The organism is Aliiroseovarius sp. (assembly GCF_030148435.1).
Taxonomy (GTDB): Bacteria; Pseudomonadota; Alphaproteobacteria; order Rhodobacterales; family Rhodobacteraceae; genus JASBTN01.
The window spans coordinates 1-101,312 of the sequence record NZ_JASBTN010000026.1; the positions used below are offsets into that span (position 1 = coordinate 1).

Below are 101,312 nucleotides of genomic sequence, written 5' to 3' on the forward strand. Positions count from 1 at the left end.
GCGCAGCAAGGGCGATGATGCTTCAGCCAGCGGAAACACATGGCCCTTGTCAAAAACCACGGTCGTCCAGCTGGCACGCCAGACGACCCGACAGGAGGCAACGATGATCCGAACACTCACCGTCATGGGGGCGTTGTTGGCGGGAACCGCCGCAATTGCCCAGGAGAGCGTTCCCATTCAGCCCATGGATGTGAACGCGGCGCGCGCCGAACTGGGCAAGCGCATGTTCTACGACCCGCGCCTGTCCGGCGACACCAGCCTGGCCTGCGCCAGCTGCCACGACCCGGCCAAGGCCTTTACCGACGGCAAGGCGCTGTCAGACGCCTATTCCGGTGCCTTACATTTCCGCAACAGCCCGACCCTGGCCAATGTCGGCTATCGCGCCGCCTGGATGCATGACGGCCGGCTGGGCACCAACCTGAACGATGTCGCGCGTGAGATGATCACCGAGACATATCTGATGAACATGGACATGCGCATCATGCAGGAACGCATGAAGCAGGATCCCAAATATGTCGAGATGTTTGCCGCGGCCGGCATGTCCGAGCCCTCGAACGGCGGGGCGCGCAATGCGCTGATGGACTTCATGAAGACCATCGTCTCGCGCGGTGCGCCGATCGACACCGGCGAACTGTCCGAGGCCGCCCTGCGTGGCCAGGCGATCTTTGAAGGCAAGGGCGCCTGTGCCTCCTGCCACTCGGGTCCGCGCTACACGGACGATCAGCCGCACAATACCGGCGTGGCAAACAACCCCGATATCTGGGCCGACCCGGAACGCCACTCTGCCTTCGTCACCTATGCCAAGTTCATGGGCGTCGAAAACTACATGAACCTGCGCGAGGACCTGGGCGCCTATATCCGCACCCACCAGGACGAGAACAAGCGCACCTTCCTGACGCCGACCCTGCGCGAGCTCAACTGGACCGCGCCCTACATGCACAACGGCACCATGGCGACGCTGGAAGAGGTCGTCGATTTCTATGACGCCGGTGGCGGGGACGATCCGCTGAAGGACGAGGCGCTGGCGCCGTTGGGCCTGACCGCCGAGGAAAAGACCGACCTGGTCGAATTCCTCAAGGCGCTCTCGGGCGAGAGCTTCGATGTCGACCAATACGTCTGGCGCGAGGACGACTTCGGATACGCGCTGATCGAAGACTGGCGCAACGCAACCAACTGAGGAGCCCGGACGATGAAACACACAACCGCAATCGCCTTCGGGATGGCCTTGGTGGCAACCCCGATCCTGGCCGACACGCCGCGCCCCGACGGGCTGGCGGCCCTCGGCGAACCGCCGATCCCGGCCTCAAACCCGCAGTCGCCCGAAAAGGTCGAGCTTGGCAAGATGCTGTTCTTTGACCCGATCCTGTCGGGCAACTACAACATGCCCTGCGCGTCCTGCCACCTGCCGGAGGCAGGGTGGGCCATTCAGGCCCCGATCAGCTTCGGCTATCCGGGCACGACCCACTGGCGCAACAGCCAGACGGTGGTGAACTCCGCCTATTACAGCAAGCTGTTCTGGGCCGGATCTTCCGGTTCGCTGGAACACCAGGCCCGGTCTGCCGCCCGTGGTGGCGTGGCTGGCAATGGCGAAGACGACATGATGGAAAGCCGCCTGGCCTTCGTGCCGGAGTATCGCGAACGCTTCAAGGACGTGTTCGGTGACGACTGGCCCAACATCCGCCACGCCTACGACGCCATCGCCGCCTTCGAACGCACCATCGTGCAGACCGACACGCCCTTCGACACCTACATGAACGGCGACGACACGGCCCTGACCGAACAACAGGTGCGTGGTCTGGATCTGTTTACCGGCAAGGCCGGCTGCAGCCAGTGCCACAGCGGCGCGCTTCTGACCGACGAGAAATATTACAACATCGGTGTTCCGGCCTATTCCGGTTGGGAAGAGGACGAGCTCGCGCAGATCACCTTCCGCTTCGAGCTCTATGCCAAGGGCGTGACGGAGGAGATGTACCGCTCGACCAAGGACGACCCGGGCCTGTATTTCCGCACCAAGGAGACCGCCGACAAAGGCAAATTCCGCACACCTTCCCTGCGTTACACGAAATACACCTATCCCTACATGCACAACGGGATGCTCGAAACGCTCGCAGACGTGGTGGAATTCTACAACCAGGGCGGCGGCGATAACGAATTCGCCGCGAACAAGTCCGACCTGATCCAGCCTCTGGGCCTGACCGATGACGAGAAGGCCGACCTGGTCGCCTTCCTGGAAAGCCTGTCGGGTGACGAGATCCTGATCGAGGAACCGGACCTGCCTGCAATGGAACCGCTGCCTGCCGCCATGGGCACGAACTGAAAAGGAGATGGGAGATATGAAAGACCTTGATCCCAAAATCGCCGCCTCGATCAACGGCGAGAACGGCGAAGCCCAGAAAGCGGGCACCCGCAAATGCCTGATGAACCGCCGGCAGTTCCTGCTGTCGTCGGGTCTGACCACCACGGTCGTGATGGTCGGCATCCCCGGCATGTCCGAGGCGGAAACGCCTGCGGTCGTGTCGACCTATCCACGCAAGCTGATCGGCAAACTGTCCGAGCTGAAGCAGGACGAACCGGTGACATTCGAATACCCGGACACCGGCGAATACGCCGAATCTATCCTGGTGAAACTGGGCACGAAGGCGGGGGGCGGCATCGGCCCGGACGGCGACGTGGTTGGCTTCAACTACACCTGCACCCACCAGGGCGGGCCGCTGCAGGGCACCTACAAGGCCGCCGACAAGGCGCTTGGGCCGTGCCCGTTGCACCTGACAACCTTCGACCTGACCCGCCACGGCATCTTCATCGCCGGGCAGGCCTACCAGTCGCTGCCGCAGGTGCTTTTGGAACTGGATGGCGACGACATTTACGCCGTCGGCATGTTCGGCCTGATCTATGGCCGCTTTGACAATCTTCAGGGCTGAGGAGGAACACAGATGTCCACACCATATTACATCCCCGAAGAAAGCGTACCGCTGCCGCCGCCGGATGCCGATGTCATCTCGACCGCCTGCGACTATTGCGTCGTTGCCTGTGGCTACAAGGTTTATCGCTGGCCCGTGAAGGGCGGCAAGGTGGGTGGCCCCGCCGCCGACCAGAACGCCTTTGGCGAGGACTTCCCGGTCGCGCCCCTGGGCCCCTGGGTCGCGCCGAACCAGCACAATATCGTGCTGCACAATGGCGAGCCGCATCACGTGGTGATCATCCCGGACAAGGACGCGGAATTCGTGAACCTGCTGGGCGACAGCTCGATCAGGGGCGGCGCGATTGCGCAGAAGGTCTACAACCCGCAGACCCCGACGCGCGACCGGCTGACCCAGCCCATGATTCGCATGTTCGGCGTCCTGATGCCAGTGACCTGGGACTTCGCGCTGGATATCGCCGCGGAGGTTGGCAAATACGTGCTCGAAAAGCACGGCACCAACTCCTACGGGGTAAAGATGTTCTCTTATGGCTTCATGGAGAACACCTACGCGATCACCAAATACGCGCTGGGCAATGTGCGCACCGCGAACTTCACCTTCCACGACACGCCGTCCGACGTGACCTCGACCCCGGGCTTCCGGGACGCGGGTTTCGACAACTTCGGCCCGTCCTATCAGGACTGGGCGGATGCGGACACCCTGCTGATGTGCGGCACGGATCCGTATGAGACCAAGACGATCCTGTTCACCGACTGGATCAAACCGGCCATCGAAAGCGGGCAGAAGGCGATCTTCATGCTGCCGCGCCGTTCGACCGGCACGGCCTTTGCCGAAGCCAACGGCGGCATGGTCCTGGACATCCAGCCGGGCACCGACCTTCCCGTCGTGCTGGCGATCGCCCGGGTGATCGTCGAAAACGGCTGGCAGGACAAGGAGTGGATCGAGAAGTGGGTGAACAACAAGTGGGAAAGCTCCTCGGGCTTTGGCCAGGGCACCCGCAATACCCCGTGGCAATGGCGCACGACCTGGGGCAAGTTCCAGACCGGCGGCTATGACGACTGGGTCAAGTGGCTGATGGAGCAGGACTATGCCGTGCCCGAAAAAGCCGCGGAAATCGCCGATATCGACGTGCAGAAGATCTATACGGCCGCCGAATGGATGGCGAAACCGCGCGAAGACGGCTCGCGGCCCAAGACCTCGATCATGATCGAAAAGGGCTTCTACTGGTCCAACAACACCGGCAACACCCAGGCGATTTCCTCGCTGGGCATCACCGTCGGCGCCGGTGGGCGTCCGGGTCAGGTGATCGGTCGAGCCGGCGGGCACCAGCGTGGCGGTCTGCGTGGCGGTGGTTATCCCCGCAACAAGTCGCCCGAGAAACTGCCCGGCCGCCGTCGCCGCGCCATGGATACCGACCGGTACTTCATGGCAGGCCACACCCGGCTGGCCCATGTGATCGGCGCCACCTGGGTGCAGGCCATGGCCGGATCGCAGTCTTTGCAGGCCAAGTTCGAGGAACAGACCGTGCGCAACCCGCACCAGGTCATGTCCTTTGACAAACAGGAGATCATCGACACCCTGAAGGCCCGCGCCGACAGTGGCGGTACGGTGGTCTGGGATCAGGACATCTACCTGGTCGATCCGATCGGCGCCCGCTATGCCGACATCGTCTTCCCGGCCGCCGGCTGGGGCGAGGACACATTCACCCGCGCAAACGGCGAACGCCGCCTGCGCCTGTACCCGAAGTTCTACGACGCGCCGGGCGAGGCGAAGCCGGATTGGTGGATCATCGCCCAACTGTCCAAGCGGATGGGATACGAAGGGTTCGACTGGCAGAACTCGAACGACGTGATCGAGGAAGGGGCGCGCCATTCGCGTGGCTCGCGCAAGGACTTCAACATGGTCCTCGTCGCGGCGAAACGCGAAGGCAAGACCCTGCACGAGAAGATGGGCGAGTTCGGCACCAACGGCATTCAGGGCCCGGTCCTGATGCTCGACGATGGCTCGCTTGTCGGCACCAAACGTCTGCATGATACAACGCGGAAATTGCCGGAAACCGGCCCCGCGGCAGGGAACATGTTCAACAAGAAACTGACCCACTTCAACTCGCAGACCGGCAAGTGCAACATCCAGAAAGCACCGTGGAGCCTGTTCAGTTCCTACTGGGAATGGCTCAAGCCACGCGTGGAGAAAGACGAGATCTGGATCTCCTCGGGCCGCATCAACGAACGCTGGCAGTCGGGTTACGACGACCGCCGCCGCCCGTATATCGTGCAGCGCTGGCCCGAAAACTGGATCGAACTGCATCCCGATTTCGCCGCCAAACACGGCATCGAAAGCGGCGACTACGTGCAGGTCTATTCCGACCGGATCCCGGTGCAGAAGGACACGATCGTGGGTGTGGAAGGCGATGACTTCGACTTCGCCAGCCTGATGAAGAACGGCCATATCGAGCTGACCAAGGCCTCGATCACCGCCGTCGCCATCGTCACCCCGGCGGTCAAGCACAACATGGGCTACATGGACTTTTTGCACACGTCCCAGCCCGCCAACGCCCTTGCAGGCCGCGTGGTCGACTGGATCAGCGGCAACTACAACTACAAGATGGGCGTCGGCAACGTGCGCAAGATCGGCGAGAGCCCGTACAAGACGGAGATGCGCTCGATGTCCTTTGCACGGCGCGACATCGCCTGAGACAAGCCGGTGTCCGGGGGCAACCCCGGGCACCGCCCCCCCCCGTTGCAGAAATTCCCGTCCAGATGACCTTCAGGAGACCCCAGATGCTGAAACGCGCGACCCAGGCGAGCCCGGATTTCGATCCCGTCCCGACCCTTCTGCATCACCTTCAGACCGGCGATGACGTGATCCGCACCGATGCGGTACGTGCCCTGGCCGTGCAGGCGCCGGGGGACGAGCGCGTGCGCCTCGCCCTGATCGGGGCCCTGCTGGACGAAGACCCCGACGTGCGGTCCGACGCGATGGACGCGCTGCCGCAGTTTGCCCAGCCCGAGGATGCCGATCGTATCCGCGAGAACCTGATAGGCGACCCGGTGCGCGAGGTGAAACTGGCCGCCATCGAACTGCTGGCAGACCTGGACGACAAGGCGTCCGTCCCGCTTCTGCGCAGGCTGGCGCTCAGCCGCTGCGAAGACGAAGTCGCCTGGGAAGACGAAATCGGCCTCTGGGACGAATGGCTGGAAATCCAGACCGCCGCGATCCGCGCGCTTGGCCGTCTTGGCGCAAAGGAGGCCATCGAAGACATCCTGTGCGCCCGCGACGATGAATACGGCCAGAACCTGGACCTGCCGATCTGCGAGGCCCTGTCCGGCATGGGCGAAGCCGGCATGGTCTGGCTGCTGGCCATGGCGCAGACCGAAGGCGGTCTGCCGCGAAAACGCGCGTTGGAGGCAATGGCCAAGCTCGATGCCGATGCCCTGAGACCGCACCTGGATTTCCTGCTCGGCGACGACAATGCCGAGGTGCGCCGCCTGGCCCTGCCGCTGCTGGCGGCCGATGACGACCGCGCGGGCTATCTGGCACTGAAGGACGCCGACCCTGCCCTGCGCGCCGCGGCGCTGGCCCATGCCGCACCGGCCCGGCCCGAGCTTGCGGTCTCCGCCCTCTCCGATCCGGAACCCCCGGTTCAGGCTGCGGCGCTGGACCATCTGCAACTGCCCCTCTCGCCCGAACTGGCCGAGGTGCTCTCTGCCAACATGCAGGCCTGGCTTCTGACTGACCACGGCGTGCTGGCCTCCGCCGTGGCCCGCAATTGGGTACGCCTGATCGACGGGGCCACTCCGGAACCGCTGGAAATGCTTCTGCGCAATGGCGACCAGCCTCTGGACGCCCGAATTGCGGCAATCGAAGCCCTGGACGCGCTACAGGATGAAGGCGCGACCGAACGGCTGGTCGACCTTTTGACCAACCCCGCCCAGCAGGTGCGCATGGTGGCCCTGACCTGCCTGGTTGCCCGCGCAGACAAGGGCGACGACATTGCCCTGGACGCACTGGAGGCCGCCGCGACGAATAGCCTGATCGCTCCCGAACCCGCCGCTGTGCCCGCCCCCCTGCCGGATGGCGACGAGGTGCCCCGCCTGCGCATCGACGCCGAGGGGCAGATCACCACCACGAGCGAAGAGGCGGGCCCTGCGCCCATGTCGACCCTCGAGGCGATCCAGATCAACCGGCTGGCAAAGCCCGAAAGCACCGAGGGTGGCAAGGACGCCACCGGCCCCGACGACAGCAAGGGCAACAAGGGCAACAAGGGCAAGCGGCGGCGCAGCGTCGAAGGGCCTGCCGAGATCGGTGAGGACCTGGCCCGGGTCAGCCTGGGTCTGATCAGCACGCTTGTCAGCGACCGTATCGGCGTCGTCATCCGCACCATGACCGAGGTCGGACAGGACACCCTGCGTACCGCCGCCTATCAGGCACTGGCCGCCCGGATCGACGCAGGCCTGGCCAACGAGGCCGACCTGCCGCGCCTGCGCACCGGGTTGATGGACCGGCTGGAGCGCGTGCGCGGCCTCTGTGCCCGCCTGGCGGTGGCCTACCCCGCCCTGCACCCGGCCCTGGCCCAGCGCATGGACGACCCGGACGCGCTGGTGCGCGCCCAGGTGGTGGCGGTGCTGGAAGATCCCGAAGCGCTCGGCGCCGCGCTGGGGGATCCGGACGCCCGCGTGCGCGCCGCCGCCCTGACCCGGCTGGCAGCCGACCTGGACGCAAGCACCGACAAGGACGCCGCCGCCGCGCTGTTGAAACCTCTTCTGAGCGCCGAGGCGATCGAAACGCTGGCGCTGGCCCTGACCCTGTCACCGATGCTCCGGGCAGAGGCGCTGGCCCGGCTGGCAGAAGAGGCGTTGCCCAAACGGCGGCAGCACGTGCTTCTGCAGGCCTTCGCCGGCGGCATGGCAGGCCAGAGCTGACTCCGGCGGCTCTGCCCCCCTACCCCCTGTTGTAGCGCCGCAGACAGCGGCGCTACTCAACTTGAGGAATGCGCTGACCTATTCGATGGGAAGTTTGAAATCGGCTGGCGAAAGCGTGATTTCCCCCGCCTTGGCCGCATCGGCATCTATCAGGCGAATGACCGGCCCCCGTGTGCCTTCGCTGCGCTGTCCCGCCATGGCCTCCAGCGCCATGCGCACACCGATGCGCCCTTGCTCGACCGGATCGTCAAAAGGCACGGCCACAACCTGCCCATTGCGCAATCCCCGCCGCACCGAGTGGCTGATATAAGTCGCGATCAGCTGCGGAAAGTCACCGTCGGATCGCGCGGCAAGCCCCATGGCCCCTTCGACCGCCGGCGCCGTGCCGACCAGGTAGTCGATCCCCGGCGCCTGGCGCAGCACGAACTCGACCTCGCGCAATTGCTCGCGCAATCCGCTGTCGGCATGGCGTGTGACAACGATCTCGGCCGCTGATCCGGCCAGCCCGGCGCGCAACCCCCCTTCCAGCAGGGGCGACCAGCCACTGTCTTCGGGCCCGGTCACGAAACCAATGGTCACAGGGGCGGTTCCCGACGGGTGGCGGGTGGCCAGAAAATCCCCCACCGCACGTCCCATATCGCGCCAGTCGACCCCGATCGCCCCGGCCAGGTCCGGTGCACGAAGCTCGTTCACAAGGGCCAAAACCGGCATTTCGCGCGCTGAGCGGGCCACGGCCTCCAACAGCGATGGATCATCCGCCGAGACGGCGCCCAACAGCACCGCCCCCGCGCCCCGCGCGCGGCAGGTGTCCAGAAGGGCGACCTGACGGTCCAGCGCGTGGTAGCCGCCACTTTCATGGATCAAAAGCTCGGCCCCGGTCCGGCGCGCCTCTTCGCGCAGGCCAAAGCCGACGCTGAGCCAGTATTCATCCTTGAAATGCGGCACCACGATGCAGATCGGCTGCGCCTGTTGCGCACCTTCGGCCTCCACGGCGTCCGGCGGGGCATAGAGCCCGATTGCAGCCGCCACGGCCAGCGCATAGGCTCGCCCCATGCGACGTACCCGGTTCGACCAACAGCTTTTGCGGGTCTTCAGTTTCATCTTGGCCCTGTCGATCCTTGTCAGCCTGGTGGCGCTTGGATCGAACAGATACCTGTCTGGCCAACAGCGCGCCTTGATTCAGAACAACCTGCCAGCGGCCGCAACCGCCCGCAAGATCGCCGACGAAAGCGCGTTTGTGGCTGCCGTTGCCCCGGCTTTCGCCGAATTGGGCAACGCCGAAGAATTGCGCGCCCTTGTGGGGTCGCTCGAGGCACAGCTGGACGCGCTTGGCGCCGACTTTGCCGCGCTCGGACCGGTCAGGACGCCGCCACCCTCGCTGTCCCGGCTGGGCGACCTCGTGGCTCAACTGGCCGACACGACCCGTCAACGGTTGGAGGCCGAGGACCATATCACCCGTGACCTGGACATGATCCGTCGTGTTACCGCCGAATTGCAGGCCCTTCTTGGCGCCGAGCTGGACATCGCCCGCGTCCGCGTGACCGCAACGATTTCGGACATGTATGAACAGGAAAGCACGGACCGGCGTGCCATGCTGGACGCGTTGGCGGACCGGGATTTCTTTGCATATGACCGACAGGTCGAACTGGGCCGGGCGGTGGATCGCATCGGCAGCCTTCTGTTACAGGTTGAAACCCTGCGCAGCCCGGAGCAGGTGTCGATCCAGACCCGGCGGGTCTCGGCCGAACTGACGACAGCACGCGGGCGGTTGAGCTATCTCGCCTCCGCCTCGGCCCGGGTGCGAGCGGAGGAGCTGCTGGCCATGCTCGCACGGGAACTGACCGGTTCCGGCAGTTTCGCAACGCAGCTCACCCGATTGGAAGCCGAAACACAGGCCGAGGTCTCCCTCGCGGACGTCCGGCGCGAGGTCATCGCGCTGACCGAGTTTTCGCAATCCCTGCTGACCCAGCTCAGCGCGGAGGCCGTAACCTCGCAGGCCCGCACCGAAGCCCTGTCACGCCAGTTGGCCGCGGGGCTTGCGCTTCTGCTGATCCTGGCCTCGGGTGCCGCCGTTGTGACGTGGCAATATGCCCGCCGGCAGGTTGTGGGACGGCTGCGCGGCGTGGCCGAACATATCGAAGCGCTGGCGGGGGAGGATTACGGGCGTGACATTCCCGTGTCCGGCCCGGACGAAATCGGCGAGATGGAGCACGCTCTGCACATCCTGCGGACCCGCGCCGCCCACGCCCGCGAGTTGCGTGACCAGCTCGAAGACACCGTGCGTCAACGCACCGGCGACATCGTGACCGAGATGAAGGCCCATGACGCCGCGCGCGCCGAGGCCGAGGCCGCAAACCGCGCCAAGTCGGAATTCCTTGCGATGATGAGCCACGAGATCCGCACCCCTCTGAACGGCATCATCGGCATGTTGCGCCTGATGGAAAGCGACAGTCCCCGGGTGCCGCCACGCCTTGTCACGGCGCGCGCTTCCGCCGAACAGCTGCTGGGGCTGACCAACGACCTTCTGGTCTACGCCTCGACCGAACAGGCGAAGCTGGCCAACGACCCGGTGCATTTCGATCTGCGCGCGCTGATCGGGCAGCTCGGCACCTATCTGGCCGTGAACGCCGAAGCCAAGGGGCTGGAGCATGATGTCAGCGCCGCCCCGGACCTCCCCCCGGCCCTGTTTGGTGACGTGGCCAAGATCCGTCAGGTCCTGGTGAACCTTCTGTCCAATGCGACGAAATATACCGAAACCGGGCGCGTCGCGCTGCAGATCGACCACGTATTGGACCCGGAGCGCGGTCACGTGCTGTCCTTTGCCGTGCAGGACACCGGGATCGGCATTGCCGAGAAGGACATGGATTACATCTTTGACGCCTATGGCCGCACCGATCGCGGACGGCTGGCGGATATCCAGGGCATGGGCCTGGGCCTGTCGATCTCGCGCCGACTGACCGAAGTGATGGGCGGGCTGCTCAGCGTCGAAAGCGCGCCGGGCGAAGGCGCGCGATTTACCCTGACCCTGGCCCTGCCGCCGGGCGACCTGGCCCGTGTCCCCCAGCTTGCCGAACACGCGGTGCGCGCGGATCTGGGCAAGTCCGTCCTGCTGGTCGAGGACAATCCGGTGAACCGCATGGTCGCGCGGGGCTATCTGGACCGGCTGGGCTGCCGGGTCGAAGAGGCCGAGAATGGCGCAACAGCGCTGAAGCTGGCCCGCACGGGGGCCTTCGACGTGGCGCTGCTGGACATCGACCTGCCTGACATGGGCGGCGACGAGGTGGCGCGGCATCTGCAGGCGGATCTCGATCCGCCGCCCCGACTGGTGGCGCTGACCGCACACCACCTGCAGGACACGCCAGAAGAACGGGCGCGTCTGGGAGTGGAACGGGTGCTCACCAAGCCGATCTCGCCACGGCTGCTGCACGAGGTGCTTGAAGGTGGCGAGGTTGCTCTCACCAACCCGGAAACCCGGGCCGGGCTTGCCGGGGATATCGAGGACCTCGGCGTCGAGGAAACCGCGGCCATTCTGGCACAGTTCCTTGCGCAGATGGATCAGACGCTGCCGGACTTGCGGGCCGCAGCCGAAGCCGGGGACCATGAGACCGTGCGCAAGCTCGCCCATCGCCTGAAAGGGGCCGCGGCAAACTTCCACCTCACGGACCTGTGCGGAGCCCTGGGGGAGATCGAAGCACAGGCCAGGAGCGGAGGAGACCTGTCGGGGATCGGCGCGGCGCTGACCGAGACCGCCAGGGCAGCCTTGGCGCAGCTCAGGACAACAGCGGGAGAGCTGGGATTGAACAGCTAGGCCTCAGCTGCCGTCTTCCACAAACAGGTACCCCTCGCCATGCACGGTGATGATCCAGTCGGGCCGCGTCGGGTCCGGCTCGATCTTCTTGCGCAGGCGTCCGACCAGCACGTCGATGGTCCGGTCCTCGGGCGCGCCCTGCCGGTGTTGGGTCATTTCCAGCAGGCGGTCACGCGACAGGATCACGCCGGGGTGACGCATGAAGGCGTCCAGCAGGTCGAATTCGGCGCGGGTCAGGGGTTCGACGCGCCCACCGTCGGCTTCGAGCCGCCGCCGTGACCGGTCAAGGGTCCATGCGCCGACCCGCGCGGTGGCCACCGGTGCCGGGGTCGCAGTCTTGATCTGGTCGATGCGCATGAGAAGGTTCTTCACCCGGGCAAACAACTCACGCTTGTCGAAGGGCTTTGTGACATAGTCATCCGCCCCCATTTCCAGCCCGACGATGCGGTCGACCTGATCGTCGCGGCTAGTCAGCAGGATGATGCCCGCGTTCGAAGCCGCCCGCTGCTCGCGGGTGATGGTCAGCCCGTCCTTGCCATCCAGGTTGATGTCCACCAGCAGCAGGTCCGCCGGATCGCGCACCAGGATCGCCTCCATCTGGGCGGCGTCCTCGGCCTCGCTGACCCGGTACAGTTGCTTGCGAAGCGCGCCCGCCAGACGGCGACGGGTCACGGCATCGTCTTCTACAATGACGATATGCTGGCTCATCTCATCCCCTCGTAGCCTGTTTCAAACCGGCCCGGAACGCATCTTTACATTCTTTTACAAACTCGAACAGCCCGTTCATGCCCGGCGAAAGACCGGTTCACACCGCGTGCCTAGGGTTGGGGCCAGACACATGCTCAGACTCCATGGAGGACACCATGACACTCACCACCCCGACCCGCCGAGCCTTCCTGCAAGGGGGCGCCGCCTTCTTCGGCTCCGCCAGCCTGATGGGATCCACCGCATTGGCCTCGATCGACCCGAACAGCTTCGCGGGCCGTACCTTCCATGCCAGCCACTACGGCCCGTTCGAAGCCGTGGTCCGCGACGGCAAACTGGTCGGCATCAACGCGATGATGGAACTGGACGCCCGCCCGACCGAGATGCTGACCTACGGCGTCATGGACCGCACCTATGACAAGACCCGCGTCAACTACCCGATGGTGCGCAAGTCCTACCTGGAAGGCTGGGAAACCGGCGACACCAAGCCCGAACTTCGCGGCAAGGAGGAATGGGTCCGCGTCGATTGGGACACCGCCTGGTCGCTGGCCGCCAAGGCCTTGCTGGACACCGCCACCAACCACGGCAACGAAGCCATCTTCAGCTCGTCCTACGGTGGCTGGTCGAACGCGGGCGTGTTCCGGCCCAACGTGCTTCAGGGGCGCCTGATCAACCTCATGGGCGGCTGCACCAACACCGCGGGCGACTGGTCCGCCGGCGCCGGCCAGGTCCTCATGCCGCGCATTATCGGCGACATGGAAGTCTATTCGGCCCAATCCGCCTGGGAAACCATTCGCGACAACACCGAGGTCTTTGTGTTGGTCGGCTGTGACCCGATCAAGAACAACCGTATCGAATACCGCGTCGCCGACCACGGCATGTATGCCCATTGGGAAGAGATTCGCGACAATGGCGTCAAGTTCATCTCGATCAACCCGCAGCGCACCGCCTCGGACGAGTACCTGAACGCCGAACTGACCCGGATCATCCCCAACACCGACACTGCACTGTTCCTGGCCATGGCCTATCACGCGCTGGAAATGGGCTGGGACGACAAGGAGTACATGGCGAAATACACCGTCGGATCCGACAAGTGGATTGCCTATGTGAAGGGCGAAACCGACGGCACACCGAAAACACCTGCCTGGGCCTCGAAGATCACCGGGATCGACGAACAGCAGATCAGGGATCTGTGCGAAACCATCGCCACCTCGAACACCGCCATCGCGGGGTCCTGGGCCATTCAACGCGCCCAGCACGGCGAAATGGCCTACTGGTCGATCGTCAACTTCCAGGCCCTTCTGGGCAAGATCGGCAAACCGGGCCAGGGTGTCGGCTTCAGCTGGCACTATGGCAACGGCGGCATGCCCCAGGGCGGCAACGCCACCCCGGTCGGCTTGAGCCAGGGCCGCAACTTCGTCAAGAAGATCGTGCCCGCCTCGCGCATCACGGAAGCGCTGGAAAACCCCGGCAAGGAGTTCTTTTACAACGGGTTGAACAACGTCTACCCGGACATCAAGATGATCTTCAACGCCGGCAACAACTTCATGTCGCACCAGCAGGACACCAACCGGCTGATCCGTGCGCTGCACAAGGTCGAGACCATCGTCTGCGTCGATGTCTGGTGGACCGCAGCGACCCGCTGGTCCGACATCGTCTTCCCGGCTTCCTCGACCCTGGAACAGGACGACATCACCTCGGGCGGCACCTATTCGAACGACCGCGTCTACGCGATGAAGAAGGTGATCGAACCGATTGCCGACAGCAAACCGGACTACGAGATCTTTGAAGGTCTGGCCGACAAGCTGGGGCTCTGGGCACAGTTCACGGACGGCGAAGACAAGATGTATCACATCAAGAACGCCTACGAGGCCTCGGGCGCCGCGAAAGAGATCCCGTTCGAAGAGTTCTGGGAAAAGGGCTACGCCCGCATGCCGGTGCCGGCAGAAGCCCGCAAATGGACCCGTCACGGCGCCTTCTACGAGGACCCAGAGGCGAACCCGCTGCATACGGCCTCGGGCAAGGTCGAGATGTTCAGCGAATCCATCGCCGACATGGACCTCGACGACTGCCCCGGCATGCCGATGTGGATGGAGAAACACGAATACCTCGGCAACGCCAGGGAAGGCCAGTTGCACGTTGTCTCGCCCCACCCGTGGTTCCGTCTGCACAGCCAGATGGCGAACTCGGAACGGCTGCGCGACCTCTACATGGTGCAGGGCCGCGAACCGGTGCGCATCAACGCAGAAGACGCCGCCAAGCGTGGCATCGAAGACGGCGACCTGGTCGAGCTTTACAACAAGCGCGGCACGGTCATCGCGGGTGCCGTGGTGTCCGACGACATCATGCCCGGCGTGGTCTCGATCTATGAAGGTGGCTGGCCGCAGCTGGACAGCAAGGGCCGCGACAACTCGGGGCTGGCGAACTTCCTGACCTCGACCCAGCGGGCCTCGGGGCTGTCGGAGGCGACCACGGCCAACACCACGCTGATCGAGATGCGCAAATGCGTGGATCCGGAAGGCCCGAACATGGCCTACCACCCGCCGGCGATCATCGAAGACATGGACGTGGCCGGGATCGACAGCGACAAGCTGGGGCTGGAGCGGCTGGAGGCGCTGACAGCCGCGCTCTATGCCGACATGACCCCGGGCGAGAAAGTGTTCTTCGAACGCTGCTCGGTCTGCCACGCCCCGCGTGAAGTCACCCACTACACGCAGCAGCAGTGGAAAGGCATCGTGCCCTCGATGTTCGAACGGGCCGGTCTGGAAGACAGCGAACGCGAGCTTGTGATGGACTATCTGATGAAGAACGCCGCGGACGCCGTGGCCCAATGACAAGACGGGTGGCCCTTTGGGGCCACCCTCACTCCCGGAGACCGGTGGTTGGCCCTGCGTCCCTTGGCTGGCCACCGGTTTTCTCACCCGACGGAGGAAGACATGCCCTTTGATGCTTCTCCCACCCCGCTGATCGACGGTTTTGGCCGCCCTGTCACCTACCTGCGCCTGTCAGTCACCGACCGCTGCGACCTGCGCTGCCGCTACTGCATGCCCGAACGCATGAAGTTCCTCCCGAAAAAGCACATCCTGTCGCTGGAAGAGATGGCGCGCATTGCCGGGCTGTTCATTCATCATGGCGTGTGCAAGATCCGCCTGACCGGTGGCGAGCCGCTGGTGCGCGAGGGGGTCATATCGCTGATCGAGGCCCTGGGGCAGCATGTTGACAGCGGCGCGCTGGACGAGCTCTGCCTGACCACCAATGGCACACTTCTGGCCCGCCACGCGGAAGGGCTGATCGCCGCCGGGGTACGGCGGGTGAATGTCTCTCTCGATACGCTGGATGCTGCACGGTATCGCCACGTTACCCGGTTGGGCGATCTGGACCGTGTGCTGGAAGGTCTGGAGGCCGCGCAGGCGACCGGGCTGAAGATCAAGCTCAATGCCGTGGCCAGCCGCGGCGCCTTCGAAGAGGAGCTGGACGACCTGATCCGCTTTGCCCATAGGCGCGGCATGGACCTGACCCTGATCGAGGAAATGCCTCTGGGCGACACCGGCCGCGACCGGGATGCCAATTTCCTGCCGCTCTGGCAGTTGCGCCGCGAGCTGGAAAAACGCTGGACACTCGATCCGGTTCCCCTGTCCACCGGTGGCCCGGCAAGGTTCGTGCAAATCCGCGAAACCGGCGGGCGCTTGGGCTTCATCACGCCGATGAGCTGCAATTTTTGCGCCCTGTGCAACCGCGTGCGCCTGTCGGCCACAGGCAAGCTCTATCCCTGCATGGGCCACGAGGGGGCCAGCGACCTCCGGGCCGCGCTGGCCGGTGGTGACGCCGAAGTCATGCGCGCCATCCGGCACACCATCGCCCGCAAACCCGAGCGGCATGACATGGTTGGAAACAGCGGGCAAAGCCAGGGGTTGGCCCGGCACATGTCGGAACTTGGTGGCTGACCCCGCTCAGAGCCGCCGCCGCGCAGTCACCGGCCCATCGCCCTGCGTTTCGATCCGGGAAATCGCCTCCTCGATCCCTTCATAGGCCACCGCCATGTGATGCGCGTTTGCGTGAATGATGCGGTCTGCATCCACCACCATCGCAACGTGGCCCTTCCAGAACAGGAGGTCGCCGCGTTGCAGGGTGCCATCCATCTCCCGACCCAGCCCTTCCTGCATGTCGCTGTCACGCGGGCAGGCCCGTCCAGCCGCCCGGAGAGCCAGTTGCACCAGCCCCGAGCAGTCAATGCCGGACCCGCTGTTGCCCCCCCACAGATAGGGCGTGCCCAGAAAACTCTCGGCCACGGACACCGCATCCCCGGCCACATGGGACAGAGGCGCTATATGCTGGAACGGAACAAACCCGCCCCCGGCCAGTTCGGCAAAGCCTCCGACCTCGCCAGTCACGTCCAGTTCACAGAAGAAGCTCAGGCAGGCCGTTTCACGACTTTTCAAGTCGGGCCGCAGGTAAATGTGGCTCTGGCGTGCCGTCACCCGGTGGGTCGCAGCCCCACCTGCGACAACGGCCCCTTCGGGCAGATAACCCGCGTAGCCGTCCACCGGGTCGAAGCCGAAAGCCCAACCGTCATGGACTTCCAGCACGGTGAACGCCTGACCCAATAGCATCTGCTTGTCCCTTGCCCCATTCGGATCGGCGCAGAGATCGGCAACGGGGTGGGCGACGCGCATAGTGTCTCCGCGCACCAGGCGCAGCCCGGGCGGCGGGGCCTCCATGCCCTCGAAAGCCACGCGCCCGTTCGCCGGGGTGAGACGCCGGTCCATCACAGGCCCAAAAGCACCGGCAAAGCGGCCAGCACCGCCCGCGCGCCCATGCCGACGCCGCCTTTCGGTCGGCCCGGCGCGGCGGTGGGGTTCCAGCCGTAGATGTCGAAATGCGCATAGCGCGGTGTTTCCGTCACGAAGCGGCGCAGGAACAGGGCCGCCGTGATCGACCCCGCAAAGCCGCCCTTGGGCGCGTTGTCCAGATCGGCGATGCCCGGTTCGATCATCTTCTCGTAAGGATCCCAGAACGGCATTTCCCAGACCGGGTCGGCCACGCGGGGGGCGGCGGTGCGGATCGCCTCGGCCACCGCCGGATCTGTCGCGTAAAAGGGCGACAGGTCCGGCCCCACCGCCACGCGGGCAGCCCCGGTCAGCGTGGCCATCGACAGGATAAGGTCGGGCTGTTCCTCGTCCGCCAGAGCCAGTGCATCGGCCAGCACCAGCCGGCCTTCTGCATCGGTATTGTTGATCTCGACCGTCAGCCCCTTGCGCGAGGTCAGGATGTCGCCGGGCCGGATCGCGTCCGAGGCGACCGAGTTCTCGACCGCCGGGATCAGCACGCGCAGTTGCAGGGGGAGGTTCAGCGCCATGATCATGCGCGCGAGCCCCAGCACCGTGGCCGCACCTCCCATGTCCTTCTTCATCAAGCCCATCGAGCCGCCGGGTTTCAGGTTCAACCCGCCCGTGTCGAAACAGACCCCCTTGCCGACCAGGGTCAGGCGTGGCCCGTCAACGCCCCAGCGCATGTCGATAAGGCGCGGCGCGTGGGGACCGGCGCGCCCCACCGCGTGCACCATCGGGAAGTTGTCATCCAACAGTCCGCCGCCGGTGATCACCGTAACCTCGGCGCCGAATTCGCCCGCCAGATCGCGTGCCGCCTTATCGAGCTGCACGGGCCCCATGTCGGAGGCCGGTGTGTTGATCAGGTCGCGGGTCAGCGCCTCGCCGGCCGCGATCGCCTCGATCCGGTCTGCATCCACGCCCGCCGGGGCGACCAGATTGGCCTTCGGGCCGGGTTGGTCCCGGTAGCGGTCAAAGCGATAACCGGCCAGCAGCCAGCCCAGCGTGGCTTCTTCCAACGCGTCGCCGGTCAGGTCGGTTTCCAGCCGCCAGGTGCCTTCGGGCAGTTTCGCCCGCGCCGCTGCAAGACAGAACCTTTGCCGCGCCCGCGCCTTGGCATCGCCATAGCCGACCAGCGCCCCGACCGGTTTGCCATCGGCACCGGGCAGCACGACCACCCCGCCAAGTTCAGCCTTGAACCCCTGCGCCTCGGCCCAGGCGCGAGACGCCGGATCGAGCCCTTCCAAAGTGGTCGCCAGCCCGGCTTTTTCAACCACGTGGAGCGGCAAGGCATCTTCGGAGGGAGAAGCGAAAGTCAGGGTCATGGCGGCCTCGTATGAACAGTTTCGCTCAGACTACAGCGGTGGTCGGGGGTCGCAAGCGCCCCCTGCATCTTTCCACCTGTCTGCCGCGAAAACCGAAGCCCGGTGGGTCAGACGGGAATATCCTGGATGTCCCACACCGCCATCAGGCTGCTTTCGCCGATCCGCCCCAGCCGCGCCATGGCGGCGCAATAGGCGGCACCGTCGGTGGTATCGGAGAGCTCCTGCACGTCGCGGGCCACACGGGCCAGGGTGGTCATGCCGATCTGTTGCGCGATCGAGACGACCCCCTTCACGCCCTTCTGCACGTCGATCATGCGGCCCGCCCTGTGGTGTTTTTCGACCCGCGCAAGCGCGACGGCCAGTTCCTCCAACGCATGGTTCACCAGCTTGTCCGCCCCGGCGGGTCCAAGCTGCACGTAGAGCACTTCCAGTTGGTCCCGGTCCAGCCGGGCTTTCTCGTCAAGCGTCAATTGCACAATCGCATTCACGATCACACCCCATAGTCTTGTCCCTCTTGCCTGCAGAGGATGCAGCCGTTGAACATAAGAAAAGGTTTATTGCAGGCACAGAAATCACTCGAATTTCACGCAAATGCCCCTTAAAACCGGTCGGAACAAACTCGGAGGAGAACATGAACCACGCGCGCCCCCTTCCCGCCTACCTTGTCCAACGGTATGAGGGCTGGAAAGCCACCGGATATGCCGAGAACCAGGCCTGGTATCGCCGCCTGTCCAGCGAAGGCCAGCGCCCACGCGCCATGGTCATATCGTGCTGCGACTCCCGGGTTCACGTGACATCGATCTTCGGCGCCGATCAGGGCGAGTTCTTCATCCACCGCAACATCGCCAACCTGGTGCCGCCCTATGCGCCCGATGGCGACCACCACGGCACGTCTGCGGCGGTTGAATATGCCGTGACCGCGCTGAAAGTCACCCACCTGATCGTCATGGGCCATTCGCAGTGTGGCGGTGCCCACGGGTTTCACGAGATGTGTCACGGGCGGGCGCCCGAGCTTGCCTCGGACACCAGCTTCGTCGGCCGGTGGATGGACATCCTGCGCCCCGGGTTCGACCGGTTGGGCGGTGTCGAGGCCACGATGGAGCCCAAGACCCTGGAACAGGAGGGCGTCAAGCTGTCGCTCGAAAACCTGATGGGTTTCCCCTTCGTGCGCGAAGCCGTCGAGGCCGGCACCCTTTCGCTGCACGGGCTCTGGACCAATATCGGCGAAGGGGATCTGGAGTATTACGACGCCGAGACGGGGGCGTTTCAGCCCGTCTGATCCACGCGCCCTGCGGCGCGGGAGGTGACATGTGTTGAAAGGCTGGGTCGCCTGGATCGCGGGCGAAGCGATCGTGATGTTCGCCCGTCTTCTGACGGCGGTGCGCGGGGTCTGGTCGGGCACCGGCCCCACCCGGCGTCAGCGCGTCTATTTCGCCAATCATACCTCCAACGGGGATTTCGTGCTGGTCTGGGCGGTGCTGCCTCCTGCGTTGCGATACCGCACCCGACCGGTCGCGGCCGCGGATTACTGGTTGACCTCTCCGCTGCGCGCCTTTGCCGGGCGCGACGTGTTTCGCGCGGTGCTGATCGACCGCAATCCGGAGGTGCGCGAGGACGATCCGGTCAGCCAGATGATCACGGCGCTGGACGAAGGATCCAGCCTGATCCTCTTCCCGGAAGGCAAGCGCAACATGGGGGACGATCCCGCCCTGCCCTTCAAGTCCGGGCTCTATCATGTGGCAAGAAACCGGCCGGAAATCGACCTGGTTCCGGCCTGGATCGAGAACATGAACCACGTGATCCCGAAGGGCGAGATCATGCCGGTGCCGCTGCTCTGTTCGGTCCGCTTCGGGGACGCGATCCACCTGAGACAGGGCGAAGACAAGGCCACTTTCCTCGAGCGCGCCCGCACCGCCCTGGTGGCCCTGTCCGAGGAGGGCGGCGCATGAGTATTTCACCGCCCTTGTCCGGCCCTGGACCCGACACCTCCGCCAGGCAAGGTTTTTATGGAATGTCTTCACCTGCGGGGCGGGGGGAGCCGCGCGTCGCGCGGCGTCGCGATGCTCCATCCTTGAGCCTTCGGCGAGGATATTTGGGGAAAGATGAAAGGGGAAGCCTGTCTCCGACTGCGGGCCTTTCCCTGGAGGGTGACAGATGAGCACCACCCCTGAGTTCGGCATTCTGGCCCTCGCGGCCCTGGGCCTGTTGCTGGTCGCCTCCCTGATTGGCGAGTTGCTGCAATCGCGCCTGTCCCCCGAGGGCGAGCATCCCGAGGTAGAGGCCTATATGTCGCGCATCCATTCCTGGTGGGGCATGGCGCTGCTGCTGGGATTGGCAGGGTTGTTCGGGCGGACCGGGCTGATCGTGCTCTTTGCGCTCATTTCCTTCGCCGCCCTGCGTGAATTCCTGTCACTCACCGCCAAGCGGCGGGCGGATCACTGGGCACTTGTCACCGCCTTCTTTGTCATCCTGCCGGTGCAATATGTGCTGGTCTGGATGGACTGGTACGGGATGTATTCGATCTTCGTTCCGGTTTATGCCTTCCTGTTCCTGCCCATCGTCTCGGTCCTGCGCGGCGACACGGACAGGTTCCTGATGCGTGTCGCCGAGACACAATGGGGGCTGATGATCTGTGTCTTTGCGGGCTCGCATATCCCCGCGCTTCTGGCCCTGCCGATCGAGGGGTTCGAGGGGCGCAACCTGCTTCTGGTCATTTTCCTGGTGCTGGTGGTGCAACTGGCGGATGTGATGAGCTACGTGGCAGGGAAAGTGTTTGGGCGTCGTCCGCTGGCTGCGGGCCTGTCGCCGTCGAGAACCCGGGAAGGGTTTTTCGTGGCGACCCTTGCGGGCGGCGTGATCGGCGCGGGGCTCAGCTGGATGACACCTTTCGGACTGGCGGGCTCCGCCGCGCTGGGTCTGGTCGTTGCCGCACTGGGTCTGATGGGCGGGCTGGTCCTGTCGGCAATCAAGCGCGACAAGGGGGTGCGCGACTGGGGGCATCTGATGGCCGGACATGGCGGGTTCATCGACCGGCTTGACGGGGTGGTCTTCGCCGCGCCGGTCTTTTTCCACCTCGTGCGCTACGGCTGGACCTGAGGCGAAACGAAGGGGACCGCGCAGGGGACCGCGCGGCCCGTGGGCTGTGATCGGGGATCAGATCCGTTCTATGGCCAGGGCGATCCCCTGCCCGCCGCCGATGCACATGGTGATCAGTGCCCGTGAGCCGCCGATGCGCTCCAGCTCATACATTGCTTTAACGGTAAGGATCGCACCGGTGGCCCCTACCGGGTGTCCCAGAGCAATCGCGCCGCCGTTCGGGTTCACCTTGTCCGTGTCCAAGCCGAGCCCGCGATTGACCGCGATGGCCTGGGCGGCGAACGCTTCGTTCGACTCGATCACGTCGAAATCCTCGACCGCGAGCCCGGTGCGTTTCAGCAGCATCTCGACCGCGGGGATCGGGCCGATGCCCATGACCTCGGGACGCACGCCCGCGTGGGCATAGCCGATCACCCGGGCGCGCGGGGCCAGACCGGCGGCCCGGGCTGCTTCCGCCCGCGCCAGCACCAGCGCCGCCGCACCGTCGTTGATGCCCGATGCATTGCCCGCCGTCACCGAGCCGTCCTTCTTGAAGGCCGGGCGCAGGCCCGCCAGGGTCTCTGCGGTCGTGGGCTTGGGGTGTTCATCGGTGTCGAAAGCCACCATCTCGCGGCGTTTCTTGACCTCGACCGGCACGATCTGGTCCTTGAAGTGCCCCGCTTCAACGGCCGCAGCGGCCCGGCGTTGGCTTTCCATCGCGAAGGCGTCCTGATCCTCGCGGCTCACCCCGTGTTCGGCCGAGACATTTTCGGCCGTAATTCCCATGTGCCCGGTGCCGAAGGGGCAGTTCAGCGCGCCCAGCATCATGTCCTGGGCACCCACGTCGCCCATCTTCTGCCCCCAGCGCGCGGCAGGCAGGATGTAAGGCGCGCGGCTCATGTTCTCGGCCCCGCCGGCCAGGGCGAAATCCGCGTCACCCAGCGCCAGGGTCTGTACCGCCGAGACGAGGGCCTGCACGCCCGAGCCGCAGAGCCGGTTCACGTTCATCGCAGGCGTGGTGTCAGGGATGCCTGCCTCCATCGCCGCGACGCGGGACAGGTACATGTCGCGCGGTTCGGTGTTGATGATATGACCGAAGGTCACGTGATCGATCTGGCCCCCTTCGACCCCGGCCCGCGCCATGGCTTCGCGTGCCACGAGGGCGCCCAGCGCCCCGGGCGCGGTTCCCGCCAGGCTGCCTCCGAATGTGCCGATGGCCGTGCGCACGCCGCTCAGAATGACGATATCATCCATTGGAAATCCTCCAGTGTTCCGCAGTTGCGCAGACCCTGCCACAGGGGCGGGGAGCTGTCGCTTGTGACGCTCCGTCAGGGAATTGACCGGAAACCGTGACGTTCCGTCAAAGACGTGCGGGGGGAGGGCTCAGCCGTCGATCAGGGGATCGCGCGCGGCTTCGTTCAGGCTACCGACCAGGCGGCGGAAGGTCTCGTCCTCCGAACCGATGGCCTCCAGCAGCCGCTTTTCATAGCGCCGTGCCACAGGCGTGAGGTCGGCAATCATCGACCAGCCCTTTTCGGTCAGGCTCAACTCGACCAGACGGCGGTCGGTACTGGACACGACCTTGGTCACATATCCTGCCTCCTCAAGCCGGGACGCCGCGCGGCTGACCTTGGGCTTGTCCATGTTCACCCGCTCGTGGATCTCGCGAACGCTAACCGCGCCGCCGCGCGACAGATGCGCCACAACCCGCCATTCGGCGACCGAAATCCCGTAGGCTTTCTTGTAGTGGCGCGCAAAGCCGATACTGACCCGCGCCGCCAGCACGGAAAGCTGGTAGGGCAGGAACGTGTCCAGATCGAAGTCGGATTTAGGCGTGTCGGTCATACGCAAGAAAGCACATGAATCGTTGCGATTTGCAAGGGTTCTTGCGGACCTGTCTTTCGGAGCGCATCCGGGGCTTGCATCCGCCTTGGTTCCAGTGTGTTCTTCGCCGGTTGGCGCAATGGAGACATGAGATGCGAACCGGGCTGATCTTTCTGGTCCTGGCCTATGTGCTGAGCCAGTTCTACCGCGCCTTCCTCGCGGTCATGGCGCCCGTTCTGGGCAGCGACATCGGCGCCTCCGCCGAACACCTGTCGCGCGCCTCGGGCTTGTGGTTCATCGTCTTCGCCGTAATGCAGCTGCCGGTCGGCTGGGCTCTGGACCACCTTGGTCCGCGCAGGTTGGCAGCGGGGTTATTGGCCTTCGGCGGCGCAGGCGGGGCGGCCCTGTTTGCGATGGCGCAGGGGCCGGGTCATGTGCAGATCGCGATGATGCTGATCGGCGTGGGCTGCTCGCCGGTGCTGATGGCTTCCTATTACATCTTCGCGCGCATGTACCCGCCCGCGGTCTTCGCCTCGCTGGCAGGCGCGGTGATCGGCATCGGCGCGCTTGGCAATATCGCCGCCGCTTTGCCGATGGCCTGGGCGGTCGAGACACTGGGCTGGCGCGAGACCATGTGGGCCCTGGCCGGTATCACCCTGGTCGTGGCGGGCGCGATCCTGGTCTTCGTCACCGACCCGCCCCACGCGCGCGACGAGGGCGCCCCGAAGGGGTCGCTTCTGGACCTGCTGCGCCTGCCCGCTCTCTGGTTCATCCTGGTGATGATGTTCGTGAACTACACCGCACCGGCCGGGCTGCGTGGGCTCTGGGCTGGACCTTTCCTGGAGGACGTGCATGGCATGGGCGCGGAAGGCATCGGCTGGGTCACTCTGGCGATGGGACTGGCCATGGTGGTCGGAAACCTCGCCTATGGCCCGCTCGACCGGCTGTTCGGCACGCGCAAATGGGTGGTCGTCGTGGGAAATTCCCTGGCATTGGCCTGCCTGGTTCTGCTCTGGGCTGCGCCGACGGCCAATGTCTGGGTCATTACCGCGCTCTTGGCGGGGATCGGATTGTTCGGTTCGAGCTTCCCGGTGATCATGGCCCATGGGCGCAGTTTTTTCCCGCCCCAGCTGGTGGGGCGCGGCGTGACCCTGGTCAACATGTTCGGCATTGGCGGTGTGGGCCTGTTCCAGTTTGCCTCGGGCAGCGTCTTTGCCACCGCCAGTGCCGGGGCAGCGAACCCGACCGCACCCTATCAGGCTGTATTCCTGTTTTTCGCGGTGCCACTGGCGCTGGGGATCGGAGTCTATCTGTTCAGCCGCGATCGCGTGGACTGACAGCGCCTGCTGCTCTGGCAAACCTACAGGGTTTTTGCCGGGTCGAGCCGTAGCCGGGGGCAGGCCCCCGGCAGATCACGGATCAGGCCGCCTTGCTGCGGCGACGGCGGCGGCGACGGCCACCAGATTTGCCCTCGCCGCCTTCCGGCCGCGCGGCTTTCGCTGGTTTCGTCGCGGGTTTGCCTTGCGGGCGACCGCCCCGGCGACCACCACCGCCGCCCCGGTTCTGGCTCTGCACCCGTTTCTCGACCTCGGGTTCTTCGCCGCCCAGCACCGGGATCGAGATCTTCATCAGCTTCTCGATCTCGCGCAGCGGCCCCATATCCACTCCGGCAACCAAGGAGATCGCATCCCCATCCGCCCCGGCCCGCGCGGTGCGGCCAATGCGGTGCACGTAGTTTTCGGCCACTTCTGGCAGGTCGAAGTTGAACACATGGCTCACCCCGGGAATGTCAATCCCACGCGCGGCCACATCGGTGGCGACCAGCACACGTGCATCGCCGTCACTGAAGGCCTTCAGGGCGCGTTCACGCTGTCCCTGGCTCTTGTTGCCATGGATCGAAACGGCGGCAAAACCGGCCTTGACCAGCTCTTTCATCAGCCGCTCGGCACCGTGTTTGGTCCGCGCGAAAACCAGCGACAGGCCCGAAGGCTCGTCCGCCAGGTACTCCTTCAACAGTGCAACCTTCTCCGGCCGGTCCGGCACGAAATGCACCCCCTGGGTGATCTTGTCTGCGGCCTTGCCCGGGGGCGTGACCTGCACCTTGACCGGATCTTTCAGAAAGGCGCGACTGAGCTCCTCCATCTGCTTGGGCATGGTGGCGGAAAACAGCATGGTCTGGCGCGGGGTGCCGATCTGCGGCGCGATCTTGCGCAGAGCGTGGATGAAACCCATGTCGAGCATCTGGTCCGCCTCGTCCAGCACCAGAAACTGCGCGAGGTCAAGCCGCACGGCCTTCTGGTCCATCAGATCGATCAGGCGGCCGGGCGTGGCGACCAGGATGTCCACGCCGCGTTCCAGCCCGCGGATCTGGCGGTTGATGGAGGTGCCACCAACCACGGTCATCACCTTCATACGCGTGCCCTGCACATAGAGGTGCAGGTTCTCGGCGATCTGGTTCACCAGCTCGCGGGTCGGCGCCAGCACCAGCGCCTTGATGGATTTCGCCACCGGCTTGCCCGGATGGGTCAGCAGCTGGTGGATCAGCGGCAGGCCGAAAGCGGCGGTCTTGCCGGTGCCGGTCTGGGCCAGGCCCATCACGTCACGGCCTTCCAGCACCGGCGGGATCGCGCGCACCTGTATCGGGGTCGGGGTTTCATAGCCGGCCTCGGCCACGGATTTCAAAAGGCTCGGGTCGAGCCCGAGATCTGCGAATTTTGTCATAGTCATCTTTCTGGCGCGCACGTCAGGCGCACCGTATGTCACGGTCACGGGGTCTTGCCCCGTAGGTGGGTGCGGCCGAGCGCTCGCAAAGGGGCCTCGTGCCCACCTTGCCGATCTGGCCGTCAGTACCCCCGCGTGATCTGGGAACCTGTCTGGCGCATCTTGCGCCCAATCTTCCGGCCATGGCGCGTTTGCGCGCCGGGCTGTTCACGCCCCAGCGGGCCGGAATGTGCCTCCATTACAGCACAGAAATGTCAAGTCAACGTAAATCAGCGCCCCGCCCCCTTCCCCAAAGGCACAGTTTGGGCTAAACCCCGCCCGTCTTGAGACAGACAGACTCGTAAAAGGAGACCCCGTAATGGGCTATAAAGTCGCCGTCGTCGGCGCCACGGGCAACGTGGGCCGCGAAATGCTGAACATCCTGGCAGAACGCCAGTTCCCCGTGGACGAACTCGCCGCGCTTGCTTCGCGCCGTTCGCTCGGCACCGAAGTCAGCTTTGGCGACACTACCGTGACCACCAAGGACCTGGACACGTTCGATTTCGCGGGCTGGGACATTGCGCTCTTCGCCGTGGGGTCCGAAGCGACCAAGACCTATGCGCCCAAGGCGGCGGCGGCCGGCTGCGTGGTGATCGACAACTCATCGCTCTACCGTTACGACCCGGAAATCCCGCTGATCGTGCCTGAGGTGAACCCGCAGGCGGTGCACGGTTACAAGAACAAGATGATCATCGCGAACCCCAACTGCTCGACCGCGCAGATGGTGGTGGCGCTGAAGCCCCTGCATGACCGCGCCAGGATCAAGCGCGTCGTGGTGTCGACCTACCAGTCGGTGTCGGGTTCGGGCAAGGACGCGATCGACGAGCTGTGGAACCAGACCAAGGGCATGTATGTCCCCGGTCAGGAAGTCGAGCCCTCGGTTTACCCGAAACAGATCGCCTTCAACGTGATCCCGCATATCGACGTCTTCATGGATAGCGGCGACACCAAGGAAGAATGGAAGATGATCGCCGAGACGAAGAAGATCGTCGATCCCTCGAGCAAGGTGACTGCGACCTGTGTGCGCGTGCCGGTCTTTGTCGGCCACTCGGAATCGATCAACATCGAGACCGAAGAGTTCCTGGACGAGGACGAAGCCCGCGACATCCTGCGCGAGGCGCCGGGCATCCTGGTCGTCGACAAGCGCGAAGCGGGGGGCTACGTCACCCCGGTCGAATGCGTGGGCGACTATGCCACCTTCATCAGCCGCATCCGTCAGGACGTAACCGTGGAAAACGGCCTGAACCTGTGGTGCGTCTCGGACAACCTGCGCAAGGGCGCTGCCCTGAATGCGGTGCAGATCGCCGAACTGCTGGGCCGTGAGGTTCTGAAGAAGGGCTGATCCGCAGGGGCAAAGACCCCGGACAGTGAAGCTGAAAGCCCCGCTCAATCGAGCGGGGCTTTCTTCTTTGGGGCGGTGCGCCAGCCGTCGAACCGCAGCGACAACCGCGTTGACCGGGCCACGGATTGACAGGTGCGCACCCGTCCCGCCGTGATGTCGGCGTCCTCCAGCGCGCCCGTGCCACGCGAAGCACTTGAAACTCACGCACCACAAAGCTCCAATTGTGTGAACATCAGCCTGCTCGCGCCTCATGTCGAGCCGCGCGTTCAGCCGCCTCAGGTCATCGATAAGCGGCGACGTTTGGCGGCCCGTTCCTCGCGCGCGGTCTGTTCCTGCCAGCGGCGGAAGCTTTCTTCGACGAAATCCAGGTGATCGCGCGCAGCCGCCTCGGCGCGGTCCGGGTCGCCCGCCAGGATCGCTTCGATGATCTCGCGGTGTTGCTCCAGAAGCTTGCGCCCGGTGCCATCCATGGTGCGCAGGAAGGCGCGGTTATAGAACAGCCCCTGCCGTGTCAGATCATAGATCGAGGCCATCATGTGGATGAACGTGGTGTTCTGACTGGCGTCGACCACGGCCACGTGCAGCGCCAGGTCGGCCTCCTGACTGGCCTCGGCATCCCCGTCTTCCCACGCCTTCTGCAGCGCTACGAGGATATCTTTCAACCGCGCCTTGTCGGATTTCGTTGCCCGTTCCGCAGCCAGGCGGCTGGCAAAGGCCTCCTGTTCGCGCCGGTATTCCAGATAATCGTAAAACGCGCGCCCGTGCCGGGCATAGAGCGCCAGAAGCGCCGGTGACATGGCCCGCCCGGACAGGGCCGCGATGAAGGTGCCGTCACCATGGCGCACATGAACCAGCCCGCGATCTTCCAGCGTCTGCAACGCTTCGCGCAGCTTCGGGCGTGACACGCCCATTGCTTCCGCCAGCTCCCGTTCCGAGGGCAATTTGCGCCCTTCCTTGAGGATCCCGTCAACGATCATCGACTCGATCTGATGCACCACGGCATCGGCAATCGATTCGTGTCCGACCGGGTCGAAGGGGCTGGTATCGCTCATCGGACATGCCTCCTGTCTGGCGCCACCTGGCGCGAGGTTGTTCTAAATATTTACCAGCAGCGCGAAATTTTTCAAGTCCCCGAATTCAGATACCATGTGGGGTGTTTTTCTGGGTATCGCTTGTAATAAAAGGAAAATATCAACCAAAAGAGCATTCCGCTTGTCGGTGAAGAAAGGGGCGCGGCTCGCCAAATACAGCCAGATTGGTAAATAAAGTTGTTGACCTAAATTAGTGGTAAGTTTTATTTACCAACCCCATGCCGCACATGTCGGCGCCGGGAAAAGCCGTGGAGGCGGCTTTGCGACCACTCTGGAGGAGAGACATGAAAAATACCCTGACTTCGCTGGCCATTGCCGCCACCGTACTGACCACCGCAACCACAACGGCGGCAAACGCCGCTGAAAAGCTGCTGTTGAAAACACCGATCGCCTTCTCGACCGCCCTGCCCGGTCTGGGTTCGCCGATCCCGCGCGTTGCGGAACAGCTCGACCTGATGTCGGGCGGCACCCTGCGCATGAAAGTCTATGAGCCCGGCAAGCTGGTGCCGCCGTTCGAAATCCTGGACGCCGTCAGCTCGGGCAAGATCAACTCGGGTTACACCACCGCCGGTTACTGGGCGGGCAAGATCCCGGCAGCCCCCCTGTTCTCCGCCGTGCCATTCGGCCCGGAAGCAGGCGAATACATGGCCTGGCTCTACTACGGCAACGGCCTGACCCTGTACCAGGAAATGTATGACCAGGCCGGCTACAACGTGAAGGTCATCCCCTGCGCCGTCATCGCGCCGGAGACCTCGGGCTGGTTCAACAAGGAAATCAACAGCCCCGAGGACCTGAACGGGCTGAAAATGCGCTTCTTCGGACTTGGCGGCAAGGTGATGCAGCGCCTCGGCGTGGCGACCAGCCTGCTGCCGGGCGGCGAGATCTTCCCGGCGCTGGAAAAGGGCGCGATCGACGCGACCGAGTTTTCCATGCCCGCCATCGACGCCCGCCTGGGTTTCCACAAGCTGGTCAAGTTCAACTATTTCCCCGGCTGGCACCAGCAGGCGACCGTGTTCGAACTGCTGCTGAACAAGGACGTCTGGAACGAGGCCACCCCGCAGCATCAGGCGATCATCGAAAACGCCTGCAAGGCCTCGATGACCGACAGCTTTGCCGAGGGCGAAGCGATCCAGTACGCCGCCCTCTTGGACAATGTCGACAACAACGGCGTGACCATCAAGACCTGGTCGGATGAAATGCTGGCCACATTCCGCGAGAACTGGGAGGCCGTGGCCCAGGAAGAAGCCGCCAATGACGCCTTCTTCGCCAAGGTTCTGACCGACCTGACGACCTTCCGCGACGGCTATGCGATCTGGAAGGAAAACGCCTTCCTGCCGCGTAAGTAATTTTCACTTGCGCCAGCGGGGCGGCGCCCTCCTGCCGCCCCGCACCCCATTCGTTTTTTCCTTTTTCCTGATCCCGCGTGAATTTCGACGCCATTGCCTTTGGAGGAGACCATGGCCCAGACCCCGAATATCCACGAAGTGGACCCCACCGATCCCGTCGATGTGTTCGAACACATCCTCGAACATGAAGACCGTGACACCCAGGCGACGGCCGTCGCCATCGACAAGACCGTCAAGGGGATCGGCAATATCGTCATGTGGGCCAACCTGCTGTTGGTGGCGGCGATCGTGACCCAGGTCAGCCTGCGCTACCTGTTCAACCTGAACTTTCCCAAGCTCGACGAAGTCCAGTGGCATTTCTACGGGCTGGTGACGATGGTCGGCATCTCCTACGCACTTATCACCGACAGCCACGTGCGTGTCGATATCCTGCACATGCAACTCTCGCGCCGGGCGCAGAGGGTGATCGAGGTGATCGGCATCCTCGCGCTGCTGTCGCCCTTCATCTACCTGATGATCGATCAGGGCTGGGACTACTTCTATGAGAGCTGGCGCGTGAACGAACGTTCCGACAGCCCCACCGGGCTGCCTGCGCGCTGGGCCTTCAAGGCGGTAATCCCGGCCAGTTTCGTGCTGCTGGCGCTGGCGGCGATTGCCCGGCTGGTCCATGACGGCCACGCGATCATGGTGAACCACGCCGAAGAGCGCCTGGGCCGCGACCTGCGGCTGATCTTCTGGGCGCTGGTCGCCTTCGCCGTGGTCGCAACCGCGCTGACCTTCGTGGTGGAAACCACCGAGGAAAAGCTGGTGATCGCGATGTTCCTGACCTTCATCGCGCTTCTGTTCACGGGTTTTCCCGTGGCATGGACCCTGGCAGGCGTGGGCGTGGCCTATTGCGGGCTGGCCTATCTGTTCGACAACGACCTGATGGCCTGGACCGGGTTGGAAAGCACTTTTACCGGGCTCGACTACCTGACGCTGGGCGCGGTGGTGAACCGGGTCTACGCGACCATGTCCAACGCGGTTCTGGTCGCCCTGCCCATGTTCATCTTCATGGGGCTGATGCTGGATGAAAGCGGCGTGGCCGAACGGCTGATGACCTCGATGCAGCGCCTGTTTGGCACCGTGCGCGGCGGGCTTGCCATTACCGTGACTATGATCGGCATCATTCTGGCGGCCTCGACCGGCATCATTGGCGCCTCGGTCGTACTGCTGGGCGTGCTGTCGCTGCCGTCGATGATGGAGCAAAAATACTCGCCGAGCCTCGCCGCTGGCGTGGTGTCGGCCTCGGGCACGCTGGGCATCCTGATCCCGCCCTCGATCATGCTGGTGATCATGGCCGACCAGATGGCCCTGTCGGTGGGCGATCTGTTCATGGCCGCGGTATTTCCGGGCATCATTATCGGCGCGCTTTATCTGACCTACATCTTCATCATCGCCCTGCTGAAACGCGACGTGGCCCCGGTGCCCGAAGGGGCAACCCGCCCCGACTGGGCCGCGATCAAGGACGTGGCTATAGCCGTCCTGCCGACCCTTGGCCTGATCCTGGCGGTGCTGGGGTCGATCTTTGCGGGTCTCACCACGCCGACCGAGGCCTCGGGCATCGGCGCCCTGGGTGCGACCCTGCTGGCGCTTGGCTATCGCAAGCTCACTTTCCGCAAGCTGGTCAACGTGCTCAAGGCCACCTTCAACACCACCGCCTATATCTTCGCCATCTTCCTGGGCGCGACCGTGTTCAGCTATGTGCTGCGCGAACTGGGCGGCGACCAGTTGATCGAGGACATGATCCACGGCGCGGGCCTCGGCCCCACCGGCACGGTCTTCATCATCCTGGCCATCGTCTTCCTGCTGGGCTTCGTGCTGGACTGGATCGAAATCACCCTGATCGTGCTGCCGCTGATGCGCCCGATCGTGAACGGGCTGGGTCTGGACATCCCCGGCTTTGACGCCATCGATGAACCGGCCCTGATCTGGTTCGTGATCCTGGTGGCGGTGACGCTCCAGACCAGCTTCCTGACACCACCTGTGGGCTTTGCACTCTTTTATCTGAAAGGCGTCTGTCCGCCAGAAATCAAGCTCACGGACATCTACAAGGGCATCATCCCCTTCGTGATCCTGCAGCTGACCGGGTTGCTCTTCGTTTTCCTCTGGCCCGCGCTGGCAACATGGTTGCCCTCGGTCGCCTACTGAGGAACAGTGGCCCCATGACCGAGCAAGAGTTGATCAACCGGCTGAAACAGATCTGCGGGCGGCGGCACGTGCTGACTGGCGCCCGGCGCACCGCGCGGTTCCGCAAGGGGTTCCGATCGGGCGAAGGCGAGGCCTTGGCCGTGGTGCAGCCCGCAACTCTGCTGGAACAATGGCAGGTGCTCAAGGCCTGCGTGGATGCCGACAAAATCGTCATCATGCAGGCCGCCAATACCGGGTTGACCGAAGGCTCCACCCCCAAGGGCAGCTACGACCGCGACGTGGTGCTGATCAACACGCGACGCATGGATGGGCTGCAGCTGATCCGGGATGGCGCGCAGGTGATTTCCTTCCCCGGCGCGACCCTCTTCGCACTGGAAAAACTGCTGGCACCTCTGAAACGCCAGCCACATTCGGTGATTGGCTCGTCCTGCATCGGGGCATCGGTCATGGGCGGGGTCTGCAACAACTCGGGCGGATCGCTGGTGGAACGCGGGCCCTCCTACACGGAACTGTCGCTTTATGCGCGCATCACCGAGGGCGGGCAACTGGAGCTGGTCAACCACCTGGGCCTGGACCTGGGCGACACGCCCGAGGAAATCCTGACCCGGTTGCAGGACGGCGACTATACGGAGGCGGATGTAACCACCGACAACCGCAAGGCCTCGGACACGGATTATGCGCGCCGGGTACGCAATGTCGACGCCAACACGCCCGCGCGGTTCAATGCTGACAAGAGCCGCCTCTACGAAGCCGCCGGCTGCGCAGGCAAACTTGCGGTCTTTGCCGTGCGGCTCGACACCTACCCAATGAATGCCTCCGAGGTGAGTTTCTACATCGGCGCCCCGGAAACCGGCGCCCTGGGCGATCTGCGCCGCGAAATTTTGTCGGGGTTCGAGACCCTGCCGGTCTCGGCCGAATACATGCACGAGGAGGTGTTCGACCTGTCCGACCGTTACGGCAAGGACACGATGGTGATGATCGACAAGCTGGGCACCGACCGCCTGCCGATGTTCTTCGCCCTGAAGGGCGCGGTTGATGCGCGGCTGTCCGGGGTGCCGGGGCTGGCGAATCTCACCGACAGGGTCATGCAGACCCTGTCGCGGCTCTGGCCCGATATCCTGCCCAAACGCATGCGCGCGTTCCGCAAGAAATACCCGCACCACCTGATCCTGAAGATGCGCGATGGCGGCGTGGCCGAGGCCCGCGCCCTGCTCGAGCGCATGAAGGCTGCGGGCGCGCTGGACTTTATCGAATGCAACGCCCGCGAGGCCAAGATGGCCGGGCTGCACCGCTTTGCCGCCGCGGGGGCCGCCGTGCGCTACATGAACGTGCACCAAGGTGAGGTCGAGGACATCATCGCGCTGGACATTGCGCTTCGCCGCAACGACCGGGACTGGTTCGAACGGCTGCCCGCCGAGATCTCCGATCAACTGGTCAGCAAGCTCTATTATGGCCATTTCATGTGCCACGTGCTGCATCAGGACTATATCGTCAAGAAGGGCGCGGACCCGGTGGCGTTGAAGGCCAAGATGCTGGAAATCCTCGATCAGCGCGGCGCGGAATACCCGGCCGAGCACAACGTCGGGCATCTTTACCCGGCGAAACCGGATCTGGCGGATTTCTACAAATCGATCGACCCGACCAACAGCCTGAATCCGGGTATCGGCAAGATGTCCCGCAACAAGCATTACAGCTAAGTGAAAGGGGCGAAATGCGCCCCTTGATCACGCAACCTGACGGGTCTGTTCCAACCGGAAAGCACGATGCCGCAGGTCGCGCGGCGTGGCGGAATAGACCTGTTTCACACAACGCGTCAGATGCGAGGGCGTGGCAAAGCCCGTGACCAGAGCGACCTCGGCCAGGGGCAGGCTGGTGCGGGTCAGCAGCTCATGCGCCTTTTCGGCCCGCAACACGCGGTAGATTGCCAGCGGCGTTTCCTTCAGCACATTCATGAAGCGGCGCTGCAACTGGCGCGGCGAGACATGGAGCTGGCGCGCAATATCGTGGATCGACTGCGGGTTTTCCAGGTTCTGCTCCATCAGGTCAAGACAGCTGGCCACCACCCGGTCCCCGCCCGAGCGGCGGCGGATGTCCAGCGCAAAGGGGCTGCGCGCCTGCTCGGGCCCGCTGTCGATCCCGACATATCCCGCCAACGCCGAGGCAGAGAAATCGCCGTGGGCCACACGGAAATGATCGAGAAGAAGCTTGATCGCGGCAAGCGGGCTGATTGCGCTCTGAATGCGGCCTTCGCGCAGATACAGGTCCGTGGGCGCGCCGGCCTGCAACCCTTCTTCGCCTGCGGCCAAGGTGAAATTCGGGTGGATCGCCAGGGTCGTATCCTGTTCGAAGGCCGATCCGCTCAACAGGAAAACCGCGCCGCCCACCAACACGCTGGTCTGGCTGAGGTTCATGATCTGCTGCGCGCGTTGCCACAAGGCACGGTCGGTCTGCCAGCGCGACTGGATGTCGCCCAGGAAGATCACCATGCGCTGGCGCCAGGGAGTCGGATCACCGATCGGCGCGTCGGACAGGTGGCGCATGTCGAGCATATAGTCCGCCTCGCTGATCAGCTCATTGGCGGCGCGCAACAGTTCGGCCAGGACCTGCGCGTGAAAACGGGGCACCCCTTCGGGCAGGATGATGGTCACGCCTTGCACATCCGGTCGGGTCGAGGTCACGGCCGGGCTGCCGGGCTTGAGCGCTTCGAGATAGGACATGGGACCTCCATTCTGCCGGGGTGGACAGATCTGCCCGTCCGCACCGGACAGATCGTTGTTTTCAAAGGGAGACTTACACCTCGCCATCATCCTCGTAGTCGGACATCGGCGGGCAGGTGCAGACCAGGTTGCGGTCGCCATAGGCATTGTCGACCCGGTTTACGACCGGCCAGTATTTGTCGACGCCCAGGTTGCCCGGCGGGAAGCAGGCCTGTTCGCGGCTATAGGGCCGGTCCCATTCGCCCACCAGGTCACGCACCGTGTGGGGCGCGTGTTTCAGCGGGTTGTTCTCCGGGTCGATCTTGCCGTCGATGATCTCCTGCGCCTCGGCGCGGATCGACAGCATGGCGTCGATGAAGCGGTCCAGTTCGGCCTTGGGTTCGCTTTCCGTCGGCTCCACCATCAGCGTGCCCGCCACCGGCCAGGACATGGTGGGCGCGTGGAAGCCACTGTCGACCAGACGCTTGGCGATGTCATCCACGCTCACGCCGCCCTCGTCGTTCAGCGGACGGGTGTCGAGGATGCATTCGTGCGCCACACGGCCCGTTTCCGAGGTGTAGAGGATCGGGTAGGCCTCCTTCAGACGGGCGGCGATGTAGTTGGCGTTCAGGATCGCCACCTTGGTCGCCTGGGTCAGACCCGCGCCGCCCATCAAGAGCACATAGGCCCAGCTGACCGGCAGGATCGAGGGCGAACCGAAGGGCGCGGCCGAAACCGGGCCAACGGCCGAGCCGTATTCCGGGTGCCCGGGCAGGTGCTCTTCCAGATGTGCCCTGACGCCGATCGGACCCATGCCGGGGCCGCCCCCGCCATGCGGGATGCAGAAGGTCTTGTGCAGGTTCAGGTGGCTGACATCACCGCCGATCTTGCCCGGCTGGGCCAGGCCCACCATGGCGTTCATGTTGGCGCCATCGATATAGACCTGCCCGCCGTGATCGTGGGTGATCTGGCAGACCTCCCGCACGGTTTCCTCGAACACGCCGTGGGTCGACGGGTAGGTGATCATGCAACCGGCCAGGTTGTCCGAATGCTGGATCGCCTTGGTGCGGAAATCCTCGAGGTCGATATTGCCCTTGTCGTCGGCCTTGATCGGCACGACCTTCCAGCCGACCATCTGCGCGGACGCCGGGTTGGTGCCATGGGCCGAGGTCGGGATCAGGCAGACATTGCGATGCCCTTCGCCCTTCGCGATGTGATAGTTGCGAATGGTCAGAAGCCCCGCATATTCGCCCTGCGCGCCGGAGTTCGGCTGCTGCGAAATTGCGTCATACCCGGTGATCTGGCACAGTTTGTCGTTCAGGTCGTCGATCATCTGGCGGTAGCCAAGGGCCTGATCTTCTGGCACGAACGGGTGCAGGTTTCCGAATTCGGGCCAGGTGACGGGGATCATCTCGATGGTGGCGTTCAGCTTCATGGTGCACGACCCCAGCGGGATCATCGCACGGTCCAGCGCCAGGTCACGGTCGGCCAGGCGGCGCATGTAGCGGGTGATCTCGGCCTCGGCCCGGTTCTGGTGGAAGATCGGGTGGGTCAGGTACTCGCTTTCACGCAGCGCGTGTTCCGGCAGGCGGTAGGAGCGGTTGGCTTTGCTGTCATCCTTCTTGTCGATCCCGAAGGCGCCCCAGACGGCCTCGATCGTGGCCGGGCGGGTCTGTTCATCCAGAGAGATGCCGACCTTGGTTTCCCCCACCTTGCGCAGGTTGATGCCACGGGCGACGGCGGCCTCCATGACGGTGGATTGCAGCGCGCCGACTTCGACGGTGATCGTGTCGAAGAAGACTTCGGGTTCGACCTTGAAGCCGTGCTCTTCCAGCCCGTCAACCAGACGCGAGGTCTTGCGGTGCACAGACTGGGCGATGGCCTTGATCCCGTCGGGACCGTGGTACACCGCGTACATCGAGGCGATCACCGCCAGCAGCGCCTGGGCGGTGCAGACGTTGGAGTTGGCTTTCTCGCGGCGGATATGCTGTTCGCGGGTCTGCAGCGCCAGGCGATAGGCCTTGTTGCCGCGCGCGTCGATCGACACGCCGATGATTCGGCCCGGCATGGCGCGTTTCAGCTTGTCGGTGGTCGCCATATAGGCGGCGTGGGGGCCACCGTAGCCCATGGGCACGCCGAAACGCTGGGTCGAGCCGATGGCGATATCCGCCCCCATTTCGCCGGGGGATTTCAAAAGGGCAAGGGCCAGGATGTCGGCGGCAACCACGGCAATGGCCTTGTGTTCATGCAGCGCGGCGATCTGGTCGGTAAAGTCACGCACATGGCCGTTGGTGCCCGGGTACTGGAAGATCGCGCCGAAAACCGCGCCAGCATCCAGCGTTTCCGGATCGGCGACCTGCACGTCGATGCCCAGGGGCTCGGCGCGGGTCTTGATCACCGCGATGGTCTGCGGGTGGCAGGCGGCATCGACGAAGAACGAAGCGTTGTTTGCCTTCGAACGCGCGCCGCGATGCGCCATGGCCATGGCCTCGGCGGCGGCGGTGGCTTCATCGAGCAGCGAGGCGTTGGCAACCTCCAGCCCGGTCATGTCGGAAACCAGGGTCTGGTAGTTCAGGAGCGCTTCGAGGCGGCCCTGCGAAATTTCGGGCTGGTAGGGGGTATAGGCCGTGTACCAGGCCGGGTTCTCGAGGATGTTGCGCAGGATCGGCGCGGGTGTGGTGGTGCCGTAGTAGCCCTGACCGATCAGCGAGGTCAGAACCTTGTTCTTGCCCGCGATTTCTTTCATGTGGAACAGCGCATCGCGTTCGGACATGGCCGGGCCCCAGTCCAGCGCCGCCTTCTGGCGGATCGCGGGTGGCACGGTCGCGTCGATCAGCGCGTCCAGGCTGTCGAAACCGATCACCTTCAGCATCTCGTCCATTTCCGAGGGCGAGGGGCCGATGTGGCGGCGGTTGGCGAAGTCGTAGGCTTGGTAGGTGGTCAGTTCGAAAGCCATCGTTCGATCCTCATCAGGGCGTGGGAGGCCCCGCCAGACGATGCCCGGCGGGGAAGGAAATTCAGCCGATCAGGGCCTTGTAGCCGTCCAGATCCATCAGGTCTTCCAGCTGCGACAGGTCCTTGAGCTTGATCTTGTAGATCCAGGCGTCGCCCTCGGGGGCTTCGTTCAGCGCGCCGGGGGTCTCTTCCAGGGTGCCGTTCACCTCGATCACTTCGCAATCCAGCGGGGCGTAGATTTCGGACGCCGCCTTGACGCTTTCGATCACGCCGATCTCTTCGCCCTTGTCGAATTCGTCGCCTTGGCCATGCTGTTCGACAAAGACAATCTCGCCCAGCTGGTCGGCGGCGTGCTGGGTGATGCCCAGGGTGGCGGTGTCACCTTCGACGGTGATCCATTCATGTTCTTCGGAGTAATAGGTGGTCATGATGCTGGCTCCAGGTTTCAGCGTTTGTAGTTCTGTTGGACAAAGGGAAGGGCAACGATTTCAGCCGGTTGTGCCTTGCCGCGGATGATCAGGTTTACCTTTTCGCCGGGCGCGCCGTGGCCCTTGGCGACGTAACCCATGGCGACCGGGCCACCGACGGTGGGACCGAAGCCGCCCGAGGTGATCTCGCCGATGGTGTTGCCTTCGAGGCTCTGCACCTCGACACCGTGACGGGCCGGGGCGCGGCCTTCGGGCTTGATGCCGACCAGTTTCCTGGCAGCACCCTCGGCCAGCTCCCGCTGGATACGGTCCGCGCCGGGGAAACCGCCCTCTTCCTTGCGACGCTTCTGGATTGCCCAGTTCAGCGAGGCTTCGATCGGCGAGGTGGTGGTGTCGATGTCATTGCCATAGAGGCACAGGCCCGCTTCCAGCCGCAGGCTGTCACGCGCGCCCAGACCGGCGGCCTCGCAGTCCTCGTGGGCGAGGAAGGCGCGGGACACTTCGACGGCGCGGTCCTCGGGGATGGAAATCTCATACCCGTCCTCGCCGGTGTAGCCCAGGCGCGAGATCCGGCACTCGGCGCCCAGGATCTCGGCCACCGTGGTTTCCATGAATTTCAGCTCCCGCACGGCGGGGCACAGGCTGCCCACGACCTCTTCGGCGGCGGGGCCCTGAACCGCGACCAGCGCGCGGTCGAAAATCTCGGTCACTTCTACACCGTCCAGGTTGGCCGCCATATGCGGAATGTCCTGGTGACGCATCGAAGCGTTGACGACGACAAAGAAGTGGTCCCCGGCGTTGGAAACGATCAGGTCGTCCATAATGCCGCCGTCGTCATTGGTGAAGAAACCGTAGCGCGCCTTGCCTTCCTTCAGCGTGGCATAGGCCTGCGGGCAGATCGCTTCGAGCTTCTCGCCCACGTTTTCGCCTTTCAGGATCACCTGACCCATGTGGCTGACGTCGAACAGGGCGGCTTTCTCGCGGCACTGTTTGTGCTCGCCCATGATACCCAGCGGGTACTGGACCGGCATTTCCCAGCCGGCAAAATCCACCATTTTGCCGCCCAGTTCGACATGCAGGTCGTAAAGCGGCGTGCGTTTGGGTGTGTCGGTCATGTCGGCCTCCTGTGGCGCGATTGTAGCATTTCCTGGTCTTGGGATGTCCGGGGGGCGGCCGACCGCCCCCCGGACAGGTCTGTTATTCGGCCGCCGGGCGGTCCGGTTCGGTGGCCCCGTCCGTGGCGAAGAACTCTTTCGTCACCTTGAAGACGACCGGGCTCAGCAGCGCGAGCGCAATCAGGTTCGGAATGGCCATCATCGCGTTCAGCGTATCGGCCAGCAGCCAGATGAAGCCCAGGTTCGCGGTCGCGCCCAGCGGCACGGCCACGCACCACAGGATGCGGAACGGCACCAGGGATTTGACGCCCAGGAAGAACTCGACGCATTTCTCGCCATAGTAGGACCAGCCCAGGATCGTGGTGAAGGCAAAGACCGACAGCGAGATGGCGATCAGGTAGCCACCAAAGCCCGGCAGGGTGGTTTCGAAAGCCAGCGAGGTCAGCGCGGCACCGCTCTCACCCGAAGTCCAGGCCCCCGAGGCGATGATCGCAAGACCGGTGATCGAGCAGACGATGATCGTGTCGATGAAGGTGCCCAGCATGGCGACCAGACCCTGGTTCACCGGACCGGCGGTTTCGGCGGCAGCGTGAGCGATGGGCGCGGAGCCCAGACCAGCTTCGTTCGAGAACACGCCACGTGCCACACCGAAACGGATCGCGGCCCAGACGGCGGCGCCCGCAAAACCACCTTCGGCGGCCGAGGGGGTGAAGGCATGGGTAAAGACCAGGTTCAGGGCGTTGCCCAGTTCGCCGGCGTTCAGCAGCAGAACCACCAGACCGATCAGGATGTACGAGACAGCCATCAGCGGCACCAGTTTTTCAGCGACGGCACCAATGCGGGTGATACCACCCAGGACAACGCCGCCGGTCAGGACCATCAGGACCACGCCGGTGCCGATCTCCGGAATACCGAAGTTGGTGTTCAGAACGTCGGCCACACCGTTGGCCTGCACCGTGTTGCCGATACCGAAGGCGGCAATGGCACCAAAGCCCGCAAAGGCCGGGGCCAGCCAGTACCAGCCCGAACCAAGGCCGTTCTTGATATAGTACATCGGGCCGCCGACATAGTTGCCCAGCTCGTCCTGCTCGCGATATTTCACCGCACAGACGGCCTCGGCATACTTGGTGGCCATGCCGACAAGGGCGGTCATCCACATCCAGAACAAGGCACCCGGCCCGCCCAGGAACACGGCCGTGGCGACGCCCGCGATATTGCCGGTGCCGATCGTGGCCGACAGCGAGGTCATCAGCGCCTGGAATGGCGTGATCTGGCCGTCGCCATGCGCGGTACGACCGCTCCACAACAGCGAGAACCCTTTACCGATCTTCAGGATCGGCATGAGTTTCAAGCCGATCTGAAGGAACAGCCCGACCCCCAGAATCAGGACCAACATCAATGGCCCCCAGACGATCCCGTTGATCCAGCCTACAAAATTTGACAACGCTTCCATGGTTTCCTCCCCTTAGCGTCCTCTGTCAGGCCCGTGCCGCAAGCGCCGCCTGGCGGGCTTGCTTGAGGGCCGCGAAATCTTCGTCCGCGTGGAACGACGACCGCGTCAGCGGCGTGGCCGAGACACCAAGGAAGCCCTTGGCGCGCGCGGCGCGTTCCAGCGTTTCGAATTCTTCCGGGGTCCAGAACCGGTCCACCGGATGGTGTTTCGGGGTGGGCTGCAGGTACTGGCCCACGGTCAGAAAATCGACATCTGCGGCGCGCAGGTCGTCCATCACCTGGCGCACTTCCTCCATCGTTTCGCCCAGGCCGACCATCAGGCCGGATTTGGTGAACAGAGACGGGTTGGCCCGCTTGGCATCGTCCAGCAGACGCAGCGACTGATAGTAACGCGCGCCGGGCCGTACGGTCGGGTATAGACGCGGTACGGTCTCAAGGTTGTGATTGAACACATCCGGTGCGGCCTCGAACACGGCTTCACCCGCAGAGCCCTTGCCCAGAAAGTCGGGGGTCAGCACCTCGACGGTGGTGCCCGGGTTCTGGTGGCGCACGGCGCGAATGGTCTGGGCGATGTGCTCTGCCCCACCATCAGCCAGATCGTCACGGTCCACGCTGGTGATCACCACATGGCGCAGGCCGAGCTTATTCACCGCCTGGGCCACGCGGCCCGGTTCGAACATGTCCAGCGCATCGGGCTTGCCGGTTGTCACGTTGCAGAAGGAACAGCCCCGCGTGCAGGTCTCGCCCATGATCATCATGGTCGCGTGCTGGTGCGAGAAACACTCGCCGATGTTGGGACAGGCGGCCTCTTCGCAGACGGTCGACAGTTTTTTGTCGCGCATCAGGCGGCGGGTCTCGTAATACTCAGCCGATTCAATGCGTTTCTTGCGGATCCAGCGCGGCTTGCGGGCAATCACACTGTCAGGCTTGTGGGCCTTTTCCGGGTGGCGCAGGCGGGGCGGGGTCTGGATGTTCATGGGCCGGGCCTCAGGCGTGCAGGGCGCGGTCGAGCGCGTCCAGGCAGGCTTCCTTGACCGCTTCGGCCATCGAGGGATGCGCGTGGCAGGCGGCGGCGACCTCGGTGATCGTGGCGCCCTTGGTCATGGCCAGCACCAGCTCGGAAATCAGGTCGCCCGCATGCGCGCCACAGATATGCGCGCCCAGCAGCTTGCCTTCGGGCGTGGCCAGAACCTTGACCGCACCATCGGTTTCACCCGAGGCACGAGCGCGGGAGTTGGCCATGAAAGTGAACTTGCCGGTGATATAGTCGACGCCAGCTTCCTTCAGCACCTCTTCGGTCTGCCCGACCGAAGCCACCTCGGGATCGGTATAGACCACGCCGGGCACGGTGCCGTAATCGACGTGAGCATCCAGACCGGCGAGGTGCTCGACACAGGCGACGCCATCTTCTTCGGCCTTGTGGGCCAGCATCGGACCGGGCACGCAGTCGCCAATGGCATAGATGCCGGGGACAGAGGTGCGGAAGGTTTCATCCACTTCGATGAAGCCACGGGCGTTCACCGCAACACCCAGAGCCTCCAGCCCCAGACCGCCCAGCACCGGGCGACGGCCGATGGCGACCAGCACCTTGTCGGCCTCAAGGGTTTCTTCGGTGCCCTTGCCGACACGCTCCATGGTCAGGGTCAGGCCTGCGTCGCCCTTGGAGACCGCCTGCACCGCGCGGCCCAGCTGGAATTTCAACCCGCGCTTGGACAGGGCACGCTGCGCCAGTTTCGCAATGTCGCCGTCAATGCCCGGCAGGATCCGGTCGAGGTATTCCACGACCGTAACCTTGGCACCCAGCCGCGACCAGACCTGGCCCAGCTCCAGCCCGATCACGCCCGCGCCGATCACCACGAGGTGCTCAGGCACCGCCTCCAGCGCCAGCGCACCGGTCGAGGACAGCACGTCCCCCTCGTCGATTTCGACACCCGGCAGCGGGGTAGGCTCGGAACCGGAGGCGATGAGGATATTGGCGGTCTCGTAGGTGGTTTCACCGACCTTGACCGCACCGGCGGAGGGAATGGTGGCCCAGCCCTCGATCAGGTCGACACCGTTTTTCTTGAACAGAAAGGCAATGCCCTTGGTCAGGTCGCCAACAACCTTGTCCTTGCGCGCCATCATCGCACCCAGGTCGAGGCTCGCGCCCTCGACCGATACGCCATGGGCGGCCAGATGCTTCAGCTCGGCATATTTGCCCGAGGAGGTCAGCAGCGCTTTCGACGGGATGCAGCCCACGTTCAGACATGTGCCACCAAGGCTGCCGCGCCCTTCGACGCAGGCCACTTTCAACCCCAGCTGGGCCGCGCGAATGGCAGCGACATAGCCGCCGGGTCCGGCACCGATCACAATCAGGTCGTACATGCGTTCCTCCTCTATCCCGCCACATTCCATATGTCGCATATAATGGAATATGTTTCCTAAGCGGGAATTTGTGTTTCTCATAGGAAACTTTGAGGAAGAATGCAACATTTGTGTGCAATTGGATACTTTGACAGCCACAGGCGGCGGAATTAAGCTTCGGGAGAACAAGGGAGATTTCAGGATGGAAGTCGAAATCGAAGAGCAGGCCACCCCGTCAGCAGAAGGGGGCGAGGCCCCGGATGGCGAGGTTCTGGGCCGGATGATTCGCGAGGCCCGCAAATCCAAGAACCTGACCCTGGAGGAAACCGCACAGGCCGCGGGTATCGGCCGCTCGACCCTGTCGAAAATCGAAAACAACCAGACCCGGCCCAGTTTCGACATCATCCGACGGCTGACCCAGACCCTGGGGCTGGAAACACCACAGCTTTTCGTGCAGGCCCCGCAAAGCAACATTTCAGGCCGGCGCGACTTCACCCCGGCCGGTCAGGGCGAGGTCAAGGACACCCCCACCTATCACCACGAACTGCTGTGCAACGAACTCTCCTCCAAGCGTATGCTGCCCTATATCTCCACCATTCGGGCACGGGATATCAGCGAGTTCGACAACTGGGTCCGCCATACGGGCGAGGAGTTCATGTTCGTCCTGTCCGGCGAGCTGGTGTTCCATTCGGAGCATTACCGCCCGCTGAAAATGCGCGTAGGTGACAGCGTCTATTATGACAGCGGCATGGGCCATTGCTGTACCACGGTCGGGGACGAGGATGCGGTGGTTCTGTGGATCTCGCTTGATATCTGAGCAAGACCTTCTGACAGAGGAGGCAGCGCCCTGCCGGGACTGGCAGGGCGCAAGGCGAATTTAGGCTCAGTAGCTTTGGCGACCGTTACCGGCAGCGGCGCGCTACGCCCATGGCTGCCGCATTCCGTGCAACCTTCCGGACAGAGGAGCTGCCTGGATTGTCGCACCGGGGACACAAAATTGATCGGCTGAACGGACGTTGCCTTCCGCAGAAAAGAACGTCATCGGGAAATATCTGTTTCATTTGCCCAGGGTTGCAGGTTGGTAGGGTGCCGGGCGGGCATCACCAACGCGGGTCGTGCAACCCCATGTCGAAACCGCGCGGCATCAGGCCGGATTGAAACCAGGTGACGAAGGTCTCGATCGAAAAGACCGGCAGCCCGGTCATACGGCGGATGTCCCGCGCATAGGGCACCATATTGGTGCATTCCAGCACGATAGCGCCGACCTCCGGGTGGTCTGCGACCAGCTGGCGTGCCGCGTCTTCCAGATCAAGGCGGCAGGCGGCGAAGTCGATCTCGGGGGCGTCCCCCAGGATGTCACGCGTAAAACAGCGCCCCTCGTCGGTGCCGACGATCGGCGTATCCAGCGGAACCCCGGCGGCGGCCAGGTGTTCCTCGGTCAGCGTGGCCTTCGAAATGGTGATGATCCCCGCCCGCTTTCCTGCGGGCAGAAGCGTCTGGACCATGGGCACCTGCATCAGCGACGAGGTCGCGACGGGTACGCCCAGCGCTTCCTTCACCTGGTCCTGGATCAGCGCCAAAAAGCCGCAATTCGTGGTGATCCCGTCGCAGCCCATGCGCACGAGGTCGCGGCCTGCTTCGATGAAGTCATCAACCAGAAGCCGGGGGTCGGCGCGTACAACATTGTCGGGCGTCGCGCCCCGCACCACGCGGTAATGCACCGGGAAATCCCAGGTCAGCGCATTGCCGATATCGCCGGGAATGCGGGGAAATTGCGTTTCCAGCATCAGAATGCCGACCGCCGCGCCGTAGACCGTCTTGCCGCCTCTTTGCATGGGTGTCCTTTCCTGCCCGCCTCAGTCCACGGGAACATAGAGTTGCGAATAGGCGATGCGAACCGCCTCGGTGGCCTCTTCCTGACGTCGCGTGATATGGGCTCGCATGGCCTTGTCGGCTGCGGCGGTGTCGCGGGCCATTAGGGCCGACAGGATTGCCCGATGTGCTTCCAACGAGTTGCCCTGCCCTCCCTCGACCCGTTCGCGCATGCGCTGAAGGTCGATCAGGCGCACATAGCGGATGCGGTCATTGAGGTTTCGCAGCATACGCACCAGCTCACCATTTCCCGACAGGGTGATGAGGCGCATGTGGAAATCCTCGTCCATCGCCAACAGCTCATTGGGGTCCGAACAGGCCGCATACCGTGGCTCGACCTCGTCCAGATGGCGCGCAAGATCGTCAAGCAGAGCATCGCCGACACGGCCACAGGCCAGGCGCAGCCCCTCGCATTCGATCGCCACCCGGGCCTCGTAAAGCTCAAGGATGCGTGCAGGGGTCAGAGGGCGGCAGAAGAAGCCGCGTCCGCTCTGAAAGGTCAGGAAGCCCTCGGCGGTGAGGCGATTGAGCGCCTCGCGCATCGGAGTGCGGCTGGCGCCCAGCCGGGTGGCCAGCTCGCTTTCATTGATGCGCTCGTCCGGCTTGAAGGCGAAATCCGCCGCCATCTCACGCAGCTGGCGATAAAGCCTGTCGACATTGCTTGCGGATTTCATGGCCGGTTTCCCTGTTTGAGTCCCGGTCAAACTATCGGCTCTTTCTTTTGTGCGCAAGTCGTCATACAAAGCTGTATTCAATTTGGTGTGCGATTCTGCCGCGCACCGTTTCTGCGATGGGAGACACGGCGATGCGCCCCGAGAAGACCCCCGAGACATGCAATGCGATGAATGGCGCCGAGGCGATGGTGCGAATGCTGGAAGCCCAGGGCGTGCGCCACATCTTCGGTCTGTGCGGCGACACCACACTGCCCTTCTATGACGCGCTGCTGCGCCTGGATCACCAGATGACCCATGTGCTGACCCGCGACGAACGCTGTGCGACCTATATGGCGGATGGCTACAGCCGGGTGACAGGGCGGGTCGGGGTGGCCGAAGGCCCCTCGGGCGGCGGGGCAACCTATATCCTGCCCGGGTTGATCGAAGCCTCGGAAAGTTCCTATGCGGTTCTGGGCATCACCACCGACATCTCGGTCGCAAGCTACGGGAAGTACCCGCTGACCGAGGTGGACCAGGAGGCCCTGATGCGCCCACTGACCAAGTGGAACACGGTGATCAAACGCGCCGATCACATCCCGCGCATGGTGAGGGGCGCGTTCCGGGCGATGACCACGGGGCGTTCGGGTGCTGCGCATATCGGCCTACCCTATGACGTGCAATACGATCCGGTTGACCCGTCCGATATCTGGGCGGATGACAGGACCGCCAGTTACCCGGCCTACCGCCAAGCGCCGGAACCCGGCGCGGCCGAGGCGGCGCTGGACGCGATCCTGTCGGCAAAATCGCCGCTGATCGTCTGTGGCGGCGGGGTGGTGATTGCCGGCGCGATGGGCGAGCTGGCACAACTCGCTGAACGCCTGGATATTCCGGTGGCCACATCGATCTCGGGTCAGGGATCGCTGGCGGAGATCCACCCCAACTGCGTCGGCGTGGTCGGTTCCAACGGCGGCACCGACCAGACCTGGGAAGCGATGGAAGCCGCGGACCTCGTCGTCTTCATGGGCGCGCGCGCGGGCTCCACCACCACCTCACGCTGGGAGGCCCCCGGCCCCGGCACGCGCATCGTGCATTTCGACAATGACCCGATGGTCATCGGAGCAAATTACCGGACCGAGGTCGGTGTCGTTGGCGACCTGCGCCTTGCCCTGGCCGAGGTGAACGCGATTCTCGATGCCCGGGGCCAGGGCGTCGAGACCTTCGGAGGGGCGGCCGCCGTGGCCGACATCAAGCGCCGCAAGTTCGAGCTCTTCGACCAGCTTGCTACCAGCGACCAAGCCCCGATCCGGCCGGAACGTGTGATCGCCGAGCTGATGAAGGTCCTGCCCGCCGATGCCACGGTGGTATCAGACCCCGGCACCAGCTGCCCCTATTTTTCGGCCTATTACCAACTGCCTCGGGCCGGGCGGCATTTCATCACCAACCGGGCCCATGGTGCCCTGGGATATTCGCTTTCGGCGGCACTGGGCGCCTGGTTCGGGCGGCCAGCCTCGAAAACCGTTGCACTGATGGGCGATGGCTCTTTCGGCTTTACCTGTGGCGAGCTGGAGACCGTCACCCGCGTGGGGGCGCCGATCACCTATATCGTCTTTTCGAATTCGAACTTCGGCTGGATCAAGGCCAGTCAATACGCCGACAAAGACGCGCGTTACTACAACGTCGACTTCAACCGCACCGATCAGGCGGCGGTGGCGGCGGCCTACGGAGTAAAATCCTGGCGGATCGAGGATCCGGCGGACCTGGGCCGCGTGTTGCGCGAAGCAATCGCCCATGACGGCCCGACCCTGATTGATGTTGTTACCCAGCCGCTTGAGGAAAGCAACGCACCGGTGCGCCGCTGGATGGGTTAGTCCGCGACGAGCGGCGGATAGCCCTCGGCGGAATAGGGCGCAAGCTCTTCCAGCAGTAGACCCAGGAAGTCCCGGCCCACCTGAGACAGGGGCCGGGCTTTCGACGTGATGACGGCCATGTCCATCATGATCGTAGGTGCAAAGGGCCGTGTGACGAACCCGCCTTCGAAATCGTAATCCAGCACGAACCGGTCCAGAATCGACACGCCCATGCCCTCCTTGACGAAGCTCAGAAGGTTCTTGAACAGGTGTGAGTGCACCCGGGTGCGCAGGGCAATACCCTCGTTGTGAAACGCCTCGCGCAGGCGCCTGTGGGTCATATGGTCGGGCCCCATGACGATGAAGGGTTCGTCCTCCAGCAGCGCGGGGGTCAGCACCGCGTGCCGGGCCAGCGGGTTGTCCTCATGCATCGCCAGGCGGGTCTCCACATGCAGCGGGTAGGTGTTCAGATTGTCATAAAGCAGCGGAAGCTCGCAGATGCCGATCTCGAACAGGCCCGCCACGACCCATTCCTGCACCTTCGAGGAGTATTGCGACTGGAACGAGATGTTCAGCCCCGGCCGATCCCCGGCAAAGCGTGAAATCAGCTTTGGTACGAAGCCAAAGGACATGGAATGTTGAGAGGCGACCTGCAGCTGGCCGACCTTCTTGTTCTGCAGGTCCAGCATGGTCTGCGTCACCTGATCCAGCCCGCGCACCACCGTGTCGACTTCCTGAAACAGGAGCCCGGCCTCCGGGGTCGGCACAAGCCGGCCATGGACCCGTTCGAACAGGGGCACGTCGGATTGCGCTTCGAGCTGGGACAGCAGGTTCGAGATGCCGGGTTGCGAGATGCCCAATTGCTGGGCGGCCCCGGTGACGGTGCCGGTCTCGACCACCGCATGGAAGGCCTGGAGTTGGCGGAATCTGAGTTTCATGGGGGAAGTATAAGTTTTCGTGATGCGATTGCCATATCTTAGTATTTGAAATGATACTGCCCCGGGGTCACTGTGTTCGGCAGGACAGAAACGGGACCGACCATGGAAACCAGACACGTCGTCATCGTCGGCGCAGGCATTGTCGGCGCGGCTACAGCCATCTGGCTCAGGCGCGCGGGCGTCGAGGTGACTCTGCTCGACAAGGGCGAACCGGGCATGGGCGCCTCTTATGGAAACGGCTGCATCCTGGCCAGTTGCTCGGTCGTGCCGGTGACGACCCCTGGGCTTCTGGCCAAGGGGCCGGGCTATCTTCTGGACCCGAATTTCCCGCTGTTCCTCCGCTGGGGCTACCTGCCCAAACTTGCGCCCTGGCTGATGCGCTACCTGTCCCATGCGAACACCAAGGATACCCGGCGCATTTCACAGGGGCTGAGCCATGTGGTCGGCGACAGCCTGGAGCAGCACCAGGCTCTGACCCGGGGAACCACGGCCGCAAAATGGATTCAGCCCAGCGACTACAGCTTCGTCTATCGCGATCGCGCGGCGTTTGACGCCGACCGTTTCATTTGGGAGCTGCGCAAAGACGCCGGTTTCGTACCCGAGCTGGTCGAGGGCGGCGAGGTGCGCGAGCGCGAGCCGATCCTGAGCCCCGAGATGGGGCTGCTCGCGGTGTTGAAAGACCACGGCTACATCCTGAATCCGGCAGGTTACGTGAAGGATCTGGTGGCGCTGCTGGAGCAGATGGGTGGCCGGTTCATCCGGGCCGAGGTCAAGGACTTCGACCTCTCCGGCGGACGTATACAAGCGGTCGAGACCAATCAGGGCCGGTTTGAATGTGACCAGGCGGTGCTCTCCGCCGGTATCTGGTCCGGCCCCCTGATGGACAAGCTGAGCCTGAAAGTTCCGCTAGAAGCCGAGCGCGGATATCACATCGTCTTCAAGGGACCCAGCGAGACGCCCCGAAATCCGATGATGCTGACCTCGGGCAAGTTCGTCGCGGTGCGCATGGACCAGGGTGTGCGTTGCGCCGGTGTGGTCGAGTTCGGCGGGATGAGTGACGAGCTTTCTCCCGGGCCGCTGAAGCTGTTGCGCAAGAAGGTCAGGGAGGTCTTTCCGACCCTCACCGCGACCGAGGAAGAGGAGTGGCTGGGCTTCCGCCCCGCCCCCACCGACAGCCTGCCCCTGATCGGCGAGGTCAGGGGCACAGGCGTCTTCACCGCCTTCGGGCATCACCATATCGGCCTGACCGGCGGGCCGAAAACCGGGCGCATGGTGGCAGACATGATCACCGGCACACCGTCGAACATCGACATGCGCCCCTATGCGCCGATGCGGTTTTCCCGCTAGGCTGAACTCAAAAACAAACCAACCAGGGAGAATGAAAATGAAAATCAACGGTTTCAAGATGACCACCGCCATGGCGGTTCTGGCACTGGGCGCGGGCACGGCCTCGGCGGAAAGCTGGGACATGCCGATGGCCTATGCGGCAACCAATTTCCATTCGGAAATGGGCGTAGTTTTTGCCGACAGGGTGCGTGAGTACACCGGCGGTGAGATCGACATCACCGTGCATGCGGGCGGTTCTCTGTTCAAGGGCGGCGAGATCAAGCGCGCGATCCAGACCGGTCAGGCCCCGATCGGTGAACGCTTCATGTCGGCCCATGCCAACGAGGCCCCCCTGCTGGGGTGGGACAACCTGCCCTTCGTCGCCACCTCCTACGAGGATAACGAGAAACTGTGGCAGGCGGCGCGCGACAAGGTGAATGCGCAGCTGGCGGACCTGAACCTGGTTGCGCTCTACACCTGCCCCTGGCCCGGACAGGGGTTCTATTTCAACAAGCCTGTAGGCTCGTCGCAGGACACCCAGGGCGTCAAGTTCCGCTCCTACAACACCGCTACGGCCACCTTCGCCGAAGAACTGGGCATGATCCCGGTTCAGGTCGAGGCCGCCGAGCTGTCCCAGGCGCTGGCGACCGGGGTGGCGGAAAGCTTCATTTCCTCCGGCTCGACCGGTTATGATCGCAAGGTGTGGGAGCACCTGACCCACTACTACAAGGTCAACGCCTGGCTGCCGCGCAACTACGTGATGGTGAACAAGGGCATCTGGGACGGCCTGTCGGCCGACACCCAGGCCGCGGTCCAGAAGGCAGCAGATGAAACCGGCGCGGACTGTTCGAGCAAGTCGGCGGAACTGGCCGACTGGTATTTCGAACAGCTTGCCGCCAACGGCATGTCGGTCGAGGACGCCGGTCCCGAATTCCTGGAAGAACTGCAGGCAATCGGCGCCAAGATGACCGCCGACTGGCTGGCCACCGTGGGCGAGGATGGCCAGGCCATCCTGGATGCCTATTACGCCGACTGATCCACGGATTCAGAACCGGCCCCGTCCGCCTCGCGCGGGCGGGGCTGTGCTGCAACCACCACCCGAAGGGAGAAGGTCATGCGTGACTGGCAATCTTTTCTGGGGCTGCCTTTATGGGTCTGGCTTTTCGTGATGCCGTCCTGCCTGGCGCTTCTTTGCATCGTCCAGGGGCCCCGCATGGGCCGTATCCTGAGACCCGTCTGGCGCATTCTGGACCGGATCTATACCGGCGCGGGTGTACTTGCAGCCTGCTGCATGGTCACGATCCTTTTGTTGATCGTGGCGCAGATGATTGCCCGGTGGTCCCTGCTGACCTTCCCCGGTTCCACCGAATATGCGGGATACGCGATGGCGGCGACCTCGTTCTTCGCGCTGGCCCACACGCTGACGCGCGGTGCACATATCCGCGTCTCGGTTTTTTTGAATCTCAACAGGTTCACCCATGTGTGGCTGGACGCACTGGCCATGCTGGTCGCCGCGATCACCGCCACCTATTTCGCCCGCTACGCGATCAAGACCAACATCCTGTCCGAGATGCTGAACGACCGCACCCAGGGGCAGGATTTCGTGCCCGAATGGCTGTTGACCTTCGTGTCCATGTTCGGCACCTGGCCCGGCGACTGGCCGCAGATATGGGCCGAAACCGGCTCCGAGTGGGTCTATACCCCGGTCTGGCTGCCGCAGTTGCCAATGTCGATCGGCTCGGTCCTGCTGGCGGTCGCGCTTTGGGACTATCTCACCCGACTTCTGGTCAACCGTGAACCCAGCATCGTCGGGGAGGCGGTCGAATGAATGAATTCTATGCAACCGCGATCTTTCTCTTCGTGCTGTTCACCCTGTTGGGCAGCTCGGTCTGGATCGGCCTTGCCCTGATGGGCGTGGCCTGGGTGGGCATGGAGCTGTTCACCTCGCGCCCGGCGGGCGACGCGATGATCACCACGATCTGGACAGGTGCATCGAGCTGGACCCTGACCGCCCTGCCCCTGTTCATCTGGATGGGTGAAATTCTGTATCGAACCCGATTGTCCGAGGACATGTTCCGCGGCCTCGCCCCATGGATGCGCAAGCTGCCGGGCGGGCTTCTGCACACCAATATCGCCGGCTGCACGATCTTCGCCGCGGTGTCGGGCTCGTCGGCGGCCACGCTGACCACGGTGGGCAAGATGTCGATCCCCGAACTGCGGGCACGCGGATATCCCGAGCACATGATCATCGGCACCCTGGCCGGCGCCGCCACCCTGGGTCTGATGATCCCGCCGTCGCTGACCCTGATCGTCTATGGCGTGACCATCAATGAAAGCATTACCCAGCTGTTCATGGCCGGCGTCTTTCCGGGGTTGGTGCTGGCCGGGCTGTTCATGGCCTATATCGTGTTCTGGCATTTCTTCGGCAAGGGCGAGCGGCCGCAGCAGGAACCGCCGATGAGCTTTGGCCAGATGGTGGCTGAAAGCCGTTTCCTGATCCCGGTTCTGATGCTGGTGGGCACGGTGATCGGGTCGATGTACCTGGGCTTCGCCACCGCGACCGAAGCCGCCGCCGTGGGTGTGCTGGGCGCGTTGACCCTGGCCGCCACGCAGGGGTCGCTCAGCTGGTCGACCTTTACCGAGTCGCTGATGGGCGCCACGCGGACCTCGGCGATGATTGCGTTGATCCTGATGGGGGCCTCCTTCCTGTCGCTGTCGATGGGCTTTACCGGCCTGCCGCGCGCTCTGGCGGAATGGATCGACAGCCTGAACATGTCGCCCGTCGCGCTGATCGTCGCGCTGACGATCTTCTACGTGATTCTGGGCATGTTCCTGGACGGGATCTCGTCGGTGGTGCTGACCATGGCCATTGTCGAACCGATGATCCGCCAGGCCGGGATCGACGTGATCTGGTTCGGCATCTTCATCGTTGTGGTGGTCGAGATGGCACAAGTGACCCCGCCGATCGGCTTCAACCTCTTCGTCCTGCAGGGCATGACCCGGCACGAGATCAGCTATATCGCCAAGACCGCGATCCCGATGGTCGGGCTGATGATGCTGATGGTGGTTATCCTGGTGGTCTGGCCCGAGCTTGCGACCTGGCTGCCCGAGAACATCCGCTCGACCCCTGGCTAGAATGGGGGCCCTGTTCGAAGCCCTGGCCCGTCACGGGCGCCTGGCCCTTGTGGCCGGGCTGGTGGCGGGGTTGACGCTGCCTTCGGTTGCGCTCGCGCTGAAATCCTGGCTGGCGCATCTGGTGACACTTCTGCTGTTCCTGACTGCGCTCAGGATCGGCCCAACCGAGACATGGCGCGGGCTGCGGCAGGGGCGGGGTTCCCTGCGCATGGTGCTAATTCTGCAACTTGCCCTGCCGCTGGCGGTGATGGCGGTGCTGGCTCTTGCGGGGCTGCTGGACACGCCGGTGGCGCTGGCGCTGCTTCTGATGCTGTCGGCCCCGGCGCTGACCGGCTCGCCGAACCTGTCATTGCTGCTGGGCGCCGACCCCGAACCCGCCTTTCGCCTGCTCTTTCTCGGCACGGCGCTGGTGCCCCTGACCATGTTGCCGGTGTTCTGGCTGCTGCCGCAGCTGGGCGATTTCGGCGCCGCGGTCTGGGGCGCACTACGGCTTCTGGCGGTGATCGCAGTGGCGGTGGCGCTGGGGTTTTCCCTGCGCAGGTTCTGGTCCCCGTCCCCGGCACGGGTCCGACAGATGGATGGCGCGATGACGCTGGCGCTGGTGGTCATTGTCGTGGGGCTCATGTCTGCCCTGCGCCCGGCCCTGGAGGCCCGCCCTCTGGATGCCCTGGGCTGGATGATCCTGGTTTTTGCGGTGAATTTCGGCCTGCAGGTGGTGACATTTTACACCGCACGGCGGATCGCCCCCACCCACGAGGCCGTGCCCTTCGCCATTGTCGCAGGCAATCGAAACGTGGCCCTGTTCCTGGTCAGCCTGCCCGCCGCACAGGTTGAACCGCTGCTTCTGTTCCTGGGCTGCTACCAGTTGCCCATGTACCTGACCCCAATGCTGATGCGCCGGTTCTACGCCCGCACCTAGGGCAGCCAGGTTTCACCGTCCAAGCCGCGTACGATCCGGCTTTCCAGGGCCAGAAACTCCGCGCGCAGCATCGGGACCGGCAACACCACCTCGCGCCGGAAGCGACGGAATTCCATCGGCCGGGGGCAAGAGCACCCCCATGCCGCCGCCACGGGAGGAGAGAATGGACCGTTTCGCCAGTATCACGCTGGTCTGATCCCGACGGGACGGTGCGAATTCGACCTGTCCCCCTTCCGGATTGACCGCTATGACCGCAAGGGCCTTTAACCGGAGAACCCCATGACAATCACCCGTATCGAAACCGGCGCCCGCATGAGCAGGATCGTCAAGCACAACGGTGTTGCCTACCTCTGCGGCCAGACCTCGGACGCGCCCACGGTGGCGGAACAATCCCAAGCCATCCTCGACAAGGTCGAGGACCTTCTGGCCAAGGCCGGCAGCGACAAGACCCGCATCCTGCAATGCGTGATCTGGCTGTCCGACATGGCGGATTTCGCCGAAATGAACGCGGTCTGGGACGCCTGGGTGCCCGAAGGTCACGCCCCGGCCCGTGCCTGTGGCGAGGCAAAACTTGCGCGCGACGTGCTGAAGGTCGAGATGATCGTTACCGCCGCCTGTGACTGACCCGGGCCGGTGGCGAGGTCAGCCCGCCACCGCAAAGAGCCTGCCGAACTGCGGCAATGACTCGGTGATCCCGGCAAGCCGCAGCATGTGCCAGGCCAGGGCCTGGTTGCTGGACAGCACCGGGCGGCCGATCTGCGCCTCGACCTCGGGAATGATCGTCAGGCAACGCAGGTTGGTGCAGGAGATCACCACGGCGTCACAGGGCGCGGCCCCGGCCACGCGGATGGCCGCCTCGGCTATTGCCGCCTCGCTGATGCGCGCCACCACGCGGTCGTCACCCTCCTCGAAGGAGCCGAACCCGGCGATGGAGAAGCCCGCGGCCTCAAGCCGTTCCCGCATCGTCTGGCTGACCTCGGGCAGGTAGGGTGTGACAAAGCCTAATCGTTCTGCCCCCAGCGCCCGCCCGGCCGCGATCAGCGCGGCCAGCGGGTCGGTGACTTGGGCGTCCGGGTGCACGGTGTGAACAGCGGCCGCCACACGGTCGGACCCGATCACGCTGGAGGCCGAAGTACAGCCATAGCCGATCACGTCGAACTTCGTGGCCTCGGGAAACTGGCGGGCGGTGGCGGGCAGGTCGGCCTCCATCCGTGCAAGTGTTTCGGGGCGGACCTCCGGCACCATCGGAATGCGGTTATGATAGAGCGCCACAGCCTCCATCGCCATGATCCGTGCAAACTCGGGCTCCAGGGTCTCGTCTGCCTCCAGCACGATCACGCCCAGCGTGGCGCGGGTGCCGATGCCACCGTCAGTGTCGAAAGCCAGTTTCATGGCACCTCCTCAGACTACCGGCAATTCGGGCACGGCGCGGGTGGTCAAAAGCGCGGCACCACCCGCCCGAACCACGATGTTTTCCTCGTGCACCATGATACGCCCGTCACCATAAGACAGCGAGGGTTCGAGGGTCAGGACCATGTTTTCCTCGATCACCGTGTCGTCGAAAGCCGCGTGCGAGGGCCATTCGGTCAGTTGCATGCCCAGCCCATGGCCTAGGCGGCCGACGTCGCCCCCCGCGTCGTCCAGCTCCGAGATCACGCCGCGCATGGCGTCGAACAATTCGCGGCAAGTGGCGCCGGGGTGCACAGCGGCGATCCCGGCCTCGGTTGCGCGCCAGAGCACGTCATAGGCCCGGCGCGATGCGTCGTCCGCCTGCCCCAGCGCCCAGTTGCGGTCGAAATCGCAGAAATAGCCGTCCCAGGTCGCGCCGGTGTCCAGCATGACGATGTCGCCGCGCGCCAGGGGCCGTGGCGTGGGCGGAGAGATCACGTCATGATAGCCGCCCTGATCCGCCCCACCGACCAGATAAGGCACGTCATCCGCCCCTTGTGCCAGCGCCTCGCGGCGAAAGGCGCGAAACAGGTCTTCGAAAGGCAGGCCCTCATAGGCCAGCTCCGGTACACGGGCGAAGCTGCGCGAGCCAATGGTGCAGATATGGGCGATCTTCTCGATCTCGGCCTCGGATTTCACCATGCGCAGGGCCCGCACCAGCCCGGTGCAATCGGCCAGGTCCAGCCCGGGCAGGCCCGCCATCAACCGCTCGTAGTCACCCAGCGGCATGCGCAAGCTGGTCTCGTGCCCTTTCAGCACACCAATCCGGGCCTTGCGCGCGGCATAGGGGGCCAGCAGCTCGGTCAGCAGGGAAATCCCGTCATCCAGCGGCGCGGGGGCGGACCAGGTGCGGATATCCTCGATCCAGGTGCGGCGCATCAGGTCGGCGCCGATTTCCGGTATGATGGCGATGGGTTCTCCGGCAGCGGGAACGAACAGAAACCATGGCCGGGTCGGGCTTTGCCAGAACAGGGTGTGAAAACCGCTGAAATAGCGCACCTCGGGTTCGGTCAGCAGCAGCAGCCCGTCCAGCCCCTGATCGGCCATCATTGTCTGGGCGCGGGCGGTACGCGCCGCGAATTCCGCCTTGGGGAAGCCGCGCCGAGGGGCTTCAGACATGATCGGCCCCTTCCATGATGGCGGCAAAGATCGCCGGGTCGGTCACACCCTCGGACCCGATCAGCAAGACGCGCGAGCTGGCATCCAGCCCCAGTTTCGCCTTCAATCCCGCGTCCTTGCAGGCGGCAATCACGGCAGCCAACCCGGCCACGGCGCTTTCACCCGCTTCGACCCCAGGGCTGCCTTGCGCCAGCAGGCGCACGGTGGGAGCGACGATGCAGTCGGGGATGGTCAGGAAGTCGCTGGCCTCTTCGGCCAGGATCTCCCAGGCCATTTCCGAAGGCTCGCCACAGGACAGGCCCGCCATGATGGTCTCTTCGTCGATGGAAACCGCCGTGGCCTTTCCCTGGCGGGCACTTTCGTAAAGGCAGGCGGCAAGCTCGGGCTCGACGATCACAACGCGCGGAGCGGCATCGCCGTAATTCTGGCGCAGCGCGGCGGCGACAGAGGCAGCAAGCCCCCCGACCCCACCTTGCAGAAAGACATGGGTCGGCGCGTGATCCAACCCCTCGCAGGCCTCGCGTGTCATCACCCCGTAGCCCGCCATCACGTCGCGTGGCGGCGCGGTATAGCCCTCCCACGAAGTGTCCGAGACGACGAACCACCCGTTTTCCTCCGCCTCGTCCCGGGCCAGTGCGACTGACGCGTCATAATCGCCGTCGATGCGGATCACCTCGGCGCCCAGTTCACGCATGGCGCTCGCGCGGCCTTCGCTGACTTCGGCATGGATGTAGATGCGACAGGGTGCACCAACCATCTGGCACCCCCAGGCAAGCGACCGGCCATGGTTGCCATCCGTGGCCGAGACCAGCGTGATCTGCGCGCAGTCCTCGCGCAGGGCGCCGGTGCGGATCTCCTCCAGGCTGACCGCGCGGCCCAGCCGGTCAGACAGTTCGCGCTGCAGCACGCGCAGGGCCGCGTAGGATCCGCCCAGCGCCTTGAAGCTGCCCAGGCCGAAACGCGGGCCCTCGTGCTTGTAGTCGATCCGCGCGAGCCCCAGTTCGCGGGCCAGGTCTGCCAGAGCCACCAGTGGCGTGGGCGCGTAGCCGGACCAGGCGGTGATTTCGGCCCAGGAGGCGGCGAAATCCTGTTCGGACAGAACAGTGTAGGCGGCCCGCCCCCCGGTCGGGCTGCCCGCCACATGGGACAGGGCGGCGGTGGCAAATGCGTCAAGCATGGTCAGTCCTTTCCTTCGGGCAGCCGGTCACGCACCAGTTGGACCCAGAATTCCGCCCCGATCGGCAGAAGGGCGTCGTTGAAGTCGTAATCCGCCGCGTGCAGCGGCTGTCCGTGGGCGCCTTCGGTGCCATTGCCCAGAAGCAGGAAGCAACCGGGTACGGCAGCGGCGAAATGGGCGAAATCCTCGGAGAAGGTCATCGGTTTGCGATTGCGGATCACCTCGCAGCCCGCGGCCTCCCCGGCGCGGTAGACCGCCTGAACAGGCTCGGGCGCATTGATTGTCTCGACGAATTCGGTGCGGAAATCGACCGAAACCTTGACCCCGTGGGCGGCCGCAACCCCGGCGGAAATCTGGCGCAGGAGGGCCTCGATCCGTGTGCGGTCATCGGGCGCGCCGGCGCGCACATCGCCTTTCAGCACAGCGCGACCGGGCAGCACGTTGCGCTGCCCGTCGGTCAGGAATTCCGTCACCGAGACGACCGCACCCGCCCCCGGGGAAAGCTTGCGCGACACGATGGTCTGCAGCGCACCGACCAGTTCGGCCCCCACGGTGATCGCATCCACGCCAACCTGAGGCATCGAGGCATGGCCGCCCTGGCCTTGTATGGTAATCTCGAACAGGCTTTCGGAATTGCAGATAAGCCCGGCCCGGGTGGAGACCTGCCCCAAGGGCGCGCCGGGCAGGTTGTGGATGGCGAAAACCTCCTCGATGGGAAACTGTTCCAGCACACCTTCGCCGATCATCGCACGGGCGCCCAGCCCATGTTCCTCGTTCGGTTGAAAGATCAGCACGACCGTGCCGTCGAACCCCTGTTCCGTGGCCAGCCGTTCAGCGGCCCCCAGCAGCATGGTCATGTGCCCGTCGTGGCCACAGGCATGCATGACACCCGGTGTCTCGGACGGGTAGGCGTGGGTCGAAGCTTCGGTGATCGGCAGCGCGTCCATATCGGCGCGCAGGCCGATGGCGCGGTTGCCCTGCCCCGCGCGAAGCACGCCGACGACCCCGACACCTTCATGCACCTCGGCCCCCAGGTCGCGCAGCGCCTCGGCAACGCGGGCCTTGGTGCGCAGCTCGTGAAAGCCCAGCTCGGGGTCGCGGTGGAACGCCCGGCGCAGCCTGGTCAGTTTTTCATTGAACCTGGTCATGTCCCGCCCTTGTTCTCATCTGGCAAGTGTAGGCTCAGATTCGGGCGGCAGGACATGGAATTTCCTTCGATTCACGACGAATTTCATTGCTGAGCACACATTTCGAGACGAATATCGGACCATGGATGACACAGATCTGCAAATCCTCCGCCTTGTGCAGGAAAACGCCCGGCTGACTGCCGAGAGCCTCAGCCAGGATGTGGGCCTGTCCCCTCCCGCAGTCCAGAAACGGTTGAAGAAGCTGCGCGACACGGGCGTGATCGAACGCGAGATTGCCGTGTTGTCCCCGGGCAGGCTGGGCCGCGAAATGACCATCATCGTCGAGGTGCTGCTGGAACGCGAGAACCGCGCCCATCTTGAAGCGTTCAAACGCAAGATGCGCGCAGCCCCCTGTGTGCAGCAGTGTTACTACACCACCGGCGAGGCGGATTTCCTGCTGATCCTGACCGTGCGCGATATCAAGGAATACGAGGAATTCACCCAGACGCATTTCTTCGACGAAAGCAACATAAGCCGGTTCAAAACGGCGGTTGTGATGGATCGGGTCAAGGTTTCGCTGGACGTGCTCTAAGCTCGGCAGGCAATCATTCGGCCCCTGAGTCTGGTGGCCGGTGCGGAAAATCGGAGGCCTGCTGAAACGCCTGCCGGTTCAGGTCGTGCTGACTGGCCAAGTCGCCGATCCGGACCCGAAGGTCAGTGTGTCTCTGAATGTGAAACAGCGCGCTCATACCGATCCTGCACTGATCCGTTAGGCGCGGGTTCCGGATCAGGAATGCGTGCCCGTCTTGGGCTGCGCCAGCCGTTCCGCTTTGAGCATGATCACCTCGCCGAAATCATCGGCAAAGTCCGGATGCGCCAACGCATGGTCGACGATCGCTTCGAGATATCCGATTTTCGAACCGCAGTCATAGCGCTTGCCGACAATCGGAACAGCGTCCACGGCGCGCTGACTGGCCATGATGTTGATTGCATCGGTGAGCTGGATCTCTCCGCCCACCCCTGGCGGCAGGTTGCGGAGATGATCAAAGATGTCGTGATCGAAGACATAGCGCCCAACGGCGGCCAGGTTCGACGGTGCCAGGGCCGGGTCGGGCTTTTCGACGATCCCCGCCATGCCCACCGCCCCCACGGCGGACTCGGTCACGGGGTTGACCACACCGTACTGGTGAATTTGGTCCTGGGCTACCGGCATCACGCTGATGGCCGGCTTGCCGCTCTGGGCGAAATGATCGACCAATGCCTTGGTCGGGCTCGGTCGCCCGGTCATCAGGTCGTCTGGCAGAAGAACCGCAAATGGCCCGCCGCCAACCGCCGGCTCGGCGCAGAGCACCGCATGGCCCAGCCCGAGTGCCTCGGCCTGACGCACGAAAACACAGCTGACCCCGGGCGGGATGATGTTGCGCACCATCTCGACCAACGAGTCCTTGCCGCGCCTTTCCAGGGTTGCTTCCAGCTCGGCATTGCCGTCGAAGTGGTCCTCGATCGCGCGTTTGGTGCGCCCGGTGACGAATACCATGTCGGTGATGCCAGCCTCGATCGCCTCTTCCACGGCAAACTGAATGATCGGCTTGTCAACGATGGGAAGGAGTTCCTTGGGCATTGCCTTGGTTGCGGGCAGGAAGCGGGTGCCCAGACCCGCAACGGGAAAGACTGCTTTTCTAATAGCTTTCTGGCTTGTCATATGCCGATCTCACTTTTTTCAAGTCGAAACAGGACGGAGGCAAAACCCTCCGTGACCGGCTTGCGCCGGACTGGGGCCACGTGTGACCTCGACGCGCACCGGGCAATCCGGGCTGGCCGGGCACTGGGTCGTTTCCGCTCGAACGGCAGCGTTGCATGCGCTGCGTCTGTTTTGCCAAACAGCCTTGCCGGGGCATGGCGGGGTTTGGGCCGTGATGGTGGAGAACGATCTACCTGCGCAGCAAACGTCATCTGTCCCCATGACCCGGACACTGAGGCTTTCGGCCCGGCTTTCAATTTCCCTTCTCCGGTTCAACCGGAAGAACGGCGGTGGGTTGTATGTTCAACCACTTGCTGTCGGAAAAGGTAGCGCAGAACTGCGATTTTGCAAAGGGTTCGCACGTCGTATGCTGCGAAGGGGCGTTCACACTGGCGTGTGTATCATCGCGGCTACCTTCGCTGCGATCGCGATTGTCGGTGTGTTCAGATTGCCCGAAAGGGTGTTCGCCATCGCTGATCCATCCGCCTCGACGGGGTCAGCCCGGCTCCAGCACCCGGGCCAGCATGGTGCCACAGGCGGCCAGCTCGCCCAGGTCCAGCCCCTCGTCCGGCTTGTGCCCGTCCCGCGCCATGTCGCCCGGGCCCATCACCACCGTCGGCAGGTCGAGCGCAGCGAAGAACCCTGCCTCGGTGCCGAAAGCAACCTTGGTGACGTCCGCCCCTCCGGCCATTCGGCGCGCCCAGTCAACCACCGGAGCCTCGGGGCTGGTCGCCAGACCTGGATAGGCGGTGACTTCCTTGACCATGATCCCTTCCGGCATGCCGAAACCAGCGGCGACCTGTTTCGCGGCGGTTTCGATCCGGGCCCGCAACTCGGAACCCGGAATGTCGGCAAGGTGGCGGTATTCCATCAGGATGCGCGCGTGATCCGGCACGATGTTCAGGGCTCGCCCGCCTTCCATCCGCCCAATATGCACGGTGGAATAGGGCACGGCATGGCCCGGGTCGCGCACTTCCCGGGACAGCACTTCCTGCAGGTCGATCATCGCCGTCACGAAGCCGCTGGCCAGGTGCAACGCATTGATGAAGTCGGGCGCCAGGGCGCTGTGGCCGGATTGGCCGTGGCATGTGACTTCCAGTGCCGCCTTGCCCTTGTGGCCGATGGCAACCTGCATCGAGGTCGGCTCTCCCACGATCACCGCGCGGGGGCGGCCGATCAGCGGCTCAAGCGCGGGCATCATCTGGCGGATGCCGACGCAGCCGATTTCCTCGTCATAGGAAATAACCAGGCTCAGCGCCGGGGCATCGGCCTGCGCCCCCGCCTCTTCGGCAAGCGCCAGCGCCGAGGCCAGGAACCCCTTCATGTCGGTGACACCCCGCCCGTACAGCCGCGTATCGTCCCGGGTCAGACGGAAGGGATCGCGGGTCCAGTCCTGACCGGCAACCGGCACGACATCGGCATGCGCCGACAGGCAGACCCCCCCCTCCCCCGCGCCGATGCGGGCAAACAGACCTGCCTTTTGCCCGCAGGGTGACGAAATACGCGTGACCAGGAAACCGGCGCGGCTCAGCAGGCCCTGCACGTAGTCGATCAACGCCAGGTTGCTGTCGGCACTGACGGTCGGGAATGCGATGAGGCGGTCGAGAATCTCCAGGGTGCGGTTCAATTCAGCGTCTCCCGGATCAGGTTCACGCCCGGAAGCCTGTCAATGCCCCTGGCCAGGTAGCCGCCTTCAACGCAACGGGCCACCTGACCGAAGCGGTTTCTGGCGGGAACCGGAGCGATCTGCATCGGCGCGAACAGAATGTGATAACGGGGATCGTGCACGGGTCTCGCTCCTGCCGGGGTGGCTTTTATCGGGGAAGGGTTGCAAATCAACGGGTTCGTCTAAAGTCGGGGTTGCGAAAGCACCGCTTAGGCACCGCCTATGTCCCCGGGTCGATCGGATGACCCGGATAGCCCCATTCTGCCACCATCTTGCGGGCATGTTCGACAAAGGCGTCGACGGTCAGCACGCTGCGCGCACCGCGCGGCAGGACCAGCCCCAGCTCCATCTGCCGCACCGGCCCGGCCAGGGGAATGAAACACAGTTTGCGCCCATCCGGTGACAGGTCCGAATAGGGGCGGATATTGGCGATCGCATAGCCGAACCCGTTGGCCACCAGTGACCGCATGATCGCCATGTCGCGCGTACGTTCGGCGATCTTCGGCTTGCGCCCCGAAGCCTCGAAAAACTCCAGAAAATAATCCGAGGACAGGGGCAGATCGAGCAGGATCATCGGGTCGTCCTTCAACTCCTCCACCGTGACCGAGCCGCGCCCGGCCAGCGGGTGCCCCTCATGCACCATCGCATAGGGCGGCAGGCGGCGCAGCGGCAGGAACTCCAGATCGGGCGGGATCGCGAGGTCATAGGACAGCGCCACGTCGATCTCGGCCCGACGCAGCGCCTCGATGATGCCCATCTGGTTCAGCTCGAACTGGCACACCTGAACGTCCGGATAGTCGGCGACGAAACGGCGGCGCATGGCGGGCAGGATCATCTGGGCAAAAGTGACCAGACAGCCAATGTTCAAGGGCCCCCGCACAAGGCCCGAAATGTCGCCCGCAAGCCGGTTCAGCGCCTCGGCGTGGGCAAGAACCTGACGGGACTGGTCAAGAAACTGGCGCCCGGCCTGGGTCAGGCTCAGCCCATGGGCGTGTTTGCGCACGAACAGCGGCAGGCCGAACTCGTCCTCCAACTGCGAGATCGCCGCCGAGATCGAAGGGGACGACACATTGACCCGCTCGCTCGCCTGCGCGATCGAGCCTTCCTCGCCCACGGCGACGAAATATTCCAACTGCCTGAGAGTAAATCGCAATGCCATGAGTGAATTATGCCGCCCGCCGCCCGACGTTCAAGCTTGATCCGCGCTCGCGGGGGACGACCGGGCCGGATCCACCCACTTCAGGCGGCCCAGGCGGGACGCCCCGGAGAGACAGCGTCCCGCAGGTGCCACGGCCCGATGGCCGATTACTCGGCCGCCTGTGCTGGCATATCCTGGGCCGCAAGCCAGGTCTGGAAGTCACGGATCGTGCCTTCGTAGTCATCGCCCGCCAATGGCCCCTCCAGAGCGTGCTCCGAACCCAGCGCAACCTGCATGCGTTCCAGTTTTTCACGATCCTCGCGGTTTACCTCCTCCCAGAGCTTGATACGTCCGGCGATGGTGTCTTCGTCCAGGTCGTCACCATAGGTGGACATGGTCCACTTCACCCGGATCAGTCCGGCGTTGACCGGGAAGATCGAGATCGAGACGAGGAGGCTCGCCGCCTGGCTGGCGACCTGGGTTGGGAACTTGGCAAAGAGGGTCGAACGCTGGCGTTCCTCGTCGCTAAGGCCGGGCGCGCCCTGTCCACGCGACGGTATCCCATCCGGATAGTTCGCCCCGTATGAGGTAAATCCCAGTCCGCTCGTCAGTTTGCGCGCCAGCCCTGTGGGGGTGTAGCCATGCAGGGTCTGCGGATGCACCACTGACAGGTGGTAGCCCTCCATGAAATTTTCGACCAGGCATTTCCAGTTGGTGTGCCAGTTTTCCTCGGCGACATGGACGAGGCGGAATTTTTCAGTCTCGTATGGGGCCAGAAGCCCGTCCAGGTCGGGGTGCGCGAAGGGGGCAGCATCCGCATCCAGGTTCACGTAGATGAACCCGTTCCACTGCTGCACATTGTGGCCATGCAGCTTGCAGTTCTTGGCATCGAAACCCGCGTTTTCCATCCGTGCAGCGCGCAACAGCGCCCCGTCGCGCCCATAGGACCAGGCGTGGTAGGAGCAGACGAAGCGTTTCACATTGCCCCGCCCCTCGGCCAGAGGCATACCCCGGTGGCGGCAGACATTGGCGAGCACACGGATTTTTTCATCGTCCCCACGCACCACGATCAGCGGCTCATTCAACAGCTGAACGGTAAAGAAATCTCCCGGTTCCGGGATTTCGTCCACACGACCAAGACAGTGCCAACCCAGGCGCAGCACCGTTGCAGCCTCGTGATCGAACTGACCCTGGCTGGTGTAGTAGGCCCCGGGCATGCCCATCGGCCGATCGACGGGCAAGGCCGCCAAGCTCTGCAGTTTCTCACGTAGATCGGTCATCGAACCCTCCCAATTCCGGTGTTCCGTTTGTCGCTTCCGTTCAGAACAGTCATTGCGCCTATTCATCCCCGGGCACTCCGTAGGAGGGCGCCTCGCGCGGGTCCAGGGCGCGCTGGATATAGGCGTCGAGTTGCGGTTTGTAGACTTCCCAGGCCGTCGCGATATGCTCGATCGGGCAGCCTTCGCTCCAGTCACAGCGCAGGTCGGCCACGGGCCAGGAAACCTCGTCGACCAATAGCAGCCCGGCCGACCGCACCGGCCCCGCCTCGCCCCCGGCCGCAAGCCCCGCGCGCATGGCGGCGATCAGCCGGTCGCCCAGATGGCCCCGAGACGCCCCGAACCCGGCGACAATCGCCTGGGGCACCGTGTCATTGGCCAGGAGATTGCCCCCCGAGGCCACGTCGCGCCCCTGCGCCTGGGTCCAGATGCCTAGCGAGTTCGGGCCGGAGTGGATAGCCGTCCCCCCGGCGCGATCCACCGCCAGCACCTGGCGATATTCAATGTGTCTGCCGCGCGCCCGGACCTCCTCGATGGCCTCGGCGGCGGTCAGACCGCTCTCCATCAGGTCCAGCGTCAAAGGCCCCAGCGTCGGGTCGGTCACATTCTGCGAGGCCACGGCCCCTACGCCCGCCCGCGCATAGGCGCAGCGTGCCGCCACGGCAGGCGAGGACGAGGAAATCGCCAAGCCGAACATGCCCGTCTCCGCGCAACGTGCCACCAGCGAAAAAGTCATGCTCCTCTTCCTTTCATCTTTCCCAAAATATCCCGGGGAGCGCGAGGGGCTGGCCCCTCGCTCCTGCTCTCTCAGCGCATGCAGTCAGTCCGGGATCACCGCCGTGCCATCGATCTCCACCAGCCATTCGGGTCGGGCAAGCGCCTGCACGACCAGCCCGGTCGAAACCGGATGCACCCCTTTTATATATTCGCCCATGGTGCGATAGACCGCCTCGCGATGGCGCACGTCGGTGATATAGACAACGACCTTGACCAGGTGCTCCATCGAGCCGCCGGCCTCCTCGATCAACTGGCGGATGTTCTGCATGACCTTATGGGTCTGTTCGACCGGGTCATGGCTGTCGATATTCACCGCGTCGTCCAGGTTCTGCGGGCACTGGCCACGCAGCCAGACGGTCCTGCCGCCCTGAGTGACCACGGCCTGGCACAGGTCATTGTCCAGATTCTGTTCCGGGTAGGTATCCGAGGTGTTGAACTTGCGAATTCGGGTATGGGGCATGAGGTTTCCTTGATCTTCGCGGTCAGGCCTGACGGCCCGCCTCGATCCGCGCCATGAGGTACTGGGCGAAGTCATAGTTGGGGCGTTCGAGGTGGCTGAGGTGGCCCGGCACGGCGCGGTCCGAACAGAGGCCGGTGTACACCTTTTCCGTGCAACCGCGATCCTCGACATTCACGTCATCCAGGAGCGCCTTGAGATCGGCGAAGTTCCGGTGCGCGTCCGCGTCGTCCCTGTAGTCATCCGACATGCCGCCACCGAAACGGATATGCACCTTGCCCGGTCCCTGCGGGTGGAGCGACAGGTACCAGAAATACCCGGGCGTCAGGGTGATCAGCAGGCTGGGATAGATTGCCAGCAGGAAGGTGGTGCGCCGTTCCTCTCCGTTCAGGCGGTCATTGGTCGGATGCGCCATGGCAATGCGCAGGGTCTCGTCTTTCAGGATGGTATGGTAGTTGAAGGCGGGCAGACCCGGCGGGCAGACCATATCCTCAAGCTTCGACAATCCGCCGATGGTGCCCGCGTGGCAAACCGGCAGGTGGTAGCTTTCCATGAAGTTCTCGGCCAGAACCTTCCAGTTGGTGTCCCAGACATGTTCCTCGTAGAAGGCCTCGGTGTAGTTGGTCATGTCATAGCCCGCGATCAGTTCCTCGACCTGCGCCAACCGGTCGGCCACGTCCGGCGCCTCCTCGTTCAGGGTGACGAACACCCAGCCCAGCCACTCCTGGCAACGGACCTTGGGAAGCTGGTACTGGTCCTTGCAGAAGCCTTCGTTCAGGGTCATCGCAGGCGCCCCGCGCAGCGAGCCATCCAGGCTATAGGTCCAGGCGTGGTAAGGGCAGACGATGGCCCGGGTCTTCCCGCGCCCGTGCAACAGAGTCGACATGCGGTGCAGGCAGACATTCGACAGGGCGCTGAGCTGCCCGTCCCGGTCGCGGATCACCAGGATCGGCTGCCCGGACAGCTCGCAGGTGGTGTAGTCGCCCGGATTGGCCAGGGCATCGGCGCGTCCAACGCAGTACCAGTCCCTGGCGAAGATATGGGCCAGTTCCTCGTCCAGGAATTCCTGCGAGGTATAGACCGAAGGCGGCATGGCATGGGCGCGTTCGAAGGGTTGGGCGGTGTTCTGGCGCAGTTCCTCGACGGGGTCGATCTGGTCCTTGGGCATCTGGGGTCTCCTCGTCAGGCGTCCTGGGTGATCTGTTCGGCAGTAATCTGTTCGGCGGCGATCTGTTCGGCAGTGCCGTCATAGGCCAGGTAATCGCGCTGGATCGCGATCTGGTCGGCGATATGCATGGCGTCGTGCCACACCCCCCACAGGAAGGTGGAGCCGCGCCGGGATTGCCAGGGCAGCCCCAGGAAGTAGACATCGGGCTCGACCGAAACGCCGCGCTGGTGGATCGGGGCGCCGCGTTGGTCGAAGGCATCCACCTTCATCCAGTTGAAGTCCTGCCGGAACCCGGTGGCCCAGATGATCGCGCTCACCCCCTCGGCGGCCAGGTCGATTTCGCTGAGCGGATTGGTCAGGCAGTCGGGATCGGGCCAGGCCTTGCGCGCCGCAGGTTCCTCGGGCAGGTCCAACCCGGTACGCGCCACATAGGCGTCGGCAGCATCCAGCATCCCGGCATAATTGGCATCGCCGGCGGCAATATTGGCCTGCAGGTCGCCCCGGAAGCTCAGAACACCATCCCGGTAGCGGTCGGCCATGCCGGTCAGGGTCACGCCCTCGCTGGCCAGCCGGCGAAAATCCATTGTGTGCCCGCCATAGGCGCCGCTGACCGAGATCGTCACATGTTCCGTGCCCGGCTTCTGCGCGGCCACGTCCCACAGGCCCAGCACACCCAGCCACCAGACGAAATCCCGGTCGCGATAGCGGCGCGGCGGGCGGTCATGCGGGCCGACGGACAGGAAGACCTTGCGCCCGGCGCGGTTCAGCTCGTCGGCGATCTGCGCCCCGGACGAGCCCGCGCCCACCACCATTACGGCCCCTTCCGGCAACTGCCCGGGGTTCTTGTAGTGGAAGGAATGGATCTGCTCGAGCCTCTCGGTCTGCGCCATGATCGGCGGGATTACCGGATGCTGGAAAGCCCCGGTGGCGGCGACGATCCGCCGGGCCTCGATCTCGCCCGCCGAAGTCTCGACCCGGAACCCCGCACGCCCCGGCAGGCGTTCAGCCCTCAGCACTTCCACCCCGGTGCGGATCGGCGCATTGACCATGGCCGCGTATTCTTCGAGGTAGTCAGCCACCCGGTCCTTCGAGACGAACTCATCCGCGGCATTGCCCTTGAATTCGAGGTTCGGGAAACGGTCATGCCAGACCGGACCGTTGGTCACGAGCGTGTCCCAACGCCCGCTGCGCCAGGCTTCGGCGATGCGGTTCTTTTCCAGGATCAGATGCGGCACGCCCTTGTTGCCCAGATGCTCGCTCAGGGCGATCCCGGCCTGTCCACCACCCACGACGAGCGTGTCTGTCTTTTCAACGGGCATGTCTGTTCCTTCCATCAGCGGGGATCGGCTGCGGGTCTGCCGGGAAAGGGCAGGGCCGCATTCTGTTCGCGTTCCCCAACTGTGCCCTGTGACCCGGCTTGGAAAAGAATAGTCTGCATCACCAATGATTAGGCATGACCTAATGTCTTTTCGTCACAAATAGGCATTCCCTTACCCAAGTGCTGAACGTATCCCCTTCTGAACAGGTCTCCCCAGCCAAGGGGAGAGGCGCGCCGGACCTCTGTCCGACCTGTTCCCCTGAGGACGGAAGGGCCAAGAACCCTGGTACGCGGTATCTGGCAGAGCCTCGGAACCCCTGGGCGCATCCATGACTGGGCCTTCGACTCACGCACCGCGCTCTGACCTCGGAACCCGTCTGCGCCTGCCCGCCCTCACGGCAGAATGGCGCCTGCATGAAAGGCAATCCTGCGGTGGGTCTCGCCCCGCGCCCTCACCGCCACGCGCCGGATCCGCTCGGGATCGGGGTGGGTCATGGCCTGCCGTTCAACGCGGGGCCAGAGAAGGGACAGCAGCACCTGTGCGGTGAGGGCCGTGAACTCATGCACCTTCGCCGCGGCGGCCTCGTCCGACAGGATCGCGGTGCGGGCCGCCGCCCACAGTTTCGCGACTTCGGGTGCCGCTTCGGTCCGCAGGAGCGCCGCGAACGCCTGCCCTGCAGCGCCGGGCAGCAACCGCGTGACAAGGGCACGTTCATGGATTCCGTTGGCACCCTCGTAGATCGCCGTGATGCGCGTGTCGCGACAGGTCTGTTCGACCCGGTATTCCGACAGGTAGCCATAGCCGCCCAGCACCTGCATCCCCAAATCTGCCGCGCGCATGCCGGCTTCGGTGCAATAGACCTTGGTGAGCGGGGTCATAAAGTCGACCAGGTCCGGGGCTCCGCCACGCGCCATGGTAACAAGAGCCAGATGCGCCATGGCCCGTGCGCCCAGCGCCAAGCCGTCTGCCTGCTCCAGCATGCGTCGGACATCGGCATGACCATCCAGCGTGACCGGAGCCCCGTCCATCCCGCGCCCTTGCACCCGTTCGGCGGCGTATGTTCGGGAAATGTCATATGCCCGCGCCGCGTGGGCCACACCCTGCAATGCCACATCCAGCCGGGCATGATCCATCATGGTGAACATGGCGGCAAGACCCTGGCCCTCATCCCCGATCAGCTCTGCTTCGGCCCCGTCAAATGCCAACTGGCAGGTCGGCGAGGCATGCAGACCCATCTTTTCCTCGATCCGCGTTACGGTGACGGCATTGCGGCTGCCGTCACTCCGCGCGCTGGGACAGAGGAACAGGGACAGGCCCTTGATCCCGTCAGCCGACGTGCGCGCCAGCACAAGATGCAGGATGCGCTCGGACATGTCCTGATCCCCGCCAGAGATGAAGATCTTCTCGCCAGAGATCCGCCATCCGTCCGACTGGTCCGCCCGGCAACGAATGCGCGACAGGTCCGAGCCCGCGCCGGATTCGGTCAGGCACATGGTGGCAAGAGTCGTGCCGGATGCGAGCCCGGGCAGATGGCGTGCCTGTTGATCCGCGCTGCCAAAGCGCATCAGCACCCGGGCTGCGCCCGGCACCAGGCCTGTGACCATCTGCAAGGCGTGATTGGCCCCCGAGAAAACCTCGGACACGACCGCACCGGTCAGCGCATCCATCCCCTGCCCGCCATGCAGCTCGGGCAGGGTCAGGCCGGGCCAGCCAGCCTCGGCATAGGTGCGGTAGGCGTCGCGAAACCCATCCGGCATCCGAACCCGGCCATCTGTCAGGCGGCACCCCTGCCGGTCGCCGGGTTCGTCCAGTGGCGCGATCTCGCCCTCGGCAAAACCCGCGAAATGATGCCCGATTTCACGGGTAAACGCCGCGTCATATCCGGGCAGTTCCCCGGCGCCGGCGACTTGCAGAGAAAACAGGATGTCGTCCAGCGGTGCCTTGAACGGGGTCATGCCAGCCCCAGCAGACGAGCGGCATTGCCCTTGATGATATCCTCGCGCAGCTCATCCTTGATCGCGATCTTCTCGAAATCCGCAAGCCAGCGTTCCGGGGTGATCATTGGCCAGTCGGAGCCGAACAGCACCTTCTTTTTCAGGATCGAGTTGCAGTATTTCACCAGAATGTCCGGAAAGTATTTCGGCGACCAGCCCGACAGGTCGATATAGACATTCGGCTTGTGCTGGGCCACTGCCAGCGCCTCTTCCTGCCACGGGAAGGAGGGGTGGGCGAGGATGATCTTCATCTCGGGGAAGTCCACCGCCACGTCGTCCATATACATCGGGTTCGAATATTTCAGCCGCATCCCGTTGCCGCCCGGCATGCCGCTGCCCACCCCGGTCTGGCCGGTGTGAAACAGCGCGATGCCACCCTCTTCGGCGATGGCCTCGTAAAGCCCGTAGGCCATGCGGTCATTCGGGTAAAACCCCTGCATGGTTGGGTGGAACTTGAAGCCCTTGAGGCCGAAGTCGCGCATCAGCCGACGCGCCTCGCGCGCGCCCATCTTGCCCTTGTGCGGGTCGATCGAGGCGAAGGGGATCAGCACGTCGTCGTTTTCGGCGGCCAGCGCGGCCACTTCTTCATTGGCATAGCGGCGGTATCCGGTCTCGCGTTCGGCATCGACCGGGAAGATGACCGCAGCAATGTTCTGTTCACGGTAGTGCTGGGCGGTCTGGGGCACGGTCGGCGGGTGGCTCCACGGGGCGCCGAAATAGGTGGCCATGGTGGCCTGAAGATCGTCGTAACCGTCATCGGTGTGGCACCCGCATGGCTCCTCGGCATGGGTGTGAATATCGATCGCACGAACTTTGGAAATATCAACCATGGCGGTCTCCTAAAGCGTAGTGACGGCCGGATCGGCGTCGACGTAGAGGCGGTTCAGAAGGTCGGCCCTTCGGCTCAGAACCTTGCGGAAGTTCAGGTTGCCCTTGGCGGTCATCTCGCCTTCCGGCATCGAGGCAGGTTCGGACAGCACCATGGCACGGGCCACGCGGGTCGAACTGCTGGTGCCGGTGGCCGCGTGGGTGGCGAGGCGGCGGTGGATCTCACCCAGAAGCAACGGGCAACAATAGGCCCCGTCTTCGTCCTGCAGCCCGAACCCCTCGGCCTTCAATTCCGCGACATTCGGGAAGATCATCACGCCGATCTCATCCTGATCCGCGCCGGTGATGACAAGGTCAGCGGCCAGGGGCGACAGGGCTGCCAGCATGTCGATCCGCAGCTGGGCTGCACGCACCCAGGTGCCGGTGAGCAGCTTGAAATCTTCCGAGATGCGCCCGTCGAACTTCATGCCCTTGTTCGGGTCTGCCGGGTCTACGAACTTCATCGCGTCGCCGGTGATGAAAAAGCCCTCCTCGTCAAGGGCCTCGGAAGTCTTGCCGGGCGCCCCGAAATACCCCGGCATCAGGTTCGGCCCCTTCACTCGCACTTCGCAGCGCATATCCTCGTCCGGGATCAACTTGGCCGTCACGCCGCCTACCGGGACGCCAACCACACCGGAGCTCTCGGTCGGCTCCTGTTGCATCATCATACAGGGCGCGGTTTCGGTGAGGCCCCAGGAGGAGGTCATCAGGGGCACTTCGCCCTTCACCTCCATCGCCATGCGTTCGAACCCCTGCCAGATCTCCTGCGGCAGCGAGGCCCCGGCATAGAACACCAGGTCGATATCCTCGAAAAAGCGTTGGCGCAGGGCAGCGTCGTCACGCAGCGCGCCCAGCAGCATCGAAAACCCGACAGGCACGTTGAAACAGAGCGTGCCGGTGATCAGCGATAGGTTTTCCACGGTGCGCTCGAACTGGCCCTGAACCGGCTTGCCGTCGTCGATATAAAGGCTGCCGCCGTTTGCGAGCATCATGTTGAAATTATGCGAGCCACCAAAGACATGGTTCCAGGGCAGCCAGTCGACAATCCGCGGCGGGCGGGCGCGCAGGAAGGGCATGGCGTCGGCCAGTTGCGCCTGGTTCGCACACATCATGCGGTGGGTGGTCATCACCGCCTTCGGGCTGGAGGTCGAGCCCGAGGTCATCAGCAGCTTTACAACGCTGTCCGGCCCCACGTTGGCACGGGCGGCGTCCAGGTCGGCACCGTCGCCTTTCAGAAGGTCGGCAAAGGGCGTGGTGCCCGGACCGGGGCGCGAGGCGATCACCTCGATCCCCTCCAGCGCGTTCAGGGCCAGAGCCTCTGCATACTGCGCCGCATCCACGACATAGGCCATCTTCGGGCGCACAAGCTCGATCGCATGGCGCAGCCGCCCATGGGCGCCGTGGATCAACGCGTATTGTTCAGCCACGGGCACTGTGGGAATGCCCACATATTGCGCCGCCAGGCTCAACAGCCCGTGGTCCACACCATTGCCGGACATGATCAGAATGGGCGTATCGGGCCCCAGGCCGCGCCCGAGCAGGCTGGCGGAAATGGCCCGGACCTTTTCCAGAGTCGCAGCGTAGCTTTCCTCGCGCCATCCGGCACCGTATCGTTCGGCCAGAAAAATGCGATCGGGTGCTTCACCGGCCCATTGATGCAGCCAGTCTCCGGTGGTGTTCGCGACCCCGCTCAGCGGTTCGGCCGAGCGCAGAAGGATCGTGCCATCCGCCCGGTCCTCGCGGATCACGTTGTGCGGCTTGAAATTCGTCGTGCGTTTCATGTGCCGCGCACCTTCGACAGGATCGCCACCATAGCCGCGCGCATCTCGTCGTCCAGCCCGGCAAAGAGCTTGGCCTCGTGCGCCTCAACCGCCGCGACGGCCTGGTCGCACAGGCGCCGCCCGGCCAGTGTCGGGATCAGCGCATAGGTGCGCCGGTCGGTGGGCACGCGGGTCCGGTTGATCAGCTCGCGGCGTTCCAACTCGTCAATGATGACCACAAGGTTGGGGCGTTCGATGTCCATGGCTGCGGCCAATTGCGCCTGACTGAGCCCCGCGTTGTCGCAGATCAGCACCAGCGCGGTATAGGTCAGCATCCGCAGGTCGAAGGGTTTCAGCGTCGCGGTCAGGTCGGCTTGCACCACGTTGAAGGCGCGTTTCATGTGATAGCCGAGGAAGCGGCGCAGGGTTTCGTCGCTGATAGTGCTGGGCGGGGTGATGGTCTGGTCAGGCTGGGTCATGATCTTACCGGAAGTTGGGGGCGCGTTTGTCCAGGAAGGCGCGCAGGCCTTCCTCGGCGTCGGGGGTGGTTTGGGACAGGGCTGCCGCAAGGCTTTCGGTGAACAGCCCGTCCGCCTGTGACATGTCGTTGATGCGGGGAATGGCCTGGATCATCAGGTAGTTCGACAGGGGCGCGTTGCGGGAGATTTTACCCGCGAGCTCCTGCGCCAGAGGCAACGCCTCGCCGTCACCCACCGAATAGTGGGCGAGACCAAGAGCCATGCCCGCGTCGGCCCCGTATTTGCGGCCGGTCAGCATCATCTCGGTCATGCGGTCCGGGCCAAGCAACCGCCCGACATTGGCCGTGGCGCCGCCGCCGACGAAAATGCCCCGCCGCCCCTCGGGCAACTGGAAAATGGTCGAGGCTTCGGCGATGCGCACATGGGTGGCAGCGGCCAGCTCCAGCCCGCCTCCGATCACCGCACCGAACATGGCCGACACCGTGGCCAATCCTCCGAAGCGGATCTGCTCCATCAACCTATGCCAGCTGCGTGAGTGATAGAGGTTTTCCTCGGCCGAGCGGTGCACATGTTCGGCCAGGTCGAGCCCCGCGCAGAAATGCCCCTCGGTGCCGGTCAGGATCACCACGCGCACCCCGTCGGGCGGGTGGAAATAGAACGCCTCCAGCGCCCCCAACAGCTCCTCGCACATGGCGTTGCGTTTGCCGGGGCGGGTCATGGTAAGGGTGGCGATCTGGTCGTCAACGCGGATGGTCAGCATGTCAGTCATGTCGGTTCCTCAGCGCGGCGGCAGGCGCGTGGCGCCGTCCAGCCGGATGGTCGTTCCGTTCAGATACGGGTTCGATATGATATGCCCGGCAAGCTCCGCATATTCCGCGGGATTGCCCAGACGGGCGGGGTGCGGGATGTTCGCCGTGATCTGATCCGTAACCTCCTGCGGCAGGCTTTCCATCATCGGCGTATGGAACAGGCCCGGCGCGATGGTCATGACGCGGATGCCGGCCCGGGCGAATTCACGCGCGGCGGGCAGGCTCATGGCGGCCACTGCCCCCTTGGAGGCCGCATAGGCCGCCTGCCCCACCTGCCCATCCTGGTAAGCAACCGAGGCGGTGTTCACGATCACCCCGCGTTCGCCATCAACAGGTTCGGCCTGCATCATGCGGCGGGCGGCATGGGTCATCACGTTGTAGGTGCCGAACAGGTTCACCGCGAGGGTGCGCTGAAATGTGTCGAAACTGGTCTGCCCGTCCCGCCCCACGATGCGGGCTGCGAGGCCAATGCCCGCACAATTCACCACGATACGCGGGGTGCCGAGCGCCTGCTCAACCCTGGAGATTGCGGCGTCCACAGCATCCGCATCGCTGACATCGACCTGAGCGGCGACACCACCGTTCTCATGCGCCACCCGCTTCGCCGAGTCTCCGTCGAAATCCAGGATCCCGACACGTGCGCCCAAAGCGGCCAGGTGCCGCGCGGTGGCCGCGCCCAATCCGCTGGCGCCTCCGGTGACGATCGCCACCTGTCCGTCGATTTGCATCCGGCTCCCTTTTTAGGTGTTACTCATAATTGATATGGTTAATATCTATATAATTGCCAAGGAGTCAATCGGTACGCATAACGGGTTAGTCCGCGGACAGGGCCTTTGCGGCAAGTGTCAGGAATTGCTCGCTTTCCTCGGTCGTCAAGCGCCCCAGGATATCCTGCTGCATATCGCGCACCACCGGGGTGACAGCGGTCAGAATCGCCTCCCCCTGCTGGGTCAGGCTGACTTCCCGCGCCCGCCGATCGCGTTTACTGGCTACGCGCAGGACAAGTCCCTTGGCCTCCAACCGGTCAATCACGCCACCGATGGTCGCCTTGTCATAGGCAATCAACGCCGCGATCCCCGCCTGGTCGGTCCCGGGGTATGCGCCAATCGCATCAAGCGCGGCAAATTGAACGGGTGTCAGATTCATTCCCGCCGTTCTGGCCCGTTCGGCAAATATCTGCGTCGACTGCTGGTGCAGCCGACGGATCAGGTGCCCGGCCATACGCTGTGCTTCCATCCGCGCCTCCCGGAAAAATCGCAAGGAAACCGTATCCCGTCGAAAATAGGATGTATACACATCTTCTTCGCAGGGTTCAGCCCCGGCTCAGGCCGGTTTGTGCGCGACGATCCAGACCGGATGGTAGGTCAGCGACACGCCGTCTTCGGTGCCGAACGCCCGGTCGTAGTCAGCGATGAACCGCGCCAGTCGCGATTTGCTCCAAGCCCCCTGCGCCCGCGCATTGACCCCTGTGTGACGCAGGTGACGCAGAACATCGAGCGGCGTTGGAAAGAGCTGCTGCCGAAGCACCTCTCCGGTCGCCACGACATCAAGCGCCCCGGACACGGCCTTGGCCAGGGCTTCCGGCGTGCAAAGCCCCGGCGCCCGCGCCTTGGATCCCAGCCGGGACAGTTCACGATACTGGTCCGGGCCAAACCCCGACACGGCAAGCCAGCCACCGGGCGCCAGTTGGGTCGCGGCCTTGCGCAGAATACGCTCCGGGTTTTCGAGCCATTGAATGGTCGAGGCCGAGACCACCAGGTCCAGAGGTGTGGGCCAGGTCAGGGCTTCGGCGTCTCCCGGCAGGAATTCCGCGCCGTGGGCCTCGGCGGTGGCCCGGGCTTCCGGCATCAGGTCGTTGAGCGTCAGCCGGTCGAATGTGATCGATTCCATCAGCGCGCGGGTCAGGTGGCCGGTGCCACAGCCAAATTCGAAGGCCCGCGCGAAATATCCGGGGGCCTCGGCGTCGCGCAGAGCCGCTACAAGGTGTTCAGCGACCCAGACCTGCTGGTCCGCCGCCCCGTGATAGCTGTCGAAGCTGCGGCTGAAACTGCGCTGCACACGATCGGAATGGCGCGGGGTCATGCGAACCACCCCTCCCATCTTTGCCCCGGCCGGAAGGGCACATGTCCGCCGTCGACCTCCCGCAGCCCCGCGTGCCCGGCCCAGGCCAGCTTTTGCGCGCGAGTCGGGATGATGCGGTCGCGGGCGGGGATCCAAACCCGGTCGAAACCGGGATCCGGCGCCGGGCCGCGATCGGCGATAGCCAGCAGCTCATCCCGCGCTGCGTCGATATCGATGTTGGGCGCGGGGCCGTCCAGACCGGCACGGCGACAGAATTTGGCAAAGCTCGCCGAGGTCAGCGACTCGGCGGTCAAACGTACCGTTTCAGGTGCGATGCCCTTGTCCGCATCCGCCGGGTACAACGTCCCGGCCACGGCAACCCTGCGCTGAACCTGCGCTCCGGTCTGCGCCAGCCAATGCGCTGCCGAAACGGCACCGAAGGAATAGGCCAAGAGCGACACACGGTCATAGCCTGCCAGCCCCGGCACCGCGTCCAATGTGGTGTAGTCCTGCACCAGCAGCACGTCCTCCTCCCCGACGAGCCCCGCAAACGGGGCCGCGCCCAGTGCCCAGCCGGCAAAGACAAGGATCAGATCGGAGGTGCCGGTCCGCGCCAGCCACTGGCGTTGCATTCAATCGCCTTTCGCCAAAGCCACCATCGCCGAGGTGATCCGCGACAACTCGTCGGGCGAGATCACATAGGGCGGCATGCAGTAGATATTGCGCGCGAAGGGGCGCAGCCACACGCCGGTTTCCACTGCTGCGCGGTGGGCAGCGGCGGGATCGACGGTGTCTTGCATCTCTATCACGCCAATGGCGCCCAGGACCCGCACATGGGCCACGCCGGGCAGATCGGCGGCGGGGGCCAGTTCCTCGCGCATCTGCGCCTCGATCCCGGCGACACGCGTCTGCCAGTCGTTTTCGGCCAACAGGGTCAGACTGGCCACCCCGGCGGCACAGGCCAGCGGGTTGGCCATATAGGTCGGGCCATGCATGAACACGCCCGCCTCGCTGTTGCCGATCTCCATCGCTACATGGGCCGAGGTCACGGTGGCGGCGAAAGAGATATGCCCGCCGGTCAGCGCCTTGCCGAGGCAGACGATGTCTGGCGTTACCCCCGCGTGATCCATCGCAAAAAGCTTGCCGGTACGGCCAAAGCCGGTGGCGATCTCGTCAAAGATCAAAAGCACGTTGTGGGCGTCGCAGAGTTCCCGCGCGCCGCGCAGGTAGCCCGGGTGATAGAAATACATGCCGCCCGCGCCCTGCACGAGCGGTTCAAGGATCAGCGCCGCGATCCGGTCTTCCTTTTCGATCAGCAGGGCCTCCAGCGCGGCAAGGCCGTTGTCCTCGGGCGCCTCGGGCCACGCATCCTGCAACCGCACGGCTGGACGCGGCAGGAAATGCTGGATCGACAGAGCGCCGCGGAACAGACCGTGCATGCCGTTCACCGGATCGCAGACGCTCATCGCCTTCCAGGTGTCGCCGTGATAGCCGCCGCGAATGGTGGCGAACTCCACCTTGCCGCTGCGCCCCTGCGCCATCTGGTATTGCACCGCCATCTTCAGCGCCACCTCGACCGAGACCGAGCCGCTGTCGCAGTAGAAAATGCGGTCGAGCTCGCCCGGCAACAGGTCGAGCATCTTCTGCCCCAGGTCCACCGCAGGCTGGTGGGTCAGACCGCCGAACATGACATGCGGCAGTGTATCCAGTTGCGCCTGCATCGCGGCGGTGATGGCCGGGTGACGGTGGCCGTGGATGGCGCACCACCAGGACGACATGGCGTCGATCATCTTGCCGCCATCCGCGCGGGTCAGCCAGACACCCTCGGCCCCGGTGATCAGGTGCATCGGACCGGGATTGGCGACGTTGGTGTAAGGGTGCCAGAGGTGCTGGGCATCAAACTCGATCGGGGTCATAGCGCGCCTCGGATCCTGTTCATGTCGATGGCTTCAAAGGCCTGCGCCAGGCTTTTGGGCGTCACTTCGGCAATCGGGTCGAGGCGCCCCAGGTGGGGCACATCGGACATCTGCTTGATAGTCTCCTCGACCAGCGGTTCGGCCTCGCCGGAGAAAGCCACGCCAATCACCGGGCAGCCCGCGCCCTGCAGGGCCATCAGCGACAGGGTGGTGTGGTTGATCGTACCCAGCTGCGTGCGCGCAACCAGGATCACCGGAGCCTTCCAGCGGGCGATCAGGTCCAGGTAATAGGTCCGGCGGTTCAGGGGCACCATCAGCCCCCCGGCCCCTTCGACCACCAGCGGGCCGTCGACCTCGGGCAGGGTCAGGGCATCCGGGTCGATCTCGACCCCGTCGGCCTCGGCGGACAGATGCGGCGAGGCGGGGAGCTGCAACCGGTAGGTTTCCGGCAGCGGGGTGACACCGGACAGGCGCGCGACGACTTCGCTGTCGGTCTCATCTTCCAGACCCGATTGCACCGGCTTCCAATAGGCCGCTCCCAAGGCAGCGGTCAGGCCAGCGGAGAAGAGGGTCTTGCCGACGCCGGTATCGGTGCCGGCTACGATCAGGGCGGTCATGGCTGCTCCTGCTGAGTTTCGCAAATGGCTTGAAACAGGGCCGAGATGTCATCCCGCGTGACATTGCCGGTGATCGAGACGCGCAGCCGCGAGGTGCCGCGCGGCACGGTGGGCGGGCGAATGCCACGCACGTCGAAGCCCTTGTTTTGCAGGGTTTTCGCGGTCTTGATGGTGCGTTCGTCGTCGCCAAGGATGACCGGGACGATCTGGCTCTCCAACCCGGCAAGCCCCAGATGCGCGCGGGCTTCGGCATGGGCATGGGCAACGCGGGTCTGGGCGGCGGATTGCAGGGACGGGTCAGATTGCAATGCACCCAGCGCGGCGCGCACCAGGGCGGCGGTTAGCGGCGCGGGGGCGGTGGCAAAGATAAAGGGCCGCGCGCGGTTTATCAGCGTGTCCGCCATGACCTTCGGCCCGCAGATCAGCCCGCCCGACAAGCCCAGCCCTTTGCCGCAGGTGTGCAGGGTCAGAACCTCGGCATCGAGCCCATGGGCAAGCCCCGCGCCGTGAGGACCGAAGACGCCGGTCGCATGGGCCTCGTCCACCACCAGCACGGCGTCTTCTTCGCGCGCCAGGGCGGCAAGATCGGCCAGCGGGGCCAGATCGCCTTCCATCGAATAGACGCTTTCCACCGCGATCCAGACTTGACCGGAGCCGCCATCGGCGCGCCAGGCGGCAAGCACATCGCGCGCGGCGCCGGGGTCGTTATGGGCGAAGGCGCGGGTTTCGGCGCGACCCAGACGCATGCCTTCATGGGCGCTGGCGTGAACCAATGCGTCATGCAGGATGAGGTCGCCCTTGGCAGGCAAGGTGGAGAACAGCGCCTGATTGGCCTGAAATCCCCCGCCCATGAACAGGGCGGCCTCGGTGCCGAAGAAGGCGGCGGCCTCGGCTTCCAGAGCCTCATGTTCGGCGTGGTTGCCGCGCAGCAGGCGCGAGCCGCCCGCGCCCAGCGGCACGCCGCGATCCAGTGCGTCCCGCGCGGCTTGGGTCAGCACCGGCGCGCCCGACAGGCCCAGGTAGTCATTCGACGCAAAATCCAGCCCCTGCGCCGGGATCAGCCGTCGCAAGCGATGGCGCGCGGCCAGGGCGTCCAGCGCACCGGAAAGCCGCGCGGTTGCGCTCATTCAGCGGCCTCGACCTTTGCAAAGGGCTTCAGGTTGGGCGGCTGGATCTGCGGCGCTGAACGATGGTCACAGTGGTCCTCGGCCGTCATCGGCTTGATGCCCAGTTTGGCGAACAGCGCCATATCATTGTCTTCCTCGGGGTTGTCGGCGGTCAGCAGCGTGTCGCCCACGAAAATCGAGTTCGCCCCGGCAAAGAAGCACAGCGCCTGGGTTTCGTCCGACATGTCGGTGCGGCCTGCCGACAGGCGCACATGCGAGGTCGGCATCAGGATACGCGCGACCGCGATAATGCGCACGAAGTCGATCGGGTCGACCGGAGCGGCATCGGCCAGCGGCGTGTCGGCCTGCGGCATCAGCATGTTGATCGGCACGCTGTCGGGCGCCTCGTCCAGATTGGCGAGCGAGACCAGCATGTCGATGCGGTCCTGTTTTTCTTCGCCCATGCCCAGGATCCCGCCCGAACACACCTTGATCCCCGCCTCGCGTACGCGGTTCAGCGTGTCGATGCGGTCTGCGAAGGTGCGGGTGGTGATGACCTCCGGATAGTAGCGTTCCGAGGTGTCGATATTGTGGTTGTAGTAATCCAGACCCGCGTCGCGCAGACGGAAAACCTGGTTGTCATCCAGCATGCCAAGGGTCATGCAGCTTTCCATGCCCAGCGCCTTTACGCCCTCGACCATGGCAATGAGCTGATCCATGTCGCGTTCCTTGGGCTCGCGCCAGGCCGCACCCATGCAGTAGCGCGTGGCGCCCGCGTCCTTGGCCTTGCGGGCCTCGGTCAGCACACGCTCGACTTCGACCAGTTTCGACGCGGACAGTTTCGAGCCGTTGCGGGCCGATTGCGAGCAGTAGGCGCAGTCCTCGGCACAGCCGCCGGTCTTGATCGACAGGAGCTTGGACATCTGCACCTTGTTCGGATCAAAGTTCTCGCGGTGGACCGTCTGCGCCTTGAAAAGCAGGTCCATGAAGGGCAGGTCGTACAGGGCCTGCGCGGCGTCTCGGGTCCAGCCGGTCGCTTGATTGGTCATTTTATCTATAGAATCCCGCATTTGATTCGGTCACAGGCGAGATTTATAGATAATCCAGCCCGGCGCAACACGTTAGCGCCGAACCCCGGCGCGAAGCGTCGCTGCGTCACTTTTCCCTTAACACAGCTGGCCCCGCCCCCGCGCCCGCGAATTTGCCGCATTTGGCAAAAAACTTACGCCCGGGTTCTGTCCATGTGGTCCGGACCCGAATTGCAGGTCGATGGTTTTTGAGTGGCACGTCGGCAAAACGGTGTGGATCGAGACCACGGCCCGACGGTCGGATCGGTAAGCGGGCACGGATCGCGGCGTCGATCTCGGGCGGCACATGGGCCGGGTCCGGTTGGGCCAACAGCGCCCGCGTGCGCTGCCGGGCGCGGTTCCGGCCCCGGCATGAGCGTCAGCCCTGCGCGGCCAGTTCCTTCACGGCAACCAGCAGCTTGGCCACTTCGCCTTCGGTGTTGTAGTGGCACAGCGAAATGCGGATGCAGTCCGGCAGGCCCAGCGGGGTCAGCACGTTGCCCGAGTAGTGATCCGCCTTGCGGGTGTGGGTGCGAATGCCCTGCCGGTTCAGGGTCTCGACCACATCCGGCGAATCCATGCCGTCCACCACGATCGAGACCAGCCCCTCGCGCGCCGGGTTGTCCTCGCCGGCCAGAATCTTCACGTGATCCATGTCGCGCAGCCCGGGCAGGTTGCCGGTGCCATTGATCATCGCGTTGGTCAGGTGCGCCTCATAGACGTGGATCGCGCGCCCGGCGGCCTCGATCCGTTTGCGCGGCTCGGTTTCGCTTGAGACTTCGCCGCCCAGCCAGTCGAAATAGGCGACCACGTCTGAGACCGTGGCGAAAGAACCGGTGTCGCGGGTGCCGAATTCCCAGCCCGTCGCAGGGGCGTCGATCAGCATGTCATGGGGCGCGCTGCTGAGCCGGTCCGAAATCCAGGCGATGCCATAGCCATGGCGCGAGAAGACCTTGTAGGGCGAGATCACGTAGCCATCGACATCATAGGCGTCCAGGTCCATCTGGCCGTGGGCGGCGTGCTGAATGCCGTCGACGATGATCATGCAGTCCGGCGCCACCGCGCGGATCGCTTTCGAGATCGCCGCCACATCCATGCCCATGCCTGTCACCGGCGAGGCATGCAGGATCGTCGCCACCGCCACGTGCGGGGTCATCAGCGCGGCGTAATCCTCGGCGGTGACAAGGCCCGTCGCGTCGCAGTGGGGCACGTTGACATAGTCGAGCCGGGAAATCCCCGCCCAGCGACGCGCGGCAGAGCGTGTGGCAGGGTGTTCGATCGAGGAACCGATCACCTTGCCCCCCTCGGGCGCGTTCACGCAGGCGGTGCGGATCAGGCGGAACAGAAGCTCGGTGCCGCTTTCGCCAGCAAAGAACTGCCCGGACGGTGCGTTCATGAACAGGGCCAGGTCCGTCTTGGCCCGGTTGATCACGTCCTGCGTGCCCTGTCCCGCCGGGTTGATGCGGCCAGGGTTGTCGGGAATTGCAGCGTAGAACCCCGAGGTCTCGACCACTTTCTTCAGCGTCAGGGCACCTCCGGCGTTTTCGAAGAAGATGCGCTCGCCCTGAAACGGGCAGCTGTCCACATGGGCGAACCGGTCGCGGATCGCGGCGATGAGTGCGGGGTTGTCTTGGATCATTCTGTGTTCCTATGGGTCTCAGAGCGCACGGTTCACGATGGTGCGGCACAGCTCGGCCCCACCGATATGGCTGTTTTTGGGGAAGCCGTCGACCGAATCGTCGACAAACCCCTGGGTCGGGTTGATCAGGGTGTTCCCGACCAAGGTGTCCAGCAACCAATCATCGCCCTGCCCTTCCCGATCATCCTCTTGATCGTGCCCGGCCTTTTCGTCACTTTTCCTCAAACCGCCCTGTTCCTGCCGGAACTGGCCTATCGCTCATCACACGAAAGAACGGAGAACCACATGTCAGGACACGGGTACGAAAGCGGGCGTCTGAACCTGCCCTTCGTCGGAATCTCGACCTTCGGCAAGAAACCCTATGTCGAGGATTGGGACGCAATCGACGCTGACGTCGCGATCCTTGGGGCGCCGTTCGACTTCGGCTGCCAGTTCCGCTCCGGCGCGCGGTTCGGTCCGCGTTCGGTGCGCGAAGCCTCGACGTTGTTCAGCTTTGGCCACGCCGGCGCCTATGACCACGAGGACGACGCAACCTACCTGGGCAAGGACGTGCGTATCGTGGACATCGGCGACGCCGACATCATCCACACCAAGACCGATGAAAGCCACGCCAATATCGAATACGGGGTGAAGAAGATCCTCGATGCGGGTGCCATCCCCGTAACCATCGGCGGCGACCATTCGGTCAACATTCCCTGCATCCGCGCCTTTGCCGGGGATTGCGCCGACAAGGGGCCGATCCACGTGGTGCAAATCGACGCCCATCTGGATTTCGTCGACGAACGCCGGGGCGTGACCGAGGGGCACGGCAACCCGATGCGCCGCGCGATCGAGAAGGACTATGTTTCGGGCATGACCCAGTTGGGCATTCGCAACGTGTCGTCCACCGCCAAGGAAGGCTATGACGACGCCCGCGCAAGAGGATCGGACATCCTGTCGGTCCGCCAGGTACGCAAGCTGGGAACCGAGGGCGTTCTGAACCGCATCCCCGAGGGCGCGCGCTATTACGTCACCATCGACATCGACGCCTTCTGCCCGTCCATCGCGCCGGGCACGGGTACGCCCAGCCACGGCGGGTTTCAATATTACGACGTGCTGGAAATCCTGCAGGGCCTGAGCAAGCGCGGCGACGTCGTGGGCATCGACCTTGTGGAAGTGGCCCCGGCCTATGACCCGTCCGAAAGCACCCAGATCCTGGCCGCCCAGCTGCTTCTGAACTTCATCGGCTTCATTTTCCACAACAAGGGCTGAGTTTCCTTCCCGTGGCGGTTTTCCTTCCCCGCCCCGGTCCCCGGCCGCGAATACCCCCGTTCGCGGCCATTTTTCATTGTGCTTCAGACTGCCGCGCGCAGGGCCCGTTTCAGGGCCAACACCGCCGGGCCTATCGCCACACGCCCGGCCAGCGGATGATCTGCGGGCAGAGAAAACAGCGGATCACAGTTTCAGCAAGGACCCGCAGGTCAGATCGGCGGAGTAATCAGCGCCAGCTGGAATAGCCCCGCGAGTGCGATCGAGATGCCCATCGGGAACTTGCCCCGGGCTCTGATCCCCACCAGGTCGGAATTGCGAAAGACGCGCGCAATGCGCAGGGCCATCACAAATAGCACCCCCAACACCAATGCCACGGAAAAGGCATAGCCGAACAAGGTCAACGTCTGCGGCGGCACGAACAGCATCAGGGCCGCCAGCATCTTGACGTCCCCGCCGCCGACCAGACGCAGCGCGAAAGCGGCGGTCCCCAAAGCAAATACCGTCACCGCTGCGCCAAGGCGCCAGGCAATCTCGGACCAGCCCAAAAGAGGGGTGCAGAGCACGAACAGCCCGACTGCAATCCCCACCAGCAGGTTCGGGATTCGCATGTGCCGCAGGTCGTTCCAGGCCACGGCACAGAGCACAGGCATGAGAAGAAGAAGCGGCAGGACGGCTTGCCAGGTCATGTCAGGCCACCCGACTGCCGGACCGCGACCCGACATCCGGCACCGACCGGTCCGAGATAAGCTGATAGACCAGCTCGGCGATATTCTCGGTCTCGGTCTTCAGATAGATGTTGCGCAGATGCGTCCGAAGCGTCGACCGGCAGATGCCCAGTTCTTCACGGACCCGGCGCGCTGTCAGCCCCTTGCTGAGCATGAGGCAGACACGGAACTCCGCACGGCTCAACCGGGCCGGATTGCTCATCCCCAGGATCGGCCCCGGCGTCGCCGAGGCCCGGTTGGCCTCACGACGCTTCAGAAAACTCTCGATGAAACTGCCGGGGTTTCGGTTGGCCCAGGTGCTGGCCAGGGTCGATGCAACCATGTTCAGCACCGCATGATCCGCGGCACAGAGCCGCTCGCGATAGTGGATTTCGAGAAAATCGACCGACTTCTCGTCAGAGCCAAGCGGCACGATCGCCAGCTCGGCCAGACCACGGCGGCGCTGAAAAGTTTCCAGAGCCGGATCCACATCTTCGGCCACGTAGCTGGACAACCAGATCGTGCCCGGTTTGGACTTGCCGACATAGGCACCCAGAACCGGCCGGGCAAAGGAGCGGTTCAGGATGCGAGGATCTTGCGGATCCGCAAGCGTGTCATGGCTCACGACCTTCGGTCTTGCCGTTTCATCGCGCGGCAAGCGCGCTACGGCGACCGCCTCGGCCGAAATTCCATCGGCCAAGTCTACCAGTGCCTTTTTCATCGGAGCGTGGCCATGCAGACATTCACACCACTGTGCGACGGCCCCGATCATTCCGATCTCGCCAGCCGTTTTTTGAACTGGCGGGTCAGAACGCGAATATTCTTTCCCCATTTCCCCCTCCACGCAAAATTTACCCATACTCCTAAAAACTGCAGCTCGAGGAGGCCCCAATGACAAGAACATGAAAACTCGTTTGATACCAATATTTTACGATTCTCTCGGCACGGCTTGTCAAGGTGAAGTCAGGAAAATCACGCAACCGGGGCCAAACACAACCCAAGGGTGTGAATATCCCCGACCCTGGGACGCGACGGGGGAGATTATGGCGAAATTAGGGCAAGATTGTGGCGGAAACAAACTGTTGATTTCGTGCGAATCAACCCCCGAAGTAGCGAATATAGCGGATCAGAACCGGCCCAATGGTCAACAGGATCAAGGCGGGCAGCATCAGGGAGGCCAAAACCGCGCTCATCTTGACCGGCAGCTTGTTGGCCATTTCCTGCGCTTTCACTTCGCGAATGGTGCGCAATTCGTCGGCGTGAGTTGTCAGGGCATCGGACATGTTGGTGCCGAACTGGATCGACTGCTGGACCACGTTGGCGAAGGCCGAAACAATGTCCACCCCGGTGCGGTCGGCCATGTCATTCAAGGCCTTGCCGCGGTCGAGCCCCGCCTGCACCTGGCGCTGCACGGTCAGGAATTCGAACGCGATGTCCGGCGACACGGTGGCCAATTCGTTGCCCACCCGCGTCATTGCGGCGTCAAACCCCAGGCCTGCTTCGACCGAGATCCGCAGGAGGTCCAGCGCGTTCGGGAAGCCCTCCTCAACCCGCTGCATTCGGGCAGACACCCGATTGTTCAGCCAGAACACCGGAACAAAATAGCCCGCAAGGACCAGCCAGATCAGGGCCAGGACAGTCTGCATGTGGCTCAGACCACCGACAAAATTGCCCAGCATCGGGGGCAAGGTGATCCCCGGCAGACGGTAAGCCGTCAACAGCGCCAGCAGAACGGCCGGGAACAAAATGGCCATGGTCACGCGCGCCAGCAGGAACCTCCCCAGCACACCGGGTTGCGGATATCCAGCCTGCGCCAAACGTTTCTGCAAGGCACTGCGCTTGGCGGCATCAGCCGGAAAAAATGATTTCATTACACCGCGCGGGTCTAGCTCGGAAGATTGCAGCAAACCGCGATCCTGACGCGCCTGACGCCGGGTCCGGGTCGCCGCCGCCATACGCGCGGCGGCAACGCTGCGACGCGAGGTCAGGGACATCACCCCCGCAGTCACCAGCACTACACCGATGCCCAGACCGGCAATCAGGATGGTTTCGGGCTGCGACGCAAGGCCATTCATGTACTCGGTGATCAGCTCGAACATGGGTCAGCCCTCCTTCAGATGTGGAAATTGACCAGTTTCTTCAGAACCAGGAAGTTCAGCACGGTGAACCCCACGATTGCCATCGCCATGGGCATGAACAGCGGATCCTCCGCCACCCCACCGTAATAGTCGGGCGTCATCACCGAGGTGAAACCGAAGATCACCAGCGGCAGGGCCGACAGGAACCAGGCCGACAGCCGCCCCTCGGACGAGATCGCGCGGATCGAGCGGCGCATGGCGATGCGGTCGCGGATGACCTTTGCCAGAACCTCGACCACGCGGGCCAGGTCGCCGCCGGTGCCGTGCTGGATGCCGATGCTGGCCGAGAGGTAGTTCACGTCCTCGATGCGCACCCGTTCGGAAAACTCCTGAAAAGCGTCCGTCAGTTCGTCACCATAGTTGGTCTGGTCGTGAATCAGGCCGAACTCGGTGCCGATCGGATCCGGCATTTCGGCGGCCACGGTGCCGATGGAGGTGCTGAGCGGGTGGCCAACTTTCAGCCCCCGCGCCATCAGGTCCAGCGCATCGGGCAGTTGGTGCACCAGCAGTTTCATGCGCTGATCCCGCTTCACCCTCAGCAGGGCGATCGGCAGGACAAGGCCCAGGCCCGCCGCAGCCAGTCCGGCCCGGCCCGGTCCGAGCACCGGCAGCCCGATGGCAAAACTGACGAAGGCCAACACGCCACAGAGGCTGAGAAACGTGCGAGGCGCCATGGCGAACCCGGCCTGACGCAGGAGCATCGGCAACCGGCCGCGCCAGCCTTGGTCGACGGGCGGTTTCAACAGGGCCAGCAGCTCCGCCGAGCTCTTGCCCTCTGCGATCATGCGCAGGCGGCGGCTCTTGGCCTCGGTGCCGCTTTCGCGGCGGCTGAGCAGCTGGGCCGCACCAGTGAACAGCAGGAGCACACCCAGCGCGATGCCGGAATAAATCAGGTAGACGATGTCCTGTTGGCGCAGAAGATCGAACATGACTCACCCCCCCGGCGCTGTGGAAAAGATATCTTGGTCCAGGTCGATCCCGGCCGCCACCAAATGTTCGGCGCAATGGGGACGCAGCCCGGTCGGGATGAATTCTCCCAGCACTTCGCCATTTTCTCCCATGCCCTTGCGGCGGTAGATGAAGATGTCCTGCATCGAGATCACATCACCCTCCATGCCGGTCAGCTCGGATACGGACATCACCTGGCGGCGACCGTCCGACAGACGGGCCAACTGCACCACGAAATTCAGCCCCGAGGCAATCTGGGACCGGATGGCGGACATGGGGAACTCCATGCCGATCATCGACACCATCTGTTCGATGCGGCCCAGCGCGTCGCGTGCCGAATTCGCATGGATCGTCGTCATCGACCCATCGTGGCCGGTATTCATCGCTTGCAGCATGTCGAAGGCCTCGGCACCGCGCACCTCACCCACGATGATCCGGTCCGGACGCATTCTCAGAGCGTTGCGCACGAGGTCGCGCTGTACCACGGCTCCACCGCCACTTGGATTCGGCGGGCGTGTTTCCAGGCGCACCACATGTTCCTGTTGCATTTGCAGTTCCGCCGCGTCCTCGATCGTGACGATGCGTTCACGCCCGTCGATCCCGGCCGAAAGGGCGTTCAGCATCGTGGTTTTGCCCGACCCGGTGCCGCCCGATATCAGGATATTGACCCGCGCCCGCACCAGCCCGCGCAGGAACCGTGCCGCACGGCCGGTCAACGCGCCGTTGGCAACGATCCGTTTCAGGGTCAGCGGCGACTTGGAGAACTTGCGGATCGAAATCGACGGCCCGTCGATGGCACAGGGGCGGATGATCGCATTCACGCGGCTGCCGTCCTCCAGCCGGGCATCCACCCAGGGATTGCTTTCATCGATCCGCCGCCCGATGCGCGAGACGATCTTGTCGATAATGCGCAGCAGGTGCTTTTCATCGCGAAACCGCGTAGGCGAGCGTTCCAGCACGCCGCCGCGTTCGACGAATACATCACGATGACCGTTCACCAGGATGTCGTTGATGGTCGGGTCGGCCAGCAGGGGTTCAAGCGGGCCGAGGCCCAGCACCTCGTCCATCAGTTCATCCACCACGCGGGTGAACTTTGGCGAGGGCATGGGGCGGTTTTCTTCGGCCAGAACCTGGCCGACCAGAGCGGCCACCTCGCGGCGCAGTTCTGCCTGGTCGATTTTTTCGATCACCGCCAGGTTCAACCGGTCCAGCAGCGCGTCGTGCAGCCGGCCCTTGAGTTCGAGCATTTCCTTCAGTTCGCGGTCAACCGGGCCCGGCCCGGTAGCGCCGGGTGAAGCACTCGCCAACTCCGCGCCCAGAACCAACACATTGTCGGAGTCGCGGGTCTCTTTTTTGGTAAACGTGCTGAACATCGCGGCCTCCTAGTGGTATTTCGTATCTGTGGCCGCGACTTGGTCCGATCTGTCCAAGTCGGCAACGAGTTGCTGCGCCAATGCGCGAATGGCGCGCGTCATGGGCGCCCGCGCGGCGATGCTGGACAGGGGGACACCGCGATCCACCGCCTCGCGGGCGGGTTTCGGATCATGTGGAATCCAGCTGTCGAACGTGCGCTCCAGTACCTTCGAGGCCTCGGTATGGTGCCGGCCCCGGATCATGGGTTTTTTCTCGTGGTTGATGACCACGTTTATGGAAAGGCCGAGGTTGTCCTCGGTAAAACTGTCGATCAGGCGGCGCGCCTGGTGGATCGAAGGCACGGCCGTATCTGTCACCAGCAACATGCGGTCGCTTTGTTTCAGCACCGGCGCCAGCCATTCGACAAGAGCTCGCGGCAGATCGACCACCACGTAGTCGAAGCGGCGGCGCAGGGCGCCCATGAGCCTGTCCACCTGATCCCTGGTCAACGCGTCCAGCGGCATCGGACGCGCGGGCGCGGTCAAAACGAAAAGGCCCGGCGTTTTCTCGACCAGGGCCGCATCCAGCCACGTGCCGTCAATCTTGCCGCCGTTCGAAGCAAGCTGGAACAGCGCCTCATTCGGCTCCAGGTCCAGAAAACTGCCCACGCCGCCGAACTGCAGATCCAGATCGACCAGCACCACGCGATTGCCCGGTGCCTTACGGCGCCGCGAAGGGCGCGCGATCTGGTCTGCCAGGTTCGCAGCCAGCGTGGTGGCACCAATGCCGCCGCGCGCCTGGGCGACCGAAATCAGCTTGCCAAGGCTCTGCGCCGTTTCACTCACCTCTATCGAGGTGGCGCGCGCGGACTTGGCCCAGTGGGTCAGCCGTGTTTCCAGTTCGTCGCGTGTCAGCGTGTCGGGCAGGACGTCGTCCACCCCTGCGCGGGTCAGTTCGCCGGCCTCGGCCAGCGAGGTGTCGGCGGGCGTGATCGCCAGGATCACCGCCGCGGGATCAGCCTGGGCGCGCAGGGCTCGAATGGCGGCCAGGTCACGCTCCCTTGCGTGATCGGTCCGGAACACGACGAGGTCATGCGCGCCGGCCAGCTTGACGGCTTGGCCATTCATCTCGGTCAGAGTGGCTTTGTGTTCTTCCAGCGAGACCGACGGCAACTCGCGCAGGGTCTCACCCAGCCGGTCCGCCTGTTCCCCGGGCGTCGCGATCAGGACAACGGATTTGAAATCTTCTGCCATGTCTTCCCCTCCCGGTTCCCGCCAGTCCTCGGCAGGGAAACCACACGCTCCACGTTCCAGATTACCGCAGTTCCTCGACCTCTTCGGCAGTGCCGCGACGCACCAGGATCGTGCGGATCACTTTCGCCTCTTCCTCTTCGGGAACCGGCGAAATATCCCGCATCAGGTCGCTCAGGCGTACCGATTCCAGCGGCTCATCCACTGCGCCATCCAGGGTACGCAGGGTCAGGCTCAAGGTGCCCGCTTTCTGGGCAAGCGCCAGGCGCTGACCCTGATCCGGCGTGACTTCGACGGTCACGGTCCGTGCCACTTCGGGGGCGTCAGTCTGTTCGTTGGAGTCCTGGTCGACACCAACAACGCGGATGTTCTGCAGGATCGTGACCGCACGCATGTTCTCGTTGCGGCCCTGGGTCAGCAGCACGTCGACGAAATCGCCCGGCGTGACGAAACCGCCCACACCGCTTTCTGCATTGACCTTGATCGCCATGGCCCGGTTGTTCGGCCCCAGCGTCTGCACGATCGTCACCTTTTCTCCGAAGTCCGAAACTTTCGAGACCAGGATCAGTTCGCCCTGTGCTATCGGGCGTCGGGCGCGTCGCGCGTCCTGGTCGCCCTTGGGCAACAGATCACCCGCGTCGCTGAAGGTGCCGATTGGCACCGCGTTGCTGGGCCAGGCAATGGTGGTCAGCATGTTGGCCTCGATCACTTGACCAAAGCCGATATCCTGCCCGGCGACATAGACCTCAACCAGGCTGACCTCGGCCTCAGCGGCGGGCTGGGCGACACGGCTTTCCAGCACGTCCCGGGCAAACCAGGTCGAGCCTCCGGCAACGGCCAGGCCGACAATTGCCGTCATAATCGCACCGATACGCATGGTATGTTCCTTTCGTGCTGTTGGGGCACCAGGTCAGTTGGGCATCTCCGCCCCGGCCACTCCGAGCGCCGCCGCAATCTCCCCACCCAACGCGGTCAGGGTGGCAGTGCCGACAAGCAGCGCCAGCGCCAGGGCAATCCCGTATTCAACGAGGGTCACACCACGGTCATCTTTCAGACAGTCGCGCAGGCGGGTCAGGATCGCAGTCATCTCGGGGCCTCTGAGTTCTCTGTAGTGTTCGTAAAAGTCGAAGGGTGGTGGGCTTGGGATGCAAATCCCACCGCCCATTCTTCTGCACACTGGTGCCGCCTCCTCAGGGACAATAAAAAAGGGGCGGCACCAAGGTGTGATCAGCCGGGCATTGCCGTGCCAGCCGCACCCATCGCATCACTGATTTCACCAGCAAGTGTGGACAGGGCAAGAGTGCCAAGGCCAACGGCAAGCGCAATGGCAATACCGTATTCGACCAGGGTGACGCCTTCATCATCATGACGCAGGCGGATCAGGGTTTTCAGAATCATGTCACGCATTTTCGAGACTCCCTCTTTGCAAGAAAGTGCCGGTCACTCGCGCGCTTGTTCGGGACAACCCCGGCCGAGCACCGATCACTGACCCCATGCTAGGAGGGCCTGTTCGCGCGGACATCGCCAGAACCGGGCAACCCTTCGCGTGTGGGTTGCAATATTTCCGACAAAACCCGATTTCGCGTAACGCGGTTCTCATCTCACCGGGAATCGGCGCGGCTCGCCGGGATGGACCCGAAGCGGGACCGCGCGCCCCGGGGCTACCACGAAGCGGTGTCCCCGGCAGCTGCGGCAAATGTTGGCGGCCGGTTGGCCGGAACAGCCGGGGTGGAGGTCTGTGCCTCTGCCTCGGCCGACATGCCGAAAGAAAGGCCCCACGATCGAGAAAACGACCTGACGAAACAGCGCAGCCATAAACAGCAAACGGGGCGCCGTGGCGACACCCTGCCCTCGTGGGTTGTGAATGCCGGTCGGCGTGCTCAGAGCCGCATATTCGCGCCATTCGGGTCGTAGATCGGCGCGCCCAGCACCTCGGCGTCGTGGAATTCGCCCAGGATTTCCACTTGCAGCCTGGTCCCCGGCGCGGCGTGCTCTGCACCGACATAGCCCATGGCCATCGACTTGCCGACCCGGTGGCCATAGCCGCCGGAGCTGACATAGCCGACCGCTTCGCCGTCCCTCAGGATCGCCTCATCATTGGACACGTCGATCCCGTCCACGTCGATCACCATTGTCACCAGTTTGGTCTTTGAACCGGCCTCGCGGGCGGCCAGGGTGGCCTCCTTGCCGACGAAGCCCTTGTTCCAGTTGATGAAGACATCCATACCGCTTTCCACGGCATCGAAGTCGGGACGGAATTCCAGGGTCCAGACGCCCCAGCCCTTCTCCAGCCGCATCGACATCAGCGCCCGTGCGCCATACCAGCGGTAGCCCAGATCGGCGCCAGCGTCTTCGATCGCCTCGGCCAGGCGCAGCAGGTATTGCGGTTTGCAGTAGATCTCGTACCCCAGTTCACCGCTGAAGGAAATCCGGTTCAGGATCACCGGCACGCCACCGACGAAGGTCTGGCGCAGGTCGCGAAACCTGAGCGCCTCGGCCGAGACATCCTCGCGGGTTAGCCGTGCCAGCAACACGCGCGACTTCGGCCCGGACAGGGCGATTCCGTGCCAGTCATCGGAGACATTGGCATAGGCCACGTCGGCGGGCAGGTCACGCTCGAACCAGCGGCGATGGGCCTCCTGCATGGCACCGGAGCCAAACAGCATGAAATGCTCCTCGCCCAGGCAGGCCACGGTCAGGTCTCCGTAGAGCTTGCCTTTCGGCGTCAGCATCGGCGTCAGCGTCAATCGGCCCGGTTTCGGCACGTAGCCCGCCAGGATGCGGTCCAGATGTGCCCGCGCGCCGGGACCCCTGAACTCGTGCTTGGCGAAGTTCGCGATCTCGATCCCGCCGACGGCTTCCTGCACCGCCTGCACTTCGCGCGCCACGTAGTCATGCGAGCGGTTGCGTTCGAAGGTGGGGACTTCATGGGCATCCTGCGGCCCGTCGGCGAACCACAGGGCGTTTTCTAGCCCAAATCCCTGCCCCATGCGCGCGCCCCTGGCGACCAGGCGGTCGTAAATGGCCGTGGTCTTCTGCATGCGGCCCTTGGGCAGGGTCTCGTTCGGGAAGGTCATGACAAAGCGGCGTTCGTAGTTTTCCGACGACTTCACAGTGCCCCAATCGGGGGTTGCGAATTCGCCGAAGCGCGCGACATCCATGGCCCAGACGTCGATCGAGGGCTCGCCGTCGATCATCCATTCGGCCATGGTCAGGCCCACGCCGCCGCCCTGGCAGAAGCCCGCCATGACGCCCACCGCGACCCAGTAATTCTTCATCCCCGGCACCGGGCCGATCATCGGGTTGCCGTCCGGGCCGAAGGTAAAGGGCCCGTTGATCATATCCTTGATCCCCGCGTTGCCGATTGCGGGAATGCGTTCGAACGACATTTCCAGACGGTCGGCGATACGGTCCAGGTCCGGTTGCAGCAGCTCGTGCCCGAAGTCCCAGGGCGTGCCGTCCACCTTCCAGGGGGTCGATTTCGGCTCGTAGGTGCCCAGAAGCATCCCCTGGCGTTCCTGGCGGAAATAGATGTTTGCCTCGTAGTCGATGCCTGCGGGCAGGCGACCGGCCTCGCCCATGCTCTCCATGCGTTCGGCGATCATCGGTATCTTTTCGGTGATCAGGTAGTGGTGCTCCATCGGCTGGACCGGCAGGTGGATACCGGACATGTGCCCGACCTCGCGCGCCCAGAGCCCACCGCAGTTCACCACCTGTTCGGCATTGATGATCCCCTTGGGCGTGGTCAGATCCCAGCTGCCGTCGGGGCGCTGTTTCATGTCGGTCACGCCGCAATGGGTGAAATACTGCGCGCCGTGCACACGGGCGGCCTTGGCGAAGGCATAGGTCGCGCCCGACGGGTCCAGATCGCCATCCTGTTCGTCCCACAGGGCCGCGTAATAATGTTTCGGGTCGATCAGCGGGTGGCGTTCGGCCAGTTCCGCGGGCGAGATGAACTCCTGATGCAGCCCCATGTAACGGGCCTTGGACCGTTCGCGTTTCAGATAGTCATACCACTCCTTGGTCGAGGCCGCATAGAAGCCACCGGTGATGTGCAAGCCAACCGAATGGCCCGACAGCTCCTCGATTTCCTTGTAGAGATCGATGGTATAGCTCTGGAGCCGCGAGATATTCGGGTCCGAACTGATGGTGTGGATCTGGCCGGCCGCGTGCCAGGAGCTGCCCGAGGTCAGCTCGTCGCGTTCCAGCAGAACCACGTCTTTCCAGCCGAATTTGGCCAGGTGGAACAGGATCGAACAGCCGACCACACCGCCGCCGATCACGACAACCTTGGCGTGGGAGGGAAGCGGTTTGCCGGTGGCGGTTTCGTCTTTCTGGATATCGGGCATGGTGTGACCTTTCAGGGCAGGAGGACAAGTTTGCCGACGAACGCCTTGCGCGCAAAGACCTCTTGCGCGGCGTGGATGTCGGAAAGGGGGAAGGTGCGGGCGACCAGCGGGCGGATCTCGCCCGCCTCGATGTAGCGGATCAGGTTGGGCATGGTTTTCGCGTCCTGCGCCGTCGCCCCGACGAAGCTCAGGTCCTTCAGATACAGGTCACGCACGTCCAGCCCCACCAGCGGGCCGCCGATCGCACCGGAGGTCGCATAGCGGCCACCGCGTTTCAGGCAGGCGATGAGCGATGCAAACCCCGCGCCGGCCACCAGATCGACCACCAGGGTGATGCTCTGTTCGCCCAGCACCCGGGCGGGGTCATCGTGGCGGTCCAGCAGGCGGTCGGCGCCCAGCACCTGCATCTGTTCATGCTTTCCCGCCGAGGCCATGGCGATCACCGTGGCGCCGCGCCGTTTGCACAGCTGAACGGCGGCCGAGCCGACCCCGCCCGAGGCACCGGTGATCAACACCACGTCACCCGCGCCGCAGCCCGCGCGGTCGATCAGGTTCTCGGCGGTGGAATAGGCACAGGGGAACGAGGCGAGCTCGACATCGCTTAGATCACTGTCAACCTTGTGGGCATGTGCGCTGCGCGCCGTGGCAAACTGGGCAAAGCCGCCGTCGCACTCCGAGCCCCAGGTGATGAAATCCCAATCGTCCGCCGCGTCGGCGGCCGGTTGCAGGCTGGCGACCATGACGCGCTCGCCGATCCGCCCTGCGTCCACCCCGTCCCCGACAGCGACGATGCGCCCGCAGGCATCCGCCCCCTGGATGCGAGGAAAGATCAGCGGACGCCCGGTCCAGCTGGCGTCCTCGGCATCGGCATCGAGGGCAGAGGCGGCAGCCTCGGTGTCGCCCTCGACCGCTTTTGAATACCAGCCGATGCGCGTGTTGATATCGGTGTTATTGATGCCCGCCGCGCCGATTTCAATCAGGACCTCGCCGGGGCCGGGCCGGGGTACGGGAACGTCGGTGCGGAACTCCAGTGCCTCGGGGCCACCATGGCCGGTCAGGTGAACGGCGTGCATCATGTCGGGAAGGGTCATGGGAACTCCTCAGTTCAGGGGCAAACGGCGGAAACGGCCCGGCATTGCAGGGTCATGGAAATGGTCGAGCGGTCCGTTGTCGATCAGGTGCTGGTGCCAGTACCGCAAGGCACCAGCATCCAGCGCCACTCCCAAGCCCGGCCCCTCGGGCACGGGGATGACGTTGTTCTTCTGGCGGAACGGCCCCCCTTCGATCACGTCGCCCACCTGCCAGCGGAACAGCGACTGGCTGGGCTCGGTAATCCAGGGCATCGCGGCGGACATGTGCAGGTAGCCCGCCGTGGCGATACCCGCGTCACCCGAATAGCACCAGAATCCGACCCCCATTGCCTCGCAGGCCCCGATGAACCGCATGGCGCGGGAAATCCCGCCCAGAACGGCAAAGTTGGTGACAATAAAGTCCGGCGCGCCCAGCGCCACCGCGCGGCGGATATCCGGCACATGGGTCGAGATCGGGATGGTGAAATGGCGCCTGAGCTCGGCCATTTCCTCGAATGTCGCGACCGGGTCTTCGTAGTTGCGGATATTGTAGGGTTCGATTTCACGAAAGACGCGCATGGCGGTGGGCAGGGACCATTGCATATTGCTGTCGAGGCGCAGCATGGCCTTTCGGCCAAGCGTTTCGCGCAGCGCCTTCACCGTATCGATTTCAAGCTCGGGATCGCCAAGGATCAGCTTGCCCTCGAACATGGTGGATCCATGCTCCTCCTGCATCCGCAGGCAATAGTCGGCCACTTCCTGTGGCGCCATCTCGCCGCCGGCGCGATAGCCGAAGTATTCGGTAAAGTGGATTTCCTTGCGCACCGCCCCGCCCAGCAGGCGGTAAAGCGGCTCCCCAGCCACCTTTCCGCGTAAGTCCCACAGCGCAATCTCGATCGCACCGAAGGCTTTCACCACCGAACTGTCATCGGTGTTCTGCACGATCTGCCAGGGCGGCACACAGAGGCTTTCACAACCCGCAATGTCCAGCGCATCCGCGCCCACCAGCCGCTCGCCCATGGCGCGGATTGTCTCGACCACATCCACGGAGGGCGCTTCGCCCAGACCCACGAGGCCCTGATCGGTCTCGACCTCGATGATCGTTTTCGACGTGCCGGGGTAATGGCCGCCGGTCCACCACATGGGCTTTTCCAGCGGAATGTTGACGGGCGTGGCGCGAAGGCCGGTAATCCTGAGGCCGGGCATCCGGGGGCTCCTCCGTAGGAATATCTCGTTTCGGGTCGGTATCTGCACAGGCTACTGCGTGGTGCCGCGCTTGTGACGCTTGAAAAAATGAATGACTTGGGTAATCTGAAATTATGCAAGAGCTTTGGAAACACTTCGGCTCCCCGCGCCATCTGGTCGTGTTCGAGGCGGCCGCGCGGCTGGCCTCCTTCACCGGGGCCGCGCGGGAGCTGAACGTGCAGCAACCCGCGGTCAGCGCCTCGATCCGGCAGCTTGAGGAAAGTCTTGGCGTGGCCCTGTTCACGCGCAGCCACCGCAAGGTCGCCCTAACCACGGCGGGCGAGCGATTGCTGGCCGATGTCACGCGCGCCTTCGAGCAGCTGTCGCATTCGGCAGCGGCAATCCGGCAGCTTTCCTTGCCAGATTACGTAACCCTGAATGCTTCGACGGCCTTCAACAACTACTGGATGATGCCGCGTCTGGCCGACCTGCAATCGCGTCACCCGCAGATCGACCTGCGATTGCAATCCAGCGACCGCGAACCCGATATCGACGCCGAGAACATCAGCCTCGCGGTGCGGCGCGGCGATGGTCACTGGCCCGGGTGTGACAGCGCGCTGATCGCCGAAGAGGTGATCTATCCGGTTGCCGCGCCCCGCGTCATGGAGGCCGCCGGACGGCTGGGCAGCCATCGCGACCTATTGACTCAACGAATGATTCACCTCGAAGAACCCGTGCGCGAGCGACCCGGCTGGAACGACTGGTTCGCCCATTTCGGCATTCGAGACACACGGGTGGAAAGCGGGTTGCGCCTGAACGATTACGCGCTGGTTCTGCAAGCGGCCATGGCGGGCGAAGGGTTCGCCTTCGGCTGGCAGCATGTGACCGATCCGCTGGTCGACCAGGGTCTGCTGGCCGCCCGGAGAGATTGGCAGTGGCGCACCGGCAAGGGGTTTTTCCTCGTCTGGTCGAAAGCCCGCCCGCCCTCGGGGGACGCAGTGCTGGTGCGGGATTGGATCTTGTCGCAGAGGGGGAAAGAGGACGGCTGAGCGCCAGCCGGTTCGGTGCCTGCGACCGTCAGGGGGCAGGTTCACGACCGTTCGGGTGGTGACGCGCCCCCGTGTCAGCCGTCCTTGCGAAAAAGGCTGAACTGGTATGACTGCGGCTTGCCGCCCGGTGTGTGATGCAGGCTGAAACGATGGGTCAGAAGCGTGAACCGCCCCCCCAGCGTTTCGGCCAAGCTGTCCGGGCTGTACCGGACAACGGGCAGGCCGCTGCAGGTCTCGGGTCCGTCCGGGGCAAATGTGGCGATGATCGCATGCCCACCGGGGCCCAGGCAGCGATCGAGCCGGGACAGGTAAGCGGCGCGGCTATCGGGGTCGGTGAGGAAATGGAACACCGCGCGGTCGTGCCAGAGGTCGTATTCCCGCGTTGGCGACCAGAGCGTTATGTCGGATGCGATCCAGTTCACCTCCTCCGTGCGCTCGCCCAGGCGACGCCGGGCCGCATCCAGGGCATTCCGGGACAGATCAAGCACCGACAGGTCGTGCAGGCCCCGCCCGATCAGGTGATCGATCAGACGCGAGGCGCCGCCCCCGATATCGATGACCGAGGTATTCGCCCTGAGCCCGGCAATCTCCGCAAGTTCGAGGGATATCGCCGGAGTCTCCTGGAACCAGCCCAACCGGGTCTCGGCCGCTCTATCGTAGACACCGTCCCAGTGTCTCTTCCTCTCCTGGTTCATTCACGGCCCCCATCCTGCCTCACACAGAAATATCGTGAGGCGAACGGGGGGTTTCAAGGTCGCGCAGGGATGCGGCCGGCGGGTTGCCGGTCAAACCATCGTCAGGTGCCCGTGCCGAACCGGACGGGGCACGGCCAGAACGCGCCCTGCGTATATCCGTGAAAATAGAACGCGTCGGCCGGGTTCAGATTTCGCAGGCCATATCCTTGCCGCAGCACGTTGGTGACTTGATCTTGCCCTCGCATTTCGGACAACGCGAGATCTGCACCTTCCTGCCGTCATCCAGTTCAAGCGTGTCGTTGACAAGCGGCTCGTTGCAATCCGCACATGTCGCATTCACGCCCATGCCACAGACACCACATCGGTAAGTCGCCATATTTTCCCCTCCTGTTCGCTGTTTCCTCAAGGGTGTGGGAAATATCGTGGCGGGTCAATCACCCTCGCAAGGTGATTGAAACCGTGGCACAGGGTCGGCGGGGCCGCATCCCGACTTCAGAACCTGGGCATCACGAAACGGGCGCCCCATGCCCCATGCAGAGCTCAGATACTCCGATGACCCCGACCTCGACGCGCCGGCGCTTCTGTGCGGGATCGGGAGAATGCAAGGGACGGGCCGGCAAGCAAGGGGTCAGATCAGGATCCCGTCGAAGAAATCTGCCAGATCCTGGCAGGCGTCCAATGGCAGGACATGGGAGACATACTGGTCCGGGCGCACCACGATCATGCAGCCGCGCGCGCGGTCGATTCCGCGCATGTCAAAGATGTCGCCCTGCCCCTTGTGATCGACACAAAAAACCTTTTCGTGATCCTGAAGTCCCAGCCTCCCGGTGCAGGGTTTCAGCAATGCGGGCATGTCTTCATAGGCGAGTTGATCGAATGTCTGCTGGAACACGGCACGGAAATCGATCACCGCGTCGATATCCTCGTCAGCTCGGGTGTGTTTCACCACCGGTGAAGTTGGGTCCTGTTCCAGCCATTTCGCAAGCCGCGAAAACGCGCCCGCGTCCTGACCCACGAAGGCATAGAGCCGCCAGCGCCCGTCGGCCCGCGCCGCATGCCCCAGCTGCATCTCCCTGGCATCCGCCAGGCGCACCACCGGGGCGGAATGAAAGCGGCGGCCGATCCTTTGCCCCGTGGCCAGGTCTTGGTGGGTGGGGGGACCAATCAGCGCCGAACGCGCATAGTGCACGGCCAACCCGCCGGTGAATTCCAGGTTTTCCTTGAACTGTCGCATGAAGAGGGGCTCGTCGCCATCCTGCTCGCTGGGTGGGGCGGACATGATCCGGGCCCATTCCTGATCCGTGTCCACCAGGCGCTTGGCCTCGGCCCAGCGCTCGGCCGAATAGCTGCGCAGGAGTCGCGCCTCCGCCCGCCCGGTCAGCACATGCGCCAGCTTCCAGCCCAGGTTGAACGTATCCTGCATCGAGACATTCATCCCCTGCCCTGCCTTCGGGCTGTGGGTGTGGCAAGCGTCGCCCGCCGTGAAAACACGCGGGTCGCGGTCTTTGCCTTCGGGCACATCGTCAAACCGGTCGGTCATGCGATGGCCGATCTCGTAGATCGACCACCAGACGACTTCCTTCACGTCGATCACATAGGGTGCCATGATCCGGTTGGCGGCCGCGATCATGTCCTCCTGTGTGAATGCGCGTTCGGCCACCCGCTCGTCCGGGCTGAGCTTGTCCAGCTCGACATACATGCGGAACAGATAGCCCCCCTCGCGCGGCAGGATCAGCACGTTGCCTTCCTGCGCCGAGGTGATCAGGCATTTCTGGCGGATGTCGGGGAAATCGGTATTGGCCAGGATGTCCATCACCCCCCATGCCTGATGCGCCGCATCGCCGTGCAGCGCCCCGCCGATTGCCTTTCGCACGTTCGAGCGCGCACCGTCACAGCCCACGACATAGTTGGCGCGGACGGTTTTCGTCTCGCCCCAGTTCACGCCGGTGTCCTCCAGCGTGACCGTCACGGGGTGCTCATCGGTGGTCGGGTCCACCCGCACGTCCTTCACGGCCCAGTTGTAATCGGGCGCCAGCCGCGCAGGAGCGTTGTGCATCACGTCCAGGAAAAGCTGGTGCAGGCGCGCCTGGTTGATCAGGATATGCGGCATTTCCGAACTGTCGTCGGCCACGTCCTGCACCCGGCCGATACGTTTGATACTGGCGGGATTGTCCGGGTCGGGCATCCAGAAGGCCGTCTGGTTCACCCAATAGCTTTCGCGCTTGACCGTGTCGGCAAACCCGAAGGCCTGGAACATCTCCATCGTGCGCGTATTGATCCCGTCGGCCTTGCCCTTCTCGATGTTGCAAGGGCTGGGCTCGACGATCATCGTCTCGATTTCGGGGAATTGTGCAAGCTGCGCGGCCAGGCACAACCCGGCCGGCCCGGTGCCGGCAATCAGCACATCCACCTTGTCGGGCAAAGGCGCATGAGCGGTGCGTTCACGACGGTTCGGCGCCGCCGCCTTGATGTCCGGATCGCCCCCACGAAATCCATCCTTGTAGAACTGCATCTTTGTTCCTCCCGGCCGCCGCATATTGCAATACATCTGACCACTCAATTAGTAGCTATACTTACCATAAGCAGTCAACAATAAAGTATGCATGCTTATTATACACGCCAATATATTGTAAATACTGAACGACTACCGGCTGGCGCCGGTAGGATCGGCGATATGGTTTTCCAGGTACTGAAGTACGATGTCTTCGGTAATGGCGCCGTTGGTGGTTGAAAAATACCCCCGCCCCCAGAATCGGCAGCCCCAGTAGCGCTTGCG

The 101,312-nt window shown here is 64.2% G+C and carries 90 protein-coding genes; 27 read left to right on the forward strand and 63 right to left on the reverse strand.

Annotation, left to right across the window (positions count from 1 at the left end; translation table 11 throughout):
- The first annotated feature begins 103 nt into the window (after nt 1-103).
- The 5 genes from Q1V43_RS04655 (at nt 104) to Q1V43_RS04675 (ending at nt 7,843) form a co-directional block, all read left to right on the forward strand.
- A complete protein-coding gene (locus Q1V43_RS04655; RefSeq protein ID WP_300514528.1) occupies nt 104-1,177 on the forward strand; it encodes a cytochrome c peroxidase in 1,074 nt (357 codons plus the stop codon).
- A gap of 12 nt (nt 1,178-1,189) precedes the next feature.
- Nucleotides 1,190-2,317, forward strand: coding sequence for a cytochrome c peroxidase (locus Q1V43_RS04660; RefSeq protein WP_300514530.1), 1,128 nt, complete (start codon nt 1,190-1,192; stop codon nt 2,315-2,317).
- A 16-nt stretch (nt 2,318-2,333) separates the two neighbouring features.
- Nucleotides 2,334-2,921 (forward strand): arsenate reductase (azurin) small subunit, encoded by a 588-nt coding sequence (locus Q1V43_RS04665; protein ID WP_300514532.1) that lies wholly within the window; start codon nt 2,334-2,336, stop codon nt 2,919-2,921.
- A gap of 12 nt (nt 2,922-2,933) precedes the next feature.
- Entirely contained in the window at nt 2,934-5,615 is a 2,682-nt protein-coding gene (locus Q1V43_RS04670) for an arsenate reductase (azurin) large subunit (protein WP_300514535.1), read from the forward strand.
- Between the two features lie 86 nt (nt 5,616-5,701).
- Nucleotides 5,702-7,843 (forward strand): HEAT repeat domain-containing protein, encoded by a 2,142-nt coding sequence (locus Q1V43_RS04675; RefSeq protein WP_300514538.1) that lies wholly within the window; start codon nt 5,702-5,704, stop codon nt 7,841-7,843.
- A gap of 78 nt (nt 7,844-7,921) precedes the next feature.
- On the opposite strand, the gene torT is transcribed toward Q1V43_RS04675, so the two are convergent.
- Nucleotides 7,922-8,944: a TMAO reductase system periplasmic protein TorT gene (gene torT, locus Q1V43_RS04680; RefSeq protein ID WP_300514541.1), complete on the reverse strand. Its 1,023-nt coding sequence runs from the start codon at nt 8,942-8,944 to the stop codon at nt 7,922-7,924.
- Here torT and Q1V43_RS04685 point away from each other — a divergent pair.
- On the forward strand, nt 8,895-11,651 hold the full coding sequence (locus Q1V43_RS04685; protein ID WP_300514544.1) for an ATP-binding protein: 2,757 nt from the start codon (nt 8,895-8,897) through the stop codon (nt 11,649-11,651). The two genes, torT and Q1V43_RS04685, sit on opposite strands and share 50 nt — an antisense overlap.
- A 3-nt stretch (nt 11,652-11,654) precedes the next feature.
- Here Q1V43_RS04685 and Q1V43_RS04690 read toward each other — a convergent pair whose 3' ends face one another.
- Complete coding sequence (locus Q1V43_RS04690; protein WP_300514546.1) at nt 11,655-12,359, reverse strand: response regulator; 705 nt, start codon at nt 12,357-12,359, stop codon at nt 11,655-11,657.
- A 155-nt stretch (nt 12,360-12,514) separates the two neighbouring features.
- Between Q1V43_RS04690 and Q1V43_RS04695 the strand changes: the two genes are divergently transcribed.
- Both Q1V43_RS04695 and moaA read left to right on the forward strand, forming a co-directional pair.
- Nucleotides 12,515-15,190, forward strand: coding sequence for a molybdopterin-dependent oxidoreductase (locus Q1V43_RS04695; protein WP_300514549.1), 2,676 nt, complete (start codon nt 12,515-12,517; stop codon nt 15,188-15,190).
- A 102-nt stretch (nt 15,191-15,292) separates the two neighbouring features.
- Complete coding sequence (gene moaA / locus Q1V43_RS04700) at nt 15,293-16,300, forward strand: GTP 3',8-cyclase MoaA (RefSeq protein WP_300514551.1); 1,008 nt, start codon at nt 15,293-15,295, stop codon at nt 16,298-16,300.
- A gap of 6 nt (nt 16,301-16,306) precedes the next feature.
- Here the strand turns inward: moaA and Q1V43_RS04705 are convergent, their stop codons facing one another.
- The 3 genes from Q1V43_RS04705 to Q1V43_RS04715 all read right to left on the reverse strand — a co-directional run bounded on the left by Q1V43_RS04705 (nt 16,307) and on the right by Q1V43_RS04715 (nt 18,995).
- Nucleotides 16,307-17,122, reverse strand: coding sequence for a C40 family peptidase (locus tag Q1V43_RS04705; protein WP_300514553.1), 816 nt, complete (start codon nt 17,120-17,122; stop codon nt 16,307-16,309).
- A complete protein-coding gene (locus tag Q1V43_RS04710) occupies nt 17,122-18,507 on the reverse strand; it encodes a M17 family metallopeptidase (RefSeq protein WP_300514556.1) in 1,386 nt (461 codons plus the stop codon). The genes Q1V43_RS04705 and Q1V43_RS04710 overlap by 1 nt, the downstream gene beginning before the upstream one ends.
- 107 nt (nt 18,508-18,614) lie before the next feature.
- On the reverse strand, nt 18,615-18,995 hold the full coding sequence (locus Q1V43_RS04715) for a hypothetical protein (RefSeq protein WP_300514559.1): 381 nt from the start codon (nt 18,993-18,995) through the stop codon (nt 18,615-18,617).
- A gap of 143 nt (nt 18,996-19,138) precedes the next feature.
- Here Q1V43_RS04715 and Q1V43_RS04720 point away from each other — a divergent pair, with 143 nt between their 5' ends.
- From Q1V43_RS04720 to Q1V43_RS04730, 3 genes are all read left to right on the forward strand, one after another.
- Nucleotides 19,139-19,786, forward strand: coding sequence for a carbonic anhydrase (locus Q1V43_RS04720; RefSeq protein ID WP_300514562.1), 648 nt, complete (start codon nt 19,139-19,141; stop codon nt 19,784-19,786).
- Between the two features lie 76 nt (nt 19,787-19,862).
- A complete protein-coding gene (locus Q1V43_RS04725) occupies nt 19,863-20,456 on the forward strand; it encodes a lysophospholipid acyltransferase family protein (protein WP_300514754.1) in 594 nt (197 codons plus the stop codon).
- Nucleotides 20,457-20,661: 205 nt separating this feature from the next.
- A complete protein-coding gene (locus Q1V43_RS04730; protein WP_300514565.1) occupies nt 20,662-21,603 on the forward strand; it encodes a phosphatidate cytidylyltransferase in 942 nt (313 codons plus the stop codon).
- A 57-nt stretch (nt 21,604-21,660) separates the two neighbouring features.
- Here Q1V43_RS04730 and Q1V43_RS04735 read toward each other — a convergent pair whose 3' ends face one another.
- Together Q1V43_RS04735 and Q1V43_RS04740 are read right to left on the reverse strand one after the other, a co-directional pair.
- The gene (locus Q1V43_RS04735) at nt 21,661-22,836 is read right to left on the reverse strand and encodes an acetyl-CoA C-acyltransferase family protein (RefSeq protein ID WP_300514568.1); all 1,176 of its coding nucleotides are present in this window, start codon (nt 22,834-22,836) and stop codon (nt 21,661-21,663) included.
- Nucleotides 22,837-22,965: 129 nt separating this feature from the next.
- On the reverse strand, nt 22,966-23,427 hold the full coding sequence (locus Q1V43_RS04740; RefSeq protein ID WP_300514571.1) for a MarR family winged helix-turn-helix transcriptional regulator: 462 nt from the start codon (nt 23,425-23,427) through the stop codon (nt 22,966-22,968).
- Between the two features lie 131 nt (nt 23,428-23,558).
- On the opposite strand from Q1V43_RS04740, the gene Q1V43_RS04745 reads away from it, so the two are divergent.
- On the forward strand, nt 23,559-24,743 hold the full coding sequence (locus Q1V43_RS04745; RefSeq protein WP_300514573.1) for an MFS transporter: 1,185 nt from the start codon (nt 23,559-23,561) through the stop codon (nt 24,741-24,743).
- 82 nt (nt 24,744-24,825) lie between these two features.
- On the opposite strand, the gene Q1V43_RS04750 is transcribed toward Q1V43_RS04745, so the two are convergent.
- A complete protein-coding gene (locus tag Q1V43_RS04750) occupies nt 24,826-26,127 on the reverse strand; it encodes a DEAD/DEAH box helicase (protein WP_300514576.1) in 1,302 nt (433 codons plus the stop codon).
- A 358-nt stretch (nt 26,128-26,485) separates the two neighbouring features.
- On the opposite strand from Q1V43_RS04750, the gene Q1V43_RS04755 reads away from it, so the two are divergent.
- A complete protein-coding gene (locus Q1V43_RS04755) occupies nt 26,486-27,508 on the forward strand; it encodes an aspartate-semialdehyde dehydrogenase (RefSeq protein ID WP_300514578.1) in 1,023 nt (340 codons plus the stop codon).
- A gap of 275 nt (nt 27,509-27,783) precedes the next feature.
- Here the strand turns inward: Q1V43_RS04755 and Q1V43_RS04760 are convergent, their stop codons facing one another.
- On the reverse strand, nt 27,784-28,560 hold the full coding sequence (locus tag Q1V43_RS04760) for a FadR/GntR family transcriptional regulator (protein WP_300514580.1): 777 nt from the start codon (nt 28,558-28,560) through the stop codon (nt 27,784-27,786).
- Between the two features lie 323 nt (nt 28,561-28,883).
- On the opposite strand from Q1V43_RS04760, the gene Q1V43_RS04765 reads away from it, so the two are divergent.
- From Q1V43_RS04765 to dld, 3 genes are all read left to right on the forward strand, one after another.
- Nucleotides 28,884-29,945, forward strand: coding sequence for a TRAP transporter substrate-binding protein (locus Q1V43_RS04765; RefSeq protein ID WP_300514583.1), 1,062 nt, complete (start codon nt 28,884-28,886; stop codon nt 29,943-29,945).
- 111 nt (nt 29,946-30,056) lie between these two features.
- Entirely contained in the window at nt 30,057-32,135 is a 2,079-nt protein-coding gene (locus tag Q1V43_RS04775; RefSeq protein ID WP_366146205.1) for a TRAP transporter large permease subunit, read from the forward strand.
- Nucleotides 32,136-32,149: 14 nt separating this feature from the next.
- Nucleotides 32,150-33,832: a D-lactate dehydrogenase gene (gene dld / locus Q1V43_RS04780; RefSeq protein ID WP_300514586.1), complete on the forward strand. Its 1,683-nt coding sequence runs from the start codon at nt 32,150-32,152 to the stop codon at nt 33,830-33,832.
- Between the two features lie 27 nt (nt 33,833-33,859).
- On the opposite strand, the gene Q1V43_RS04785 is transcribed toward dld, so the two are convergent.
- The 7 genes from Q1V43_RS04785 to lpdA all read right to left on the reverse strand — a co-directional run bounded on the left by Q1V43_RS04785 (nt 33,860) and on the right by lpdA (nt 43,145).
- On the reverse strand, nt 33,860-34,852 hold the full coding sequence (locus Q1V43_RS04785; protein ID WP_300514589.1) for a helix-turn-helix domain-containing protein: 993 nt from the start codon (nt 34,850-34,852) through the stop codon (nt 33,860-33,862).
- A gap of 73 nt (nt 34,853-34,925) precedes the next feature.
- Nucleotides 34,926-37,787, reverse strand: a complete 2,862-nt coding sequence (gcvP, locus tag Q1V43_RS04790) for an aminomethyl-transferring glycine dehydrogenase (RefSeq protein ID WP_300514592.1) — start codon at nt 37,785-37,787, stop codon at nt 34,926-34,928.
- 61 nt (nt 37,788-37,848) lie between these two features.
- The gene (gene gcvH / locus Q1V43_RS04795) at nt 37,849-38,214 is read right to left on the reverse strand and encodes a glycine cleavage system protein GcvH (RefSeq protein ID WP_300514594.1); all 366 of its coding nucleotides are present in this window, start codon (nt 38,212-38,214) and stop codon (nt 37,849-37,851) included.
- A gap of 17 nt (nt 38,215-38,231) precedes the next feature.
- Nucleotides 38,232-39,329: a glycine cleavage system aminomethyltransferase GcvT gene (gene gcvT / locus Q1V43_RS04800; protein ID WP_300514596.1), complete on the reverse strand. Its 1,098-nt coding sequence runs from the start codon at nt 39,327-39,329 to the stop codon at nt 38,232-38,234.
- 82 nt (nt 39,330-39,411) lie between these two features.
- Nucleotides 39,412-40,782, reverse strand: a complete 1,371-nt coding sequence (locus tag Q1V43_RS04805) for a sodium:alanine symporter family protein (RefSeq protein WP_300514599.1) — start codon at nt 40,780-40,782, stop codon at nt 39,412-39,414.
- A 25-nt stretch (nt 40,783-40,807) separates the two neighbouring features.
- A complete protein-coding gene (gene lipA, locus Q1V43_RS04810) occupies nt 40,808-41,758 on the reverse strand; it encodes a lipoyl synthase (RefSeq protein WP_300514602.1) in 951 nt (316 codons plus the stop codon).
- A 10-nt stretch (nt 41,759-41,768) separates the two neighbouring features.
- A complete protein-coding gene (gene lpdA, locus Q1V43_RS04815) occupies nt 41,769-43,145 on the reverse strand; it encodes a dihydrolipoyl dehydrogenase (protein ID WP_300514604.1) in 1,377 nt (458 codons plus the stop codon).
- Nucleotides 43,146-43,326: 181 nt separating this feature from the next.
- On the opposite strand from lpdA, the gene Q1V43_RS04820 reads away from it, so the two are divergent.
- A complete protein-coding gene (locus Q1V43_RS04820) occupies nt 43,327-43,941 on the forward strand; it encodes an XRE family transcriptional regulator (protein ID WP_300514606.1) in 615 nt (204 codons plus the stop codon).
- A gap of 283 nt (nt 43,942-44,224) precedes the next feature.
- Here Q1V43_RS04820 and Q1V43_RS04825 read toward each other — a convergent pair whose 3' ends face one another.
- On the reverse strand, nt 44,225-44,959 hold the full coding sequence (locus tag Q1V43_RS04825; protein ID WP_300514609.1) for an aspartate/glutamate racemase family protein: 735 nt from the start codon (nt 44,957-44,959) through the stop codon (nt 44,225-44,227).
- A 21-nt stretch (nt 44,960-44,980) separates the two neighbouring features.
- Nucleotides 44,981-45,670 (reverse strand): GntR family transcriptional regulator, encoded by a 690-nt coding sequence (locus Q1V43_RS04830; RefSeq protein WP_300514612.1) that lies wholly within the window; start codon nt 45,668-45,670, stop codon nt 44,981-44,983.
- A 131-nt stretch (nt 45,671-45,801) separates the two neighbouring features.
- Between Q1V43_RS04830 and Q1V43_RS04835 the strand changes: the two genes are divergently transcribed.
- On the forward strand, nt 45,802-47,517 hold the full coding sequence (locus Q1V43_RS04835) for a thiamine pyrophosphate-binding protein (protein WP_300514614.1): 1,716 nt from the start codon (nt 45,802-45,804) through the stop codon (nt 47,515-47,517).
- Here the strand turns inward: Q1V43_RS04835 and Q1V43_RS04840 are convergent.
- Nucleotides 47,514-48,434: a LysR family transcriptional regulator gene (locus Q1V43_RS04840; RefSeq protein WP_300514618.1), complete on the reverse strand. Its 921-nt coding sequence runs from the start codon at nt 48,432-48,434 to the stop codon at nt 47,514-47,516. The genes Q1V43_RS04835 and Q1V43_RS04840 overlap by 4 nt on opposite strands.
- Nucleotides 48,435-48,536: 102 nt before the next feature.
- Here Q1V43_RS04840 and Q1V43_RS04845 point away from each other — a divergent pair, with 102 nt between their 5' ends.
- From Q1V43_RS04845 to Q1V43_RS04870, 6 genes are all read left to right on the forward strand, one after another.
- Nucleotides 48,537-49,781, forward strand: a complete 1,245-nt coding sequence (locus tag Q1V43_RS04845) for an FAD-binding oxidoreductase (RefSeq protein ID WP_300514621.1) — start codon at nt 48,537-48,539, stop codon at nt 49,779-49,781.
- Nucleotides 49,782-49,839: 58 nt separating this feature from the next.
- Nucleotides 49,840-50,796, forward strand: coding sequence for a TRAP transporter substrate-binding protein (locus tag Q1V43_RS04850; protein WP_300514758.1), 957 nt, complete (start codon nt 49,840-49,842; stop codon nt 50,794-50,796).
- Nucleotides 50,797-50,874: 78 nt separating this feature from the next.
- A complete protein-coding gene (locus Q1V43_RS04855; RefSeq protein ID WP_300514625.1) occupies nt 50,875-51,588 on the forward strand; it encodes a TRAP transporter small permease subunit in 714 nt (237 codons plus the stop codon).
- On the forward strand, nt 51,585-52,895 hold the full coding sequence (locus Q1V43_RS04860; protein ID WP_300514628.1) for a TRAP transporter large permease subunit: 1,311 nt from the start codon (nt 51,585-51,587) through the stop codon (nt 52,893-52,895). Before Q1V43_RS04855 ends, Q1V43_RS04860 begins: the two co-directional genes overlap by 4 nt.
- A gap of 1 nt (nt 52,896) precedes the next feature.
- Nucleotides 52,897-53,814, forward strand: coding sequence for a hypothetical protein (locus Q1V43_RS04865; RefSeq protein ID WP_300514631.1), 918 nt, complete (start codon nt 52,897-52,899; stop codon nt 53,812-53,814).
- 279 nt (nt 53,815-54,093) lie between these two features.
- On the forward strand, nt 54,094-54,438 hold the full coding sequence (locus tag Q1V43_RS04870; RefSeq protein ID WP_300514633.1) for a RidA family protein: 345 nt from the start codon (nt 54,094-54,096) through the stop codon (nt 54,436-54,438).
- 18 nt (nt 54,439-54,456) lie between these two features.
- Here the strand turns inward: Q1V43_RS04870 and Q1V43_RS04875 are convergent, their stop codons facing one another.
- Genes Q1V43_RS04875 through Q1V43_RS04890 form a run of 4 tightly spaced genes read right to left on the reverse strand, consistent with a single transcriptional unit; the run spans nt 54,457 to nt 58,707 of the window.
- Nucleotides 54,457-55,206: an Asp/Glu racemase gene (locus Q1V43_RS04875; RefSeq protein WP_300514635.1), complete on the reverse strand. Its 750-nt coding sequence runs from the start codon at nt 55,204-55,206 to the stop codon at nt 54,457-54,459.
- A 9-nt stretch (nt 55,207-55,215) separates the two neighbouring features.
- Nucleotides 55,216-56,382, reverse strand: coding sequence for a Xaa-Pro peptidase family protein (locus Q1V43_RS04880; RefSeq protein WP_300514638.1), 1,167 nt, complete (start codon nt 56,380-56,382; stop codon nt 55,216-55,218).
- Nucleotides 56,375-57,559 (reverse strand): diaminopropionate ammonia-lyase, encoded by a 1,185-nt coding sequence (locus Q1V43_RS04885; RefSeq protein WP_300514641.1) that lies wholly within the window; start codon nt 57,557-57,559, stop codon nt 56,375-56,377. Before Q1V43_RS04885 ends, Q1V43_RS04880 begins: the two co-directional genes overlap by 8 nt.
- A 2-nt stretch (nt 57,560-57,561) precedes the next feature.
- Nucleotides 57,562-58,707: an amidohydrolase gene (locus tag Q1V43_RS04890; protein WP_300514644.1), complete on the reverse strand. Its 1,146-nt coding sequence runs from the start codon at nt 58,705-58,707 to the stop codon at nt 57,562-57,564.
- A 121-nt stretch (nt 58,708-58,828) separates the two neighbouring features.
- Here Q1V43_RS04890 and Q1V43_RS04895 point away from each other — a divergent pair, with 121 nt between their 5' ends.
- The gene (locus Q1V43_RS04895) at nt 58,829-59,278 is read left to right on the forward strand and encodes an Lrp/AsnC family transcriptional regulator (RefSeq protein ID WP_300514646.1); all 450 of its coding nucleotides are present in this window, start codon (nt 58,829-58,831) and stop codon (nt 59,276-59,278) included.
- 195 nt (nt 59,279-59,473) lie between these two features.
- Here Q1V43_RS04895 and galU read toward each other — a convergent pair whose 3' ends face one another.
- The 24 genes from galU to Q1V43_RS05015 form a co-directional block, all read right to left on the reverse strand.
- On the reverse strand, nt 59,474-60,388 hold the full coding sequence (gene galU / locus Q1V43_RS04900) for a UTP--glucose-1-phosphate uridylyltransferase GalU (RefSeq protein WP_300514649.1): 915 nt from the start codon (nt 60,386-60,388) through the stop codon (nt 59,474-59,476).
- A 535-nt stretch (nt 60,389-60,923) separates the two neighbouring features.
- The gene (argE, locus tag Q1V43_RS04905; RefSeq protein ID WP_300514651.1) at nt 60,924-62,054 is read right to left on the reverse strand and encodes an acetylornithine deacetylase; all 1,131 of its coding nucleotides are present in this window, start codon (nt 62,052-62,054) and stop codon (nt 60,924-60,926) included.
- A complete protein-coding gene (locus tag Q1V43_RS04910) occupies nt 62,051-62,215 on the reverse strand; it encodes a hypothetical protein (RefSeq protein WP_300514653.1) in 165 nt (54 codons plus the stop codon). Before Q1V43_RS04910 ends, argE begins: the two co-directional genes overlap by 4 nt.
- Before the next feature lie 98 nt (nt 62,216-62,313).
- Nucleotides 62,314-63,252 (reverse strand): LysR family transcriptional regulator, encoded by a 939-nt coding sequence (locus Q1V43_RS04915; protein WP_300514654.1) that lies wholly within the window; start codon nt 63,250-63,252, stop codon nt 62,314-62,316.
- 146 nt (nt 63,253-63,398) lie between these two features.
- The gene (locus Q1V43_RS04920) at nt 63,399-64,511 is read right to left on the reverse strand and encodes an aromatic ring-hydroxylating dioxygenase subunit alpha (protein WP_300514655.1); all 1,113 of its coding nucleotides are present in this window, start codon (nt 64,509-64,511) and stop codon (nt 63,399-63,401) included.
- 58 nt (nt 64,512-64,569) lie between these two features.
- Entirely contained in the window at nt 64,570-65,244 is a 675-nt protein-coding gene (locus Q1V43_RS04925) for a DUF1028 domain-containing protein (RefSeq protein ID WP_300514657.1), read from the reverse strand.
- 84 nt (nt 65,245-65,328) lie between these two features.
- Entirely contained in the window at nt 65,329-65,745 is a 417-nt protein-coding gene (locus Q1V43_RS04930) for a RidA family protein (RefSeq protein ID WP_300514659.1), read from the reverse strand.
- A gap of 22 nt (nt 65,746-65,767) precedes the next feature.
- On the reverse strand, nt 65,768-66,910 hold the full coding sequence (locus tag Q1V43_RS04935; protein WP_300514660.1) for an SRPBCC family protein: 1,143 nt from the start codon (nt 66,908-66,910) through the stop codon (nt 65,768-65,770).
- Nucleotides 66,911-66,924: 14 nt separating this feature from the next.
- Nucleotides 66,925-68,229: an NAD(P)/FAD-dependent oxidoreductase gene (locus Q1V43_RS04940; protein ID WP_300514661.1), complete on the reverse strand. Its 1,305-nt coding sequence runs from the start codon at nt 68,227-68,229 to the stop codon at nt 66,925-66,927.
- Between the two features lie 392 nt (nt 68,230-68,621).
- Nucleotides 68,622-70,184 carry an acyl-CoA dehydrogenase family protein gene (locus Q1V43_RS04945; RefSeq protein WP_300514662.1) on the reverse strand — a complete coding sequence of 521 codons (1,563 nt, stop codon included), beginning with the start codon at nt 70,182-70,184 and terminating at the stop codon, nt 68,622-68,624.
- Nucleotides 70,181-71,053, reverse strand: a complete 873-nt coding sequence (locus tag Q1V43_RS04950; protein WP_300514663.1) for an amidohydrolase family protein — start codon at nt 71,051-71,053, stop codon at nt 70,181-70,183. Before Q1V43_RS04950 ends, Q1V43_RS04945 begins: the two co-directional genes overlap by 4 nt.
- Nucleotides 71,054-71,062: 9 nt before the next feature.
- On the reverse strand, nt 71,063-72,871 hold the full coding sequence (locus tag Q1V43_RS04955) for a feruloyl-CoA synthase (RefSeq protein ID WP_300514664.1): 1,809 nt from the start codon (nt 72,869-72,871) through the stop codon (nt 71,063-71,065).
- On the reverse strand, nt 72,868-73,329 hold the full coding sequence (locus Q1V43_RS04960) for a MarR family transcriptional regulator (RefSeq protein WP_300514665.1): 462 nt from the start codon (nt 73,327-73,329) through the stop codon (nt 72,868-72,870). Before Q1V43_RS04960 ends, Q1V43_RS04955 begins: the two co-directional genes overlap by 4 nt.
- Nucleotides 73,330-73,333: 4 nt before the next feature.
- A complete protein-coding gene (locus Q1V43_RS04965) occupies nt 73,334-74,098 on the reverse strand; it encodes a crotonase/enoyl-CoA hydratase family protein (RefSeq protein ID WP_300514666.1) in 765 nt (254 codons plus the stop codon).
- A gap of 9 nt (nt 74,099-74,107) precedes the next feature.
- Nucleotides 74,108-74,866, reverse strand: a complete 759-nt coding sequence (locus tag Q1V43_RS04970) for an SDR family NAD(P)-dependent oxidoreductase (protein ID WP_300514697.1) — start codon at nt 74,864-74,866, stop codon at nt 74,108-74,110.
- A gap of 85 nt (nt 74,867-74,951) precedes the next feature.
- Entirely contained in the window at nt 74,952-75,374 is a 423-nt protein-coding gene (locus tag Q1V43_RS04975) for a MarR family transcriptional regulator (RefSeq protein ID WP_300514700.1), read from the reverse strand.
- Between the two features lie 87 nt (nt 75,375-75,461).
- Nucleotides 75,462-76,220 carry a methyltransferase domain-containing protein gene (locus Q1V43_RS04980; RefSeq protein WP_300514701.1) on the reverse strand — a complete coding sequence of 253 codons (759 nt, stop codon included), beginning with the start codon at nt 76,218-76,220 and terminating at the stop codon, nt 75,462-75,464.
- Nucleotides 76,217-76,831 (reverse strand): pimeloyl-ACP methyl esterase BioG family protein, encoded by a 615-nt coding sequence (locus Q1V43_RS04985; protein WP_300514702.1) that lies wholly within the window; start codon nt 76,829-76,831, stop codon nt 76,217-76,219. The genes Q1V43_RS04980 and Q1V43_RS04985 overlap by 4 nt, the downstream gene beginning before the upstream one ends.
- A complete protein-coding gene (gene bioA, locus Q1V43_RS04990) occupies nt 76,832-78,115 on the reverse strand; it encodes an adenosylmethionine--8-amino-7-oxononanoate transaminase (protein WP_300514703.1) in 1,284 nt (427 codons plus the stop codon). It lies immediately after the preceding gene.
- Nucleotides 78,112-78,732 carry a dethiobiotin synthase gene (gene bioD / locus Q1V43_RS04995; protein WP_300514705.1) on the reverse strand — a complete coding sequence of 207 codons (621 nt, stop codon included), beginning with the start codon at nt 78,730-78,732 and terminating at the stop codon, nt 78,112-78,114. The genes bioA and bioD overlap by 4 nt, the downstream gene beginning before the upstream one ends.
- Nucleotides 78,729-79,859, reverse strand: a complete 1,131-nt coding sequence (locus Q1V43_RS05000) for an aminotransferase class I/II-fold pyridoxal phosphate-dependent enzyme (protein WP_300514707.1) — start codon at nt 79,857-79,859, stop codon at nt 78,729-78,731. Before Q1V43_RS05000 ends, bioD begins: the two co-directional genes overlap by 4 nt.
- Nucleotides 79,856-80,887 (reverse strand): biotin synthase BioB, encoded by a 1,032-nt coding sequence (gene bioB / locus Q1V43_RS05005; RefSeq protein WP_300514709.1) that lies wholly within the window; start codon nt 80,885-80,887, stop codon nt 79,856-79,858. Before bioB ends, Q1V43_RS05000 begins: the two co-directional genes overlap by 4 nt.
- A 397-nt stretch (nt 80,888-81,284) precedes the next feature.
- A complete protein-coding gene (locus tag Q1V43_RS05010) occupies nt 81,285-82,544 on the reverse strand; it encodes an aminotransferase class V-fold PLP-dependent enzyme (protein WP_300514711.1) in 1,260 nt (419 codons plus the stop codon).
- 18 nt (nt 82,545-82,562) lie between these two features.
- The gene (locus Q1V43_RS05015; RefSeq protein ID WP_300514713.1) at nt 82,563-82,769 is read right to left on the reverse strand and encodes a hypothetical protein; all 207 of its coding nucleotides are present in this window, start codon (nt 82,767-82,769) and stop codon (nt 82,563-82,565) included.
- A 60-nt stretch (nt 82,770-82,829) separates the two neighbouring features.
- On the opposite strand from Q1V43_RS05015, the gene speB reads away from it, so the two are divergent.
- On the forward strand, nt 82,830-83,795 hold the full coding sequence (gene speB, locus Q1V43_RS05020) for an agmatinase (protein WP_300514716.1): 966 nt from the start codon (nt 82,830-82,832) through the stop codon (nt 83,793-83,795).
- A gap of 209 nt (nt 83,796-84,004) precedes the next feature.
- On the opposite strand, the gene Q1V43_RS05025 is transcribed toward speB, so the two are convergent.
- From Q1V43_RS05025 to Q1V43_RS05080, 12 genes are all read right to left on the reverse strand, one after another.
- A complete protein-coding gene (locus Q1V43_RS05025; RefSeq protein WP_300514719.1) occupies nt 84,005-84,481 on the reverse strand; it encodes a prepilin peptidase in 477 nt (158 codons plus the stop codon).
- A gap of 1 nt (nt 84,482) precedes the next feature.
- Nucleotides 84,483-85,271, reverse strand: a complete 789-nt coding sequence (locus Q1V43_RS05030) for a helix-turn-helix transcriptional regulator (RefSeq protein WP_300514722.1) — start codon at nt 85,269-85,271, stop codon at nt 84,483-84,485.
- Nucleotides 85,272-85,596: 325 nt separating this feature from the next.
- Nucleotides 85,597-86,598 carry a type II secretion system F family protein gene (locus tag Q1V43_RS05035; protein ID WP_300514725.1) on the reverse strand — a complete coding sequence of 334 codons (1,002 nt, stop codon included), beginning with the start codon at nt 86,596-86,598 and terminating at the stop codon, nt 85,597-85,599.
- 14 nt (nt 86,599-86,612) lie between these two features.
- Nucleotides 86,613-87,566, reverse strand: a complete 954-nt coding sequence (locus Q1V43_RS05040) for a type II secretion system F family protein (RefSeq protein WP_300514727.1) — start codon at nt 87,564-87,566, stop codon at nt 86,613-86,615.
- A gap of 3 nt (nt 87,567-87,569) precedes the next feature.
- Entirely contained in the window at nt 87,570-88,958 is a 1,389-nt protein-coding gene (locus tag Q1V43_RS05045) for a CpaF family protein (RefSeq protein WP_300514729.1), read from the reverse strand.
- 9 nt (nt 88,959-88,967) lie between these two features.
- Nucleotides 88,968-90,191, reverse strand: coding sequence for an AAA family ATPase (locus tag Q1V43_RS05050; RefSeq protein ID WP_300514731.1), 1,224 nt, complete (start codon nt 90,189-90,191; stop codon nt 88,968-88,970).
- A 61-nt stretch (nt 90,192-90,252) separates the two neighbouring features.
- Complete coding sequence (gene cpaB / locus Q1V43_RS05055) at nt 90,253-91,065, reverse strand: Flp pilus assembly protein CpaB (RefSeq protein ID WP_300514733.1); 813 nt, start codon at nt 91,063-91,065, stop codon at nt 90,253-90,255.
- A gap of 33 nt (nt 91,066-91,098) precedes the next feature.
- A complete protein-coding gene (locus Q1V43_RS05060) occupies nt 91,099-91,275 on the reverse strand; it encodes a hypothetical protein (protein WP_300514735.1) in 177 nt (58 codons plus the stop codon).
- Between the two features lie 140 nt (nt 91,276-91,415).
- Nucleotides 91,416-91,595, reverse strand: coding sequence for a hypothetical protein (locus Q1V43_RS05065; protein WP_300514737.1), 180 nt, complete (start codon nt 91,593-91,595; stop codon nt 91,416-91,418).
- A 473-nt stretch (nt 91,596-92,068) separates the two neighbouring features.
- Nucleotides 92,069-94,537, reverse strand: a complete 2,469-nt coding sequence (locus Q1V43_RS05070) for an FAD-dependent oxidoreductase (protein WP_300514739.1) — start codon at nt 94,535-94,537, stop codon at nt 92,069-92,071.
- Nucleotides 94,538-94,548: 11 nt separating this feature from the next.
- Nucleotides 94,549-95,628 carry an alcohol dehydrogenase family protein gene (locus Q1V43_RS05075; RefSeq protein ID WP_300514741.1) on the reverse strand — a complete coding sequence of 360 codons (1,080 nt, stop codon included), beginning with the start codon at nt 95,626-95,628 and terminating at the stop codon, nt 94,549-94,551.
- Between the two features lie 9 nt (nt 95,629-95,637).
- Entirely contained in the window at nt 95,638-96,813 is a 1,176-nt protein-coding gene (locus Q1V43_RS05080; RefSeq protein WP_300514743.1) for a mandelate racemase/muconate lactonizing enzyme family protein, read from the reverse strand.
- 113 nt (nt 96,814-96,926) lie between these two features.
- Here Q1V43_RS05080 and Q1V43_RS05085 point away from each other — a divergent pair, with 113 nt between their 5' ends.
- Nucleotides 96,927-97,841 carry a LysR substrate-binding domain-containing protein gene (locus Q1V43_RS05085; RefSeq protein WP_300514744.1) on the forward strand — a complete coding sequence of 305 codons (915 nt, stop codon included), beginning with the start codon at nt 96,927-96,929 and terminating at the stop codon, nt 97,839-97,841.
- A 74-nt stretch (nt 97,842-97,915) separates the two neighbouring features.
- Here the strand turns inward: Q1V43_RS05085 and Q1V43_RS05090 are convergent, their stop codons facing one another.
- From Q1V43_RS05090 to Q1V43_RS05105, 4 genes are all read right to left on the reverse strand, one after another.
- Complete coding sequence (locus Q1V43_RS05090; RefSeq protein WP_300514746.1) at nt 97,916-98,536, reverse strand: class I SAM-dependent methyltransferase; 621 nt, start codon at nt 98,534-98,536, stop codon at nt 97,916-97,918.
- Nucleotides 98,537-98,720: 184 nt separating this feature from the next.
- Nucleotides 98,721-98,912, reverse strand: coding sequence for a hypothetical protein (locus tag Q1V43_RS05095; RefSeq protein ID WP_300514749.1), 192 nt, complete (start codon nt 98,910-98,912; stop codon nt 98,721-98,723).
- Between the two features lie 252 nt (nt 98,913-99,164).
- Nucleotides 99,165-101,048 (reverse strand): FAD-dependent monooxygenase, encoded by a 1,884-nt coding sequence (locus Q1V43_RS05100; protein ID WP_300514751.1) that lies wholly within the window; start codon nt 101,046-101,048, stop codon nt 99,165-99,167.
- A 132-nt stretch (nt 101,049-101,180) separates the two neighbouring features.
- Nucleotides 101,181-101,312: transposase (locus Q1V43_RS05105; protein WP_300514761.1), on the reverse strand; the 132-nt coding region annotated here is incomplete at its 5' end.

Excerpts from the sequence above, each read along its gene's own strand:
- bioD (WP_300514705.1), bottom strand. The coding sequence starts at position 78,732 with ATGACCGCCCTGATCGTAGCCGGCACCGATACCGGCGTCGGCAAGACC.
- bioA (WP_300514703.1), bottom strand. The coding sequence starts at position 78,115 with ATGACCCCGATCGAGTTTGATGCCCAGCACCTCTGGCACCCTTACACC.
- Q1V43_RS04845 (WP_300514621.1), top strand. The coding sequence starts at position 48,537 with ATGGAAACCAGACACGTCGTCATCGTCGGCGCAGGCATTGTCGGCGCG.
- Q1V43_RS04925 (WP_300514657.1), bottom strand. The coding sequence starts at position 65,244 with ATGACTTTTTCGCTGGTGGCACGTTGCGCGGAGACGGGCATGTTCGGC.
- Q1V43_RS05095 (WP_300514749.1), bottom strand. The coding sequence starts at position 98,912 with ATGGCGACTTACCGATGTGGTGTCTGTGGCATGGGCGTGAATGCGACA.
- Q1V43_RS04765 (WP_300514583.1), top strand. The coding sequence starts at position 28,884 with ATGAAAAATACCCTGACTTCGCTGGCCATTGCCGCCACCGTACTGACC.
- Q1V43_RS04785 (WP_300514589.1), bottom strand. The coding sequence starts at position 34,852 with ATGTCCTATCTCGAAGCGCTCAAGCCCGGCAGCCCGGCCGTGACCTCG.
- Q1V43_RS04720 (WP_300514562.1), top strand. The coding sequence starts at position 19,139 with ATGAACCACGCGCGCCCCCTTCCCGCCTACCTTGTCCAACGGTATGAG.
- Q1V43_RS04670 (WP_300514535.1), top strand. The coding sequence starts at position 2,934 with ATGTCCACACCATATTACATCCCCGAAGAAAGCGTACCGCTGCCGCCG.
- Q1V43_RS05085 (WP_300514744.1), top strand. The coding sequence starts at position 96,927 with ATGCAAGAGCTTTGGAAACACTTCGGCTCCCCGCGCCATCTGGTCGTG.
- Q1V43_RS04885 (WP_300514641.1), bottom strand. The coding sequence starts at position 57,559 with ATGCTTGACGCATTTGCCACCGCCGCCCTGTCCCATGTGGCGGGCAGC.
- Q1V43_RS04945 (WP_300514662.1), bottom strand. The coding sequence starts at position 70,184 with ATGACCCCGTTCAAGGCACCGCTGGACGACATCCTGTTTTCTCTGCAA.
- lipA (WP_300514602.1), bottom strand. The coding sequence starts at position 41,758 with ATGAACATCCAGACCCCGCCCCGCCTGCGCCACCCGGAAAAGGCCCAC.
- Q1V43_RS04875 (WP_300514635.1), bottom strand. The coding sequence starts at position 55,206 with ATGAAACTGGCTTTCGACACTGACGGTGGCATCGGCACCCGCGCCACG.
- torT (WP_300514541.1), bottom strand. The coding sequence starts at position 8,944 with ATGAAACTGAAGACCCGCAAAAGCTGTTGGTCGAACCGGGTACGTCGC.
- Q1V43_RS04730 (WP_300514565.1), top strand. The coding sequence starts at position 20,662 with ATGAGCACCACCCCTGAGTTCGGCATTCTGGCCCTCGCGGCCCTGGGC.
- Q1V43_RS04825 (WP_300514609.1), bottom strand. The coding sequence starts at position 44,959 with ATGCAAAGAGGCGGCAAGACGGTCTACGGCGCGGCGGTCGGCATTCTG.
- Q1V43_RS04890 (WP_300514644.1), bottom strand. The coding sequence starts at position 58,707 with ATGACCAGGTTCAATGAAAAACTGACCAGGCTGCGCCGGGCGTTCCAC.
- Q1V43_RS04735 (WP_300514568.1), bottom strand. The coding sequence starts at position 22,836 with ATGGATGATATCGTCATTCTGAGCGGCGTGCGCACGGCCATCGGCACA.
- Q1V43_RS04690 (WP_300514546.1), bottom strand. The coding sequence starts at position 12,359 with ATGAGCCAGCATATCGTCATTGTAGAAGACGATGCCGTGACCCGTCGC.
- Q1V43_RS04980 (WP_300514701.1), bottom strand. The coding sequence starts at position 76,220 with ATGACCCCGCGCCATTCCGATCGTGTGCAGCGCAGTTTCAGCCGCAGC.
- Q1V43_RS04830 (WP_300514612.1), bottom strand. The coding sequence starts at position 45,670 with ATGAAATCCGCAAGCAATGTCGACAGGCTTTATCGCCAGCTGCGTGAG.
- gcvT (WP_300514596.1), bottom strand. The coding sequence starts at position 39,329 with ATGACCGACACACCCAAACGCACGCCGCTTTACGACCTGCATGTCGAA.
- Q1V43_RS04930 (WP_300514659.1), bottom strand. The coding sequence starts at position 65,745 with ATGCCCCATACCCGAATTCGCAAGTTCAACACCTCGGATACCTACCCG.
- moaA (WP_300514551.1), top strand. The coding sequence starts at position 15,293 with ATGCCCTTTGATGCTTCTCCCACCCCGCTGATCGACGGTTTTGGCCGC.
- Q1V43_RS04820 (WP_300514606.1), top strand. The coding sequence starts at position 43,327 with ATGGAAGTCGAAATCGAAGAGCAGGCCACCCCGTCAGCAGAAGGGGGC.
- gcvP (WP_300514592.1), bottom strand. The coding sequence starts at position 37,787 with ATGGCTTTCGAACTGACCACCTACCAAGCCTACGACTTCGCCAACCGC.
- Q1V43_RS04970 (WP_300514697.1), bottom strand. The coding sequence starts at position 74,866 with ATGCAAATCGACGGACAGGTGGCGATCGTCACCGGAGGCGCCAGCGGA.
- Q1V43_RS04950 (WP_300514663.1), bottom strand. The coding sequence starts at position 71,053 with ATGGTTGATATTTCCAAAGTTCGTGCGATCGATATTCACACCCATGCC.
- Q1V43_RS04685 (WP_300514544.1), top strand. The coding sequence starts at position 8,895 with ATGCGACGTACCCGGTTCGACCAACAGCTTTTGCGGGTCTTCAGTTTC.
- Q1V43_RS04675 (WP_300514538.1), top strand. The coding sequence starts at position 5,702 with ATGCTGAAACGCGCGACCCAGGCGAGCCCGGATTTCGATCCCGTCCCG.
- Q1V43_RS04775 (WP_366146205.1), top strand. The coding sequence starts at position 30,057 with ATGGCCCAGACCCCGAATATCCACGAAGTGGACCCCACCGATCCCGTC.
- Q1V43_RS04855 (WP_300514625.1), top strand. The coding sequence starts at position 50,875 with ATGCGTGACTGGCAATCTTTTCTGGGGCTGCCTTTATGGGTCTGGCTT.
- Q1V43_RS04865 (WP_300514631.1), top strand. The coding sequence starts at position 52,897 with ATGGGGGCCCTGTTCGAAGCCCTGGCCCGTCACGGGCGCCTGGCCCTT.
- Q1V43_RS05080 (WP_300514743.1), bottom strand. The coding sequence starts at position 96,813 with ATGCCCGGCCTCAGGATTACCGGCCTTCGCGCCACGCCCGTCAACATT.
- Q1V43_RS05045 (WP_300514729.1), bottom strand. The coding sequence starts at position 88,958 with ATGTTCAGCACGTTTACCAAAAAAGAGACCCGCGACTCCGACAATGTG.
- Q1V43_RS04725 (WP_300514754.1), top strand. The coding sequence starts at position 19,863 with ATGTTCGCCCGTCTTCTGACGGCGGTGCGCGGGGTCTGGTCGGGCACC.
- Q1V43_RS05065 (WP_300514737.1), bottom strand. The coding sequence starts at position 91,595 with ATGCGTGACATGATTCTGAAAACCCTGATCCGCCTGCGTCATGATGAT.
- Q1V43_RS04840 (WP_300514618.1), bottom strand. The coding sequence starts at position 48,434 with ATGAAACTCAGATTCCGCCAACTCCAGGCCTTCCATGCGGTGGTCGAG.
- Q1V43_RS04705 (WP_300514553.1), bottom strand. The coding sequence starts at position 17,122 with ATGGACCGGCGTCTCACCCCGGCGAACGGGCGCGTGGCTTTCGAGGGC.
- Q1V43_RS04850 (WP_300514758.1), top strand. The coding sequence starts at position 49,840 with ATGACCACCGCCATGGCGGTTCTGGCACTGGGCGCGGGCACGGCCTCG.
- Q1V43_RS04835 (WP_300514614.1), top strand. The coding sequence starts at position 45,802 with ATGCGCCCCGAGAAGACCCCCGAGACATGCAATGCGATGAATGGCGCC.
- Q1V43_RS05100 (WP_300514751.1), bottom strand. The coding sequence starts at position 101,048 with ATGCAGTTCTACAAGGATGGATTTCGTGGGGGCGATCCGGACATCAAG.
- speB (WP_300514716.1), top strand. The coding sequence starts at position 82,830 with ATGTCAGGACACGGGTACGAAAGCGGGCGTCTGAACCTGCCCTTCGTC.
- Q1V43_RS05025 (WP_300514719.1), bottom strand. The coding sequence starts at position 84,481 with ATGACCTGGCAAGCCGTCCTGCCGCTTCTTCTTCTCATGCCTGTGCTC.
- Q1V43_RS04665 (WP_300514532.1), top strand. The coding sequence starts at position 2,334 with ATGAAAGACCTTGATCCCAAAATCGCCGCCTCGATCAACGGCGAGAAC.
- Q1V43_RS04860 (WP_300514628.1), top strand. The coding sequence starts at position 51,585 with ATGAATGAATTCTATGCAACCGCGATCTTTCTCTTCGTGCTGTTCACC.
- Q1V43_RS04750 (WP_300514576.1), bottom strand. The coding sequence starts at position 26,127 with ATGACAAAATTCGCAGATCTCGGGCTCGACCCGAGCCTTTTGAAATCC.
- dld (WP_300514586.1), top strand. The coding sequence starts at position 32,150 with ATGACCGAGCAAGAGTTGATCAACCGGCTGAAACAGATCTGCGGGCGG.
- Q1V43_RS04740 (WP_300514571.1), bottom strand. The coding sequence starts at position 23,427 with ATGACCGACACGCCTAAATCCGACTTCGATCTGGACACGTTCCTGCCC.
- Q1V43_RS04660 (WP_300514530.1), top strand. The coding sequence starts at position 1,190 with ATGAAACACACAACCGCAATCGCCTTCGGGATGGCCTTGGTGGCAACC.
- Q1V43_RS05050 (WP_300514731.1), bottom strand. The coding sequence starts at position 90,191 with ATGGCAGAAGATTTCAAATCCGTTGTCCTGATCGCGACGCCCGGGGAA.
- Q1V43_RS04915 (WP_300514654.1), bottom strand. The coding sequence starts at position 63,252 with ATGGCATTGCGATTTACTCTCAGGCAGTTGGAATATTTCGTCGCCGTG.
- Q1V43_RS04695 (WP_300514549.1), top strand. The coding sequence starts at position 12,515 with ATGACACTCACCACCCCGACCCGCCGAGCCTTCCTGCAAGGGGGCGCC.
- Q1V43_RS04965 (WP_300514666.1), bottom strand. The coding sequence starts at position 74,098 with ATGACTGACATGCTGACCATCCGCGTTGACGACCAGATCGCCACCCTT.
- gcvH (WP_300514594.1), bottom strand. The coding sequence starts at position 38,214 with ATGACCACCTATTACTCCGAAGAACATGAATGGATCACCGTCGAAGGT.
- Q1V43_RS04870 (WP_300514633.1), top strand. The coding sequence starts at position 54,094 with ATGACAATCACCCGTATCGAAACCGGCGCCCGCATGAGCAGGATCGTC.
- Q1V43_RS04755 (WP_300514578.1), top strand. The coding sequence starts at position 26,486 with ATGGGCTATAAAGTCGCCGTCGTCGGCGCCACGGGCAACGTGGGCCGC.
- Q1V43_RS05070 (WP_300514739.1), bottom strand. The coding sequence starts at position 94,537 with ATGCCCGATATCCAGAAAGACGAAACCGCCACCGGCAAACCGCTTCCC.
- cpaB (WP_300514733.1), bottom strand. The coding sequence starts at position 91,065 with ATGCGTATCGGTGCGATTATGACGGCAATTGTCGGCCTGGCCGTTGCC.
- Q1V43_RS05075 (WP_300514741.1), bottom strand. The coding sequence starts at position 95,628 with ATGACCCTTCCCGACATGATGCACGCCGTTCACCTGACCGGCCATGGT.
- Q1V43_RS04960 (WP_300514665.1), bottom strand. The coding sequence starts at position 73,329 with ATGACCCAGCCTGACCAGACCATCACCCCGCCCAGCACTATCAGCGAC.
- Q1V43_RS04895 (WP_300514646.1), top strand. The coding sequence starts at position 58,829 with ATGGATGACACAGATCTGCAAATCCTCCGCCTTGTGCAGGAAAACGCC.
- Q1V43_RS05040 (WP_300514727.1), bottom strand. The coding sequence starts at position 87,566 with ATGTTCGATCTTCTGCGCCAACAGGACATCGTCTACCTGATTTATTCC.
- Q1V43_RS04805 (WP_300514599.1), bottom strand. The coding sequence starts at position 40,782 with ATGGAAGCGTTGTCAAATTTTGTAGGCTGGATCAACGGGATCGTCTGG.
- Q1V43_RS04880 (WP_300514638.1), bottom strand. The coding sequence starts at position 56,382 with ATGTCTGAAGCCCCTCGGCGCGGCTTCCCCAAGGCGGAATTCGCGGCG.
- Q1V43_RS04745 (WP_300514573.1), top strand. The coding sequence starts at position 23,559 with ATGCGAACCGGGCTGATCTTTCTGGTCCTGGCCTATGTGCTGAGCCAG.
- Q1V43_RS04975 (WP_300514700.1), bottom strand. The coding sequence starts at position 75,374 with ATGGAAGCACAGCGTATGGCCGGGCACCTGATCCGTCGGCTGCACCAG.
- Q1V43_RS05010 (WP_300514711.1), bottom strand. The coding sequence starts at position 82,544 with ATGATCCAAGACAACCCCGCACTCATCGCCGCGATCCGCGACCGGTTC.
- Q1V43_RS05030 (WP_300514722.1), bottom strand. The coding sequence starts at position 85,271 with ATGATCGGGGCCGTCGCACAGTGGTGTGAATGTCTGCATGGCCACGCT.
- bioB (WP_300514709.1), bottom strand. The coding sequence starts at position 80,887 with ATGACCAATCAAGCGACCGGCTGGACCCGAGACGCCGCGCAGGCCCTG.
- Q1V43_RS05000 (WP_300514707.1), bottom strand. The coding sequence starts at position 79,859 with ATGAGCGCAACCGCGCGGCTTTCCGGTGCGCTGGACGCCCTGGCCGCG.
- Q1V43_RS04935 (WP_300514660.1), bottom strand. The coding sequence starts at position 66,910 with ATGCCCAAGGACCAGATCGACCCCGTCGAGGAACTGCGCCAGAACACC.
- galU (WP_300514649.1), bottom strand. The coding sequence starts at position 60,388 with ATGACAAGCCAGAAAGCTATTAGAAAAGCAGTCTTTCCCGTTGCGGGT.
- Q1V43_RS05035 (WP_300514725.1), bottom strand. The coding sequence starts at position 86,598 with ATGTTCGAGCTGATCACCGAGTACATGAATGGCCTTGCGTCGCAGCCC.
- Q1V43_RS04710 (WP_300514556.1), bottom strand. The coding sequence starts at position 18,507 with ATGACCCTGACTTTCGCTTCTCCCTCCGAAGATGCCTTGCCGCTCCAC.
- Q1V43_RS04955 (WP_300514664.1), bottom strand. The coding sequence starts at position 72,871 with ATGAAACGCACGACGAATTTCAAGCCGCACAACGTGATCCGCGAGGAC.
- Q1V43_RS04760 (WP_300514580.1), bottom strand. The coding sequence starts at position 28,560 with ATGAGCGATACCAGCCCCTTCGACCCGGTCGGACACGAATCGATTGCC.
- Q1V43_RS04655 (WP_300514528.1), top strand. The coding sequence starts at position 104 with ATGATCCGAACACTCACCGTCATGGGGGCGTTGTTGGCGGGAACCGCC.
- lpdA (WP_300514604.1), bottom strand. The coding sequence starts at position 43,145 with ATGTACGACCTGATTGTGATCGGTGCCGGACCCGGCGGCTATGTCGCT.
- Q1V43_RS04940 (WP_300514661.1), bottom strand. The coding sequence starts at position 68,229 with ATGCCCGTTGAAAAGACAGACACGCTCGTCGTGGGTGGTGGACAGGCC.
- Q1V43_RS04920 (WP_300514655.1), bottom strand. The coding sequence starts at position 64,511 with ATGACCGATCTACGTGAGAAACTGCAGAGCTTGGCGGCCTTGCCCGTC.
- Q1V43_RS05090 (WP_300514746.1), bottom strand. The coding sequence starts at position 98,536 with ATGAACCAGGAGAGGAAGAGACACTGGGACGGTGTCTACGATAGAGCG.
- Q1V43_RS04985 (WP_300514702.1), bottom strand. The coding sequence starts at position 76,831 with ATGCAACGCCAGTGGCTGGCGCGGACCGGCACCTCCGATCTGATCCTT.
- Q1V43_RS05060 (WP_300514735.1), bottom strand. The coding sequence starts at position 91,275 with ATGACTGCGATCCTGACCCGCCTGCGCGACTGTCTGAAAGATGACCGT.